The sequence below is a fragment of the Pseudomonas sp. rhizo66 genome (assembly GCF_031931925.1).
Taxonomy (GTDB): Bacteria; Pseudomonadota; Gammaproteobacteria; order Pseudomonadales; family Pseudomonadaceae; genus Aquipseudomonas.
In genome coordinates this window covers 173,015-288,357 of record NZ_JAUJWZ010000004.1, presented here as the reverse complement: position 1 = coordinate 288,357, position 115,343 = coordinate 173,015, and the positions used below count along the sequence as shown (strand labels likewise).

Below are 115,343 nucleotides of genomic sequence, written 5' to 3'. Positions count from 1 at the left end.
TTTGCACTTGAACCATGCGGCAATGAATTGCCTGTTTTCTTACCCGCGCACAAACGCACGAGGCCGCCAATCCAGAAGATTGGCGGCCTCGTGTTCGAGCGCGATGATTCAATCCGAATCGTTAACCTGATATCACGCCTAACCAAGTTGCTTACAACTTCGCTAAACGCTCAACATGACTTTCTCAAGCCCCAGGCTTTTCACCGTACCAACGCGGTGTGTAAACCCAGACACCGCCGTCGCCGCGCGGGAACGTGCAAGTAGTCGACGATCCAATCAACACCATGGTGCGCATATCCACTTGTTCGGGGGTTAATGCGCCGAGTGTCGTGGTGCGCAGGGTCTGTCCCGGACGGCCGATGTCACGGCCCAATACCACCGGTGTTTCAGGCGTGCGATGCTGCGCGACGATCTCCAGCGCCCGACCCAGTTGCCACGGACGTGCACGGGAGATCGGGTTGTAGAAGGCCAGGGCCAGATCCGCTTCAGCGGCCAGATCCAGACGTTTTTCGATGATCGACCAGGGTTTCAGGTTGTCCGACAGCGACATCACGCAGAAGTCATGGCCCAGTGGCGCCCCGGCCTGTGCGGCGGTGGCCAGCGAAGCGGAAACACCCGGCAGAATCTCCAGATCAACGCTGTGCCACGCCGGGTCCGTCGACTCGTGCAAGGCTTCGAGCACTGCCGCCGCCATGGCGAACACACCGGGATCACCCGAGGACACGACAATCACCGAGCGCCCCTCAGCGGCCAGCCGGAAGGCGTGACGGGCGCGCTGCATCTCTTCGCGGTTGTCGGTGCAGTGCTGCACTTGATCGTCGCGAAACGGCCCGGCCATGCGTACGTAGGTTTCGTAACCGAGCACATCGGTGGCGCGAGCCAGTTCGGCCTTCACCGCGGGCACCATCAGTTCGGCAGCGCCGGGGCCGAGGCCGATCACCGCGAGACGACCACGTGGCCGGCCAAGGCTGGAAACATCCAACGGCTGTTCGGCGACCGCGATTGCCACGCCGTGGCCAGCCACGACCGTCGCCGCAGGCACTGCGACACGCGCCAGGGTTTCGAGGTCGCGTTGCGCCGCGACAAAACGCAGCGGCACACCCAGTTCAAGCGCCGCTTCACGCAAAAGTGGCGAAGCCATTTGCGTCTCGCTGGCCAGCAGACAGGCCAGCGATTGTCCGGCGATTTGCGCCTGCTGCAACGCGCTGCGAACGGCACTCGCCAGGTCCGCTGTGTCGGCACTCACCGCCACCGCCACGCTGCGTGGATAGATCAGCAACTCACTGGCACTCGCCTCACGCGCGGCACTGCCGACATGAATCGAGCGCTGCGCCTGCGGGTCTTCAGGCAATTGCGCCTGATCCAGCCACGGCGCCGCGCCTTCGATGCGCACGCTGTGACCGGCCAACAGGTCGGAGACGAAGCGCTTGCCCAGTTCCAGATCGCCCAGCGCGTAACCGCTCGGTGGGTTGAGCAGGCAGGTGCCAAAACGCAACTCGCCGCTGGTGGTGATCGCGGCTGCTACTTGCAGCCCGGCAGCGATTTCCCGCGCCATGACATTCACCCCGCCAAGGCCACCCAACAGCGGCACCACAGCGCTGCCGTCTTCGGCCACGGCGAGCACTGCCGGTTCGGCGCCCTTTTCCAGCAACAGCGGCGCCAGCGTGCGAATGACGATGCCGGCGGCGCACAGGGCAATGATCGGCGTGTCCTGCTGATACAAGGCGCGCAGGGTCGCGCCGAATTCCTGATAGGTGCAATCGGCGCCTTCGACCCGCCCGGCGAGGCCGTGAATTTGCGCTGCCGGATAGACCTGCTGAACGCGCCGTGCGGTGGCCAGGCTGCCCTGACCGAGAATGACAATGGCTGGCGTGGATTGAGTCATCAGCCTTGCCACCGTTCGCCCGGCACGATGATCAGCGAGAAGTAAGGTGACGACATCGGCTCGACCTGATCCATCGGCACGATCTTCTGATTGGCCATGGTTGCGCGCTCGACATACAGCGCCCGCTCCGCCAGACCGAGTTCTTCCAGCACCTGACGCACTTTGGGGAAGTTGCGCCCCAGCTTCATGATCACCGCCGCGTCGGCATCGGCCAGACGCCGCTTCAACTCTTCATGGGGCAACACGCCCGAGAGCACCGACAGACTCTGATTGCGATACACCAGCGGCGCGCCGAGCACCGAAGCGCCGCCCAGCATCGAGCACACGCCCGGCACCACTTGCGCTTCATAACGGCTGGCGAGGCGATCGTGCAGGTACATGTAGGAACCGTAGAAGAACGGATCGCCCTCACAGATCACCGCGACATCGCGACCGGCATCCAGATGAGCGGCGAGCGTCTCGGCGGCTTCGTCGTAGAAATCGCTGATCACCTGCTCATAGGAAAGCGGCGCCGGCAGCGCTTCGGTGGTCACCGGATAGACCAGCGGCAGCAGGTTCTGCGCCTGTTGCAGATGCGCCTCGATGATGCCGAACGCGTTGCCCTTTTTGCCTTTGGCGACGAAGTACGCCACCACCGGCGATTCGCGCAGCAAGCGCAGGGCTTTGACAGTAATCAGTTCCGGATCACCCGGGCCGACGCCCAGGCCAAGCAAACGTCCTTTGGCCTGCATCATTCGATCTCCGTGGCGAGGGCATTGACGGCGGCGGCGGCCATGGCGCTGCCACCGAGGCGGCCCTGCATGATCACGAACGGCACGCCACGGCTGTCGGCGGCCAGTGCGGCTTTCGATTCGGCGGCGCCGACGAAGCCGACCGGGAAGCCGAGGATCAGCGCCGGTTTCGGTGCGCCGGCGTCGAGCATTTCCAACAGATAGAACAGCGCGGTCGGCGCGTTGCCGATCACCACCACGCTGCCTTCCAGGTGCGGACGCCACAACTCAAGTGCAGCGGCGGAACGGGTATTGCCCAGCTCACGGGCCAATTCCGGCACGCTCTCGTCGCGCAAAGTGCAGATCACTTCGTTGTTGGCCGGCAGGCGCGCACGGGTCACGCCTTCGGAGACCATTCGCGCATCGCAAAGAATCGGTGCACCGGCGGCCAGCGCATCGCGCCCGGCCTTGCCCGCGCCTTCGGAGAATTGCAGACCATCGACGGCCTCGACCATGCCGCAGGCGTGAATCACCCGCACCGCGAGTTTTTCCAGATCGGCCGGGATGCGCGCCAGATTGGCCTCGCTGCGAATGATCGCGAAGGAGTTGCGATAAATCTCCTGACCGTCGCGGATGTAATCAAGCATCAATGGGGCTCCGAGCGCGGGCGGCGAGCAGGGTCGCGGCCGCTTCAATAGTAAGGTTGCGGGCGTGCAGCGCGCCGAAACCCGGCAGCGTCGCATCGCGAAAATAGAGGTCGTAATGACCCGGATTGACGGCCAGCAACGTCACCGGGGCACAGTGGGCGGCGGCGCACGAGCGCGGGCAGCCACTGAGGTGAACGTTGAGGGCCGAGGGCAGCAACGTCGCCAGATGGCGGGCGTCCTGCTTGGTGTCGGCCAGGCCTTTACCGCAGCCACTGGCACCGCTGCAAGCGATCAGGCGTGAGAGGGGTTCGGCAGCGCGGGTCAACAGGTTCAGTTGCTCAAGACCTTCCAGTACTTGCGCCGCATCGCTTGCTTTGACGTCCGGCACCAGCAGGCTTTGCCAAGGTGTGAAGCGCAGGCTGCCATTGCCGAACTGGCGGGCCAGTTGCGCAGCCCCGCGCAACATCGCCGGATCGAGACGCCCCAGCGCCGGCACCGCACCGATATACACCTGACCCGCATTGTTTTGCGGATGAACGCCGATGTGCAGATCGTCCGCCCCGGCGGTGCGCTGCCAATCGCTGAGCGGCTTGATCGGCAAACGCGTGTTCAGTTGTTCAAGAAACGCCGGCATCGGCAACTCGTCGAGCAAATGGCGCATGCGCGTCTGCTCGGGACGCGCCAATGCCAGAAACAGCTCCAGCACCGCCACCACCAACGCATGGCCGTGTTCCAGCGCCACGGCGCCGAGCGCGCGATCCGTCGGGCATCCAGCCAGACCGAATGCCAACCAGGTTTCACCGTCACGTTCGAACGCCGACAACCACAGATCGTGGGGATGTTCGAGCATCGCCAGCGCTTCACCGCCATCCAGTTGCACGGCGAACTTGGCACTCAGCTCGTGGAACCGTGGATGACTTTGCAAGGTGTCGAGGATCTGCTCGGCGAGGCCGCGCGTGTCGACCTGCATTTGCCGATCGATCCCGGCGGCAGGGCTGAGCATCAGGTTGCGCACATCGTCACCGGCCGCCGTGCGCGGGCCAAGGCCGGCGGCAAGCAAGCGCTCGATCAGTGCCGCAGATTGCTCGCCGATCCCGCGAATCTGCAGATTGGCGCGGTTGGTCGCCTCGATAGCCCCGCCGAACTGTTCGGCAGCTTCGGCCACCGCGTCGGCCTGATCGGCGCTGATCGACCCGCCGTTGAGCTTGATCCGGCATATGCCACCGTCCAGTGCCTGGACGATACGCAGCAACCCCGGGCAGGCCGAGGGGCGTAAAGCGGTGGACATCGGGCGTTCGTTCAAGGGGCTGACCGGCTGCGTGGGAAAGGCGCTTCGCGGGCGAAGGCGCGGTATTATGCCTGCTTTGTCCGCTGGCATGAAAAGACTGCCCGTCGGAACGGCGTGTTTAGAGGAATATAGATGTCACCCTGGCTGACGGTAGTGGGAATCGGTGAAGACGGCTTCAAGGGCCTGGGCAAAAACGCCCGGCGCGCCCTGCTGGGCGCCTCGCGGATCGTCGGTGGCCAGCGCCAACTGGATTTGCTGCCAGCGTGCATTCGCGGCGAACGGCAGTTGTGGCCGAGTCCGTTTTCCCTCGCACCCGTGCTGGAACAGCGTGGCGAAGCGGTCTGCGTGCTGGCCAGCGGTGACCCGATGTTCTACGGCGTCGGTGCCAGCCTCGCCCGCCAGGTGCCAAGTGAGGAAATGCTGATCCTGCCCGCCCCGTCGTCCTGCTCGCTGGCCGCTGCCCGCCTCGGCTGGCCGTTGCAGGAGGTGGTGGTGCTTTCGCTGGTGGCCCGACCGCTGGCGGCGCTCAATGCGCAACTGTTCAGCGGCGTGCGTCTGTTATTGCTGAGCAACGATGGCCAGAGCCCGGCGGCGGTCGCGCAATTGCTCGGCGAACGCGGCTTCGGTTCGAGTCGCATAAGCGTGCTTGAACATCTTGGCGGTGATGCCGAACGGCGCATCGACAGTACCGCCAATGCCTGGAATGCCGCGTCAGTGGCCGACCTCAATGTCATTGCCATCGAATGTCTGGCCGATGCCGAAGCGCCACGCCTTTCGCGTCTCGCCGGATTGCCGGATTCGGCCTTCCAGCATGACGGCCAGTTGACCAAACGCGATGTGCGCGCCATCACCCTCGCCCGCCTCGCCCCGACACCCGGCGAACTGCTCTGGGATGTCGGCGCCGGCAGCGGTTCGATCGGCATCGAGTGGATGCGCGCGCACCCGAGCTGCCGCGCCTTGGCCATCGAAGCCGACGAAGGTCGCCAGCAATTGATCGAGCACAACCGCGATGCGCTGGGTGTGCCCGGTCTGCAACTGATTCGCGGCAAGGCACCGCAGGCGCTGGCCGGACTGGAGCGCCCGGACGCGATTTTCATCGGCGGCGGCGTGACCCGTGAAGGCGTGTTCGAAACCTGCTGGGCGCAACTCAAACCCGGTGGCCGTCTGGTCGCCAACGCGGTGACGCTGCAAAGCGAAGTGGCCCTGATGAATTGGCGCGAACGCTTCGGCGGCGAGCTGACGCGCATCCATGTCGCCCAGGCGCAGCCGCTCGGCGAGTTCGACACCTGGCGGCAGGCGCTGCCGATCACCCTGCTCGATCTGGTCAAACCCCTCGATGCGTGACGAAACCGCTGAACAACCCGCGCCCCTGCGCAGCGGCCTGACCACCGGCAGCTGCGCCACCGCGACCAGCCTCGCCGCCGCGCGCCTGTTGCTCAGCGGGCTGTCAGCCGATGCGGTGCAGATCGTCTTGCCCAAAGGCAAACAGGTGCAGATGCGTCTGGAGTTCTGCCGCTTGACCGATGACGGCGCCGAGGCCGGCACAATCAAGGATGCGGGCGATGATCCCGACGTGACTCACGGCGCCCTGCTTTATTCGCACGTGCGGCTGCTGAGTAAACCGGGGATTCGTTTCAATGCTGGTGCCGGCGTTGGCACCGTAACGCGGCCGGGCCTGGTGCTCGGCGTCGGTGAGCCGGCAATCAACCCGGTGCCACGCAAAATGATCAGCGATCACCTGACACTGCTCGCCGCGGAAACCGGATATGCCGGCGGTTTCGACGTCACGGTCAATGTCGAGGGCGGCGAAGCGCTGGCGCTGAAAACCATGAATCCACGCTTGGGCATTCTTGGCGGGCTGTCGATCCTCGGCACCAGCGGCATCGTCCGGCCGTTTTCCTGCGCGGCGTACATTGCCTCGATCCATCAAGGCATTGATGTGGCGAAAACCAACGGTTATCTGCACATCGCAGCCTGCACCGGCAACGCCAGCGAAGACACCATGCGCCGGGTTTACGATCTGCCGGAAATCGCCCTGATCGAAATGGGCGATTTCGTCGGCGCGGTGCTCAAGCATCTGCGCAAAGTGCCTGTGGATAAACTCAGCCTGTGCGGCGGCTTCGGCAAAATCAGCAAACTGGCGGCCGGGCACATGGATCTGCACTCGCGGCATTCAAGTATCGATTTGCCGCAACTGGCTGAGTGGGCCGCGGCGATTGGCGCCGAAGAGGCGCTGCAGCAAAGCATTCGTGAGGCCAATACCAGTCAGCAGGCCTTGGCCATGGCCAGTGCGGTGGGGATCGCCCTCGGTGATGAGGTCTGCCGCCATGCGCTGAATTTTGCCCGCAGCGTGGTGCCGCCGCAGGTGCAGGTCGAGGTATTTGCGATTGATCGTCAGGGCGGGATAGTCGGGCATGCCGGAGGTTTTGCATGAAGCGCATATTGTTGCTCGGTGGCGTGACCGAAGCGCTGGCGATTGCCCGCACGCTCGGGGCAGAACATATCTACAGCCTCGCCGGTGTTGGCCGGGTGCCGACGGATCTGACCTGTCAGGTGCGCGTCGGTGGTTATGGTGGCGCTGAAGGACTGGCGCAATTCATTCATGACGAAGGCATCGAGCTGCTGCTCGACGCCACGCATCCCTATGCCGCACAGATCAGCCAGAACGCCGCGACCGCCGCACGCCTGACTGGCATCCCCTGCTGGGCCTTGCGCCGCCCGGCGTGGCAACCGCAGCCCGGTGATGACTGGCGCGAAGTCAGCGACTGGGCCGAGCTGATCACAGCCCTCAAACCGTTTCGCCGACCGCTGTTCACCCTCGGCCGCGAACCGCTGCAACACCTCGAAGAAATCCCTGCTGAGCAGTTCTGGACCCTGCGCGCCCTCGACGTCTACCCCGGCAACGAACGCTGCGAAGTGATCGGCGCCCGTGGGCCGTTTCTATTGGAGGATGAGCGAGCACTGTTCGAGCGGCGGCAGATCGATGTGTTGATCAGCAAGAACAGCGGCAGCACCGCCACCGAGCCAAAGCTGGAAGTAGCGCGCGAACGTGGGGTGCCGGTGATTGTGTTGAAGCGGCCGGGGTTGCCGGGGGTTGATCGGGAGTTTCTGTTGCTTCAAGAAACACTTGCTGCGTTGGCGGAGTTCATCTCATAGGGCAAGATCCACAGCCTGCATGAAAAGTAACCTATTTGTTACCTTCAGAGCTAGCCGTGATCACACTCGAAGAATATCTACAAGAAGACGAATCAAGCCCATTTGGTCGGTGGATCTCCACTTTAAGTGTGCAGGCGGCACTGAAGGTCTCAAATGCCATGGTCAGGTTGGAATTGGGCAATACTTCCAATATCAAATGGTTCGATGGCTTGGGTGAATACAAAATCAATTGGGGGCCTGGGTACCGGATCTACCTCATACAAGAGGGAAAACGTCTGATCATTTTGTTTGGTGGCGGCGACAAATCGACTCAAAAGAAAGACATCAAACAGGCGAAAGCCTTGATAGCCGAATTCCGAATTCGAAAAAAAGCTGAACAGAACCGGAGGTAATTGATGGTTCTCACTCGAAGCTACAAACATTCAATCGCAGAACGCGCCCAGCGTGATCCGGAGTTTGCTCAAGCATTACTGGATGAGGCCGCGACTCTGTTCCTGAATGGCGAGCCAGAAATGGCCAGAATAATTCTGCGCGATCTCGTCAATGCGACGGTCGGCTTCGAAGAGCTCGCAAGGGAGACCGAAAAGCCGAGTAAAAGCTTGCATCGAATGCTTTCAGCCAAAGGCAATCCGAGCATGGATAACCTGGCCAAAATATTTTCGGTAATCCGCGCTACGCTTGGTGTAGATATGCAAGTTCATGCCGTACCCGTGAATTGAGTGAGTAATTGACGTGTTCGCTGCGACACCAAACCGCACGACGCTTTTTTACTTATCGGCCCTGATCAGGCTAAATAGCCGCGCCTGATCGCCCACCCAATGGATCTGTCCCATGAACCGACACCGGCTGGCAATTGCCTGGATCGCCTGCTTCGCAGTGCTGTTCAACATGCTCGCCATGCCGATGACGGGAGCAATGGCGCAGGCGGCCAGCTCACCGGCCGAACAGTTGCTCTGGAGCAGTTTCTGCACCGGCAGCGGGACCAAGATGGTAGCGATCAACATCGGCACCACCGATCAAAAGGCCCCGAGCAACGACAACCATTCGAACATGCAGCATTGCTGGTGTTGCTCAGGCTCGGCGCCGTTGGTGGCATTGCCGGGGCACTCGCCGCAGCTGTATTTCGCTCGTTATGAAAGCAATCGCAGCGTCGCGCCCGCCTCACTGCAAACACCTACTCCGCGCCAGCAATGGCCGAGTCTCAATCCCCGCGCCTCCCCTCTGGTTTGATTTGTTCGCGCAATTGACCTGCGTTTCAAATCGTTCTGGAGAACTGCCATGTTGAACAAACTCATCGTAATCGCTGCGCTGCTGTTGCCGGCGTGCTTTGCCCATGCCCACGAATACAAGGCGGGCGAGCTGGAAATTGCCCATCCCTGGTCGCAAGAGCTGCCGCCGAATGCACCGACGGTCGCCGCCTATTTCATCATTCACAACGCCGGCAAGACTGACGACCGCCTGCTCAGCGTCGACTCGCCCATCGCCCCTGAAGCGCAGCTGCATGAACATGTGATGCAGGGCGATCTGATGAAAATGCAGCAAGTGAAGAGCGTGGCCATTCCGGCCGGCGGCAACGTGACGTTTGCGCCGATGGCCTATCACGTGATGCTGCTCAATCCGACCGATCGCAGCCTGCTCAGCGACGGCAAACGCTTCCCGCTGACCCTGCATTTCGAGAAGGCCGGTGACGTCACCGTCGACGTCTCGGTGCAGAAGAAACCACCGGAAACCACGCAGGCCCACGCGCACGCCCAGTAAGCCTTCCGGCAGACTCCGCCCATGCGCCCGCTGAGCGCCAGGCCCTTCCGCCAACGCCGTCAGACTCAACACCTGACTCGCGGCAGCTGGATCGCCCTGTTCGCCATGTTGATGATCTTCATCGGCCCACTGATTTCCCAGTCGATGCCGATGGATCAGCACGCCTCGACATCGATGCCGATGAGCATGGACATGTCGATGGACATGCCGGGCATGGATCACGCGGGCCATGATGCAAAACCGAGCGCCGAACACTGCCCGCCGCAATCTTCGCACCACGTACTGTGGGAAAAGTGCGGCTACTGCAGCCTGCTGTTCAACTGCCCGGCGCTGACTGGGGGCGGTGATTTCGTCGCCTTCAACATCACGCCGCTGAACACCTTCACTTCGCCCTATCCCCGCCTGGGCCACGCCCGGCAAACCTTCTTCCCCGGCGCCCGCACCCGCGCCCCGCCCGTCACAGCGTAAACACCGCACCTCTGATTGCACACGGTTGAGAAGACAGCTTCAGGCTGCCGGCCGTGTCGTTTACGACTGTTTGATGGAAATTGTCATGTCCAGGTTTGCTGCTGTTCCACGCTCGGGCGTTGCCCCGGCGTCCTTCGCTTTGAACGAATCGCGGATTCGTCTCAGGCACGCTACCGCCGTCCTTTGCGGCGTCCTGCTGTCACCGTTGGTACTCGCCGATGATCACGCCGGCCACCAGGAAGAACTGAGCCCGACGGTGATTACCGCGATTGCCCCGAGCTCACCGCTGACCATCGTCACCAACCCCAAGGATCCGCGCCAACCGGTGCCGGCCAGTGATGGCGGCGATTATCTGAAGACCATTCCGGGCTTTGCGCTGGTGCGCAATGGCGGCACCAACGGCGACCCGGTGCTGCGCGGCATGTTCGGTTCGCGGCTGAATATCCTCACCAACGGCAGCATGATGCTCGGCGCCTGCCCGGGCCGGATGGATGCACCGACCTCGTACATCTCGCCGGAAACCTACGACAAACTCACCGTGATCAAAGGCCCGCAAACCGTGCTTTACGGACCGGGCGCGTCGGCCGGTACGGTGTTGTTCGATCGTGAACCGGAGCGCTTCGGCGAACTCGGCACACGGGTGAACGCGAGCATTCTGGCCGGCTCCCACGGCCGCTTCGACAAGGTCGTCGATGCCGCTGCCGGCGGCCCGTTGGGCTACGTGCGCGTGATCGGCAACACCGCGCATTCCGATGACTATCGCGACGGCAACAACGACATCGTCGCCTCGCGCTACGACAAGTGGAACGGCGACATCGCAGTGGGCTGGACCCCGGACGCCGACACCCTGATCGAACTCACCGCCGGCAAGGGCGATGGTGAAGCACGCTACGCCGGACGCGGCATGGACGGTTCGCAGTTCCTGCGTGAAAGCCTCGGCCTGCGTTTCGAGAAATCCAACATCACTGACGTGCTGGAGAAACTCGAAGCGCAGGTCTACTACAACTACGCCGACCACGTGATGGACAACTACACCCTGCGCACGCCGTCCGGCACCGGCATGATGGCAGGTCCCATGGCGTCCAACGTCGACCGCCGCACCCTCGGCGCACGGATCAAGGCCACTTGGCGCTGGGCCGATATTCAGCTGATCACCGGCCTCGACGCGCAGACCAACGAGCACCGCCAGCGCAGTGCGATGGGCATCGATACCTACAAGGATCTGCCGTACAACAAGGACGCCGATTTTCATAACTACGGCGTGTTCAGCGAAATGACCTGGTACGCCGCCGACCGTGATCGCTTGATCACCGGCGCTCGCGTCGACCGCGCTTCGGCCAAGGATTATCGGCAGACCACCGGTTCGGGAATGATGAGCCGCCCCAACCCGACCGCCGACGACACCCGCGCTGACACCCTGCCCAGCGGTTTCATCCGTTACGAGCATGACCTCGCCGACAGCCCGACCACGCTGTATGCCGGCCTCGGTCACGCCCAGCGCTTCCCGGATTACTGGGAACTGTTTTCGCCCAAGTCCGGCCCGGCGGGATCGGTCAATGCGTTCGATTCGATCAAACCGGAAAAGACCACCCAGTTCGACTTCGGCGTGAACTACAAGAGCGCCGAACTCGAAGCCTGGGCCTCGGGTTACATCGGTGTGGTGCGCGATTACATCCTCTTCGATTACACCCCGGCAATGATGGGCATGAGCACCTCGCGTGCAGAGAACATCGACGCGCGAATCATGGGCGGTGAACTCGGTGCCGCGTACAACCTCACCGATAACTGGAAAGCCGACGCGACCCTGGCCTACGCCTGGGGCAAGAACAGCAGTGACGGCAAGGCTCTGCCGCAGATGCCGCCGCTGGATGCACGGTTCGGTCTGACTTACAGCGAAGACAACTGGAGTGCCGGCGCACTGTGGAGGGTAGTTGCCGCGCAAAACCGTATCGATCAGAACAAGGGCAACGTGGTCGGCAAGGATTACGACAAGAGTTCGGGCTTCGGCGTGTTCTCACTCAACGGTGCCTATCGGATCAACAAAAACTGGAAGGTCAGCAGCGGCGTCGACAACCTGTTCGGCAAGGCTTACGCCGAACACCTGAACCTGGCGGGCAACGCCGGTTTCGGCTACCCGGCCAACGACCCACAAGCGATCAATGAACCGGGGCGCACGCTCTGGACCAAGGTCGACATGAGTTTCTAACAAGAAAAGTCAGAAGATCGCAGGCTGCATGTACCCCTGTAGGAGTTGCCGAAGGCTGCGATCTTTTGATCTAAAAAAATTCGCCCAGCGGAGCACACGTGATGAAACAGCCCAAACCGAATTTCTACAACCTGGCCTGGCGTTGGCATTTTTACGCCGGTCTCTTCGTCGCCCCGTTCATGGTGATGCTGGCCTTGACCGGCATCATCTACCTGTTCAAACCGCAACTCGATTCGCTGATGTACAGCAGCCTGCTCAACGTCCCCGCCGGTCATCACAGCGTACCGGCCGATGACCTGCTGCAACGGGTGAAAAGCGCTTATCCACAAGGCCAGGTCACCCAGTATCTGCCGCCAGTGAATGCCGAGCGCAGCGCGCAATTCGTGGTGAAAAATGCCGGCCACGAACTCAACGTATTCATCGATCCATACCACGGCGACATCCTCGGCGAGCAGGATGCGAAGCAAAATCTGCAGGCCATCGCCCGCGCCATCCACGGCGAATTGATGATCGGCACTGTCGGTGACCGGCTCATTGAAATGGCCGCCGGCTGGGGCGTGGTGCTGGTGGTGTCCGGCCTGTTCCTGTGGTGGCCGCGCGGTCAGGCGGCGGGCATTCTGTGGCCGCGCCTGAATAGCCGCGGCCGCGTGCTGTGGCGTGATCTGCACGCGGTCACCGGGTTCTGGGGCGCAACATTGCTGTTGGTGATGTTGCTCAGTGGCATGACCTGGACCGGCTTCTGGGGCAAGCAATACGCCCAGGTGTGGAACGTGTTCCCGGCGGCGATGTGGGACAACGTGCCGACCTCCGACATCGAGGCGCGAACCCTTAACACCGCCACCCGCCAGACCGTGCCATGGGCGATGGAAAACACGCCGATGCCAATGTCCGGCGACCACGCCGAACATATGAACCACGGCGCCAGCAACGCTGGCCCCGCAGCACCCGCCATCAGCCTGCAGGACGTGCAGAACATTGCTACCCGGCGCGAGGTCGAGCCGGGTTACAGCATCACCCTGCCGACCACTGCTACCGGTGTGTTCACCATCGCCGTGTTCGCCGATGACCCGCGCAACGATGCGACCCTGCATATCGATCAGTACACCGGCAAGGTCCTCGCCGATGTGCGCTTCGAGCAATACGGCACGGTGGCGCGGGCTACGGAAATCGGCGTGATGCTCCACGAAGGCAAGATGTTCGGCACCTTCAACCAGATCGTCGTGCTGCTGATTTGCCTGATGATTCTGCTCAGCGCCGCCAGCGGCGTGGTGATCTGGTGGAAGCGTCGGCCGCAAGGCAAGTTCGGCGTACCACCGCTGCGCCATGACCTGCCGAGATGGAAAACCGGCGTGGTGATCATGTTGGCGCTGGCGGTGGTGTTTCCGCTGGTGGGCGCTTCGCTGGTGGTGGTGTGGTTGCTTGATCGCCTGCTGCTGTCGCGCGTCGGGCGGACCGAGTCGGTCTCGACTTGAGTCGGACTCAACGAAGAGTGGCCGCCGCCGGCGGCACACTCCTTTGTCGAGACCCGGTATCGTCAGTTACAACTCATCCCGGACACGAACAGCGCCTTGGGGCGACGGCTGTTGGCGCTGCAAATTCCAGCCGCGTCTTATCAACCCGGTCTGCCGCCAGTAATGTCCTGCGACCAGTACCCGGAACTCGCCGAGTGCCATGAGACGTGAAATGAATTCTCCGGGACTTAGCCGGTTGGTCCAGCGCCCGTTGAGGAAAAACACCGATCGGGTCAGCAACAGATCCCTTTCGGCATCTGAATAATCTGGCGTGTATTTAAGCAATACCTGATGAGGCGTCGAGTAAAAATAATGCTGGATATCAAAACCCCTGCTCTTCAGATCATGGGTGTGGGCATACACGAGCTCAGGCGCCGCGAAGTTGGCTCTCACCTCCTCCGCGTCCGGCACCAGAGTGGTGTTGCCTGACAGGTGCAACTGATGAGCCGCGACCGGTGTGTAACCTTCGGGATAATGCGGTGCCGGGTGTTGCCAACTGGCCGATGCGTCATTCGCCGACAGGAATATCCGCGCAAGCGGGTTTCGGTCATGTGCGGACCGGACCATGGGTTCGAGCGGCACAAATTGACCAGCGGTTGCCGGAGCCAGGATGGCGCTTTCATAGCCGACATCGAAAGTGGCCTCGGTCGCGCGCTTTTGTGTATGGCGCGCAGCATCGTCAGGGTGATGGAAAACCGGGCCCAGCGCCGGGACCGGATTTTCCCGCCAGCGTTGCTCACTGCCGACATCGACCTGTCGTGGTTGCCAGCTGTCTCCCACCTCGCCGTGTCGCGACCAGTGATCGCTGCTCTCGATAACCTCTAACTTGCCCGCTCGTGCCATTCGGTGAACATAGGCAGAAATCCTGAACGTGCCCTTGGCAATCTCCCTTTCATCGGCCGCGGCCTGTTGTACTGATACAAATGCATTGGGACGAAACTCGATCTGTCCGAACCGATCGTAAAACTCGCCTGGCTCGAACGCATGCAACTGCAGTTTCAACAACGCCCCGTCCGCGCAGGAAAAGTAGATCGGCAGATATCCCTGTGGTGTGTCGGCCCGTACGCACGCCGCCTGAATATCGCTGGGCAGAAAAAAGCACTGGCGCACATCGTCAGACCGCACGCCCAACGGCGGCAGCGCGGCTCGAAGATACAGGGCGTGCAGCGTAAAACCTGAAAACAGCTCGCCCTGTTCGAACACCCGATCCAGAGCCAACGCCGAGCGCTGTACCGCCACGGGCAGGGTTGCGAGAAACATCCCCTGCTGATTACCCAGAAGGTAACCGAAGGTCGCCGCTTCCCGGCTCACTGACGCTTCGTGAACATATCTGGCGGCAGCATCTGCCTGAACAAACTGTGGGCTGCAGGCGGGTCTGCTCAGGGCCTTGTCGTAGTCTCTCGTCGGCAAAAAATCCGCCGAATAAGGTGCCCAGACGGATACCCGGCGCGGCAGCCCCCAGATGTCGCTGCCCTTGATCACCTGCAGACGCCCACCCTTGGCCAGGGCGTTGATCCATTCCACGGGCTGCAAATGCCTGCTGCGCAAGCCCTGCATTACCGCTTTTGCATCAACGGCGGCAAACCGATCGCCCTGGCCAAGCAGCTGCGAAAAAAGTTCGGCCTGCGGCTGGTAACTGAGCACCGAGCCGTCCGGAGCAAACAGGTATTCGTGCAATGGCTCCGGTTTGTAGCGCACCAGCGAGCCGTCCGCCAGCACGCGGTAGCGGTCTGTCACCCCGCGTCTGTTGAATGCCGATTCCAGTACGTCGACCGAAAACATGTTCAGATAGATCTGCTTCTGAACCGGCGATACGACCAGCGACGCCTCGCGAGCGATGCGCGATCGGTAGCGCGCCACGATGTGACAATCGGGGGGAAATAATCCATAGGTGCGGCTTTCCTCAGGGCAAACCTGAGTGACATCGAAGTCTTCATGGCTGACTTCAATCGGCGCGGTGGCCACGTAACGCTTCTCGGCCGTCTCCAGAATCAGGCCGCCATATACGCTGTCGGTCACAACGGGAAGCAACGTTCTGGCGTGGATAGCGGCATCGTCAGCCGTCTGAAAAACCGGGCCGAGCCAGCGCCGCTGCAGATTGGCGTACGGCTGCCAGGGCACCTTGACCGGCCCCGTCCGGTCCCAGCATATGCCGGCGCGCATCACCGCGAGTTCGCCACTGTTGGCGACCTCATGAACAAAATCGGTCGGCTGCCATTTCCCGGACGCCAGATCGTTCTTGATTGTCTCGAGCGTGCCTTGCGACTTAGCGTCATGAAACAGCTTGCTGGACTTGTTTCTTGCGTATTTCAACAAGGCGCCATCGCGAGCCGCTATATAGAGCGCTACCGGAACGTCAGAGGCAACTACCGGACGACGGCGTCCGTAATACATCGCGGTTGTCAGGTTATCCGGCGAAATGAAGTAATGGGCTAGCCAGTCATCCGGACTTTTTGCCGGGTCCTCTACGTGATGATGCGAATGCCAACTGGCGTGTAAATCGAAGCCTTCAGGGAATCGATACCAAGGAGAAGTTCGCTGCAAGGCAAACAGGCTATCCAACTCAAACAGATTGCTCTGTGCAGCGCTGACGGGAACCCGTTCCGTGGCGATGTACTCATCACGCTCACGATGTTTGAGGATGAAACCGAAACAGGCGCTTCTCTCTTCTTGCCAGTGTCTGTCGTGCGCATGTTGACTCTGTGCCACCTCGTCCGCTGAAGCGAACACCGCACCGTACGCCACCATTGCCGGGCGGCGCCACGGCAACGGCAACGGTAAAGCCAACGCAGGCAAATCCTTTGCAGGCCGGGTGTGCCCGGGTAACGGCGAGACCGCAAGCTCCGCCGTGTGCTTGGGAAACTCATGAATAACCTGCCAGACGGGCGCATCGGGATCAGGTGGCGCTTCGCGCACAGACCAGGTCGGGGCTATCCGGCCGCGATAGCCCCATAACTGATTATCCAGAAGACTGGTCAACCGAGCGCTGGCGGCTTGCTCACGAATGAAGTCGTGTGGGCGCTTGCTGCCAGTAGCCAGCTCCGTCGCCAAGGCACCGGGATTTTGTCGAGTGCCAAGGCGTCTGCCCAGACTCTGCGCCGACTCCGAGCCGTTGGACTCAAACCGCAACAGAGAGTCCGGTACGGCTGATGCGTACAGCGCGATCTGATCAAGCAGCACCTGTCTGACTTCATCGACACTGAACATCTGCAGACTCAGCAACGCTTCATGAAAGGTCCACTTGGGGTAATCGACGTCTGCGGGATCGAGCTCCGACAATGCAACGTGGCTCACATAGCGCGCGTGCAAAAGATGGTCATCGGGAAAAATCGGGTGCCCGTTATTGTCCCGCGGATAGAGCCGGTTCTGCCCGAGCGTAGCGATATCGCCAGGCAGCGGCTCGGTAACCACGAAGCGATTGTCGCGCTGGAAAATGTAGCCGGCGTACTGTCGGTCACGGCGATTGCCGATTTTCTCGTGGGCATGACGGGCCGCGTCATCGGCGGACAGGAAATCCCGACTCAAGGCCGGCCAGGGAAAATGACCGAAGGGCTGCCACTCCAGGTCTACCGCACCCAGGTTCGCCCACAATGCGCTGCCCCGCAAAACCTCGAGTTTTCCGGCCAGCACCAGCATCGAGACAAACGCGCGCGGGCGCAGGGTTGCAGCCGATAACCTCGCCTGCACACCATTGTCACTGATCGTGCCGTCAGCGTACTCGACGCTGAGTGCCGCTTCGACCGGAGTGCCGCTGAAGCTGTATTTCAACATGGCCTGATCCTGCGCCAGCATGTACAGCGATAACCCGCCTCCGACCTTTGCCAGATGCCGGTTGCGGCCAAACGCGGCGATGGCCACCGCCATGTCATGAGGGCTGAAGAAGTTTTCGTAGAGCCACGGCTGCACAGGCGGAAACTGTTTGGGATCGGGTCGCGAGGCGAAGTAAAAGCCTTCCAGCCGATAGCCCCGCGGCAGTTGCAAATCGCCTTGGGTGTCCAGCGGAAAGAGGTGTTCGGCGTCCCAGGCAGACAGCCCGCTCGGGCGTGCATGGGTCGCCACATATTGTTCGCCAGTGAGCTTTTTCAGGATCAGCCCGGCGGTCTGCGCACCTCTGGATTTCAGTGCCGCCAGCACGGCGCGTTCGGCATTGACGCAAACGCGCGTCATCAGCGGCATTTCGCTGACCGCGCCAGTGGAAAACGCCGCGCCGGCCGTCCAGTCCGCAGGTACCCGGCCCACGGAGTGGCCCCAGTCGGCGTTCGAGACAATAACGTTGAGTTCACCCACGGTCGCCAGCTTATTGATCAGCGCCATCACGTCATATGCACCCGACGCATCGCCAGACGGCGCGCCGGATTGATGCCAGAGGAAATAGTCGCGCTCCTCCGACGAGCCGCTCGACACGTATTTGAGCAAGCTGCCATCGGGCCCGGAAAGGTAGGCGCTGCGGAAAAAATCCCGCGACGACACATCACCAATGAAATCGCCCCCGGAATAGAAGCTCATGAACAGCCTGAGCAGATGTTCATCCTGACGCCGATTGCCATTGCGAAACTGGTCATGTATCGGCGGATGGCTGTGTACGCTGGCGATACATCGGTAACCCAGTGGATGGAGCATGTCGCCACGGGCATCGGTCGGCACAATGGTGCCAAAGTCAAAGCTGGTCGCTTCACCCGGGATGGGTGAGGTGGCCAGGAATTTTCCGTCCGGGTGCAGCAAAATCACGCTGCCATATTCTTTGTCCGGGTTGAGTGGAATCCGTGTATGTACCCAATAGGCGGCGTCTTCTTCGCTCAGAAACGCCGGACTCACGGGGGGCAGCTTGAACGTTGCCGTAGAACTTGCGGCGCCACCGGACCGGCCAGACACATCACTCATATAAAACCTGCTTAGAAAATCGGGATGAGCGAATGAGTGTGTGCCGACGAGGCAAGTCACCAGCGATACATGTTTATCGTTTTTGTATCCATACCTTTGCCAATCGCGACGCCCCAATCTGGCGCAGCCGTTTGCACCGATGCGCCATGCGCGTCCCCTGATGGTGCGCCGGCTCTGCGTGCAACCGCTCTGACACGACATTTCCCTGCCCGATACCGACCGGGCACAGCCCTTGCAAAACACACCTTCAGCCGTCCGCATCTGCCAACCAGAAAAATTAAATGTTCATGGAGATCGCACAATGAAGCGTCGCAGTTTGATCAAGGCTTTCACACTCACGGCATCCATTGCCGCGATGGGCATGACCTGGACTGTCCAGGCTGCCGAGACCATCAAGGTCGGGATTCTGCATTCGTTGTCCGGCACCATGGCGATCTCCGAAACGTCGCTCAAAGACATGGCGCTGATGACCATCGACGAGATCAACGCCAAGGGCGGTGTGAACGGCAAGATGCTCGAGCCGGTGGTGGTTGACCCGGCATCCAACTGGCCGCTGTTCGCCGAAAAGGGCCGGCAGTTGCTGACCCAGGACAAGGTCGCTGTGGTGTTCGGCTGCTGGACCTCGGTGTCGCGCAAATCGGTGTTGCCGGTATTCGAAGAACTCAACGGTCTGCTGTTCTACCCGGTGCAATACGAAGGCGAAGAGATGTCGCCAAACGTCTTCTACACCGGCGCCGCGCCGAACCAGCAAGCGATCCCGGCGGTTGAATATTTGATGAGTGAAGAAGGCGGCAGCGCCAAGCGCTACTTCCTGCTCGGCACCGACTACGTCTACCCGCGCACCACGAACAAGATCCTGCGTTCGTTCCTGCACTCCAAAGGCGTGGCCGACAAGGACATCGAAGAGGTCTACACGCCGTTCGGTCACAGCGACTATCAAACCATCGTCGCCAACATCAAAAAATTCTCCGCCGGTGGCAAGACTGCCGTTATCTCGACCGTCAATGGCGACTCCAATGTGCCGTTCTATAAAGAGCTGGCCAACCAGGGTCTGAAAGCGACTGACGTGCCGGTGGTGGCGTTCTCGGTCGGCGAAGAAGAACTGCGCGGCATCGACACCAAACCGCTGGTGGGCAACCTTGCGGCGTGGAACTACTTCGAGTCCGTCGAGAATCCGGTGAACAAGAAGTTCGTCGATGACTGGAAGGCCTACGCGAAGAAACACAACCTGCCGGGCGCCGACAAAGCCGTGACCAACGACCCGATGGAAGCCACTTACGTCGGCATCCACATGTGGGCGCAAGCGGTTGAGAAAGCCAAGTCCACCGACGTCGACAAAGTCCGCGAAGCCCTCGCCGGCCAGACCTTTGCCGCGCCGTCGGGTTACACCCTGACCATGGACAAGACCAACCACCACCTGCACAAGCCAGTGATGATCGGCGAGATCCAGAGCGACGGTCAGTTCAACGTCGTGTGGCAGACCGAAGGGCCGATCCGTGCGCAACCGTGGAGTCCGTTCATTCAGGGCAATGACAAGAAGCCGGATTATGCGGTGAAGAGCAACTGAGGCGGATTCAGTCATTGAGGCGGGTTTGAGATTTCCCCCCTCACCCCAGCCCTCTCCCTCAGGGAGAGGGGGAAAGGGAGCTGATCCTCATGCTTTTCAAAGCTTGAGTTCGGCTCGAATTCGCAGGTCGCAGCACATCGTCCAGACACCTCGGTCAGTCCCCTCTCCCTCCGGGAGTGGGGGAAGGGAGCAGATCTCTATGGCTTTCAGATCCTGAGTTCGACGCATGAATGTCAGGTCGGTGTTGGATTACCTGACAACTCGGTCAGTCCCCTCTCCCTCTGGGAGAGGGTTAGGGTGAGGGGCGGATTCACAGCCGGACACCGCTCCATCGGCCACCGCAAGAAAGGAAACACCACTAATGCCCACTGCCATACACCGCTTTCTCATAGCCATCGCACTATTGCTGCCGATGCTGGCGCACGCCGGCGATGCCGAAGATTTCGTCGCGGCCAATCCCATGCAACAGGCCAAACTCCTGGAAACCTGGGCCGCGCAGCCCGATCCGGCCCGTATCGAATTGCTCAACGCCCTGCAACAAGGCGAGCTGACCATCGACGGCCAAGCGAAAACCCTGCGCCTGAACAATCGCCTGCGGGGTCTGATCGACACCGCCATGGCCAGCCACCAATTGCTCGCCGCCGACGCCAAAATCCGTCTGGCCGCCGCGCAGCAATTGCAGAAAAGCGCGAAACCCGCGCAGCTGAAATTCCTCGACCAGCAACTCGCTGGCGAAAAAGATGAAAGTGTCCACGCCGCCCTGAGCCTGGCGCTGGCCAATCTGCAACTGGTCGATACCGATCCAGCGGTGCGCCTCGCCGCCGTACGCCTGCTCGGCGAAACTGGCGACCCACTGGCACGTACACGCCTTGAAGGCTTGCTCCAACCCGGCGTCGAGAGCGATGCCGGCGTACGCACCGCCGCCGAAACCAGCCTCGCCCAGGTCAAGCGCAAGCTGCTGATCGGCGAAGTGCTTGGCCAGGCCTTCAGCGGCATGTCGCTCGGCTCGATTCTGCTGTTGGCAGCGCTTGGTCTGGCAATCACGTTCGGCCTGCTCGGCGTGATCAACATGGCCCACGGCGAGATGCTGATGCTCGGCGCCTACTCGACGTACGTGGTGCAGTTGATGTTCCAGCGCTACGCACCGCAGGCCATCGAGTTCTATCCGCTGATCGCCCTGCCGGTGGCGTTTTTTGTCACGGCGGCAATCGGCATGGCCCTGGAGCGCACGGTGATTCGTCACCTCTACGGCCGCCCGCTGGAAACCCTGCTCGCCACCTGGGGCATCAGCCTGATGCTGATTCAGCTTGTCCGTTTGTTGTTCGGCGCGCAGAACGTTGAAGTGGCCAACCCGGCGTGGCTGTCCGGCGGCATTCAAGTGCTGCCGAATCTGGTGCTGCCGTACAACCGCATCGTCATCATTGCCTTCGCCCTGTTCGTGGTGGTGCTGACCTGGCTGCTGCTGAACAAAACCCGTTTGGGCCTCAACGTTCGCGCCGTCACCCAGAACCGCAACATGGCCGCCTGCTGCGGCGTGCCAACCGGGCGCGTCGATATGCTCGCCTTCGGCCTCGGCTCGGGCATTGCCGGCCTCGGCGGTGTGGCGCTGAGCCAGATCGGCAACGTCGGCCCCGACCTCGGCCAGAGCTACATCATCGACTCCTTCCTGGTGGTGGTGCTCGGCGGCGTCGGCCAGTTGGCCGGTAGCGTGCTTGCGGCGTTCGGCCTGGGCATCGCCAACAAGATTCTCGAACCGCAGATCGGTGCGGTGCTCGGCAAAATCCTGATCCTCGCGCTGATCATTCTGTTTATCCAGAAACGTCCGCAAGGCCTCTTCGCACTGAAAGGACGGGTGATCGACTGATGAACCAGCCTCTGTTAGTCACGGCCACACAAAAGGCCGGGCCGAAAGTCACCATCGCGGTTGGCGCGGTGATTCTTGCGCTGCTGATTGCTCTGCCGCTGCTGTCACTGTTGCCAGCGGACAATGCGCTGTCGGTCTCGGCCTACACGCTGACGCTGGTCGGCAAAATCCTCTGCTACGCCATCGTCGCCTTGGCGCTCGATCTGGTCTGGGGTTACGCCGGTCTGCTGTCGCTGGGCCACGGTCTGTTCTTCGCCCTCGGCGGTTACGCGATGGGCATGTACCTGATGCGTCAGGCTGCCGGTGATGGCTTGCCGGCGTTCATGACTTTCCTGTCGTGGAGCGAATTGCCGTGGTACTGGACTGGCACCAGCAGCTTTATCTGGGCCATGTGTCTGGTGGTGTTGGCCCCGGGGTTGCTGGCGCTGGTGTTCGGTTTCTTCGCCTTCCGTTCGCGGATCAAAGGCGTGTATTTCTCGATCATGACCCAGGCCCTGACCTTCGCCGGCATGCTCCTGTTTTTCCGCAACGAGACCGGGTTTGGCGGTAATAACGGCTTTACCAATTTCCGCACGATTCTCGGTTTCGGCATCACTGAACCGGGCACCCGTGCGGTGCTGTTTCTGGCCACGGTGTTGTTGCTGGTGGCGAGTCTGTTCATCGGCTGGCGCCTGGCACAGAGCAAGTTCGGTCGCGTGCTGACGGCATTGCGCGATGCGGAAAACCGCTTGATGTTCTGCGGCTACGACCCGCGTGGTTTCAAGTTGTTCGTGTGGGTCTTGAGCGCTGTGTTGTGTGGCCTGGCCGGTGCGTTGTACGTGCCGCAAGTGGGCATCATCAACCCCAGCGAAATGTCACCGACCAACTCAATCGAAGCGGCGGTGTGGGTAGCCCTAGGCGGTCGCGGCACGCTGATCGGCCCGCTGCTCGGCGCCGGTGTGGTCAACGGCATGAAGAGCTGGTTCACCGTGGCGTTCCCGGAATACTGGCTGTTCTTCCTCGGCGCGCTGTTCATTGTCGTGACGCTGTACTTGCCTAAAGGCGTGATCGGTCTGCTGAAGAAACGAGGTGAACAATGAGAGTCACGGCGAGCGCTGAATTCATGTTGGAACCGGCCTTTTTTCCCGTGGAACCAAACAAGGACGAAGGCACCAGCCGCGATTCCATCGGCCTCGGCCAGCGGGTCGGCCCGGGGCTGGATACCCGCCACGGCACGATCCTCACACTGGAAGACATCAGCGTCAGCTTCGATGGCTTTCGCGCACTGAACAATCTCAACCTGTACATCGGCGTCGGTGAGTTGCGCTGCATCATCGGCCCCAACGGCGCGGGCAAAACCACGCTGATGGACGTGATCACCGGCAAAACCCGGCCCAGTCACGGCAAGGCCTGGTTCGGTGAAACCCTCGACCTGACGCAGATGAGCGAAGTGCAAATAGCCCAGGCCGGCATCGGTCGCAAGTTTCAGAAGCCGACGGTGTTCGAAGCGCTGAGCGTGTTTGAAAACCTGGAGCTGGCACAGAAAACCGACAAGTCGGTGTGGGCCAGTTTGCGTGCGCGTTTGAGTGGCGAGCAGAAGGACCGGATCAGCGAAGTGCTGGAGACGATTCGCCTGACCACCTCGGTCAATCGTCAGGCCGGGTTGCTCTCTCATGGTCAGAAGCAGTTCCTCGAGATCGGCATGTTGCTGATGCAGGACCCGCAACTGCTGCTGCTCGATGAGCCGGTGGCCGGCATGACCGATGCGGAAACCGAGTTCACTGCCGAGTTGTTCAAGTCACTGGCGGGCAAGCACTCGTTGATGGTGGTGGAGCATGACATGGGCTTTGTCGGCTCGATTGCCGACCACGTCACCGTATTGCACCAAGGCAGCGTATTGGCTGAAGGCTCGCTTGAGCAGGTGCAGGAAAACGAGCGCGTGATCGAGGTCTACCTCGGCCGCTGAAGATTTTGTCCTGTGTAGGAGCTGCCGAAGGCTGCGATCTTTTGATCTTGCTCTTCAAAAAGAAGATCAAAAGATCGCAGCCTTCGGCAGCTCCTACAGAGGATTTCGGGAGATTTTGAACATGCTGCAAGTCGACAAGCTGCACCAGTACTACGGCGGTAGCCACATCCTCCGTGGCCTCAGTTTTGACGTGAAGGTCGGCGAAGTCACCTGCCTGCTCGGCCGTAACGGCGTGGGCAAGACCACCCTGCTCAAATGCCTGATGGGCTTGCTGCCGGCCAAGGAAGGTGTGGTGAATTGGGAAGGTAAACCGATCACCACGTTCAAGCCGCACCAGCGCGTTCACGCCGGAATCGCTTACGTGCCGCAAGGCCGGGAAATCTTCGGACGGCTGACTGTAGAAGAAAACCTGTTGATGGGTCTGTCGCGGTTTCCCGGCAGTGAAGCCAAAGAAGTCCCAGGTTTCATCTACGAATTGTTCCCGGTGCTGCTACAAATGAAGCAGCGTCGCGGCGGCGACCTCTCCGGTGGTCAGCAACAACAGTTGGCAATTGGCCGTGCCTTGGCCAGCCGTCCGCGCTTGCTGATCCTCGACGAGCCCACCGAAGGCATTCAACCCTCGGTGATCAAGGAGATCGGCGCCGTGATCAAGAAACTCGCGGAGCGCGGTGATATGGCGATTTTGCTGGTCGAGCAATTCTACGATTTCGCTGCGGAGCTGGCCGATCAGTACCTGGTGATGTCCCGGGGCGAGATCGTCCAGCAAGGTCGCGGTGAAAATATGGAGGCCGAGGGTGTGCGCGGGCTGGTAACGATCTAGTACAACGAACTAATCTGTAGCTTCCTAACGATAATGACACACCATGAATTCGACTGTTTCACCTGCCCTGTTTACCCCGAGCTGGCACGCCGAGCTGGAGCTCGCTTACGCCCGTTTCGGCGACTGCACGCGCCCGGTCATGCGCCGGCACCTCGGCCCATTACGCGTACAAAAGCACCTGTACGCCGAAGGCCCCGAGGTCTGCCAGCACATCATCGTTCATCCGCCGGGCGGGATCGCCGGCGGTGATCGACTGGACATCAGCGCCCGCGTCGAACCAGACGCCTGGGCACAGATCACCAGCCCCGGCGCGGCAAAGTGGTATCGCGCGGGTGGGCCGGCTTATCAGAAGCTCGACTTGAAAGTGGCGACCGGGGCGACGCTGGAATGGCTGCCGCAGGAAACCATCGTCTACAGCGCCGCGCAGGCTGAGCTGACAACTTCGATTGAACTTGAGGGTGATGCACGGCTGTTCTACTGGGACGTGGTGGCGCTGGGTCGCCCGGCCAGTGGCGAGCGTTTCGACCGTGGGCATTTTCAGGCGCATCTGGACATTCGCCGCGATGGCCGATTGCTCTGGCATGAGCGCCAGCGCATTGTCGGCGGTGACGGTTTGCTTGATTCGCCGATCGGGCTGGATGGCAATCCGGTGTTTGCGACGTTGTTGGTCACCGGTGAAATCGATGCTGAATTGCTCGAGCGTTGCCGCTCGCTGGGCCACGAAGTGCGTGGGGATCTGACGCAGTTGCCGGGGCTATTGGTCGCTCGGTGTCTGGCCAGTGAAGCATTGCTCGCCCGTGCGTGGCTCATCGATTTATGGCGCTTGCTGCGGCCGGTGCTGCTAGATCGCGAAGCCCAGCCCCCACGAATCTGGAACACCTGAAATGCATTCCCCTGTAGGAGCTGCCGAAGGCTGCGATCTTTTGATCTTGCTTCAAAAAATCAATATCAAAAGATCGCAGCCTTCGGCAGCTCCTACAGGTGGCGACCGACTTAATAACTTTTAACTGCCGATACTGGAACCCCACAATGGACCTGACCCCACGCGAAAAAGACAAGCTGCTGATCTTCACCGCCGGCCTCGTCGCCGAGCGGCGTCTGGCCCGCGGCGTGAAGCTCAATTACCCGGAAGCGATGGCCTACATCTCCGCCGCGCTGCTGGAGGGTGCCCGTGACGGCCAGACCGTGGCCGAGCTGATGCACTTCGGCACCACCCTGCTCAGCCGCGAGCAAGTGATGGAAGGCATCGCGGAAATGATCCCGGAAATCCAGGTCGAAGCGACGTTCCCCGACGGCACCAAACTGGTCACCGTTCACCAACCGATCGTCTGAGGCAGCGCCATGACTTACACCATTCGCGATGCCATTCACGCCGATCTGCCGGCGATCCGCGACATCTACAACGACGCGGTGCTCAACACCACAGCGATCTGGAATGAACAGGCCGTCGACCTCGGCAACCGCCAGGCGTGGTTCAGTGCGCGCCAGGCCCAGGCCTATCCGATTCTGGTGATCGTCGACGGCGCCAACAGCGTCCTCGGCTACGCTTCATTCGGTGACTGGCGACCCTTCGACGGCTTTCGCCACACCGTCGAGCACTCGGTTTATGTGCGCAGCGACCAGCGCGGCAATGGCCTCGGCCCGCAACTGATGAGCGCACTGATCGAACGCGCCAGGACCTGCGGCAAACACATCATGGTCGCCGCCATCGAAAGCGGCAACGCCGCCTCGGTTCGTCTGCACGAACGCAGCGGTTTCAGCATCACCGGGCAGATGCCGCAAGTCGGCACCAAATTCGGCCGCTGGCTCGACCTGACCTTTATGCAACTGACCCTCAACCCTGGCGCGGAGCCGCCTGACGCCAACAAGGAGTGACACCAATGAACGCCGCCCAGCTGCGCCGCGTCAATGCTGAAAGTTTTGCGCATTACCGTCAGGGTCTGATCGATCTGCTGCTCGATGCCGTGGGTTACGGCGCCAGCGTCGGCTTCATGGCCGACCTCGATGCAACACAGGCTCGCGCGTATTTCGATGAAGTTCAGGACAACGTCAACAAAGGCAGCGTGCTGCTTTGGGTGGTGGTCAAGGACGAGCAGGTACTCGCCAGTGTGCAACTGGGCCTGTGCCAAAAGTCCAACGGACTCAATCGTGCCGAAGTGCAAAAACTGCTGGTGCGCGAAGACGCGCGACGTCGCGGTCTCGGCCAGCAATTGATGCATGCGCTGGAACTCGAAGCGCCCAAGCACAAGCGCGGCATGCTTTACCTCGACACCGAGGCCGGCTCGCCCGCCGAAGATTTCTACAAGGCGTTGGGCTACAGCCGCGCAGGCGAGATACCTGATTACGCCTGCGACCCGAACGGCACCTATCGACCGACCGCCCTCTATTACAAGATTCTGCAAGGAGCCCAGTGATGATTCCTGGCGAGTACCAGATCCAGCCCGGTGACATCGAACTCAACGTCGGCCGCCGCACCATCAGTCTGAAAGTCGCCAACAGCGGCGACCGGCCGATTCAGGTCGGTTCGCACTATCACTTTTTTGAAACCAACGACGCGCTGACCTTTGATCGCGCCGCCAGCCGTGGCATGCGCCTGAACATTCCGGCTGGCACCGCTGTGCGCTTCGAACCGGGGCAGAGTCGTGAGGTGGAGCTGGTCGATTACGCCGGAAAGCGGCGGGTGTTCGGGTTTGCCGGAAGAGTAATGGGTGATCTCTGACATCTGCGTGCACCGCTGCCCCTCACCCCAGCCCTCTCCCGAGGGAGAGGGAGCCGATCGCCGATAACCGCCCCACCGTGAACAGTCCCCTCTGCGGAGCTGATCACCGATAGCCGGCCCACCGCGTACAGTCCCCTCTCCCTCTGGGAGAGGGCTAGGGTGAGGGTCAATGGCTCACCACTATTTTCTTGAAGGACGCAGCATGAAGATTTCCCGCCAAGCCTACGCCGACATGTTCGGCCCCACCGTCGGCGACAAGGTGCGCCTGGCCGACACCGAGCTGTGGATCGAGGTCGAAAAAGACTTCACCACCTACGGCGAAGAAGTGAAGTTCGGTGGCGGCAAAGTCATCCGCGATGGTCAGGGCCAAAGTCAGTTACTGGCTGCCGAAGTGGTCGACACCCTGATCACCAACGCGCTGATCATTGACCACTGGGGCATCGTCAAAGCCGACGTCGGCCTCAAGGACGGGCGCATTGCCGCGATCGGCAAGGCCGGCAACCCGGATGTGCAGCCGAACGTGACCATCGCCATCGGTGCCGGCACCGAAGTGATCGCCGGTGAAGGCATGATCCTCACCGCTGGCGGCATCGACACGCACATCCACTTCATCTGCCCGCAGCAGATCGAAGAAGCGCTGATGAGCGGCGTCACCACCATGATCGGCGGCGGCACGGGACCTGCCACCGGCACCAACGCCACCACTTGCACCTCCGGCCCATGGCACCTGGCACGGATGCTCCAGGCCGCCGATGCCTTCCCGATGAACATCGGCCTCACCGGCAAGGGCAACGCCAGCCTGCCAGAACCGTTGATCGAGCAGGTCAAGGCCGGCGCCATCGGCCTCAAGCTGCACGAAGACTGGGGCACCACGCCAGCGAGCATCGATAACTGCCTGAGCGTTGCCGATCAGTTCGACGTGCAGGTGGCGATCCACACCGACACCCTCAACGAGTCGGGTTTCGTCGAAACCACCCTCGGCGCGTTCAAGGGCCGCACCATCCACACCTATCACACCGAAGGTGCCGGTGGCGGTCACGCGCCGGACATCATCAAAGCCTGCGGCTTCCCCAACGTGCTGCCGAGTTCGACCAACCCGACCCGGCCGTTCACGCGCAACACCATCGACGAACACCTCGACATGCTGATGGTCTGCCATCACCTCGACCCAAGCATTGCCGAAGACGTCGCGTTTGCCGAAAGCCGCATCCGCCGCGAAACGATTGCCGCCGAAGACATTCTTCATGACCTCGGCGCGTTCTCGATGATCAGCTCCGACAGCCAGGCCATGGGCCGCGTCGGCGAGGTCATCACGCGCACCTGGCAGACCGCCGACAAGATGAAAAAACAGCGCGGCCCGCTGCCGCAGGACGGCGAAGGCAACGACAACTTCCGCGCCAAACGCTACATCGCCAAGTACACGATCAACCCGGCGATCACCCATGGCATCAGCCACGAAGTCGGTTCGATCGAAGTCGGCAAGTGGGCCGATCTGGTGCTGTGGCGCCCGGCATTCTTTGGCGTGAAACCGACGCTGATTCTCAAGGGCGGCGCGATTGCCGCGAGCCTGATGGGCGATGCCAACGCCTCGATTCCGACCCCACAACCGGTGCACTACCGTCCGATGTTCGCCAGCTACGGCGGCTCGCTGCACGCCACCAGCCTGACCTTTATCAGTCAGGCGGCGCAGGAAGCGGGGTTGCCTGAAGCACTGGGGCTGAAGAAGAAAATCGGCGTGGTCAAAGGTTGCCGTGATGTGCAGAAAACCGACCTGATCCACAACGACTATCTGCCGACCATCGATGTCGATCCGCAGAGCTATCAGGTCAAGGCTGACGGGGTGTTGCTCTGGTGTGAACCGGCAGAAACGTTGCCGATGGCGCAGCGGTATTTCCTGTTCTGACGCAGCCGACACGCAGTAGAAAGGCCCCGGAACCGTGCCTTGCGCGCAGTCTCGGGGCCTTTTTCGTGCCGGTATCAAACTATCGCGCAAACGGTCGTGTACTTCTCGCCAAAGGAACTACTATTCGATTCGCTCCACCTCTTTTCAGGAACTGCCCATGCGTCTATCCGAGTTCATCCTGGCCAATATCGAGCCTATCGTCGATGAGTGGGAACAGTTCGCCGCGACTATCACACCGGCCGCCGACTATCTGGATTCCACCGCCCTGCGCGATCACGCCAGCGCCATTCTGCGGGCCGCGGCCCGCGACATGAGCAAGCCGCAGAGCCCTGCCGAACAGGCCGCCAAAGCCAAGGGCGAAGGCCCGGAAAAAACCCCGAGCCTGGACGAGGCTGGCGCCAGTCATGGCGAGTTGCGCCACACCGTGGGTTTTGACCTGGTGCAGATGACCTCCGAGTTCCGTCATCTGCGCGCTTGCGTGATCCGCCTGTGGGTCGACAGCCTCAAAGCCCCGGACATGGCCTGTTTTCAGGACATGATCCGCTTCAACGAAGCCATCGACGAAGCACTGGCCGAATCGACTGCGGCCTACGCCGAACAGGTCAATCGCTCGCGGGACATCTTCCTCGCCATTCTCGGCCATGACCTGCGTGCGCCGCTGCAAGCGGTGAGCATGTCCATCGAGTTGCTGCTGCGCAAATCCAGCCTCGAGGGCGATGCGCTAGCCTGCGCCCTGCACATCAAGCGTGGCGCGCGGCACATGGCGGCGATGGTCAGCGACTTGCTGGAACTGGTGCGCAGTCGACTAGGCAGAAGCCTGCCGATCGAACCGACGCCAATGGACCTGGCCGATGCCGCACGGGCGGCGATTGCCGAGGCGTGCGCCGGCAATCCGGAGTGCGATCCGACGCTCAATGTGAACGGCGACACGCGCGGTACCTGGGATGCCGGCCGAATCGATCAGTTACTGCAGAACCTGATCGGCAATGCCTTACAGCACGGAGCCAACAAGCGCGATGTCACCCTCAATATCAGTGCTGAGGGCGAAAACGTCTGCCTGTCAGTGCACAACTACGGCACACCGATTCCCGAAGAGGCGCTTGGAACGATCTTCGACCCGTTGGTGCGCAGCGCCGACGAGGAGCTCGGACAGCCGTCGACCAGCCTCGGGTTAGGGTTGTTTATCGTCAAGGAAGTGGTGAATGCCCATGGCGGCACCATCGAAGTCAGCTCGAACGAAGCTGACGGGACGCTGTTCAGCGTGGTGCTGCCCAGAAAACTTTGACGTCGCAAGACCGCGTTATCGTTCTTCGCGAGCAGGCTCGCGCCCACAGAAGACCGCGATCAATTGTGGGAGCGAGGCTGCTCGCGAAGAGGCCAGATCAGCAAACCGGAAAACATCAGACTACTACTCCACCACCAACCGCCCCAGACGCTGGCGCAACATGCGATTCTCGGCACGCAATGCCTGCACTTCCTCCAGCAGATCCAACGCCAGCGCAACACCTTCCCACTCCAGCTCCAGCTCGCGTCGCAGCTTCGCGGCGCGTTTGGCCAGACTCAGTTCGTAATCGGTGAAACGCCACTCCCGGGGCTGCGCGCCCTGAGGTTCGAGGATGCCGTGTTCGACGATTTCGATCACGCAGACGTCCGACAAATCGGCCGCCTCACAGAATTCTGCCAGGTCCAGTTGAACGATCAGGGGGCTGCTCATGATGGGCTACTCCGTCGTCGAATTCAGAAGTTCTCTCGCGGATTGAAGGCGGCTTTCTTCGCCAGTTCCTGCCACAGCGCCTTGACCTCGTCGTCAGCGGCTTTCGGCATTACAGCCTTGAGCTGGACGAACAGGTAACCGCGCTCACCGGCCTTGTTTTTCAGGCCATGGCCCTTGGCGCGCATGCGCTGACCGTTCTGGCTGCCGGCAGGGACCTTGAGGTTGATCTTGCCGGTCAGGGTCGGCACGGCCACTTCGGCGCCCAGCGCCAGCTCCCACGGCGCCAGCGGCAAGGTGATGATGAGGTTTTCGCCTTCGACATCGAATTTCGGGTGCGGCGCAAAACGAATGGTCAGATACAGGTCGCCATTCGCCCCGCCACCAACGCCCGGTGCGCCCTGGCCCTTGAGGCGGATGCGCTCGCCGTCGGTCACGCCGGCCGGGATCTTCACGTTCAGGCTCTTGCTGGTGTTGCTGACGTGCTGGCCGTTGGCGTTGTATTGCGGCACCTGGAAGGTGACTTTCTTCGACTCGTTCGCCAGCGTCTCCTCAAGGAAGATCGGCAGTTCCATTTCCACGTCTTGCCCTCGGCGCCCGGTACTGCGTTGTTGCCGACCGTCGCCGCCACCGAAACCGGGGCCGCGATTGCCGAAGATCGAACTGAAGAAGTCCGAGAAGTCGCCGGTGTCGCCACCGCCGCCGCCAAAACCGCCACGGCTCTGCCAGCCCGGTGGGCCCTGAAACGGCTGACCGTGCTGACCATAACGACGCAGCTCGTCGTATTCGGCGCGTTTGTCGGCGCTTTTCAGCGCTTCATAGGCTTCCGAGGCGTCTTTGAATTTGGCCTCGGCGTCCTTTTCCTTGCTGACATCGGGGTGGTATTTGCGCGCCAGCTTGCGATAGGCAGCCTTGATTGCCTTGTCGTCTGCTGTCGGCTCCACGCCGAGTATCTTGTAATAGTCTTTGAAGTCCATCGAAGGAATCACCGTCCGTTATCGATTTCGCGCCGAGACCAGCATGCGCTCATTCGCGCGTGCCGGGTTGACCGATCTCAAGTTTGTGACCGGGTGGCGCAGCAGAAGTTTATCGGCAGTGGACGGCGGTTCTGGTGACCGCCGGTGGTTCTGCCGGCCCATGCCAGCAAGTTTGGGGCAAAGTCGGAGCTTTCAAGGCAGTTTAGTCGTGAAATAGCAGATGACCGGCCTTCGAATCTGGCGCGCACTGACATACACTGCGCGGCCGTTTTTTTGACCGGAACCGAAAGACATGAAAGACGCCTCTCCAGCCCGTGCCTGCGGCATCGACTTCGGCACGTCCAACTCCACCGTCGGCTGGCTGCGCCCCGGCATGGAAACGATGATCGCGCTGGAAGACGACAAGATCACCCTGCCGTCGGTGGTCTTCTTCAACATTGAGGAACGCCGTCCGGTGTACGGTCGTCTGGCGTTGCACGAGTACCTGGAAGGCTACGAAGGCCGGCTGATGCGCTCGCTGAAAAGCCTGCTCGGTTCCAAGCTGATCAAGCACGACACCAGCGTCCTCGGCACCGCTATGCCGTTCAAGGACTTGCTCGGCCTGTTCATCGGCCAACTGAAGAGCCGCGCCGAAACCGCCGCCGGTCGGGAATTCGAGCAGGTGGTGCTCGGGCGTCCGGTGTTCTTCGTCGATGATGATCCACTGGCTGATCAGGAAGCCGAAGACACCCTGGTCGAAGTGGCGCGCAAGATCGGCTTCAAGGACGTGTCGTTCCAGTACGAGCCGATCGCCGCGGCCTTCGACTACGAGTCGACCATCGAGAAAGAAGAACTGGTGCTGATCGTCGACATCGGCGGTGGTACCTCCGACTTCTCGCTGGTGCGCCTGTCGCCAGAGCGTCGTGGCCTCGATAACCGTCACGATGACATCCTCGCCACCGGCGGTGTGCACATCGGCGGGACCGATTTCGACAAACAGCTGAGCCTGCAAGGTCTGATGCCGCTGTTCGGCTACGGCAGCCGCATGAAGAGCGGCGCCTACATGCCGACCAGCCACCACATGAACCTGGCGACCTGGCACACCATCAACTCGGTGTACTCGCAGAAATCCAGCCTGGCGCTGGGCAGCATGCGCTACGACATCGAAGACACCGGCGGCATCGATCGCTTGTTCAAGCTGATCGAACAACGTGCCGGGCACTGGCTGGCAATGGAAGTCGAAGAAACCAAGATCCAGTTGACCCACACCGACAGCCGCCACGTGCCGCTGGACCGCATCGAAGCCGGTTTGAGTGTTGAGCTGACCCGAGCGCTGTTTGAATCGGCGATTGATGCGTTGCTGGAGCGGGTACGCGGCAGTGTTACCCAGTTGCTGAACGATGCCGGCGTCGCAGTGGAACAGGTCGACACGGTGTTCTTCACCGGTGGTTCGAGCGGCATTCCGGCGCTGCGCAACAGTGTTTCGGCGATGTTGCCGAATGCACGGCATGTCGAAGGGAATATCTTCGGCAGCATTGGTAGCGGTCTGGCGATTGAAGCGATGAAACGCTACGGCGCGATGGCCTGACCTGAAATCGGCGTCGCGCCTTTCGCGAGCAAGCTCGCTCCCACATTTGACCGCATTCCTTCAGTTGAAATGCAATCCCATGTGGGAGCGAGCTTGCTCGCGAAGGCGTCAGATCAGGCACCACAGATCCATCGGTTACACCATCCCGCCCAGCTTCAATTCACTCTTCAGGTACGCATAATAAATCGGCCCCGCCACCACCCCCGGCAGGCCGAATGCCGCCTCGAACACCAGCATCGCCAGCAGCAACTCCCACGACTTGGCACTGATTTGCCCGCCGACAATGCGCGCGTTGAGGAAGTACTCGAGCTTGTGGATAAAAATCAGATAACCCAGCGCAGCAATCGCCACCCAGATCGACAGTGACAGGCCGACGATGGTGATCAGCGTGTTCGACATCAGGTTGCCGATCACCGGCAGCAGGCCGAGCAGGAAGGTCAACACGATCAGGGTTTTGGTCAGCGGCAACTTGATTCCAAGCATCGGCAGGATGACCGCCAGGAAGATCCCGGTGAACACGGTGTTCAGTAAGGAAATCTTGATTTGCGCAAACACGATGTTGCGGAAGGCCTGCACCAACAGGTGCAAGCGGTCGAACAGCGCCGCCGCCAGCGGTTTGCGCTTGGTGACGTCGGGGATGCGCTGCAAAGCAATGATCGCACCGAGCACCATGCCGATCAGCAGCGTCACGAACATGTGCGCCGCGTCTTTGCCGACCAGCTGCAGGTCGGACAGGTGCTTGCCCATCCACTCACCTATCGCTACGCGAAATTCTGCAGCACTGGCCGGCAGATAGGCGTCGATAAACGGCGGCAATTGCCCACGCGCGCGGTCGACCACACCCATGAACTTGTCGAGGGAAGCGCCGGGGTTTTCCGCTTCATGCAGCAGAAAGCTGATGGCGCCGGCGAAGATCAACGCCAGCACGCTGACGACCAGCGTGCCCAGCAACGCCACCGCCAGCCAACGCGCGCGGCGGCCTTCGATCAGCCGTTGCAGTTGCGGGGTGAGCATGTTGACCAGTTCGAATACCAGCAGCCCGGCCAGCAGGCTCGGCAACAAGCGCAGCGGCAGCACCAGGAGCAAACCGCCAAAAATGATGATGCAACTGACCCAGAACACTACATGACGCTCAGAAAACGTTGGCATACAGCCTCAAAACGAACGGCGTAAAAGGATTGGCAGTCTGCCAGCGTTCCCGGGGGAGCACTAGGTATATGCGGTGTTTCGGTTTTTGCTGCACGGCTTGAGATCCAGCCCTCACCCTAGCCCTCTCCCGGAGGGAGAGGGAACCGATCGAGGAATGGCGAAGAAAACCGGCGACCTTCCAGTCCTGTATTGAATCCAGAATCGGCCAGATAGTTCAGGTCGATGGATATCTGAAAACAACACGGTCAGTACCCTCTCCCTCTGGGAGAGGGTCAGGGTGGGCGGCCCCCCACAGAACCAGGTTATTTTTTCTTCAGGCAATCACTCATGAAGGTCTTGCGCGCATCGCCGGTCAGGGCTTTGGTGGCGGCATCGGCGTTGCAGGTTTTCATTTTCTGCTGCTGCGGGGTCAGGGCTTTGGCATCGTTGGCCGCAGGCGTTGCCTTGAGGCAGGTGCTCATGAAGGCTTTGCGCTCATCGCCTTTCAGACTCTTGGCGGTCGCATCGGCATTGCAGGTGGTCATTTTGTTCTGTTGCGCCGTGGCGGCGAAACCTTGGGAACACAGGAGCAAACCAATCATCAACAACGGCACACGCAACATCTTCATGGAGTTTTCTCCTTGTCGCCGCTCCGATGGGGGCGGCCTCTGCTGGAGTGTAGCCAAATCTTGTTACACCTTCCTGCCTTCCAGATGGCTACGCCGATACTGCTCCGGCGTACACCCAGCCTGCCGCGCGAACATGGCAATAAATGCCGAGCCGCTGCTGTAACCGAGATCAAAAGCAATCTCTTGCACGCTGCGCGAAGTCTCCAGCGCCTCGATTGCGGCGAGATAGCGCAGACGCTGGCGCCACTCGCCAAAACTCATCCCCAGTTCACGGACGAATTGCCGGGCCAGCGTGCGTTCGCTGACATGCACTTGCAGCGCCCAATGCGCCAGCGGCTGATTGTTACCCGGCTCGGCCTGCAAGGTTTCGAGGATCGCCAGCAACCCCGGACTGCTCGCGTACGGCAGATAGCATTCGTGCACCGGCGCCTGTTGCAGTTGATCGACCAATACCTGCGCCAGGCGCTGATCGGCATCGCGTTCGGGAATCTTCACGTCGCGGGCGGCGAAGTCTTTGAGAATCGCCTTGAGAATGTCGCTGATCGCCAGGGTACAGGCGCGCTTGGGCAGTTCGGCGCAGACCTTGGGGTCGAGGCACACCGCGCGATAGTTGACCGGTTGATGGCTGTAGAAACTGTGCTCGACCTGCGGCGGCACCCACACCGCGTACTGCGGCGGCGACATGAAGCGGCTGCCATCGACGTCCATGTGCAGCACGCCGTGCGCGGCGTACTCCAGCGTGCCCCACGGATGACGATGGGGCGCGGCGAATTCATGGGCATTGAAGTCGGCGTAGCGGAAGTACACCGCCGACGGCAGTTCGCAGAAATCCAGCAGATCGATGTGTTTGCTGTTCATGCTGTCCGGTTTCAGAGGCAGGTTGTCCGGTTCGCAGTATAGGCTTGCATCCAGACAAGGGATAATCGCCCTTCATCAACGTAATGGTTTCAACTCATGCAATACGCGTTTCCGCTGCTGGCGATTTTTATCTGGGCCGGCAATACCGTGATCAACAAACTCGCAGTCGGGGCAATTTTCCCCGCCGAAATCGGTTTCTATCGCTGGCTGCTCGCCGGTTTGCTGTTCACCCCGTTCATGCTCAAAGCGGTGATTGCGCACTGGCCGCAGATCCGTCCGAACCTGGGCAGGATTTTCATCCTCGGCGTACTCGGCATGGCGGTGTATCAAAGCCTCGCCTACTTCGCCGCAACCCTGACCACCGCGACCAACATGGGCATTATCCTGTCGCTGATGCCGTTGATGTCGCTGGCCATGGCGATCATCAGCCTTGGCCAGCGCCTGACCGCCGGCGCGCTGGTCGGCGCAGTCTTGTCGTTTGCCGGTGTGTTGGTGGTGGTGTCGTCCGGCAGCCTCGGTGCTCTACTGCAACACGGGGTGAACATGGGTGATGCGATGATGCTGATCGCCACCCTGGCCTACGCGATCTACAGCACCCTGCTGAAAAAATGGCAGCTGCGCCTGCCGCCTCTGGTGTTGCTGTATTTGCAGGTGTTGGTGGCGATCGTTGTGTTGTTTCCGCTGTATGTCGTTTCGCCGAAGACTGGTTTGACCCTGCAGAACATTCCACTGGTGCTGTATGCGTGTCTGTTGGCGTCGATGCTCGCGCCGCTGGCGTGGATGCAGGCGGTGCAGCGGTTGGGGCCGAGCCGGACAACATTGTTCTTTAACTTGCTGCCGTTGATTACTGCGCTGATTGCGGCGGTGGTGTTGAAGGAACAGTTGGCGATGTATCACCTGGTGGGCGGGTTGTTGACGTTGGGCGGGGTGATTCTTTCCGAGCGTTGGACCACCGTGTTGGGCCGCCGGATCAGCGTTGCCTGATGGAAAAGATCGCAGCCTGCGGCAGCTCCTACATGAGTTCGGGGCGTTCACAAAATTTGCGTTCGACACCGAACCTGTAGGAGTTGCCGAAGGCTGCGATCTTTTGATCCTAAAGACCGGCAGCCTCAAGCCGCGCCGCATGCTCGACAAACAGCCGCACCGGATCCGCCCCCTTGCCGACCAGCCCCAGCGACTGGTTAACAATGTCGAAATGATCCAGCGGATAGTCATCGCCAATCACCGTGCCCAGATGCGAGCTGTAACGCCCGACCATGCCGTCGCACTGCCCCGGCTCGCGCACGAAGGTTTTCGCAAACAGGCGACAGCTGCGATTGGTGCCGTCGAACAGATTACCGCCACGATCAGTCTTGCCCGGTTGCAACGTCCCTGACCATGAGTAATAACGCACACCATTGACCTCCTCCGGCCCGTGCCCACCCCAAGTTTCAGGCAAGCCCTGTGGATAACGCTGATTGAACAGCGCAACACCCTCAGTCGTCAGCGATTGGTGCGAGGCATGAATATCCACTGGCAGTTTCGGCCCGTGGTAACTGGTCTCCAGCAGCGCCATCAGCCAGCCGACAAAACGCAGCAATGCTTCAAGCAGACGGCCCTTGGCGCTGTCCGCCGGGTAGTGTTTTTGCAGATAGTCAGCCAGTTCCGAACCATGATTCGGTCCTGCGACCGATGTAACCGACGCCACCAGATCCGGCCGCTTCGCCGCCGCATAGCGCGCCGTCAGCGAACCCTGACTGTGGCCGAACAGGTTGACCTTGTGCGCCCCGGTCTCGCGCAAGATCTCATCGATCCGCGCCAGCAACTGCTCGCCGCGCACTTCCGTCGAATGCAGCGGCGACACCTGTACCGCAATCACCGTCGCACCGCCACGGCGCAATGCCTTGATGATGCCGTACCAGTACGGATAGAGAACCAGCCGGATAAACCCGAGCATACCGGGCACCAGCACCAGTGGATAACGCGTCGACATGGGCAAACATCCTTGTGGTCGGTGAGTGGATGCTAAGGCGTGCAAAACGCCCGCCAAGCATCCTCCCTGATGATGACAGCTCAACGACCAGCCTACTTCAGGCCCACCACCCCCGCCACAATCAGCCCTACCGAAACCAGTTTGACCAGCGTCAGACTTTCCCCCAGCAAGGCAAAGCCGAGGAACACCGTGCCGAGCGAGCCAATCGCCGTCCAGATCGGGTAGGCGATGCTCACCGGCAACTCGCGCATTGCCAGCGTCAGGAAATATATCCCGCCGACCGCCGCAATCACCGTGATCAACGACGGCCAGAGCCGGGTGAAACCTTCGGCGTACTTCATGCCCATGGCGAAGGTCACTTCAAACCCGGCGGCGATCAGCAGGCACAGCCAGGCCACCTAGAACTCCCGGGCAAGGCTGAGCAAACGCTGCTCCGCCTCGGCCACCGACACCGCGAAGGTGCGTTCGGCGGACTCTTCGCCCTCGGCCGCGACCACGGTGACGTCGTTAATGCCGATGAACCCCAGTGCCGTACGCAGCCATGGATCAGCGTGGTTCAAGGCTTCCAGCTCACCACCCGGGCCGAAACCGAAACCACCGCGACTGGTGACGATCAACGCCTTCTTGCCCTGCAACAGCGGGGTGTACTGGGCGACGCCATTGTCCAGCGTGTGATCGAAGGTCAGGCCAAGACGCACGATCTGATCGACCCAGGCCTTGAGGCCACTGGGCACGCTGAAGTTGTACATCGGCGTGGAAATCAGCAGCAGGTCGTGGTCGAACAACTCGCCGACCAGTTGATCGCTCAGTGCCAGATCGGCCTGCATCGACAATGGACGCGCTTCAGGCTGTGGATAAAACGCGGCGGCGACAAAGGCTTCATTGACGGCGGGAATCAGCGCTCGACCGACTTCACGCCGAGTCACCTGCGCCTGTGAATGACGCACCTGCCAGGCGCTGAGAAAAACTTCCGCCAGCCGCCGCGAGTGCGAACGGTCGCCACGCGGGCTGGCATGAATCGCAAGAATCCTGCTCATCTGTAAATCCTCCGGACTAGAATCAAACTGCTTGTGGCTTGCAGCTTGCAGCTCGCCGTCGCTTCTTCTCAAATGAGCAAAAATCATTCGGGATGAATTCATTTCATCCATGGAGTTTCCGATGTTCGCCTCGCTACCCCTGACCGCCCTGCGCGCCTTTGAATCGGCATCACGATTGCTGAGTTTCAAGGCTGCCGCCGAAGAGCTGTCGGTCACGCCCACCGCGATTTCTCATCAGATCCGTTCGCTGGAAGACTGGCTCGGTGTCGCGTTGTTTGAACGCCTGCCGCGCCAGGTGCGCCTGACCGAGGGCGGCGAACGCCTGTTTCGCAGCCTGCACGGCGCATTGCTGGAGGTGGCACAAAGCGTCGACACCCTGCGCCCGCAACGCAGCGGCAGCACGTTGACGCTGTCGACCACCGCAGCATTCGCTGCGCTTTGGCTGGTGCCGCGTCTCGGGCGCTTTTACGCGCAACATCCGAACATCAACGTGCGCCTCGATACCCACTGCGAAGTCATCGATCTGCATCAGGACGCCAGTGTCGATCTGGTTTTGCGCTATAGCCTCGACGATTACCCGAACCTGTATGGCCTGTGCCTGTTCGATGAATCGTTCGGCGTGTACGGCTCGCCCGAGCAAGTGGCGCTGGCGGCGCGGCGCACGCCAACGTTAATCAGCGTGCGCTGGCACAACTCGAAACTGTATGCCCATGGCTGGGAAGCCTGGTGCGCCAAGGCCGGCGCAAACTGGTTGAATCAGCCACCGGCCATGCGCGAATACGATGAGGAGCATTACGCCCTGCAAGCAGCGATCGCCGGGCAAGGGCTGGTGCTGGCGAGCAATATTCTGGTGTCGGAGAGTGTCGCCAGTGGTTTGCTGGTGCCGTTCATGGGCCAGGTTCAGGTCGATGGTGCCGGGTACAGCGCGTTGTGTGTGCCGGGGCGCGAGCGGCATCCGCCGGTGCGGGCATTTTTTGCCTGGTTGCGCGAGGAGGCAGTTTTGTCCGGGCTGGCGCCAAGATCGCAGCCTTCGGCGGCTCCGACAGGGGTTGCGTAAACCGATAAAACTTTTTGCAACGCTCATGACTCACAGCTTAGGTAGCGACCGCGTCCACAGAACGTGGCGACAATCGGATTAGCCTCCAGGAGATCGAAATGAGCGACGACCTGCATCTGTCAGATGTTCAAACCTTGCGCGAACGTGCGCGCCAACACGTCGAAAACGGCGCCGTCACCGAGGGCTACAGCGCCGACCGTGAAGAGGTGCTGCGCTTGCTTAATGAATCGCTGGCCACTGAACTGGTCTGCGTGCTGCGCTACAAGCGCCACTATTTCATGGCCAATGGTGTGAAAGCCCATGTGGCGGCTGAAGAGTTTCTCGAGCACGCCACCCAGGAAGCCCAGCACGCTGACCGTCTGGCCGAGCGCATTGTGCAGTTGGGTGGCGAGCCCGAGTTCAACCCCGACATGCTGTCGAAGATGTCCCACGCGCAATACGTGGCCGGCAACACCCTCAAAGAGATGGTCTACGAAGACCTCGTTGCCGAGCGGATCGCCATCGACAGCTATCGCGAAATCATCCAGTACATCGGCGAGAAAGACCCGACTACGCGGCGTATCTTCGAAGATATTCTGGCGCAGGAAGAAGAGCATGCCGATGACATGGCTGACATCCTGAACGACCTGTAAAACATTAAAACCGCCTGCTCGCGAAGGGGCCGCAACAGAAGCAAAAAGATCGCAGCCTTCGGCCGCTCCTACATGGAAATGCATTCCAAGGTAGGAGCGGCCGAAGGCTACGATCTTTTGATCTGGCTCTTATTTAGTGGGTTTTACGGTAACGGGCGCCTTGCCCGCCTTCATCTGCTCCAGCAACGGCGCACACTGATTCGGCTCGCCACCACTCGGCGCCACCAGCGCCAACAGCCCCGCCGCCGGCGCAGCGATCACACCCAGCGCAACCATCCCCGCCCCGCGCAACATCAGCGGCACAGCCTTCACGCCGGCATCCGGCTTGATGAACTTGCCGCGTACATACAGCGGCGAACGCAGGGAAATCAACCGCCAGCCTTTGGATTCCGGGGTCACGGTCAGATCGAGCTGCTCGGTGGCCATGTTCGCCGTGCCGTCGATATAGATGATCGCGTTCTCGGTATCGAAGACAAACAACTGCGTGGTCGCCAGACCGGTCTTGATGTCGAAGTCCGCCGCCGCGCAGTTGATCTTCACTTCCTTGTCGCCAAAGATCTTGCCGACCACATAGTTGCCGACGTTGAGCCCGGCCAGTTCCATCAGCTCACGGCTGATCGCGCCGTCGTTGATCAACATCTTCAATTTGCCGTTGGCGCCGCCCAGCAGCTTGGCCACCGAGTTGCCGCGACCAGTGATATCGGCGTCGCCATTCAGCTCACCAAAACTGGTCTTCATCGGTTCGAAAGTCGGGAACAGCTCTTTGAGTTTGAACCTGCGCGCAGTCAGTTTCGCCCGGCCTTCCAGTGGCTCGGTGCGACCGTTGAGGCGAATCTGTGCATCAAGATTGCCGCCAGCGACGCCGAAGCGCAGTGGCTCAAGGCTCAGTTCGCCGTCGTCGAGTTTCAGGTGGGTATAGAGGTCATTGAACGGCAGTTTCTCGCTGTGGACGATGCGCTTGCCGGTGAACTCGACGTCGGCATCCATCGCGCGCCAGCGGTCAGTCTTGAACTCTTCCACCGGCAGCACTTTATCGGCCGGCTGTTTGCTCTCGCCACCGCGCGCCTTTTGCTTGTCATTGGAGTCGGCGCCGATCAGCGGTGCGAGGTCAGCGAACAACAGTTGATTGGAGAGCAACGCGCCGCTGAGCTTCGGCCGTGGCTGGCTGGCGACGTAGGTCAGGTCGCCATGGATGTCGCTGCTGCCGATCTTGCCGTTGAACTGCTCATAGGTAAATTTCGCCCCGGCCTCGTCGTGCAGCTTGGCGATCAAATGGCCGTCGGTGGCGTACGGTGGGGTGTCCGGCAGGGTCACGCCAGTCAGCGGGTAAAGATTGCCGAGGCTGGCACCGGCGAGTTTCAGGCGCAGATCGAGGGCGCCGAGGTTGAGGGGATCGGTCAGCGTGCCGGCCAGTTCGATGCTGGTATCGCCGATCTTCGCCTGGGCCTGCAGCGGGAATGGCTTGCGCGCATCCTGCAAGGCGAGCAGCCCACCGATCTTGCCTTGGCCGGTCAGTTTCTGGCCGTGGTATTGGCCTTTGACCTTCAAGGCAAACGCGTAATCCTGCGGTGCACCGCCCTTGTCCTGGGCAGTCTTCGCCGCTTTGGCACCCACGATGTCGCTATACGGAATCGGTTTACCCAACGGATCAATCAGCACATCGAGATTGGTTTTGAGCGTTTGATCGTCGAGGGTGACGTGGCCCTTGTCGAAACCGATGGCGCCGATGTCGACGACCCAATTCGACGGCTCGGCGTTGGGATCCTTCGGATCGAACTTGAATACCCAGTTCGCTCGACCATCGGCCAAACGTTGCAACTCGGCATTGGGTTCGGTCAGATCGATGCGCGGGATCACCACCCGTTGCGCCAGCAGCGCCAACGGCGAAATGCGCAGCTCAACGCGTTTGAGCGTGACCATCTGCGGCTTCTTTGACCAGTCCGGGTTGCCCAGGCTCAAATCCTCAGCGACCACGTGCGGCCACGGCACCCAGGAACGCCAGCCGCCCTCGTCCGGCTCGCGCTGCCAGATCACCGCAAGGTTGCCGTTGATGGCAAACGGTCGGTGCAGTTCTTCCGAGACTTTGGCGTTGAGCGGCGGTTTGATCCGGTTCCAGTCGAAGAACACGATGATCAACACCAGCACGGCCAGTAGCAGCACGAGAATGGCGAAGGTCCAGCTGAAGATTTTTCCAGTGCGCGTCATGCACAAAGCTCCTGATCACGACCGCACGCAAAGACTGCGGCGTACGGCTGAAACGGCGGGCCAAAGCGGCCCCTATGAAATCTACGACTGGCAAACGAGTCGCAGGTTTAATCGAAAGGCCGATTAACGCGCAAAAAGTCGCGCGAAATCTGACCAATCAGTCGAACAGTGTTACCGCGACCCGCACTTTTGCGAGGCGCGAGTGAGTCGGAAATACCCACCTCGGTGCAAAACCGTCGCCCGCAAAGGCCCGATCTAGAGCCTTCGGGCAGAACAATCAATTCTGTTGATTATTACCATTGCGTTTATGAACTTTTATATCGACTTATCGAGAGTAGCATTGCCCTCGTACCCACTTTATCGCCCTCCCAAGGAGCAACCCATCATGAAACGCCAATTACTGCTCAGCCTTACCCTGTCGATGCTAGCCAGCACTGCTTTCGCCCTGCCCGCTGCCGATCAGGCTACTCCGCAAGTAAAAGACAGCCACTCGGTGTTCAGCCAGACCGTAGCAGCTGATGGTTCGGACCGTACCCCACAAGGCCAGACCCTGGCTGAAGGCGGCCGTGATCGTCTGGAAGAGAAAGGTCTGGTTCAGGACGGCTACGACAAGACCCCACAAGGTCAGACTCTGGCATCCGACGGCAGCGAGCGCACCCCACAAGGCCAGACCCTGGCTTCCGACGGTAGCGAGCGCACCCCACAAGGCCAGACCCTGGCTTCCGACGGTAGCGAGCGCACTCCACAAGGCCAGACCCTGGCTGACGACGGCTTCGACAAAACCCCACTGGGTCAAGCACTCGCCGAAGGTGGTGGTGACCGTGTGATCGAACGCAACAGCGCCCTGAGCTAAGCCCATGGCGGCCGCGAAAAAAAGCCCAATCACCGGATTGGGCTTTTGACTTTCCTGGCTGGTGAAATCCTTCGCTACATGTCCTCCCGTTCGACGCCGACAAAGCCGATTTGCTAGAGTGCGGCGCTTGTCCTGCCAAAGAACACACCCTGCGATGCTGCCCCGCGCCGAACAGAAACAACAGACCCGCAACGCCTTGATGGACGCTGCCCGCCACCTCATGGAAAGCGGCCGAGGATTCGGCAGCCTGAGCCTGCGCGAAGTGACCAAAACCGCCGGGATCGTGCCCACCGGTTTCTACCGGCATTTTGCCGATATGGATGAGCTGGGCCTGGTGCTGGTCAGTGAAGTCGGCCAGACCTTTCGTGAAACCATCCGTTTGGTGCGGCACAACGAATTCGTCATGGGCGGCATCATCGATGCTTCGGTGCGGATCTTCCTTGACGTGGTCAGCGCCAATCGCTCGCAATTCCTGTTTCTCGCCCGTGAACAGTACGGCGGTTCGCTGCCAGTGCGTCAGGCAATTGGCCGGTTGCGCGAGAACATCAGTTCCGACCTGGCGGCCGACCTGACGATGATGCCCAAGCTTCAGCATCTGAACGCCGCCGGCCTGAGTGTAATTGCCGACCTGATCGTCAAATCGGTGTTCGCTACCCTCCCCGACATCATCGACCCGCCGGCCGAAGCCCTGCCGGAGCATCTGACGCCACAGGCAAAGATCACCCAGCAACTGCGCTTCATCTTTATCGGCCTCAAGCACTGGCAAGGGCTGGGCAGTACCGAGTAACTCCCCCTTATTACTGACACAACAAATTCCCCCTGTGGGAACGAGCCTGCTCGCGAAGGCGTCGTGTCAGCCAACATCTACATCACTGCCCCAGCGCATTCGCGAGCAGGCTCGCTCCCACATTTGGTTCGGCGCATCAGCCTCCATTTGGTGCATGTAAAAACCTTCATGCACCAAAACATTCCAAAATCCCGCAACATCTTGAAACATCCGCTACGCTCCGACAGGGATTTCCTACATCCCGTCCGATTGGCAAGGCCCTTGCTCTAGCCAGAGTATTGTCCATAGCTGGAAGCTTTCCGATGCTGGTGATTCACCGCAGAATCGACCCTCAACCCGTCTGGGCCGCCGAGTTGCACCTGACCTTCGAAGCACGGAGCAAAAGCCGTTTGCGCTGTTTCAGTGCCGAGGGCGAAGACGTCGGGTTGTTTTTGGAGCGCGGTCAGTCGCCGCTGTATGACGGCGAATGCCTACAGGCTGAAGACGGCCGCATCGTCCGTGTCTGCGCCCGCCCCGAGCAACTACTGCACGTCACCTGCGCCAATGCCTTCGAACTGACCCGCGCCGCTTATCACTTGGGTAACCGCCACGTTGCCCTGCAAGTCGGCGATGGCTGGCTGCGCCTGCTCGACGATTACGTGCTCAAGGCGATGCTGGAACAACTCGGCGCTCAAGTCGAAGCCGTAGAAGCGCCGTTCCAGCCGGAACACGGCGCCTATGGCGGCGGCCATCACCATTCACGCCACGGCGACGAAGACTTCAACTACGCGCCGAAACTCCATCAGTTCGGCGTACGCCTGTGAATCCGGCCTGGGCGCTGCTGCGCCTGGCCAGTCCGCAATTGCCGATTGGCGGCTACAGCTATTCGCAAGGCCTGGAAATGGCTGTGGATAACGGCCGCGTGAACAACCCGGACAGTGCCCGGCGCTGGATCAGCGATCAGTTGTTGCTCAACCTCGCCCGCTTCGAAGCGCCATTGCTGCTCGCACATTGTCAGGCGGCGGCGGATGAGCAATGGGCCGAGCTACAGATCCTGTGCGAAAGCCATCGCGCCAGCCGCGAGACGCGGGAGTTACATCTGGAGAGCCGGCAGATGGGCTATTCGTTGCAGCAACTGCTCAATGGTTTGCCGGAACTCGACGCGCCGGCCCGCGCCTTTCTCGATCAATGCCCGGAACCGCATCTGGCCCTGTGCTGGGCGCTGGCCGCGCGCGCCTGGGGTATCTGCCCGCAAGACGCCCTCGCCGCGTGGTTGTGGAGCTGGCTGGAAAACCAGCTTGCCGTACTGATGAAAACCCTGCCACTGGGCCAGCAAGCCGCCCAGCGCCTGACCAGCGAACTGCTGCCGCTGCTGCAACAAGCGCAGCAAGACGCCAGCCGAATCAACCCCGAACACATGGGCAGCGCCGCGTTCGGTCTGTCCCTGGCGTGCATGGCCCACGAGCGCCAGTACAGCCGACTCTTCCGTTCTTAGGAGAAACACTCGATGAACACACAACCTCTGCGCGTCGGCATCGGCGGCCCGGTCGGTTCCGGCAAAACCGCGTTGACCCTGGCCCTGTGCCTGGCCCTGCGCGAGCGCTACAACCTCGCCGTGGTCACCAACGATATCTACACCCGTGAAGACGCCGATTTCCTCGTGCGCAACGAAGCCCTCGCACCGGAGCGGATCATCGGCGTGGAAACCGGCGGCTGCCCGCACACGGCGATCCGCGAAGATGCCTCGATCAACCTTGAAGCGGTGGATCAACTGAACCGGCGCTTTCCGGGGCTGGATCTGATTCTGGTGGAATCCGGCGGCGACAACCTGTCGGCGACTTTCAGCCCGGAATTGTCCGACCTGACCATCTACGTGATCGACGTCTCGGCCGGCGACAAGCTGCCGCGCAAGGGCGGGCCGGGGATCTGCAAATCCGATCTGCTGGTGATCAACAAGATCGACCTGGCGCCGCTGGTGGGCGCCTCGCTGGAAATGATGGACAGCGACACAAAACGCATGCGCAACGGCAAGCCGTTCGTCTTCAGCAACCAGAAAACCGGTCAGGGCCTTGAGCAAATCATCGCCTTCATCGAACGCCAGGGCCTGCTGACCGCAGCCTGATTCACTGCTCAACAAGGAAGCTTATCCATGACACTCAAACGTATTCTCGGCGCTGTGGCGCTGCTACTGACGCCAGCATTGGCCTTCGCTCACCCTGGGCATGGCGACAGCGGTCTGGTCGCCGGCATCAGTCACCCGATTGGCGGTCTCGACCATTTGCTGGCGATGGTGGCTGTCGGTTTGTGGGCCGCGCAGCAGCAAGGCGCCGCGCGCTGGGCGCTGCCGTGCACGTTTGTCGGCACCATGCTGATCGGCGGCTTGCTCGGTTTTGAAGGGCTAGAGTTGCCAGCGCTGGAAAGCGGGATCGCCGCGTCGGTACTGGCGCTGGGTCTGGCGGTGGCCCTGGCGGTGCGTCCGCCATTGGTCATGGCAGTAGCGGCGACGGCGCTGTTTGCGTTGTTCCATGGCGTGGCGCATGGCTTGGAACTGCCGGACATGAGCAGTCCTTGGGCGTATGCGGCAGGTTTCGTCGTCGCGACGGCTGCACTGCATGCGGCGGGTTATGGCGTGGTGCGGTTCCTGCCTCAAGCTGCTGCACCATTGGTGCGGTTGGCAGGAGCGGCTTCGGCGGTGACTGGCGCCTGGTTGTTGGCAGGCTGATCTCTATCGCCTGGGCCGGCCTCATCGCTGGCAAGCCAGCTCCCACAGGTTTTTGGGTAAGTCCACAATTGTGTGAACACCAAATATCCTTGTGGGAGCTGGCTCGCCAGCTATGACGGCCGATCAGACACCAAACCTCTAAAGCCTGCCGCTCTGCTACCATGTCGCGCAATCGCCTCAGCCGTGACGACGTCCGCCCATGCCCCACGCTTCTCGCTCCACCTCCCTGCCCGAATTGACTGCCCTGTTCGGCGCTGTGCAGCAGCACTTCGTCAACGTGATCGTGCCGCTCTGGCAAGGCCCGGGCTGGAATGCCGACATGGCGCTTCCTTATGAGGCGCTGGACGCCACACACCAACCACTGCCACCGCAACGCTATCGAGCGATGGCCTGCGCACGGCAGTTGTATCTGTTTTCCAGTCTGATCGGGATTGTGGATAACGCTGACGTACGCGCAGCAGCGCTGTTTCGCTCGCTGCAACGGCACTTCCACGATGCCGAGCATGGCGGCTGGTTCTACAGCATCGACGCCCTGGGCAAACCGCTGGATCAGCGCAAGGATCTCTACACCCACGCCTTTATCCTGTTTGCTTGCGCGCATTACTGGGAGAAGTCAGGCGATCCGCTGGTCGAATCGACGCTGAATGCAGCGCTGGAAATCATTGGCCGGCGCTTTGCGACAGGCGACGGTTTGTACGAAGCCTGTCTGGAACGCGACTGGATCACCCTGCAAACCGGTCCACTGCAGAACCCGTTGATGCACCTGGCCGAAGCATTTCTTGCCACCCTCGCCGTGCGCGAAGATGCCCAGACGCAGAAAGCGTTGCTGGAGTTATGCACTGCCATGCACAAGCACTTCGTCGACCCGCAGCATGGCGTGTTGATGGAGAAACCGCTCGGCGCTGTGGATAACTGGTATGAGCCGGGGCATCAATTCGAGTGGTATTTCCTGCTCGAATCATCGGCATTGTTACGTGGTTCGAAACTGCACGGGGCGCTTGATCGCGCATTTGCGTTCACCGAGCAATACGGTGTGGTGCAGCCATCCGGTGCGGTACGGGCGATGCTCGATCTGGAAACGAATGGACGCCCGCGAGACTCGACCCAGCGGATCTGGGCGCAGGCGGAATATCTGCGCGCGCTGACCTTGCGTCAGGGCAGTGAAGTGGTGGCGCTGCGCCAGTTACAGGCATTGCGGCAGCGGTTTCTGCATGCCGGCGGCTGGCATGAGTGCCGGGATGAACAGGGTGAGGTCAGCCGCAAGGACATGCCATCGACGACCCCTTACCACTTGGCGACTTGCTATAGCGGCCTGGCTGAATATCTTCGCTGACTTATAGATCGCTTTCGCGAGCAGGCTCGCTCCCACAGTTGATTGTGCGGTTCACAAATAGTGTGTTCAGCGCAATTCAATGTGGGAGCGAGCCTGCTCCGGGCGGCGATCCGACGAATGGCCGTTATGCGGTCTCTAAGCGATCCACTTCTTGTCACCGGTAAAGCTGATGGTCAGCCAGCGCGCCGCATCCGGCTTGCCCAGCTTCGCGGAAATCTCCTCACGCAGCGCATCCAGCTGTCCGACATTGCTCAGCGCATAATCCGCCGGCAACACCACATGAATCTCGATGAACCGCGCCCGGCCGTGCTTCTGCACGTACGACACGTAATCGTCGAAACCATGCTCGGTTTTCGCTGCATCCATTACCTGGCGCACCTGATCATCCAGCGTGTCCGGGGCAATCCCCAGGACATCGCGCAGCGCCGGGCCAAGGATCTTGAACGCCGGCGGCAGCATGGTCAGCGCCAGCACGATCAGGATCAGCGGGTCGACATACACCGCCCACTGGCCATAGCCCTGAGACTTGAGCAGCAGCGCCGCGAGGAAACTGATCAACAGGCCCACAGACAGCATCGCGTCCACCAGCCAACTGATGTTGTCGAACTGGATCAGGCTGGATTTGAGCTTGCGATTGCGGTGCCGCACGTAGAAGAAGTAGGCGAACTCGACAACGGTAAACACCGCTGCATAAATGATCACCAGCCCCAGCTCGATCTCACGGCCACCGTTGATGATGCCGAACACGCCGTTGAGAAACGCGTAGATCGCGATCAGCATCAGAAAGCTGCCTTCGATCAGCAGCACCATCGGCTCCAGATGCCAGAAACCGAACTGGAAACGGTGGTTGCTCTCCTTGGCGATCAGCTTGGCGGTGATCAGCATCAGGACTTTGATGAACGTTGCGATCAGCGAGAAAAAACCATCGAACAGGATGGATTGCGAACCAGAAACAAAACCGGTGACGATCCCGGCAATCGCCACAGCCAACATCAGAATGGTCGATTGTTTGAGCAGTGCCTGCTCACCTCGGTTACTCACTTTGACTCCTCGAAAAACCTTGAAAACCGCGGGGTGCGGTTGGGTTGTTGCGAGGGGAGTTTACCTTATCGCCATTTTTTGCCTGTTCTGGCCTCATCGCTGGCAAGCCAGCTGCCACAAGTATCGAGCCGTTCACAAGATTTGTGTACGCCAATAAACCTGTGGGATCTGGCTTGCCAGCGATTGGCCGTAACGCGGTGTCAGGCCTTATTGCGCTCAATGGCAAACCCGGCCCAAGTCTGGCTCACCGGCATCAATTCCAGGCTGTTGATGTTGATGTGCGCCGGCGCATTCATCACCCAGAAAATCGTCTCGGCAATGTCCTGCGGCTGGATCGGTTCGGCACCCGCGTAGGTCGCGTTGTAGCGTTCCTGATCACCGGCAAAACGCACCAGCGAGAACTCACTCTCGCACAGCCCTGGCTCGATGTTGCTGACCCGCACCCCCGTGCCCTGCAAGTCGCAGCGCAGGTTCAGCGAGAACTGTTTAACGAACGCTTTGGTCGCGCCATACACATGGCTGCCCGGGTACGGATAGTTGCCCGCGATGGAGCCAAGGTTGACGATGCCGGCGCCACGGCCATGGGCAATCAGGCGCGGCAATAGCAAGCGGGTGGCGTACATCAAGCCTTTGACGTTGGTGTCGACCATGGTGTCCCAATCGTCCAGATCGCATTTCGGCGCTGGGTCCACGCCCAGGGCCAGACCTGCGTTGTTGATCAGGCCACGCAGTTTGGCGAACGATGGCGGCAAGTTGGCAATCGCCTCCTCCATCGCCTTGCGATCACGCACATCGAGCACCAGGCCATGCACTTCGGTTTGCTTCGACAATTCAGCACACAGGGCGGTGAGGCGTTCTTCACGACGGCCGGTCAGCACCAGTTTCCAGCCAGCCTCGGCAAAACGGCGGGCACAGGCTTCACCAAATCCGGACGTCGCGCCGGTGATAAACAGGGTGTTGGACATCGTGTTCTCCTTGCTTCGGCCGCCGGGGCAGGCCTTGGATTTGAAAATCAGCAGGCAGCATGCCCGCCCGCGCATTCACGGGCAACTCCCACAACCTGTACAAAAAACAAACAACCCTGCCAACGCCATAGCCACCGTGGCCTGTAGCCATGTGCACGCATGTTATCCACAGTCCCTTCCACAGTTTCCGGGGGCAACTGGAATCGCGCAAAGCCGCGCCATACAAGGCTTTGCGGGGGAAATAGAAAGTTTTTTGCTTGACCCTGAAGCGGCAGATGTGCGGCCTATGGCGTTTTGCACGACCGACCGGTCAACGCAGTGATTGCGCGAGGCCAGTAATTACGGCCCTCAGCGCCGTCTTTCCAGAGTTTAATCACAGACTTATCCACAGGCTCGTCGACGGGTAATGATCAATGGAGTGACGTCTATAAAAAGGTTGACAACGACGTCTTCGACTCCTGTAAAAACGTCTGATCAAAAAACAGCCACATCCTTGCAGGCCACGTATTACAAGGCGTGCAGCTATATACACCCACGTTATTCACAGCCAGCTCCACAGTAACCGGGGACAAGTCAAAACTGTGGAAAAACAGCCATTTGCAGCGTCTATATGTCGCGCTTTGGCAGCTTGGGGAATTTGTTTTCCACAATTCCACGCAAGACTTGAAATCACTGATCAATTCCCTGTAGGAGCAGCCAAAGGCTGCGATCTTTTGGTCTTTAAAGACAACATCAAAAGATCGCAGCCTTCGGCAGCTCCTACACAGGCGTGCGGTATGTTTGAGGAATGAAAAAGCCCCGGGACTTGCGTCGCCGGGGCTGTGCATAACGCGAAAAGAATCAGTGCCCGCCCAGATAGGCGTTACGAACCTCCTCGTTCACCAGCAACTCTTTGCCCGTGCCCGTCAGGCGAATCTCGCCGTTGACCATCACATATGCGCGGTCCGACAGCTTCAGCGCATGGTTGGCGTTCTGCTCGACCAGGAAGATGGTCATGCCGGTTTTCGCCAATTCGCGCAGGGTTGCGAAGATCTGCTTCACCACGATCGGTGCCAGGCCGAGGCTAGGTTCATCAAGCAGCAACAACTTCGGCCGACTCATCAACGCCCGGGCAATGGCGAGCATTTGCTGCTCCCCCCCGGACATGGTCATCGCCCGCTGATTGCGCCGCTCTTCAAGCCGTGGGAACAGCTCGAACATGCGCTGCATGTCCTCTTTGGCGTACTTGTCGCCAATCGGGATGGTGCCCATCAGCAGGTTTTCCTCGACGGTCATGTCGGGGAACACTCGCCGCCCTTCCGGCGATTGCGCGATGCCGTTGGAGGCGATGTAGTGCGAGGACTTGTGGGTGATGTCGACGCCTTGATACAGGATCTGCCCGCCCGCCGCCCGTGGCTGGCCGAAGATCGACATCAGCAACGTCGATTTGCCCGCGCCGTTGGAGCCGATCAGGCTGACGGTTTCCCCTTCGTTGATTTGCAGCGAGACACCTTTGAGGGCCTGAATCGGGCCGTAAAAGACGTCGAGGTCTTTGAGTTCGAGGATCGGTTGGGTCATGCCACTTCCTCTTCATCGGCGCCCAGATAGGCCGCGATCACTTTTGGATCATTGCGGATCGCTTCAGGCCCGCCTTCAGCGATGACGACGCCGTGGTCCAGCACCACGATGTGATCGGAAATACTCATCACCATGCCCATGTCGTGTTCAATCAGCACCACGGTCAAATCATGCTCGTCGCGCAGCAACCGGATCATCGCGCTGAGCGCTTCGGTTTCCTGAGGGTTGAGGCCGGCGGCGGGTTCGTCGAGACAGATGATCTGCGGCCGCGTGCACATGGCCCGGGCGATCTCCAGACGACGCTGTTGACCGTACGAGAGTTCACCGGCGAGCCGGTTGGCGCAATCCACCAGATCGACCACTTCCAGCCAGTAGAACGCGCAATCCAGCGCGTCGCTTTCGGCCTTGCGGTAGCCCTTGGTGTTGAGGATGCCGGCGAGCATGTTGCGGTTGACCCACATGTGCTGGGCCACCAGCAGGTTTTCCAGCACCGACATTTCCTTGAACAGGCGAATGTTCTGGAAGGTTCGCGCCAGGCCTGCACGGTTCACCAGATGGGTGCCGCCGAACATCTTGTAGTACAGGCGGCTGAGGAAAGATTTCGGCGAAACGAAGTCGGTCGGTTTGAACGATTCGCCCAGCAACTGAATGACGTTGGTCTGCTGGCCGCGCACGTTGAGTTCGATCTTGCCGCCCGAGGCTTTATAGAAACCGGTCAGGCAGTTGAACACGGTGGTCTTGCCGGCGCCGTTGGGGCCGATCAAGGCGAAGATCGAGTTGCGTTTGACCTTCAGGCTGACATCGCTCAACGCCTTGATGCCACCGAAATGCATCATCAGTTTTTCAACAGAGAGTACGACTTCACTCATGGCGCAGTCCTCTCATAGTGAATGGCACCTTTGCGTGGAGTGACCCCGGTACGGCTGATGCGAATCAGCCCGCGTGGTCGCCAGATCATCATCAACACCATCAGGATGCCGAACAGCAGCACGCGATACTCGGCGAAGCCGCGAAGCAATTCCGGGGCGACAGTCAGTACGAACGCGGCGATCACCACACCGATGGTCGAGCCCATGCCGCCGAGCACGACGATGGCGAGGATCAACGCCGATTCGAAGAAGGTGAACGAGGTCGGGTTGACGAAGCCTTGGTAAGTCGCGAAGAACACACCGGCCAGACCTGCGGTCGACGCACCGATGGTGAACGCCGAGAGCTTGACCAGCACGTGGTTGAGGCCCATCGAGCGGCAGGCGATTTCGTCTTCACGCAAGGCTTCCCAGGCGCGACCGACCGGCATTTTCACCAGCCGATGCTTGATGTACAGCACAGCCAACACCACGAGGAACAACACCGCGTAGATGAAGTAGTACTTCACGTCCGGGTTGTAGGCGATGCCGAAGAACTCGTGAAACGGCACCCCGCCATCCTTCGCCCGCTTGCCGAACTCCAGACCGAAGAACGTCGGCAGCGGTGCTGGCATGCCGTTCGGGCCGCCGGTCAGCGACAACCAGTTGTTGAGGACCAGGCGAATGATTTCACCGAAGCCCAGCGTCACGATCGCCAGGTAGTCGCCATGCAGACGCAGCACCGGGAAGCCGAGGATGCAACCGGCCAGCCCGGCAGTGATCGCCGCCAGCGGCAACACCGTCCAGAAGCCTAGGCCGAGATACTGATAACCGAGCGCCAGACCATAGGCACCGATGGCGTAGAACGCCACGTAACCGAGGTCGAGCAGACCGGCCAGACCGACCACGATGTTCAACCCCAACCCCAGCAGAACGTAGATCAGCCCGAGGATGACCACGCCCAGCAGATAGGAATTGGAGACAAACGGCACGATGACGGCCAGCACAATCAGCAGCGGGATGATCCAGCGCAGCGAGGATTTGTGATCGGCAGGCAGCACATGCACACCGGAACCGGTACTCTCGAATCCGTCGAGAATCTTCAGGCCCTTGGGTGTTTGCAGGAACAGGCTGAGGGCAAAGCGACCGACCATGACAATGCCGATGATCCAGGCCACGCGAGTCGGTTCGAGGTTGAAGCTGTAACCTTCGAGCACGACACCGACAATCGGGCCAAAAACGATCAGGGCAATCAGGCCGGCAAGAATCGCCTCAACCAGGCTTTTTTTGATATCAATGCTTTTTTGAGTGGTTGAAGACATCGCTTACACCTTCGACACAAGAGGACGGCCCAACAGGCCCTGCGGCCGGAAGACCAGAACAAGTACGAGCAGCGAGAAGCTGAACACGTCTTTGTAGTCGGAGTTGACCAGGCCGGAGAACAGCGACTCGGAGATGCCGAGGATGATCCCGCCGAGCATTGCCCCAGGCAGTGAACCGATCCCGCCGAGTACCGCTGCGGTAAACGCCTTGATGCCGATAATGAAGCCGGCATAGAAGTCGAAGGTGCCGTAGTTCATGGTGATCAGCACGCCGGCCAGCGCCGCCATGGCTGCACCGATGATGAACACATAGGAAATGACCCGATCGGTATTGATGCCGAGGATCGAAGCCATCTTGCGGTCTTGCTGGGTCGCACGGCACATGCGTCCGAGCTTGGTGTATTTGATCACATAGGTCAGCAGCCCCATGCCGACGAAGGCGGCCACCAGGATGAAGACTTTGGTGTAGGTCAGTTGCACGAAGCCGGTACCGACTTCAACACGCCAGGCACCGCTCAGCAGGGTAGGCACACCCTGTTGCTTGGCACCCTGGGCGATCTGTGCGTAGTTTTGCAGGATCAGGGAGATGCCGATGGCGCTGATCAACGGTGCCAGTCGGGTGGAGTTGCGCAGGGGTTTGTAAGCGACACGCTCGATGACCCAGCCATATACCGCCGTGACGACGATGGTGAAGATCAGAGTGCCGAGCATCAGCAGTGGGAAAGATTCGATACCGAAGTAAGCCAGCAGAGCCAGACTGATTGCCGCCAGGTAAGCGGAAATCATGTAAACCTCGCCGTGGGCGAAGTTGATCATGCCGATGATGCCGTAGACCATTGTGTAGCCGATGGCGATCAGGCCATAGACCGACCCGAGGGTCAGGCCGTTGACCAGTTGCTGCAGGAAAATACCATCCATAACGCAATCTCACGCAGTGAGAACCTGCACACCCGGGGTGTGCGGTTCTTCTAGGAAAAATACAGATTTACGTCGGAGCAATGTCAGAGCGCGAACAGTTCGAACACCACAGGACCTTGTGGGAGCTGGCTTGCCAGCGATAGCGGTAGAACATTCAACACAGTTGTCGACTGTCAGGCCGTCATCAGGGGCAAGCCCGCTCCCACAGGGATTGGCGGAGTTCAAAGGGTCGCGTCAGCCCTTACTTCTGTTTTTCCAGCTGGTGATATTTGCCGTCCTTGTCCCACTGGTAAACCACGTAGTCGGACACTTTCAGGTCGCCCTTGGAGTCCCAGGTTTTTTCGCCCATTACGGTTTTCACCGGGTTGGCCTTCAGCCACTTGGCAGCGGCTTCGCCGTCGTTTTTCTTCGCGCCGTTGAACGCGGCCGCCAGGGTCTGCACCGAAGCGTAGGCGTACAGGGTGTAGCCCTCAGGTTCGGTACCGGCCTTGCGGAAGGCGTCTACCACGGTCTTGCTGTCTGGCAGCAGGCGTGGGTCGGCGCCGAAGGTCATCAGCACGCCGTCAACGAATTGCGGACCGCCGGCGGTGGTCACCAGTTCGTCGGTCACAATGCCGTCATCGGACATGAACTTGACGTCTTTCAGGCCTTGTTCACGCAGTTGGCGAACCAGCGGGCCGGCCTCCGGGTGCAGGCCGCCGAAGTAGACGACGTCGGCGCCAGCGCCACGGATCTTGGTGACGATGGTGCTGAAGTCTTTTTCGCCACGGGTCAGGCCTTCGTACAACACGGGCGTCACGCCGCGTTTGACCAGTTGTGCCTTGGTGGCATCCGCCAGGCCTTGGCCGTAGGTGTCTTTGTCGTGCAGCACGACGACTTTCTTGCCCTTGAGTACGTCGACGATGTAATCGCCGGCCACAATGCCTTGCTGGTCATCACGCCCGCACATACGGAACATCGCGCTGAGGCCACGCTCGGTAACTTGTGGGTTGGTCGAACCCGGGGTGATCGCGATGATCCCGGCTTCGTCGTAGATTTCCGACGCTGGAATGGTCGAAGAGGAGCAGAAGTGGCCGACTACACCGGCGACTTTCTGGTTGGTGAGGTCCTTGGCGACCGTCACGGCCTGCTTCGGTTCGCAGGCGTCATCGCCCTTGACCAGTACGATTTTCTCCCCGTTGACGCCGCCTGCTGCGTTGACTGCGTCAGCCGCCGCCTGTGCACCCTTCATGTACTGCTCGCCAAATGCCGCGTTGGCGCCCGTCATTGGACCCGCTACACCGATTTTCACATCAGCTTGAGCAAACGCAGAAACACCCAACGCAGTAGCCACTGCGAGGGCCAGAAAGCCTTTCTTGTAAAACGTCTGGGACATGAGGTGGTGCTCCAAGGTTTTTTTTAGTTGGCACTGCGACTTCACTTCACTGAATGCTCTGAGCAAGGGCCGTGCCATCGGTTTTTTATTCTTCAAAAAGTCGCTGCTTTCTTGTTATTTCGACTGTTTCGTTCCCATTTTCATTGGGCGTGCAACCGTCTAAACCGCGGAAGGTGAAACCATTTATTTTTTCAGGCGCAACCCGCACGCGCCATCATTGCAACCGCGGCGCCAAACGACGTGCAACCAGCCTGTAACAGCCCGCGTCACCGAACTGCACACTGCTGGTGCGGGACTGCTACAACCCGCACCATTACAGGCTAGTTGCTACGTGAAAAAGCGCCGCGTCCGGCAACATATTTCAACACTCAAATCACAATGCGCAGGCACTGGCCCGCGTGATACAGCGAGAACCCGGCCTCGTACAGGCAACTGCGCAGGCCTGCACCCGCCAAGGGCTGCATCGGTGCAAAAGGAATCGGCAGGGCTTGAGGATTACCGTTACACAGGTAATCAGCGAAAGCCTTGCCGACCACGGTGCCGGTAGTGACGCCACGGCCGTTGTAACCGGTGACGGCCACCAGCCCCGGCGCCGGTTCGAACAGGCGCATGAGGTGATCGGGGGTAAACGCGATACGCCCGGTCCAGGTGCATTCCCACTCGACGGGTTTCAGATGGGGGAAGTAATGCTGTTGCACGCGATCGGCCCAGGCTTTGAGAAACCAGGTCGGTTTCTGATTGCCGTTGCCCAGGCTGCCGAGCAACAGCCGCCCTTCTTTGTCACGGCGGATGCTGCTCAGCACCTGCCGCGTATCCCACGAGCCCTGCCCGCCCGGGAGGATTTCCTGCGCGGCGTCTTCGCTCAGCGGCACCGAAGCGACCTGATAGTAATAACCGGGGAAGAAGTTGCGCTTGAGTTCGGTCCAGTCGCCTTCGGTGTAAGCGTTGGAGGCGATGACCACTTGCTCGGCCAGAACCGAACCGTGTTCGGTCTGCACCGACCATTTCGCGCCCTGACGCTCAAGGCGAGTGACCGGAGAATGATCGAACAGTTGCCCACCGAGACCGCTTACCGCATTGACCAGCCCGGTGACATAGGCCATCGGGTTGAGCGTGCCGGCGCGACGATCGAGCAACGCAGCGGCAATTTTTTGCGTGCCGGTGGCTTGCTCGCAGGCCTTGCCGGTCAGCAGTTCAACCGGTGCGCCGCGACGTTTCCATTGTTGCTCGCGGCTGCGCAAATCCGCCTCGCCCTTGGCGTTGTGCGCCATGTGCAACGTGCCTTCGCGGCGCAACTGGCAATCGATGCTGTATTTATCCACAAGGCTGAACACCAGCGCTGGCGCCGCCCCGAGCATACGGTTGAGCTGACTGCCGACCGCTTCGCCGAAACCGGCTTCGATCTCGTCCGGCGGGATCCACAGGCCGGCGTTGACCAGCCCGACGTTGCGTCCGGAACCGCCGTGCCCGGCGCGATGAGCCTCCAGCACGCAGACGCTTTTGCCTTTTTCCAACAGATGCAGCGCCGCCGACAACCCGGTGAATCCGGCGCCGATCACGCAGACATCGACTTTGACTTCGCCCCTGAGCGCGGTGTTATCCGGCCTTTGTGGCGTGAGCTTTTCCCACAGACATTCTTCGCGTAACGGCATTGCCAGACTCCAACAGAAACCTAACCAATTGCGTTGTGGGCACTAAAAAGATCGCAGCCTTCGGCAGCTCCTACCAAAACCGCAGCCAACCGCAGCCCTGTAGGAGCTGCCGAAGGCTGCGATCTTTTCAGCTTTTTCTCAACCTCAGTCGAAGGTGATGCCCTGCGCCAGCGGCAACTCCAGCGAGTAGTTCACGGTGTTGGTCTGCCGGCGCATGTACGCGCGCCACGCATCGGAGCCGGACTCACGACCGCCACCGGTTTCCTTCTCGCCACCAAAAGCGCCGCCGATTTCGGCACCGCTCGGGCCGATGTTGACGTTGGCGATACCGCAATCACTGCCCACCGCCGACATGAACTGCTCGGCTTCACGCACGTCAGTGGTGAAAATGCACGACGACAAGCCTTGTGGCACTGCGTTATTCAGGCGCAGCGCTTCCTGGAAATCGCTGTAACCGACCACGTAGAGGATCGGCGCAAAAGTTTCGCTGCAGACCACATCGCTCTGCTCGGGCATTTCCACAATCGCCGGCGACACGTAGTAGGCGTTGGGGAACTGATCTTCAAGCTGACGCTTGCCGCCGAACACCCGGCCGCCCTCGCTCAATGCCTGTTCCAGCGCGTCCTGCATGTTTTCGAAGCTGTGCTTGTCGATCAGCGGGCCGACCAGATTGCCTTCCAGCGGGTTGCCGATGCGCACTTTCGAGTACGCGGCTTTGAGGCGGGTGACGATTTCTTCCTTCACCGACTCATGGGCAATCAGCCGACGCAGGGTGGTGCAACGCTGCCCAGCCGTACCCACGGCGCTGAACAGAATCGCCCGTACCGCCATGTCGAGATCCGCGCTCGGGCCGAGGATCATCGCGTTGTTACCGCCCAGTTCCAGAATGCTGCGGGCGAAACGTGCGGCGACTTTCGGCGCGACTTCACGGCCCATGCGCGTGCTGCCGGTGGCGCTGATCAGTGCGACACGCGGGTCATCGACCAGCGCTTCGCCGGCATCGCGACCACCGATGATCACTTGGCAAAGGTTCGCTGGCGCATCGGTAAAATTCTTCACCACGCGGTCGAACAATGCCTGGCAGGCCAGTGCGGTCAGCGGGGTTTTCTCCGACGGTTTCCACACCACCGGGTTGCCGCAAACCAGTGCCAGCGTGGTGTTCCATGCCCACACCGCAACCGGGAAGTTGAACGCGCTGATCACCCCGACCACGCCCAGCGGATGCCAGGTTTCGCGCATGTGATGGCCCGGGCGCTCGGAGGCGATGGTCAAACCGTACAACTGGCGGGACAGGCCGACGGCAAAATCGCAGATGTCGATCATCTCCTGCACTTCACCCAGGCCTTCCTGAGTGATCTTGCCGGCCTCCCACGACACCAGCTCGCCAAGATCGGCCTTGTACTCGCGCAGCACTTCACCGAATTGACGCACCAACTCGCCGCGACGCGGGGCCGGCACCTTGCGCCATTGCTCGAACGCATGATCTGCGCGACTGATGTGCTGCTCGACTTCGGCCGGGCCTTCCCAGTTCACGGCGGCAATGCGGCTGCCGTCGATCGGCGAATGCACCGGCACTTTGCCGTCCTGATAAAGGGCCGGGTTCACACCAAGACGATCAAGCAATGCGGCAACCATGGGTCACTCCTCAAGCAAAAAACTGAATGTGTGCGGACGCTTTTTCGCGACCGGGCAGGCCTTTAGTTGTAGCGTCACAATGGCGAGGCAACAAACGACCTTTACGCGAGATATCATTCCGTTTATTCATGCTGGGCATAGAAAGACAAGAAAAGGATCAGCCATGCTGAACAAACGCCACTTGCCGTCGATCACCGCATTGCAGTGTTTCGAGGCCGTGACCCGCCACCTGAGTTTCACCCGCGCCGCCGAGGAGCTGAACCTGACCCAGAGCGCAGTGAGCAAACAGGTAGCGCAGCTTGAAGAGCTGTTGCAGCATTTGTTGTTCCGCCGGGTGCGTCGGCGTTTGCAGATGACCCCGGCCGGGGATTTGTACTTGGTAGAAGTACGAAAAATTCTCTCGCAAGTGGAGATGTCGACGCATTACCTGCGTTCCTACGGTGGCGAAACCGAAGTCCTGCGCGTCTCCACGCCATCGACCTTCGGCGCGCGCTGGCTGGTGCCGCGCCTGAAAGGCTGGCGTCTGCGCCATCCATCGATTCACCTGGATTTGTGCAACGAGCAGGAAGCGGATGACCTGCTGCAAGGGCGCAGCGACCTGGCGTTCTATTTTGGTCAGGGCTCACGGCCCGGCACTGAATGCCTGAAGTTGTTCGGCGAAGAACTGGTACCGGTGTGCGCGCCGGGCAGCCTGCCGAACACGCCGTTCACTGATCCGACGCAACTTACCGATCTGGTCCTCCTGCAAAATGCCTCGCGCCCGCAAGCCTGGCACGACTGGTTCGACAGCCAGGGCTACCAGACCGAACACAGCTACCACGGGCCGCGTTTCGAAACCTTTTATATGTGCATTCGTGCCGCGCAGGTTGGCTGCGGTGTGGCGTTGTTGCCGCGGTTTCTGGTGGAGGAGGAATTGGCCGACGGCAAACTGGTCATTCCCTGGCAGCATGCAATGCCCAGTTCCGACGCCTATTACCTGGCGTACCCGGAACACGCGGCGGAAGTGCCCAAAGTGCGGGATTTTGTGAAGTGGATGCTGGAGCAGATCGACAGCCCCACGGCCGACTGAACCCTGCGGTAGCTCCTGCAAGGACGGGGTCAGGCGATAACAAACAGACCGTCCACAACCTGAGCTTGAGCAAGGCGTGCGCGCAGATCGGCGTCGATAGCGCAATCATTCGGCTTGTACAACCTTACGCGCCGATAGGCATCGGCCCGATTGATTTCCTGCCCGAGATACTCCCAGACAACCCTTGAACATGAGGGAGCACGATGATCTGCTGCAGAAACCCCAAGCTTCAAACCATTGAGCCGAGTGATACAGCTTTTGAAACTTGGGATCAGAATGGTTTGGCTGATCTCATTTGACGTCAGCGATTCATAATCGACGAAAAACAAGCGATCTCGCAGGTAGTAGGCAACACCCAAATATCGATACGTTTCAAAATCTTCGCCAACCCTGGCGATCTGTAAGCGCTCGTTTCGCTCATAGACAACGTCATCACCCTCCTGCCGTACATGCACGAGCGAACACAGAATAGAGCCGGGTTCAGTCATTGCGATGTAGTACTCATAGTAATAACCGATGTGGGCTTTCAGCTCAGGTGAGGACTGTTTGCGCAGGTGTTCATGCATGATGCGTGATGCCGCCACTTCTCCCGAGGCCTGACTCTTATTGGACTTAACGCCAATCAATGCGACAAATTGCTCAGGTGGCAGCGCTATTTCAAACGCTTCCACGCCAAAAAAGTCGCAAATTCGCTTCAGATTGAAAGGTGTGGGGATGCTTTTTCCACACAGATACTTATTGAATTGCCCACGATTAATTCGAAGTTTCCTACAAACTTCCGCGACAGATCTGTAGTGACTACACAGCAGCCTCAAGTTAGCCGGAAGAAACTCACACATACAACGCCCCAATAAAAATCAAGAGGCGGCAACCATAGCAGCAACTCGCATCACATTTAAGCAACTTGCGAAATTGCATCGAATGAAATATGGCTGGATATTACGAATCCTGAAAGTCCTCAGGACTGACAACACTATTAATTCGCCAGCACTCTAAATAGCAAGGAGCTTTGAATGCTAGACGTCATCAACGACTTTCTGTCGAGCAAGGTATTGATACCTTTGGTTCTTGGACTGGGAGTCTATTTCACTGTCCGCTCAGGATTTGTCCAGCTCAGATACTTCCCCCATATGTTCGGTGTTTTACGGAGAAGCTGGCATGCCGACAGCCATCAATTGAGTTCATTTCAGGCCCTGACACTTAGCCTTGCCGGACGTGTCGGTACCGGCAATATCGTCGGGGTGGGGATTGCTGTGAGCATGGGTGGACCCGGTGCAGTGTTCTGGATGTGGATGACCGCTCTTCTGGGCATGTCGAGCAGCTTCTTCGAATGCACGTTGGGACAACTCTATAAACGTAGCGATGGCAAAGGCCTGTATCGAGGGGGCCCCTCCTGGTATATCCAGCACGGTCTGGACAAGCGCTGGCTCGGGATGGTCGTGGCCGTGTTATTGCTGGTGACCTTTGGTTTTGCAATCAATGGTCTCGAGTCCCATGCCGTATCCCACTCGCTAAAAGATGCGTTTGGTCTGCCACCGATGTGGTCGGGGCTAGCAATTTCTTTGATGCTGGGAGCTGTCTTCGTTGGCGGGATAAAACGTATCGCTGCAGTAGCCGACCTACTGGTTCCTCTGAAGGTTCTCGCCTACGTCGGCGTAACGGCCTATGTGATCGTTCTGCAGTACGATCAGGTACCGGCGATGCTGATGACCATTATCAAAAGCGCATTCGGTCTGGATCAGGCGTTTGGTGGACTGATGGGCAGCGCAATCATCATGGGGGTCAGACGCGGGGTATTTTCCAACGAGGCAGGACTGGGCAGTGCTCCCAATGTCGCCTCAGTCGCGAAGATCGACCACCCGGTTGCACAAGGCGCGGTACAAGCACTGAGTGTGTTCATCGATACATTCGTCATCTGCACCTGTACTGCGCTACTGATTTTGCTATCAGGTTTCTACACGCCGGGATTTGAAGGTGACGGGATCGCTCTGGCACAGAACTCGCTGGCAGCCGTCGTTGGGGAATGGGGGCGAATGTTTATCAGCGTGGTGCTAGCCTTATTCGTCTTCACGGCAATGCTTTACAACTATTATCTGGGGGAAAACAGCCTCCGGTTCATGTTGGGTGAACCTCGAAAAATGCTGATTTTCTATCGTGTAATGGTGTTGATATTAGTGTTCTGGGGCTCCGTCGAAGACCTGTCCACTGTTCTGGCTTTTGCAGACATCACCATGACGCTGCTGGCGCTTGTCAACCTGGTAGCCATGCTCCTGCTCTTCAACATCAGCATGCGTGTTCTGCGCGACTACGACGAACAACGCCGTGCTGGCATCAAGACGCCCGTGTTCGACTCAAGAAAATTCCTTGATCTGGATCTTGATCCTTTAGCGTGGCCCCCGCAGCACGACGGCTCAGGAACAATGATTCGTATCGAACCCGCTCTTTCCTCAAGCGTAAGCAAACAGCCCATTCAGGCTTAGACCGGGCAGGTGCAAAGCCATTAAAACGATTAATGGCTTTGCAGCAACTACACCAACACACTGCAAACTTAAAATCTAAAGAACAATAAACTCTTCGATCTGTCACGCCTAAAACAAACTGAAGGACTTTACCCCATGAATCGTTTTTACCCCCTAAAAGCAAATGCAACCAATAACCCTACATACTTCATAGACTCACACGCCACACCTAACCAATTATTTGAAGATGCCTGTTTCAGAATTCGCGCCGCCATCGGCCTCTTGGAGTCTTTCACTTTAGTTACTATTAAAGGCACCAATGATTCTGACTTTTATAGACTGATACTTCCGGCTTACGTATTACTTCAGGACGGCGTCGACACACTGGAACAGATCACCTTCAAAGGAGGTGCCATTCATGTATAAAATCGTCACCCACGAAATGCTCAGAGCCGCTTTTATTAAAGCAGTTGAAATTAATCTGATACCTAAACACTCTTTATTAGCCGATTTTTTAAAAAGCGGCCAACGGCTTGAGCAGGTCATTCAAGCCGCACTTGAGGTACAACCGAAAATGAACAATTTTTGCGGGCTAAGGTGTATGGCTTCAGCGGATCTTTCACCTGAAAGCAAAAAAGCACTGGCAATCCCCACCGCTGATATGCGCCACTAGCGCCATCGAATGAGACCGCGCGCAGGCGCGGCGCACCTGGAGACCCCGTTATGAGCGAGAGCGTGTTTGCCGATCGCATCGTGCAGAACCTGCTCGACACCGACTTCTATAAACTGACGATGATGCAGGCGGTGCTGCACAACTACCCCAACGTCGAAGTCGAATGGGAGTTCCGTTGCCGTAATAGCGAGGATCTGCGCCCGTATCTGGCCGAGATCCGCTTTCAGATCGAGCGTCTGGCCGAACTGAGCCTGAGCGCCGATCAACTGAGCTTTCTCGAGCGCATCAGCTTCCTCAAGCCGGACTTCCTGCGTTTTCTCGGACTGTTCCGCTTCAACCTGCGCTATCTGCACACCGGTATCGAGAACGGCGAGCTGTTCATCCGCCTGCGCGGGCCGTGGCTGCATGTGATTCTCTACGAAGTGCCGTTGCTGGCGATCGTCAGCGAAGTGCGCAACCGTTATCGCTACCGTGAAACCGTGCTTGAGCAGGCGCGCGAACAGCTCTATCGCAAGTTCGACTGGCTGACCGCCAACGCCTCGCCTGATGAATTGTCGCAACTGCAAGTCGCCGATTTCGGCACCCGCCGGCGTTTTTCATTTGGCGTGCAGGCCGAAGTGGTGAATGTGCTCAAACACGATTTCCCCGGACGTTTCGTCGGCACCAGCAACGTGCACCTGTCCCGCGAGCTGGACATGAAACCGCTGGGCACCATGGCCCACGAATGGATCATGGCCCACCAGCAACTCGGCCCGCGCCTGATCGACAGCCAGATCGCCGCGCTCGATTGCTGGGTCCGCGAATACCGTGGCCTGCTCGGGATCGCGCTCACCGATTGCATCACCACCGATGCCTTCCTCGGCGACTTCGACCTGTTCTTCGCCAAGCTGTTTGACGGTCTGCGCCATGACTCCGGCGATCCGGTGGCGTGGGGCGAAAAATGCATCGCGCATTACCACAAGCTCGGCATCGATCCGATGAGCAAGACGCTGGTGTTCTCCGACAGCCTGACCCTGCCCAAGTCGTTGGAGATCTTCCGGGCGCTGCACGGGCGGATCAACGTCAGCTTCGGCATCGGTACCAACCTCACCTGTGACATTCCGGGTGTCGAACCGATGAGCATCGTGCTTAAAATGACCGCCTGCAACGGCCAACCGGTGGCGAAGATCTCCGACGAGCCAGGCAAGACCCACTGTAAAGACCCGAATTTTGTCGCCTATTTGCGACACGTTTTCCAGGTTCCTGCCGATTCCAGTCTATCTAGCAAGGAGTGAATTCATGCAAGCCATACAGCGTGAGATTGCTGAACAGCTCAAGGTGCAACCGCCGTTCGCCGACCACAAGGCGCTGCAGGCCGAAGTCGCCCGGCGTATTACCTTTATTCAGGATTGCCTGGTCAATTCCGGACTCAAGACGCTGGTACTGGGCATCAGCGGCGGCGTCGACTCGCTGACCGCCGGCCTGCTGGCCCAGCGGGCAATGCGCGAGCTGCGCGACCAGACCGGCGACAACAGCTACAAATTCATTGCCGTACGGCTGCCGTACGAAACCCAGTTCGACGAGCACGACGCTCAGGCTTCGGTGGACTTCATCGCTCCGGACGAGCGCCACACGGTCAACATCGGCCCGGCGGTGAAATCGCTGGCCAGTGAAGTCGCGGCATTCGAAGGCAAACACGCGGTGTCGGTGGACTTCGTGCTGGGCAATACCAAGGCGCGGATGCGCATGGTTGCGCAGTACACCATCGCCGGCGCGGCGCACGGTCTGGTGATCGGCACCGATCATGCGGCGGAAGCGGTGATGGGCTTCTTCACCAAGTTCGGTGACGGCGCTTGTGATCTGGCACCGCTCAGCGGTCTGGTGAAGAATCAGGTTCGCGCGATTGCCCGCAGCTTTGGCGCGCCGGAATCGCTGGTCGAGAAAGTGCCAACGGCGGATCTGGAAGACCTGTCGCCAGGCAAACCGGATGAAGCATCGCACGGCGTGACCTATGCCGAGATCGATGCGTTCCTGCACGGTGAGCCGGTGCGTCAGGAAGCGTTCGACATCATCGTCGCGACCTACAACAAGACCCATCACAAGCGTGTGATGCCGTTTGCGCCGTAAGCGCTGATGGAATGAAAAAGCCCGCTGAGGTGTGATCCTCAGCGGGCTTTTCTTTGGCCATTGCTTTCATTGATGCGGATGGCCCCTTCGCGAGCAGGCTCGCTCCCACATTGATGGCGCAAACCTGTGGGAGCGAGCCTGCTCGCGAAGAACGATGATGCGGTTGACCGGCTTACTTGACAGTAATGGTGCCTTTCATCATCGAGATGTGGCCTGGGAACGAGCAGAAGAAGCCGTATTTATCAGTGCCGGCCAGCTTCGACACGTCGAAGGTTACCGAGTCAGTTTCCTTGGCACCGATGATTTTGGTGTGCGCGATCACGCGAGCATCGCCATCTTTCAGGTAGTTTTTGTCGATGCCAGCAGCCAGGCCATCAGTGGCGATCGGCTGCATGTCAGCTTCTTTGCTGATCACCAGGTTATGGCCCATGACATTCTTCGGCAGGCTGCCGGAGTGGGTCAGTTCGACGGTGAAGGTCTTGCAGCTCTTGTCGATTACGATTTCCTTGGTGTTGAAGGACATCTGATCGGTGGAGTCAACGGTGGTTTTGCACTCGGCAGCCATCAATTGGCTGCTGGCCAGCGCCAGCAGGGATACCGCAACAACTTTGGAAAACATGGTGAATCTCCAAGGCAGGGTTAACAAAAACACGAATGATGGAAAGACTGCCTGAAATCTTCGCAAGTTCCTATGACTTGAGTCAAAAATTGTATACAACTTTCAGGCTATGACACTCATCGAAACAATCTAACGGCCAGATTCCCCGGCCGGACCTATGATCGGCCCATCTACTGAGACGGAGTGCCTGTCATGTTCTTTAACGGCCTGTTGTGCAGTTTGCTCGCCGCTTACGCCTGTGGCGCCAGCGGTACCTTTGAATCGCCGGAATGCGAAGTCTAGTCCTTGGATCAAGGCGTGCCAGCCATTACCCTGTGACGGATTGACCCAGGAGGAAGGCATGTCTCTGAAATCCGTTTGTGTATTTTGCGGTGCCAACGCCGGCACCGTCCCGGCTTACACCGAAGCCGCCATCGCCCTTGGCCGAGCATTGGCCGAACGAAAACTGACCTTGGTCTACGGCGGTGGCGCCGTGGGTTTGATGGGAATTGTCGCCGACGCTGCGCTGGCCGCTGGCGGTGAAGTGATCGGCATCATCCCGCAGAGCCTGATGGACAAGGAAATCGGCCACAAAAGTCTGACGCGCCTGGAAGTGGTCGACGGCATGCACGCGCGTAAGGCGCGCATGGCCGAGCTGAGCGACGCCTTCATCGCCCTGCCCGGCGGCCTCGGCACGCTGGAAGAGCTGTTCGAAGTCTGGACCTGGGGCCAGCTCGGTTACCACGGCAAGCCGCTGGGTCTGCTGGAAGTGAACGGTTTCTACAGCAAACTCACGGCATTTCTCGACCATATCGTCGGCGAAGGCTTCGTTCGCGCGCCACACCGTGACATGCTGCAAGTGAGCGAATCAGCGCAAACGCTGCTTGATGCGCTGGATAACTGGAAGCCGACCGTCGCGCCAAAATGGGTTGACCAAAAACCCGGCTAACCACGAGGCTCCGATACAGGGCAGAATATGCGCCGCTCAACCTCACCTTCGACCCAAGAGGATCGCCCATGGCCAAACCCAATTACTCCTTCGCCAAACGTCAACGAGACCTGGCAAAGGAACAGAAGAAAGAGGAAAAGCTTCAGCGCAAGAAACAAACTGCTGAAGAAGCGGCACTGAACCCTGACGGTGAAGTGGCGACGCAAGATGATGTTGATGCAACCGAAGTGACTGAAACACCGAAAGATCAGGCGCCCGACGCCTGAACCCCACCGGGTTTGATGATCAAATCAGACCCTGCGGATTTGTGACGGGGCTGGCGGTTTCACTGCCGGCCCTCACAGCCCCCTTTTTGAGTTCCCCCCAACTCCCCTGTGGGAGCGAGCCTGCTCGCGAAAGCGTCGTGTCAGTCGATAATCACTTACTGAAAGAAAGCATTCGCGAGCAGGCTCGCTCCCACAGTTTTGATCAGGTTAATCCAGGGGCATCACCGTGACGCGCACTTCCGGGTCGTGATTGCCGCCGCCCAGAATCACCCCGCGCAACGGCGACACATCGGAAAAATCCCGCCCCCACGCCAGTGTGATGTGCTCCAGCGCCGGTTGCACATTGTTGGTCGGATCAAAATCCACCCAGCCCAGCACCGGACAAAACACCGAGACCCAGGCATGCGACGCATCAGCGCCGATCAGGCGTGGTTGCCCCGGCGGTGGCTGGGTCAGCAGATAGCCGCTGATATAACGCGCTGCCAGCCCTCGCGAGCGCACACACGCCAGCATCAAGTGCGCGAAGTCCTGACAGACCCCACGCCGGCGCTCCAGCACTTCCACCAGCGGGGTCGCCACTTGGGTCGCCTCGGCATCAAAAGTGAATTCGCTGAAGATCTTTTGCATCAGGTCCCGCACGCCCAACAGCAACGGCCTGCCCGGCGGAAAACAACTTTGCGAAAACTCGACGAAACTGCTTTTCAAATGCACGTAAGGTGACTGGAACCGGTAGCGACAAGCTTCAAGCAACTCAGCGGACAGCGGCTGACTGCTGTAGGTCAGCGCATCGCGGGTCAGCTCCCAGGCGGGCGACTGATTGAAGTCCAGCGGCGGTCGCGCCAGCACCTCAACGGTGAGCCGAGCATTGACCTGCAATTCATCGTGAGGACGCTCGAACGCCAGTCGGGTCAGCGGATTGCCAAACACGTCGAGCTCATCGCGGCGTGCTGTCGGGTTCGGGCTGATCAGCAACTGCTGTTCGGTGCAGCGCTGCCAGGCGCATTCACGCGGCCACAGGTGCGCCAGTTGCTGCGCCAGGGACACCGGGCTGTCGTAGTGGTAACAGGTGTCGTGGAGGATCTGGTAGCGAGCATTCATCAGACGGATACCGTGCGCTGGCTGACATCATCGACATGGGCGAAATGGCGCAGAGCCAGACGATCCGACACTTGCCCACTGGCCTCGGCAATCTCTTGCAGCAGATCCGCCAGCCCATTCAGAGCTGCCCGGACGCTGGATTCCCCGAACAGCGGATTCTCCAGACACCCCAGATCGAACCGCGCCAGACGCTCGACCAGTTGCGGCAGCCCGGTCTCTCGCGGCGCCGCGAAATCATCGTTCAACCGTTTCAAGGTGCGGGTCACCAGTTTCAACTGGAACAGCACCGCATGCGGGTTCTGCTCATCGAGCAGCAGCAGGTCGAGCACCGGAATCAATTGCGCCACGGCCAGATAACGCGAACGGTAGGTGATGCTGCTGTTGCCCAGTTCCAGTAGCCATTCGAGGCCCGCTTGATCGAGCGCCCCGGCGCCGCGCAGAAACGCCGCCAGACTGCTGCTGAGAAACTGCAGCCGCTCGATGCGCCGGCCGATCATCAGAAAGCGCCAGCCTTCGTCGCGGGTCATGTCGTCGAGGGCGAACCCGGACAGCGCCGCCAGTGACATCACCAGACGGTTAAGGAAATCCAGCAATTCGCCAAAGTCGGGCTCGTCGGTGTCCAGCTCCATGGCTTCACGCTGCAACTCCACCAACGCTTGCCAGTTTTCCCGCGAAAGCTTGCCGCGCACTTGCGAGGCCGCCCACTGCAAACGCTGCAGGTTGGAGCGCAGGCTGAACGACCAGTCCTCGCCCAGCAGCGCCGCAAGCAGACGCTCCGGCAACTCACCTTCGTCTGGCAACAACGTCAGCCGCTCGCCGAGGTCGACGGCGGCCTGCAACGCTTGCGGGTCGTCGCCGTCGACATAGCGCGCGAGCATGATGCGCAGCAACCGCGCACTGTCATCACAGCGCTCGCAGTAACGACCGAACCAGAACAGGTTTTCCACTACCCGTGACGGCAGATACGGGTCGCGGCGCACCAGATCATGAACCCCGACGCTGCGCTGACTCTTCCATTGCTCGCCACTGGGCGGGCGCTCACCGAGTACCCAAGTGTCTTTGCTCGCCCCACCGCGCTGCATCGACACCACTTCGGCGTCAGCCTCGGCCGCCACCCGGGTCAAACCACCGGGCAGCACGCGATAACCATCAGCACCGGCCACGGCGTACATGCGCATGCCGATAGCCCGTGGTTGCAGTTGGCCGTTTTCCGCCTGCCAGATCGGCGCTTGGGAGAGTTGAGCCAATTCTTGCGCCACATACGCATAAGGACGCGCCTGCATGCGCTCGGCAAGCGCCTGACGCTGCTTTTCACTCAGGTCACGGCCAAAGACCGGCGCGAAGCTCTGCGAAGGAAACGCCGGTTTGATCAGCAGTTCAGGAAGTTTTTCCAGGGCCTGGGCCAACACCGGCGCCTCACCGCACCACCACGTCGCGATCGACGGCAAAATCAGCTCTTCGCCAAACAGGTATTGGTTGATTTTCGGCAGAAAGCCCAGCAACCCCGGCGACTCCAGCACCCCGCTACCCAGCGCATTGGCGACCAGCACCCGGCCCTGACGCACCGCCTCAAGCAACCCGGGAACGCCGAGTGCCGAGTCCGTGCGCAACTCCAGCGGATCGCAGAAATCATCATCGAGCCGGCGCATGATCGCGTGCACACGACGCAAACCACTGAGGGTTTTCAGATAGACCGTGGCATCGCGCACCGTCAGGTCACCGCCCTCGACCAGCGGATAACCGAGCTGGCGAGCCAGATACAAATGTTCGAAATAGCTTTCGTTGAAGCGCCCCGGCGTGAGCAGCACCACCAGCGGCGCGTCATCGTCACTGGGCGCTTGTCGCGCCAGGGTTTCCTGCAATGTGCGGAAGAAGCCGGCCAGATGCTGCACCTTCAGATCCCGGTACAACTCGGGAAAGGCGCGCGACACGATGGTGCGGTTTTCCAGGGCATAGCCGGCGCCCGATGGCGCTTGCGTACGATCGGCGGTAACCCACCAGCGCCCGTCCGGCGTGCGCGCCAGATCCACGGCGTACAGGTGCAGAAACGTCGCTTCCGGCGGCGCGACATGCTGACACGGCCAGAGAAAATTGTTGTGGCCAAATACCAGTTCCGCAGGCAACAAGCCTTCGCTGATCAGCCGTTGCGGCCCGTACAAATCGGCCAGCACCGCATTGAGCAGTCGCGCACGTTGGGCGATGCCTGCCGACAGTTGCTGCCATTCATCCGCAGCAATCACGTGGGGCAGCAGATCCAGCTCCCACGGCCGATCGGCGCCCTTGGGATCGGCATAGACGTTATAGGTGACACCGTTTTCCTGAATCTGTCGCGCCAGCAGTGCCTGACGCTGCACCAGTTGCGTAGGTGTGCTGCGCTGCAACTGATCGAACAGTCGCCGCCAATGCGGGCGCACCGCGCCACTGCCGTCGAGCAGTTCGTGATAAGTGCCCGCCGTGAGCGGGTAGCGGTCTAGCAGGTCAGGCATGGAAAGCTCGGCAGACAGCGAAGAACGGTCAGACTAACGCAGGCACATGACATGCGGATAGACGAAAAATCCGCATGTCGCGTGCGATCTAGAAACGTCGCAAATCGATTGTCATCGGCAGCTCGTCACTGATTTCTACGTTCGGTATAGGAAGTTTCCCCGGTGTGTGTCCGACACGGAAGAACCGCGCCATCCGCCGACTCTCCGCTTCGTTGGCATTGACCGGCAACGTCTCGTAATTGCGCCCGCCCGGATGCGCGACGTGGTACTGACAACCGCCCAGCGAGCGCCCCATCCAGGTGTCGAGCAGGTCGAACACCAGCGGTGCGTGTACGGGGATGGTCGGCTGCAAGCAGTTGGCCGGTTGCCACGCGCGGTAACGCACACCCGCGACAAACTCACCAACGCGCCCGGTCGGGTGCAAGGGCACCGCGACGCCATTACAGGTCAGCAGATAGCGCTGCGGCGGCAGCCCCTTGAGCTTGACCTGTAAACGCTCCAGCGATGAATCGACGTAACGCACTGTGCCGCCAGCCGCGCCCTCCTCGCCCAGGACATGCCACGGTTCCAGAGCCTGACGCAGCTCCAGTTCAATACCGTTGACGGCGTAATCGCCGACCTTGGGAAAGCGAAACTCCAGATGCGCGGCAAACCATTCCGCCCGCAGCGGATAACCGGCGCTGTTGAGTTCGACGATGACGTCAGCGAAATCCTGTTCGATAAAGTGCGGCAGCAGGAAGCGGTCGTGCAGTTCAGTGCCCCAGCGCGCCAGTTTCGGCGGCGCATAAGGTTCACGCCAAAACCGCGCGACCAGCGCGCGCAACAACAACTGTTGGGCCAGGCTCATGCGCGCATGGGGCGGCATTTCAAAGGCGCGCAGTTCAAGCAAGCCGAGACGCCCGGTGGCGCCGTCCGGTGAATACAGTTTGTCGATACAGAACTCGGCACGGTGCGTGTTGCCGGTGACGTCGATCAGCAGATTGCGCAGCAGTCGGTCAACCAGCCACGGCGCGCATTCCTCACCCGGTTCGGGCATCTGCGCAAAAGCGATTTCCAGTTCATACAGGGCGTCATTGCGCGCCTCATCGACACGCGGCGCTTGGGACGTAGGGCCAATGAACAATCCGGAAAACAGGTAAGACAAAGACGGGTGGTTGTGCCAGTAACTGATCAGGCTGCGCAGCAGATCGGGGCGGCGCAGAAACGGTGAGTCCGCCGGCGTCGCGCCACCGAGTACGAAATGGTTGCCGCCGCCGGTGCCGGTGTGGCGACCGTCGATCATGAATTTCTCGGTGGTCAGGCGAGTTTGCCGCGCCTCTTCATAGAGAAATTCAGTGCGTTCGACCAACTCGTCCCAGGTCGCCGACGGCTGCACATTGACCTCGATCACACCGGGATCCGGAGTGATGCGGAAATTGCTCAGGCGCGGATCGCTCGGCGGCTCATAGCCTTCCAGCAGCACCGGGCAATGCAGTTCTTCAGCCGTGGCTTCGATGGCTGCGACCAGTTCCAGATAATCCTCGACCCGCTCCAGCGGCGGCATGAACAGGTACAAACGTCCCTCACGCGCCTCGGCGCAAAACGCTGTGCGGGTCAGCCAGTCAGCGGATTCGTCGATTTTCGGCGCGCGTTCGTCAGGCGTCGCCGGTTCACCATGACTGTTGAGCTGCGCAGTTTGCGGCAGTTCGGAGAAATCCTGATTCGGGTCCTGTGGATGGATAAACGGATACTCGGCCGCCTTCACCCACGGCTGCGAACCCAGTGGCAAGCGATAACCCAGCGGCGAATCCCCCGGCACCAGCCGGCAGTGCTCATCTCGCAGGTACCAGCGCCCGCTCTGCCATTGATCGCCCTTGGCGGTGCGCGCCAGCGGCAATACCTGGCCGATCACCTTGTTCAAGCCCTGACTGAAGACCTTGCGCAGACGTGCGCGCTCCAGCGGCTCCTCCAGTCGCGAGTCTTCGGCGCTGACATTGCTCGGCAACGTGCCCTCGCGCCAGAGGTAATAGAAATTATCCTCGTAGGCCGGGAAGACAAAACGTGTAGGCAACTTCAACCGTTCGGCAACACTCGCCAGAAAGCGCCCGGCCAACTCACCATTGGCGCCGTAATCCTGCTGCTCGTCTGCGATCAAGGCGTTGTTGTCCCAGATCGGCACACCGTCGCGACGCCAGTAGCAATTGAGCGACCAGCGCGGCAATTGCTCACCGGGATACCACTTGCCCTGACCGAAATGCACCAGGCCCTGCGGCGCGTAATGCTTGCGCATGCGCTGGAACAGTTCGGCGGAAAGTTGCCGTTTGGCCGGCCCCAGCGCGGCGGTGTTCCACTCGGCGCCATCCGGGTCATCGATGGAAACGAAAGTCGGCTCGCCGCCCATGGTCAGGCGCACGTCATCCGCCAGCAGGTCAGCATCGATCTGCCGCCCCAGCGCCTGAATCGCCAGCCACTGCTCGTCGGTGTAGGGCTTGGTGACGCGCGGCGCCTCCCAGATCCGCTCCACCGACATTTCGTGGCTGAACTCGCATTCGCATGGCTCGACCAAGCCACTGATTGGTGCCGCCGAGGACGGATCGGGGCTGCAGGCCAACGGAATATGCCCTTCACCGGCAAACAGCCCGGACGTCGCATCCAGGCCGATCCAGCCAGCGCCCGGCAAATACACCTCACACCAGGCGTGCAGGTCGGTGAAGTCGACCTCAGTCCCGGACGGGCCGTCGAGGCTTTTCACGTCGGCAGTCAATTGAATCAGATACCCGGAAACAAATCGCGCGGCCAACCCGAGGTTGCGCAGCAACTGCACCAGCAGCCACGCCGAATCCCGACAGGAGCCGGAGGCATGTTCGAGGGTGTGTTCCGGGGTCTGCACGCCCGGCTCCATGCGAATCAGGTAGCCGATGTCTTCGCTCAAGCGCTGGTTGAGCGCCACAAGAAAGTCCACCGCTGGCAGCGGAGTGCGATCGATGGCGTCCAGATAGGCTTTGAATTTTGGCGTCAGCGGCAGGGTTTCAAGGTACGGCGCCAGTTCCTTGCGCTCATCGGCAGCGTAGGCGAAGGGGATTTTCTCCGCGTAGGGCTCGAGGAAGAAGTCGAACGGGTTGAACACGGCCATTTCGGCGAGCAGATCGACTTCAATGCGCAACTCATTGGTCTTCTCGGGGAATACCAGCCGCGCCAGATAGTTGCCCTGCGGATCCTGCTGCCAGTTGATGAAATGCTGCTCGGGCGAGACTTTCAGCGCATACGACAGTATCCGCGTGCGGCTGTGGGCAGCCGGGCGCAGACGAACGATCTGCGGGCCGAGTTCGACAGCGCGGTCGTAACGGTAATGCGTGACGTGATGCAATGCGACATGAATCGACACGGCGTGCCTCCTGCGAGCCTAAGCGTATTCGAAAGCGCGCAAGACTTATGCCATGCACAGGCTAAGGCGCTTTCCCGGAATGCATAGGGCAGTACAGCACCAAAATCGGGCGATGCGGGGAAATGGTTTGGCGAAGTTGCTCCTAAATGTGGCGAAGATCAAAAGATCGCAGCCTTCGGCAGCTCCTACAGAAAATGCATATCCCCATGTAGGAGCTGCTGAAGGCTGCGATCCTTTGATCTTCTACCACAATGCAAAACGCCAACCCGAAGGTTGGCGTTCTGTTGAGCTCAAGCGATGTTTAGCGCGGGACGACCGGCTTGCGCGCCGGCTTCGGCCCTTTGCCTTTCGCGGCGTCCTTGCGCTCCTTGGCTGCCTGCTGGTTACGGGCAAACGCCGCTGCCTTGGCCTGTTCACGCTTGTCCCACGGATTACCACCATCACTGGCACGCGGAGGCAGGCCGGTGTGCTGGGTGAGGATCTTGGTGGTCTTCTCTTTGCCTTCCTTCGCCACTTTATGGCTGCCGGCCGGCGTCGAGTTCTTGCGACGGGCGCTCTGGTAGCTGTCGGTAGCCGGCTGGTGCGTCGGGATCAATTGATCCTTGCCCGAACCGATCAGATCAGCGCGGCCCATGCGGATCAGCGCTTCACGCAGCATCGGCCAGCCTTTCGGGTCGTGATAACGCAAGAACGCCTTGTGCAGACGACGCTGCTCTTCGCTCTTGACGATGGTCACGCCGTCGCTCTTGTAGGTGACTTTGCGCAGCGGGTTCTTGCCCGAGTGGTACATCGCGGTGGCGGTGGCCATCGGCGACGGGTAGAACGCCTGCACCTGGTCGGCACGGAAACCGTTGCCCTTGAGCCACAGCGCCAGGTTCATCATGTCTTCGTCGGTGGTGCCCGGGTGGGCGGCGATGAAGTACGGAATCAGGTACTGCTCTTTGCCCGCTTCCTTGGTGTACTTCTCGAACATGCGCTTGAACTTGTCATAGCTGCCGATGCCCGGTTTCATCATCTGGTTGAGCGGACCTTCCTCGGTGTGTTCCGGGGCGATCTTCAGGTAGCCGCCGACGTGGTGGGTCACCAGTTCCTTGACGTACTCCGGCGACTCGACCGCGAGGTCGTAACGCAGGCCGGAGGCGATCAGGATTTTCTTCACACCCGGCAACGCACGGGCGCTGCGGTACAGCTGAATCAGCGACGAGTGGTCGGTGTTCAGGTTCGGGCAGATACCGGGGAACACGCAGGACGGCTTGCGGCACGCGGATTCGATTTCCGGGCTCTTGCAGGCGATGCGGTACATGTTCGCGGTCGGGCCGCCGAGGTCGGAGATGACCCCGGTGAAGCCAGGGACCTTGTCGCGGATCTCTTCGATCTCGCGAATGATCGACTCTTCGGAACGGTTCTGGATGATCCGGCCTTCGTGCTCGGTGATCGAGCAGAAGGTGCAGCCACCGAAGCAGCCGCGCATGATGTTCACCGAGAAACGGATCATGTCGTAGGCCGGGATCTTCTCCTTGCCGTACGCCGGGTGTGGAACTCGTGCGTAAGGCATGCCGAACACGTAGTCCATTTCTTCAGTGGTCATCGGAATCGGCGGCGGGTTGAACCAGACATCGACCTCGCCATGCTTCTGCACCAGCGCGCGGGCGTTGCCCGGGTTGGTTTCCAGGTGCAGCACGCGGTTGGCGTGGGCGTAGAGAACCGGGTCGTTACGCACCTTTTCCATCGACGGCAGGCGGATCACGGTCTTGTCGCGGGTCATGCGCGGGCTGGCAAGGATCTGCACGACCTTGGCTTCCTGCGGATCCTCGACCGGGCCCTTTTCCTGTTCGATGGCACAGGCCTGGGTGTCTTGCGTGTTGACGTACGGGTTGATGATCTTGTCGACCTTGCCCGGACGGTCGATGCGCGTGGAATCGACTTCGTACCAGCCTTGCGGCGTGTCACGACGAATGAACGCGGTACCACGCACATCAGTGATGTCTTCGATCTTGTGGCCCCACGACAGACGCTGGGCGACTTCGACAATCGCGCGCTCGGCGTTGCCGTACAGCAGAATGTCGGCGCTGGCGTCGATCAGGATCGAGTTACGCACGCGATCCTGCCAGTAGTCGTAGTGGGCGATGCGGCGCAGGGACGCCTCGATGCCGCCGAGCACGATCGGCACGTGCTTGTACGCCTCCTTGCAGCGCTGGCTGTAGACCAGACTCGCGCGATCCGGACGCTTGCCGGCCATGCCGCCGGGGGTATAGGCGTCGTCGGAACGGATTTTCTTGTCCGCGGTGTAGCGGTTGATCATCGAGTCCATGTTGCCCGCCGCAACCCCGAAGAACAGGTTCGGCTCGCCGAGCTTCATGAAATCGTCTTTGGACTGCCAGTTCGGCTGGGCAATGATCCCGACGCGGAAGCCCTGGGACTCCAGCAGCCGGCCAATGATCGCCATGCCGAACGACGGGTGATCGACGTAGGCATCACCGGTAACAATGATGATGTCGCACGAATCCCAGCCGAGCTGATCCATCTCCTCCCTGCTCATCGGCAGGAATGGCGCTGGCCCGAAACATTCGGCCCAATATTTTGGATAGTCAAATAACGGCTTGGCTGCTTGCATGTCGACGACCGGTGTTGAAGTGAAAATTCGCGGGCGCGGAATATAGCACAAAAAATAACCAATTCCGACGGCAATGGTCGGTTTCTCTTACAGCCTGCTTTTTGCGCATCCGACAACCCGTAACCGGCATCAAATCACCGTTCAAACCTAATATTCATCAGTCCAGCGCCAGCGCCGGCTGATGTGACAACCCTTCAAGGATGAAGAAATGTCACCGAAATCGCCCATCAGAGGCATCGCCACTGTCCATATCCATCCCCGCCCCGACACACCGCTTATCGGGCGTGTGCCGTATCAGACGGATCCATCAGGTGTCCTGCTGGCACGCGCAGTGCAGACGCCCGGCAAAATCACGACGAGCACTGACCTTGACGCGATCACTGCGGCGCCCCCGATTACGATCCGCCAGTCGACATCCACCGCGCCCACGCACCCCGTGGCTCAGGAGCAATCACTTGAGCAGTACCGGATCAGTGCTCCTGTCTCGCTGCCGGATCCCGATGCAGAGGGTTTCAGGACATTCAAGGGACGCCGCTACGTCGATGTGCAGGACGGCGGGATCGTTCAGATTGTGCTGGATGCGCAAACCGGGCTGTACCAAGCGAGATTGCCCAGCGAGCGGCACGCCTCCGGGCCGATGCTTGTACGCGATCCCGACAGCCGTTTCTGGCATGCCCTGAAGGCCCCCGCCCCCACCACTTTCCCCTTGTCCACTCAACGCCTGCTCGCCTTCGCAAGCGATCTGGATTTGCACGGCGCAGAACCTGGACATGACGGCCTGCATCACTACAACGGCAAACTGTATGTCGTGTTGGGACAGCGCACCTATCAAGCACTGCATGATCTTGACGCGTCTTCGCCGTCGAGGGCCGTGATGCGCATCGTTCGCTCCGAAGATCCTGTGGCCGCTGATTCCGCCAACGTTTACATCGGCACACGTCCGGGGCGCTCGGAGCCGATTGTCTTTGATGAGCATCAGGGTTGGGTGGGCACGCTGGTAGGCGGTGCGGGAGGCATGCGTCGAAGCGCAAAGCCGACGGAAGCCGCGCGGGTGGCCGACCTGGTCTTCGAGCTGCAGGCTCTGGATCTGGAGTTCGACCAGGCGATGGCCAAGGGCGAGCAGATACAAAACCGCTGGCGGGCCCTGAAAGGCACCGACGGCGAGCGAAACGTATTGGAACAACTCGAAGGACACCATCAACGGGAGCTGTCGATACTCGAAAAAGCTCTCAGCGTGCACACCGGACAAAAGGAGCGGATCATCGCGGCCAGAGGCAGCACCTCTTACCGGAACAAAGTCATCATGCTGCAAAAAGGGCGAATGCTGACGCTCAACCAAATGATGATCGCCAATGACTCGCTCAAGCTCCTCGACGGACCGCTTTTCGGCGGTCCGGTTTCAGACCACCCAAAAATCGCAGCCCATCTGTCAGCCAAACTGGTGATTCTGAAACAACGTCAGGCCATTGCTGATGAGCTGCGGAACACATGGCGCTTGTCGCAAACCGAATTGAAAGACGTAGCGTTCGAGCCGATGGATCTGCACGACACCGTGGCATTCTGGGTTTACGCCCAAAGCCGAATGTTCGTCGATACGACGGCTGAAGTGGACATCAACAACGCCCACGCCCGATACCTCGGCTTCTGCTTTGGCGAGATCACGTTTGCCTTCCGCGCGTACGACAGTATCCCTACCCAAGCGCGCATCGCGTTGCTCAGCGATCTGCTGGATCAGACGTCGGCCATCAGAGTCTCTTACGAGAATCTGCAGCTCCCGACCGGTGCGCACCATAGCCGTTCACGCGAAGACATCGTCGAGGCCATCCGCACCTTCGAGGGCACGCTGGAAGAGCACCTGAACCGTTTCCACCATGAGCAGGAGAAGACATCAGCGCTGCCACCCCATGAGCAACCGATTGATTTCGACTTTATCCCTGCACAGGACAGGAACCAGCCGAGCGTCACACCGCGCAAGATGTTTCGCAGCAAACACCACGGCGTCTACAAGATTCGCGTCGGTCGGCCGCGCCGTACCGCCGCTGGCGAAGAGCTGATTGATGTCATCAACCCACACGATCCGGCAGAGGTTCTACAGACCTACGAGCACCGGGAAGGCGAATGGCGTCGCCAGATTGCCCGGCAAGAAAGAAATCTGGCGACATTGACCACCCAGGCCGAGCAACTTCTGGAAAAAACCGATTCGCACTTGAACACGGCCTGGCGCGATGAGAGCGCGAAACGCAACGCCACCAGCATCGTCGAGTTCCTCACCGACCGGGCCGACAACCTCACTGAAGTCACCCGACAAATCGAACAGGCCCCGAATCCCGGTGCCGTGGATACGGCCACATTGCTCCAGCGTCTGGAACACGACAGCCAGCGCCTGCTCAACGAGGGCGAAGAGATTCGCGTGCGGCTGTACAAAGACCCTGCCTATCTGAGCATTGATCGAGTGGCGTACCTGATTAGCCATGGCCATCTCAGCGCCACCCGAACCCATGCCCGGGTGCAACTGGGCAAAGGCAACAAAAAAGACTTCCTCGACGTTTACACCCTGAACGACAGGCAAACCGGTACGCCGTTATGGCACGCCCATTTTCACTATGCGGAAAAACACAGCCCGGCGCTGAACTTCACTGCCAAGGGCGGCCATCTCAAGACCCTGCAGCAGAGCAGGCTCGGCACGTCATCCCAACGCCGGGATGAACAGGCAGGTCGAGCACACGTGCGGATCTGGCGCGAAGACATCGATCTGTCGACAGCACAGCAAATATTCCAGCTGGCTTCATAAAACGGCCTCTCCCTGAACCAGGGTTGAGGGACTTATTTTCAAGGATGAAAAACATGGCTCCAAAAAAAAGCGCCAAGGGCACCACCAATGCCGACAGCCCTTTTCGCGCGGATTCACCAGGGCACGGCAATACGGGGCAAGCACCTCGTATGACACTGGAATCGTCGTTTTCTCTCGCCCCCCAGACGCGGCCGCTCGGTACTCACGGCATGCCCAGTCCTGAGCTGAGAAGACCATCCCCCGTCGTCATAGCGCACACGACAACGGCCTCGGTGGAAATGGGCGTAACAGGGCCACAATCACTGGAGCGCTACCAAACCCCGGCAACTGGCCGTTTGCCCCAGGCCAATACCGAGGGCTTGAGAATGTACAAGGGCCGCGAATACGTCGATGTCGGGCACGGCGGCATCGTGATGGTCGGGATCGATCCGCAGACCGGCCTCTACCGCGCCCAGCTCGCGGCCGAGCGGGTTGCCTCTGGCCCGCTACTGCTGCGCGACAGCGACAGCGGTCTGTGGCATTCGCTCAAGGACGGTGACGCCGTTACCTTGATCGACACTCACCTGCAGACGTTGCGCACAAATCCGGATATCACCGACGCCAAGGCCGACAGCGACGGGATGTTGCGCCATGAAGGGCGGCTGTACCTGCCCCTACACGACCACGTTTATCAGGTCATGCACGATGTGAGTGCCTCCACCGGGGCCCAAAAAGGGTGGCGTATCGTCAACCCGAAAGACCCCGTGGCAGTCGACAGCGCGAATATCTACCGGGCCAGCCGCAGCGGCGCAACACGGCCGGTCAGGCGCGATGAAGGTAATCGCTGGGTCTATCATTTGCCAGACCTGAAGGGAGGCATTCAGGACGCGGAGATTGCCCGCCTGAGTAAAGACACGTTGATGCAGATGTACGAGCCTTTTCACAAGGCCCACACGGAGTTGACGAACTCGTCGGACCGGCATAACACCCTCTGGGCAGAAATCCAGAAACTGCCCGAGGGCAGTGCAGAGCGAAACGCAAAACTGCTGAGTCTCGAAGTGCATTTGCTCAAGCATGTGCAAAAACAGGCAGATTTCGTGGAGTCGCTGGTGCTCAACAGAAAATGGCTGGTCCTTGCGAAAGCCAACGGGCTGTTCAAGCAGGAACTGCACACCTTCCGCATAGAGCGCGCCGAATTCCTCAACCGTCTCATGGCGGCCATGGACCTGCGGGTCAGGCCGGCGGTCTCCAGTCTGGATGCCGACAGTTGCAAGCGAATGATCCCTCACCTGAACAAGAAGCTGAGATTTATCGAAGAACGTGAAGTGGTGTTGGCAGAAATCAGAAAAGCCGACCCTGGAGCGGCGCCGATACTCGAAGAAATCAGGCAACAAGTACCGTCGGCCGAACGCATCAACTTCAACAAGCTGACCCTCTACGTACACCTGTATGCGGGCACGCCCGACCATTCGCCCAATACCACCATGCCATCGCTTTCCTCTGTCGACCTGGTCACCGGAGACCTGATAAACATTCCGCAACATGAGCATCCGATGGCGCTGCTCTTGAGCCTTGATCAGATCAGGACGGACAAATCCCGATTTGAACTGCAACTGGCGGTCAATGCTGACACGGATGCTTTGAGGGCCGGGTATCTCCGGGAAATTCTCAGACTGATTGATCCACTCGAGAGGCGAATCGAAAACCGGCTGAACGACATTCTGGAATCGATTGGCCGCGATCGCGAGCTGCCCAACATCGACCACGATATCGATTTCGACTTCCTTCCAGCGCTGCCCGACCCTTCGGAAAGCCCCCGCCCTTTTTCCCCCAGGAAAGTTTTCCGGGTCCGCCAGCACGGCACTTACCGGGTTCTGGTCGGTGAAACGGAAACGGCTCAGGACGGCAATGTCATCGTCAGGGTCCCGGACCCGTTGCGCCCCGGCTCTCCATCCGCCCGCTACGAAAAAAGACAGGGCGAATGGTTGCCAGTGCGACCTCCCATCGCCAGTACACCCCGACCACAACTGGTCGCCGAGGCAAAGCGGTTACTGGTCGACGTTGAACAGCACGTCGCCAAGGCCAGGGTGGAAGAAGCGAGAAAAACCAATCCGACCGAGATTCTTGAAGGCTTGGGCAAAGAGACGGAAAGCCTGAACGAGCAGGCAAGGCGCCTGGAAAGCCATGAAGACGCGGCCAATGACACCGAACTCCTCGACCTGGCTGCGCGCTTGCGAAGCGTTGCCGAGTCACTGGATGCCCATGGCCAAAGTGTTCTGGTGCGCATGTACAAGAACCGGGACGTGCTCGACATCATGCGTTTGAACTATCTGATGGATGCCGACGAAGTCAGCGTGAGTAAAACCGTTGACCGCAAGCCATTGGGCAAGGGCAAAAGCAAGTCGTTTCTCGATGTTTATTCGATCACTGATCGCGCTGACGACACACCGTTGTGGGAGGCACATTTCCACTATGACCAGCACAACGCCCCGCCCCTGAGTTTCACCACCAGAGGTGGTCACCTCAAAACCCTCGAACAGAGCAGGCGCGGCATCGACGCTCAGCGCCGCGATGAACTGGCCGGTTTGCCGCACGTGGCCATCTGGCGCCAGACCTTCGATGGCAAGACCGCGAGCAAAATATTTGCACTGGCCAGCGCGGCTGGCGTGCACCTCAAGCCTGAGTAAAGGACTCAGGACCATACGATCAATCAGGCAATGACGCCGCCCCTGCCATCAGCGCTCGTTCAAACGAGCTGATGCGCAAACCCTGCAAGGATAGAAAGACATGCCCGTTAAATCGCCTCCCAAAAGCAACAGGCCCGGTAATCGCCCGGCTCACCAAAACGCTGTGCCAGACGTGGACTCCCCGCGCCTCGACCTGCCACTGCGCACAGATTTAGACATCTCGATACCCGGTGGGCATACACCACGACCGGGCCGCTTACCAACGCCAGCCGATATCGATGCGATCGAGCCGGCACCAGGCATCACGGTTCATCAACCCGCGATGTCCATTGAAAATCCGCGCGCGGCAAGCCAGTCACTGGAACATTACTGGGTGCCTGCTGCCAGTGGTTTGTCGGATCGCAACGCTGAAGGTTTGAGAACACACAAAGGCCGCCAGTACGCCGATGTGCCCGGCGGCATCGTGCTGGTCGGCAAAGATGCGCAAACGGGTCTGTATCGGGCCAGGCTGCCCAGCGAATCCAACCCCTCGGGGCCAGTATTATTGCGAGACTCCAGCTCGGGGCTGTGGCATGAACTGGAACACTTCGAGCCGATTGGTGTGCCATTGTCGAGCAGCCGTCTGGAAGTTTTCCGCACGCCGCTGGATTTCACTGGCGTTCAAATGGGTAGCGATGGCCTCCACCGGCTCAACGGTAAACTCTATGCTGTGATCGACAATCACAGTTACCAGGTCCTGCACGACACCGACGCCTCGACCCCATCGACAGCGGTAATGCGCATCGTCCGTGGGCAAGATCCGGTGGCCGGCGACAGCACCAATACTTACATCGCTACCCGTCCCGGGCGCTCGGAGCCGATCATTTTCGATGCTCGCGAAGGCTGGCTGGGGACGGCGGTCGGCGGTGCCGGCGGCATGTTCCGCAGCGAGCCGGGCAGCCCCGCGCATCCCAACCTGCTGCAACGATTTGCCAGCGCGATCAATCAATTACGAACGCCAGAGTCACGTGCGCGAAAACTCTTCCCGGCCCTCAACAGCGAGGAAATCTCTCAGCTTCTGCGTTCCCACGGCGATGACGTCCGCGACTATCTGTCCCAACGCGAGGCCAGTTACAGGGCACTCAAGGCAGATCTCGCTTCCTGGATCAGCAAGACATTCTCGCAGGCCCCTACCGAAACTGCACATCCCGCGGTGGAGCGTGCCGCCGAAGAAATAAAACGTTGCTGGAAACGGCAGACGGGGACGACGCTGAAACTTGATTTGGGCGAAGCGATTCTTGCCCCGCTGACGGCTGACTTCAGCCACGTACGAACACTGGAGCTGAAGGCGGTCGCCTGGTCGGACACCGCCGACACCTTCCTTGGCCGTTTCCCCAACCTTGAGAAACTGTCGGTAACTCACTCCACCCTGGACAAGCTGCCGCCCGATGTCGCGTCGATGAGTGTTCTCAAGGCCCTGGAACTGAACTCGAACCGAATCGAGTTCAATGAGCAGACAGCAGCAAAACTGGGCGCACTCAAACAGCTTGAACACCTCGACCTGTCGGGCAATCCGCTTGGCAGAATCCCGGACTTTCGCGGCATGTCACACCTGCAGTCATTGAACCTGAGCAACACCGGGCTGGACCATTGGCCCAGCGGTCTACGCGATCAGGTGGCACTGGGCTTGGTCGACTTGCGCAATAACCAACTGCGCGAAATTCCACAGGCGATCCTTGACCCGTCAAGCGATGAACGACTGGCGATCACCCGTATCAACTCGGTCACGCTGATTGAAGGCAACCCCTTCCCGGCCGGCTACTGGCGAACGCTCGAGGTTTACTGGCGCCGCGTAGTGGCCGACTATCCGGCGATGCGCACTGGCTTGCGCGCAGATGCGTTCAGACTGGATGGCGACATTCCCGAAGTGGCGATGGTGCAGCGGATGTATCCGGACAAGAATCCGCAAGCCGCCAGGGAATATCTGCTCGGCCTCGGTGACGGCGCCGAAGAGCAGATAGCGCAACGCATTGCCGGTTTCGATCTACTGGAAACGCAACTGCAGGCCTACATCGCCGACAGTCAACCCGGGGCGGCCAACGCCCTGGGCCCGGAAAGAGTCAACGCCACCCGCCTGGCAAGAATCATCAGAGGCTGCTGGCTGGGTGAGTCGGAAGGCGTATTGAAACTGCCACAGCTGTACGGTCCATTACCCCTGCTGACCGTGGATTTCAGTCACATCAAATCCCTCAGTCTCGACTCGGTAATCTGGTCGGACACCGCCAATACGCTTCTGTCCAATTGCCCCAATCTGGAAAGACTGACCATCGTTAACTCCGGCATCGATAAACTGCCGCAAAAAATCGCCGAGATGGACAAACTCAACTATCTGGATCTGAGTTCAAACCAGATAAAACTGGATGAGCAAAGCGCTTTGGCACTCAGTGCACTGCATCAGTTGAAACAGATTGATCTGTCCAACAATCAACTGCGGGTGGTGCCTGACTTCAGCGCCATGTCCGGGTTGCAGGTCTTGAACCTGAAAAACACAGGCCTCACTCAGTGGCCTGCCGGGCTGCTCGACAAAACCGCTCTGACCAGCCTGGACCTGCGCGACAACCGCTTGAGCGAGGTTCCTCAGGCGAACCTCAACCCGACACCCGAGACGCTGTCCCTGGTCGCGCGGATCAACAATGTCACGCGACTTGAAGGCAACGACTTCCCCGCCGCGTACTGGCGAAAGTTCGACGGCTACTGGCGACACCTTAAAGCGTCTCACCCCGAGCTGATGGAGCCGGCGCATCCCGCCGTATTCGATAGCGAGAACTCCAGGGCGCAGCGTTATCGAAACCTGTACCCGACCAAGAGCATCAAGGAGTGCAGAGAGTTCATCTGGAGTCATGACAAAGGCACCTTTGCCCCACGCTTGCTCGCGCTGGAACAAGAGTTCGATCTTCTGAAAACCCAGCTCGACGACTGGGTTTTTTCCGGAGGCGGTAACCGCCTGCGTTACGTGCGTGCCAATCAGCTGCAAATCAACGCTACCACCCGTAATGACCGCACCGCAGCGCGGGATTTGATCATCAGTTGCTGGCGCCGCGAAACGGCGCAAAAGCACGCTTTCGACGGCTCGCCGATCGGCCTGGAACTGGACTTGAGCGGTCTGACCTTGCCGACCCTGCCGGATCTGAGCATCGACTTCAGCCATGTTGGCTCACTCAGATTGAGCGGCATGAGTCTGACGGAGTCACCGGAAGGTTTCCTCACCCGTTTTCGTCATGTGCGCTGGCTGGACATGTCGAACAATCGCCTCAGGGACTTGCCCCCGGCGGTGGGAGAAATGCACGCGATGACGCGCCTGTTTCTGCAGCACAACCAACTTGAACTCAATGCAGAAACGGCGCGGATACTGGCTGGACGCACAACGCTCAGAGCACTCTGGATCGACAACAATCCCCAGCTCGGTGTGATCCCGGATTTCAGCCTGATCACCGATATGCGCGAGGTCACCCTGGCGAACACCGGCATCACGCAGTGGCCAACCGGGCTGTTTGATCAACCCCTGCTGACCCGGATCGATCTGAGCAACAATCAGATCACCACGATTCCTGACTTTGTCACTGCTCCGCCCCCGGAGCGCCTGGCACATTCGGTCCAGGTCAACAGCGGCACGCTGGTGAGCAATAACCCGCTGTCGGACGCAACGCCGCAGCAATTGCTCGCCTACCGTGAACGACTGATGTTAGCCGGTACGCCTCTGACCCGAACAGCCAACCTGATCACGACGTCCGTCAACGTCGCACGACGTCCCGTCACAAGAGACGCCCTGGAACCGGACCCGCGATGGATTGCGGGATTAAGCGTTGATCAGGCTACCGCGCGAAAAGCTCAATGGCGCGCGTTACGCGAGCAGGATGGCTCGGACGGTTTCTTCAACATCTTGGCGAGCCGCGGTGACCATGCTGATTTTCGGCGTCAGGCCTGGGACGTGATCGATGTCATCACAGAAAATAATCCGCAGTCGAGAAACCTGCGCAGGGAGCTGTTCGATCGCGCGTGCGAAGCCGGCTGCACTGACCTCGCCGCGGCCACCTTCACCGACCTGCAAGTCCTGGCCATGACGTACAAGGCTCGGGTTCAGGCCAGACTCGATCTGGATGGCGCACCCTTGGTGGCATTGTCCAAAGGATTGTTTCGCCTGAAGCACGTCGACGACTTCGCGGCAGCAGAGATCGCCTCAAGCAGGGCCATCATCAACGATCCGGCAACCTCCCGCGAGCTGCGAAACAGCCATAGCTTGCGCATACGCGATCCACATGAAATGACCATGGCCTACCGCTTTGGCCTGAAAGATCGCCTGCAATTGCCGTTTCAGCCGCAGGCACTGACGTTTATCGGTATGGCCGGCGTTACCCCGGCAATGCTGGATGCGGCGTATCGCAAAGTGTCGATGCTGAATGGTTCGCCTGAAGAATTTCAGGCGTTGGTGTCGATGGATTTCTGGCAGGACTTCATCATTCACAAATACCGGGCGCAATTCGATGCGAGTCGTCAGCCGTTTCAGGATCGTCAGGGAATTCTCGACAGCCAGTCATCACAAGGCCTGCTGAGCGAGGCTCAATACAACTCGCAAACCGATGATGTGACGGCGCAGTTGGCGATTGTCGAAGCGACATTGATTCAGACGCTGACGCGGCAGGAATTGCAGCCTCGAACAACAATCGAGGCGACTTCTGCCAACGTCACGTTTGCGCAGGAAACCCCGGGAGCGAGTAACGCAACGCTGTAACCAATAGAGCGGCGCAGCAGGCCGATTGATTTCGGCCTGCTGTCACTCGTCGTCGTCGAAGTTGTAACTGCCCGGCGCGAGGTTTTCGAAGCGCGTGTATTTGCCGATAAACGCCAGGCGGATAAAACCGATCGGGCCGTTACGCTGTTTGCCGATGATGATTTCGGCGATGCCCTTGTGCTCGGTTTCCGGGTGATACACCTCGTCGCGGTACACGAACATGATCACGTCGGCGTCCTGCTCGATCGCTCCCGATTCACGCAAGTCGGAGTTCACCGGACGCTTGTTCGGACGCTGTTCGAGGGAACGGTTGAGCTGCGACAGCGCCACCACCGGGCAGTTGAATTCCTTGGCCAGCGCTTTCAGGGATCGCGAGATCTCGGAAATTTCGTTGGTACGGTTGTCACCGCTGGAACCCGGGATCTGCATCAGTTGCAGGTAGTCGATCATGATCAGGCCGACGTCGCCGTGTTCACGCACCAGGCGCCGGGTCCGCGCACGCATTTCCGACGGGCTGATACCGGCGGTGTCATCGATGAACAGTTTGCGATCATTGAGCAGGTTGACCGCCGAGGTCAGGCGCGGCCAGTCATCATCTTCCAGTTGGCCGGAACGCACCTTGGTCTGGTCGATGCGGCCCAGCGAGGAGAGCATACGCATGATCAGCGATTCACCTGGCATCTCGAGGGAGTACACCAGGACCGCCTTCTCGCTGCGCAACACAGCGTTTTCCACGAGGTTCATCGCAAAGGTGGTTTTACCCATCGACGGACGGCCAGCGACGATGATCAAGTCGGCAGGCTGCAGGCCGCTGGTCTTCTCGTCGAGGTCGGTGTAACCGGTGGACAGGCCGGTAATCGCGTTGTCGGTGTTGAACAGGGTGTCGATGCGGTCGATGGCTTTGGTCAACAGTTCGTTGACACCGACCGGGCCACCGGTCTTTGGCCGTGCTTCGGCGATCTGGAAGATCTGCCGTTCGGCCTCATCGAGGATCTCTTCCGCGGTCCGGCCTTCCGGGTTGAAGGCGCTGTCGGCGATTTCAGTGCTGATGCCGATCAGTTGGCGCAACGTTGCACGCTGACGAACGATCTGCGCATAGGCCTTGATGTTGGCGACGGACGGCGTGTTTTTGGCCAGTTCGCCAAGGTAACCAAGGCCGCCGACCTGCGAGGTCTGCCCTTCCTTGTCCAGTTGCTCGGACAGGGTCACGACGTCGATCGGCATGTTCTGATCGGCCAGTTTGGCGATCGCACGGAAGATCAGACGGTGGTCATGTCGATAGAAATCGCCGTCGGAGACTTGATCGAGCACGCGTTCCCAGGCGTTGTTGTCCAGCATCAGACCACCGAGTACAGCCTGTTCGGCCTCGATGGAATGCGGCGGCACCTTCAGGGCAGCGGTTTGCAGATCGTATTGCTCGGGAGCGGAGATATCGTTCATGGCCACTTGTGTTTGTTGGGAAAAACAGGGAATTCAGAAAGACAAAGGGCACGACCTGTAAACAGGATCGTGCCCGATGTTAACCGTCTGACGGACAAGCCGCCAGCCGATCAGGTATTACTTAAGCTGCTACCACGACAACGCGTACGGTGGCTTCAACTTCGGCGTGCAGGTGCACAGCCACGTCGAATTCACCCACGTTGCGGATGGTGCCGTTCGGCAGACGAACTTCGCTTTTCGCAACTTCAACGCCGGAGGCGGTCAGTGCGTCAGCAATGTCGTGAGTACCGATCGAACCGAACAGCTTGCCTTCGTCGCCAGCGGTGGCAGTGATGGTCACTTCCAGCTCGGCCAGTTGGGCAGCACGGCTTTCAGCCGATGCTTTACGGTCTGCGGCAGCTTTTTCCAGCTCGGCACGACGCTCTTCAAACGCAGCCAGGTTGGCAGCGGTTGCAGCGGTAGCTTTGCCGAAAGGCAGCAGGTAGTTACGGCCGTAACCGGCCTTAACGTTTACTTTGTCGCCCAGGTTGCCCAGGTTGGCGATTTTTTCCAGAAGGATCAGTTGCATGTGGAAATCCTCTTAACTTTTAACCTTCACCGTTCGCGTTATCGGCGTCTTTCGACACGTGACGACCGCGAAAATCAATCAGGCTGTCGACAATGGCCAGAACCACGAGCAACGGATAGATCAGCTGCATGAACAGCAGCAGCGTGACGTACAACCCCACCAGCCAGAAACCGGCCAGTCGCTTCTGCCCGACCAGCCCGTGAATCAGGGCAAGTCCGGCGAACACCAGCGGTACACTGCACAACGGCGTCAACATGGCCATCTGTGCACCGAGATTCGGGCCCAGAAGCATCAACGCCAGCAGTAACATCGCCGGCCCCAGCGGGATCCGGATGGCGCGAAACTCGCGACCAAAACCACCCGGGTTGTACAACAACGCCTGCCAATGCCGCCCGACAATCAGGCTCAGCACGCTGACGATCTGCAACAGCGCCGCAATCAGTCCGGTCAGGACCGGTGCAATCAGGGACGCGAAACGCGCTTGCTCATCGACCGACAATTGCTTGTAGGTCTCACCGAGAAGCGCCGGCATGACCTTTATCAAGGCCTGCGCGAGCATCTCGATCTGGGCCGCAAACGCAGCCCCAAGCACCACCGAAAACACCACGCCAATCACTACGCTGACCAGCAGCGTACGGACCCAGGACTCACTTGCGCGCAAAACCAACGCAAGCCCCGAAGACCCCAGCAGCACCAGAAGTGCCCGTGGGTCGTCGGCATACAACCACCAGATCAACGCCGGCAGCAGCCCCAGAGACAGAACACCCAGGGCGTCCGTCAGTCCGCGCCGCAGCAGCACAAGGCTCCCCGCGGCAGCACCCAACCAATACAACAACGGCAATGTTGCACATCCGGCCACCACGAGAGTGGCCTGCATACGGCCTCGCATGATGAACTCAGCTAAGGCACGCATGCATTCAATCCTTTGCTACTTGTCGACTGCCCGGTCTCAGCGGCCGTGGCTGTCGGTGTAGGCCAGCAGGGCCAGGAAGCGGGCGCGCTTGATAGCGGTGGCCAGCTGACGCTGATAACGAGCTTTGGTACCGGTGATGCGGCTTGGAACGATTTTGCCGGTCTCGGATACGTAGGCTTTCAGAGTGTTGAGATCTTTGTAATCGATCTCTTTCACGTCTTCAGCGGTGAAGCGGCAGAATTTACGACGACGGAAGAAACGTGCCATTTGATAGGCTCCTTAAAAGGTCCGTGGATTACTCGTCAGCGTTATCGCTGTTGTCGCTGTCATCACTATCAGCGCTATCAGCGCCTTCGTGCTCAGGACGGTCGCGACGCTCACGGCGCTCACTGCGGTTTTCTTCAGCCTTGAGCATCTCGGACTGGCCGGTAACGGCTTCGTCGCGACGGATGACCAGGTTACGGATCACTGCATCGTTGTAGCGGAAGTTGTCTTCCAGCTCGGCCAGGGCCTTGCCAGTGCACTCAACGTTCAGCATCACGTAGTGAGCCTTGTGAACATTGTTGATTGCGTAGGCCAGTTGACGACGGCCCCAATCTTCCAGACGGTGGATTTTGCCGCCGTCTTCTTCGATCAGCTTGGTGTAACGCTCAACCATGCCGCCGACTTGCTCGCTTTGATCCGGGTGGACCAAAAAGATGATTTCGTAATGACGCATGAATGCTCCTTACGGGTTGTAGCCTGCCGCTCAAAAACGGTCAGACAAGGAGTGAATGACACTTATGGACTTGCTGGCGCGGGGCACATGCGTGCCTGCCGTCACAGCAAGGGGCGCAATTGTAGAGAAGGGACAGAGGAGGTGCAAGGCAATTGGTGAATATTTGAACAACCACCCATTTATGCAACACCACAAAACACTGTGGGAGCGAGCTTGCTCGCGAATGCAGTTTGTCAGGCAACATTTATGTCGACTGACACTCCGCTTTCGCGAGCAAGCTCGCTCCCACATTTGAATCGCGTACGACTCAGGATTTCTTGGTGGCAGCCTTGGCTTTTGCACCGCGCTGACGCTGGGCTTCGAACAGGCAGACGCCGGTCGCCACGGAAACGTTGAGGCTGCTGACGCTACCGGCCATCGGCAGGTTCACCAGATAGTCGCAGTGTTCGCGGGTCAGGCGACGCATGCCTTTGCCTTCAGCACCCATGATCAGAATGGTCGGGCCAGTCAGGTCCTGGTCATAGATGCTGACCTCAGCCTCGCCCGCCGTGCCGACAACCCACAGACCGCGCTGCTGAAGCTTTTCCAGCGTACGGGCGAGGTTGGTTACCGCGACCAGCGGAATCACTTCCGCCGCGCCGCAAGCGACTTTACGCACGACCGGCGTCAGGGTCGCCGACTTGTCTTTCGGCACGATCACCGCCAGCGCACCGGCCGCATCGGCCGAACGCAGGCAGGCACCGAGGTTGTGCGGGTCGGTCACGCCGTCGAGCACCAGCAACAGCGGCGCGCCTTCCGTGCGATCGAGCAGTTCGTCGAGCATGGCTTCGCCCCAGACCTGGCTCGGGCTTACTTCCGCGACTACGCCCTGGTGCACACCCTCAACCCAGGCATCCATTTCGCGACGTTCGGCCTGGCCGACCTGAACGCGATTTTCGTTGGCCAGCTCAACCAGAGTCTGCACACGCGGATCGTTGCGGCTTTCCGCCAGCCAGATCTGCTTGACGCGTTTCGGGTGGTGACGCAGCAACGCTTCTACCGCGTGAACGCCGTAGATTTTTTCCAACTGACTCATGACTTCGCCTTCGGTTTACGTGCCCCGCCACTTTTGGCTGGAGCGGAACCCGCTTTTGGCGGGCCCTTACGGTGTTTGCTCGGTTTGGCTGGCTTGCCGCCGGAAGCCTTTTCAGGCGCCGACCGTCCGGTCTTTCCCCCGGACGCCGCTTTACCACCGTTTTTGGCATCGGCCAACAAGGCCTTCTTCAATTCACGGCTTTTGCGCAGCTCGGCGTTCTTCGCCACGGCATCGCTAGGGCGATAAGCTTCTGCAGCCTTTTCCTTGGCCGGGCGACGGCTGGCGGTTTTAGCCGGAGCCTTTTCTTCCGCAACCTTGGCCGCCGGAGCCGCGGTTTCAGTGCCACGTTTTTTGCGACCGATCGGCGCGCTGATGGTTTTTTCGGCCATCTCGAAGTCGATCTTGCGTTCGTCGAGGTCGACGCGCATGACCCGCACTTCAACGGTATCGCCGAGGCGGAAGCTGCGCCCGGTGCGCTCGCCCGCCAAGCGGTGATGCACAGGATCGAAGTGGTAGTAATCGCCCGGCAGCGCCGTGACGTGGACCAGACCTTCGACGTAGATGTCGGTCAGCTCGACGAACAGGCCAAAACCGGTGACCGCGGTGATCACACCCGGGAACGACTCGCCCACGCGATCCTTCATGAACTCGCACTTGAGCCAGTTCACCACGTCACGGGTCGCTTCATCCGCGCGACGTTCGCTCATGGAGCACTGCTCGCCGAGTTGTTCCAGCGCAGCCTCGTCGTACGGATAGATGCGTGCCTTCGGAATGGTCATCGCACCGGCACGGCGAACGTGCGGGGTGTCCTGTTTCGAATGGATCACGCTGCGGATCGCACGGTGCGTGAGCAAGTCCGGGTAACGACGAATCGGCGAAGTGAAGTGGGTATAGGCTTCGTAATTCAGGCCGAAGTGGCCCTGATTGTCAGCGCTGTACACCGCTTGACTGAGCGAACGCAGCATCACGGTCTGGATCAGATGGAAATCCGGACGGTCCTTGATGCTCGCCAGCAGCGCCTGATAGTCCTTCGGCGACGGGCCATCCTTGCCTTTGTGCAGGGACAGGCCAAGCTCACCGAGGAACGCACGGAGTTTTTCCAGACGCTCCGGTGGCGGACCATCGTGGACGCGGTACAGCGCAGGGATTTCGTGCTTCTTGAGGAATTCGGCGGTGGCCACGTTGGCCGCCAGCATGCATTCCTCGATCAGTTTGTGCGCATCGTTACGGGTGGTCGGACGGATTTCGGCAATCTTGCGCTCGGAACCGAAGATGATCCGGGTTTCCTGAGTCTCGAAATCGATCGCGCCGCGCACATGACGGGCGGCGAGCAGCACTTTGTAAAGCGAATAAAGCTGCTTGAGGTGCGGCACAACGTCGGTGTATTCGCCGCGCAGTTTGCGCGCTTCGGCAACTTTCGGCGTTTCCAGCATCGCGCTGACTTTGTTGTAGGTCAGACGAGCGTGGGAATGGATCACCGCTTCATAGAAGCAGTAGTCGGTCATTTCGCCGGACTTGGAGATGGTCATCTCGCAAACCATGGCCAGACGATCGACATGCGGGTTCAGCGAGCACAGGCCGTTGGACAGTTGCTCAGGCAGCATCGGCACGACGCGCTCAGGGAAGTACACCGAGTTGCCGCGCACTTGCGCTTCGTTGTCCAGCGCCGAACCGATTTTCACGTAGCTGGAAACGTCGGCAATCGCCACGTACAACTTCCAGCCACCGGAGAACAAGCGCAGCTTGCCCGGTTTTGCTTCGCAATAAACCGCATCGTCGAAGTCGCGGGCATCTTCGCCGTCGATGGTGACGAACGGCAGATGGCGCAGGTCGACGCGCTTCTCTTTGTCCTTTTCTTCGACTTCCGGCTTGAGCTTGGCCGCTTCTTTCAGAACGGCTTCAGGCCAGACGTGCGGAATGTCGTAAGTGCGCAGCGCGACATCGATTTCCATGCCCGGCGCCATATAGTTGCCGACCACTTCGACCACGTCGCCCTGCGGCTGGAAGCGCGGCGTTGGCCAATGGGTGATTTTCACCTCGACGAACTGACCGATCTGCGCGTTGGCGTTGCGGCCCGGAGTAACCAGCACTTCCTGCTGGATCTTCGGGTTGTCCGCAACGACGAAGCCGATGCCGCCTTCTTCAAAGTAGCGACCGACGATGGTTTCGTGCGCACGGGACACCACTTCGACGATCACGCCTTCGCGGCGACCGCGACGATCGAGACCGGAGACGCGCGCCAAGGCACGGTCGCCATCGAACACCAGGCGCATTTGCGCAGGGCTCATGAACAGGTCGTCGCTGCCATCGTCCGGCACCAGGAAGCCGAAACCGTCACGGTGACCGCTGATGCGACCGAGGATCAGGTCGAGCTTGTCGACCGGCGCGTAAGTGCCACGGCGGGTGTAGATCAGTTGAGCGTCGCGCTCCATGGCGCGCAGACGGCGGCGCAGGGCTTCGATCTGGTCTTCTGTGGTCAGACCAAACTCTTCGACCAGTTGCTCGCGGGCAGCCGGCGAACCCCGATCGGCGAGGTGCGCCAGGATCAGTTCGCGGCTAGGAATAGGGTTTTCATATTTTTCCGCTTCACGAGCGGCCTCGGGATCGAGGGACTGCCAATCGGCCATTAGAGAGTTTTCACCTTGTCTATATACGGGTTAGTTTGGCATAGGCGCCATGAAACGGGAAATTTCCGACTATATAAGGCCCTTATGAGGGTCTGTATCGTCGCTTGAAAGCCGTTTTGAACACCGCTGGTAAAAAAAATCATATTTTTTGCTGACAGGGGTTTACAGTTAAAAAGACGCTCCGTATAGTGCGCGCCATCGACGACGCACAGCGCTGCCGATACTGCCCAGATGGTGAAATTGGTAGACACGCCAGCTTCAGGTGCTGGTGACCTTACGGTCGTGGAAGTTCGAGTCTTCTTCTGGGCACCAATTTCGAGCTTGAGACTAGATCAGTTTCAAGGCTCACACAAAACCCGCGAAAGCGGGTTTTTTGCATTCTAAGCCCGGGTTTTCTTAAAACTGATTTATTAAAATTAAATCAGGGGTTTACAGATCAAAACGCGCTCCGTATAGTGCGCCACATCAACAGCGGCAACGCTTGCGATGATTGCCCAGATGGTGAAATTGGTAGACACGCCAGCTTCAGGTGCTGGTGACCTTACGGTCGTGGAAGTTCGAGTCTTCTTCTGGGCACCAATTCAAATTCAAGGTTACGACCTTGGATTTCACAAAAACCCGCGAAAGCGGGTTTTTGCGTTTCCGGCTTCCAGAAATTTATCGCCACCTCACCTATCAAAACGCCAGCCCCACCGCAAGGCGCACTTGAGAAACAATATCGTTTATCATTGTTGCAAGTTTTTGCAATGCGACAGTGAGGAACCCTGCGAATGACGTTTCGAAATACCCTGCGCCGAGGCTTGACCTTCACCCTCCTCGGCCTGGCGCTCGCCACTCCCCTCACCCAGGCTGCCGATGCGGTTTCCCTGACTCTCTACAACGGCCAGCACAAGGAAGTCGGCGACGCGATCGCCAAAGCCTTCGAAGCCAAGACCGGCATTCACGTCAACGTGCGCAAAGGCAGCAGCAATCAGCTCGCCAGCCAGATCATCGAAGAAGGCGACCGCTCCCCTGCCGATGTCATCTACACCGAAGAATCGCCGCCGCTGAACAATCTCGGCGAACAAGGCCTGCTGACCAAGGCCGATGCCGCCACCCTGGCCGTGCTGCCGGAAAAATACGTCGCGGCTAACGGTACCTGGATCGGCGTGACTGCCCGGGTTCGTGTCGTCGCGTTCAACCCGAAGCTGATCGATGAAAAAGACCTGCCGAAGTCGGTGATGGAATTTTCCGATCCGAAGTGGCAAGGCAAAGTCGGCTTCGTCCCGACCAGCGGCGCGTTCCAGGAACAAGCCGTGGCGATCATCAAGATGCACGGTCGCGACGCAGCCGAAGAATGGCTGACCGGCCTGCGCGCTTTCGGCAAGACCTACAGCAACAACATGGTTGCGCTCAAAGCCGTGGAAAACGGTGAAGTCGCCACCGTGCTGGTGAACAACTACTACTGGTTCGCCCTGCAGCGCGAGAAAGGCAAACTCGACTCGAAACTGCATTACTTCACCGGCGGTGACGTCGGCGGCTTGATTACCGTGTCCAGCGCTGCCGTGCTGAAGTCCAGCAAACATCCAAAAGAAGCCCAGCAATTCCTTGCCTACATGGCCAGCGAAGAAGGTCAGCGCGTGATCACCCAGACCACCGCCGAATACCCGCTGCATAAAGGCATGGAATCGGATCGCGGACTCAAGCCGTTCAGCGAACTGGAAGCACCGAACGTGACGCCCGCCGACTTGGGCAATGCTGAAGAAGCGCTGGACCTGGAACGCGAAGTTGGCTTGAACTGATGACCGCATCGTTATCCGCCCCCGCCGCGCGCGGGGGTTACGCACCAAAGCGTAAGCGGCCTTCAATCTGGCTGGTGCTGCCAGTGTTGTTGCTGGTGGTGCTGAGTCTGTTGCCGCTGGCTTACGTCGGGCTCAAGGCCTGGCAGGCCGGTTGGGCCCAAGCGCTGCATTTGTTGTGGCGCCCGTATGTATTCGGCCTGCTGCGCAACACCTTGGCACTGATGGTTGGCGTGACGATTACCTGCGGCGTGATCGGCCTGTCACTGGCTTGGTTGCTGGAGCGCAGCAATTTGCCGGGGCGGCGCCTGTGGGGGGTGGTTCTGTGCCTGCCGTTCGCGGTGCCGGCGTTTGTCAGCAGCTTCACTTGGGTCTCTTTGAGCGCGCAGTTCGAAGGGCTTGGCGGGGCGATTCTGGTGATGAGCCTGTCCAAGTATCCGCTAATCTTCCTGCCGGTGGCGGCGACGCTGCGCAATCTCGACCCCTCCCTCGAAGAATCGGCCCGCACCCTTGGGCAGAATCGCTGGGGCGTATTTTTCCGCGTCACCTTGCCGCTGCTCTGGCCGTCGCTATTGGCCGGTTCGCTGCTGATTGCCTTGCACATGCTGGTGGAATTCGGCGCACTGTCGATCATTGGTCTGCAAACCTTCACCACGGCGATCTATCAGCAATTCGAACTGGAATTCAGCAACGCCAACGCAGCAATGCTGTCGGCGGTCTTGCTGGCGCTGTGTCTGGTGCTGTTGTGGCTGGAACTGCGCGTACGCGGCAAAGGCCGACATGTGCGCACCGGACAAGGCGCGGCGCGGCAGGCTGAACAGGTTCGTCTGGGCCCTTGGGCGGCGGTCGGTCAGTTCTATTGCCTGCTGCTGGCGATCGTCGGTAGCGGGATTCCACTGGGGATGCTGGCGTACTGGCTCGCAGTCGGCTCGTCGGCAGCATTCCCAGTAGCGGCTATCACTGAAGCGTTGCTGTCGTCGCTGGCGTTGTCGCTGGGTGGCGCGGCGCTGTGCCTGGTACTGGCGGTGCCGGTGGGATTGCTGGTGGTGCGTTACAAAGGTCACCTGGCGATCTGGGCCGAACGCTTGCCGTATCTGCTGCACGCGCTGCCGGGCCTGGTGATTGCGCTGACGCTGGTGTATTTCGCCCTGCATTACGTGCCGGCGCTGTACCAGACCTCGGGACTGCTATTGATCGCCTATGCGCTGCTGTTTCTGCCACTGGCACAGGCGCCGATTCGCACGGCGCTGAACAAGGCTGCGCCGCAGTTGGAAGAGGCTGCACGCACCCTGGGCGCGTCTTCGTTGACGGCGTTCTGCCGGGTGACGCTACCGATTATCTTCCCGGCCTTGGGCGCAGCGTTTGCGCTGGTGTTTCTGGATGCGATGAAGGAATTGACGGCGACGTTGCTGCTGAGTCCGACCGGGCTCAATACGCTGGCGACCGAAGTGTGGGCGCATACCGCGAATGTCGAATTTGCGGCAGCGGCGCCTTATGCGGCGTTGTTGATTTTGGTGTCTGGATTGCCGGTTTATCTGCTGACAACGCGGATGTATCTGAGCCGCTGACACCGCTTTCGCGAGCAGGCTCGCTCCCACATTTTGACCGAGTCCCATCAGAGGAATGCGATCTAATGTGGGAGCGAGCCTGCTCGCGAAGAGGCCCGCCCAAACAGCCTCAAGCCCTGAACTGCCCCAGACTCGCCTTCAGCTGCGCCGCCAAACCATCCAGCACCTTGCCACTCGCCGTGGTCTCCACTACCGCCTGCGCCGCTTTCTCGGCCTGCGCATGAATCGTCTCGACCCGACCACGAACAGCCTGAGCACCCTGCGCCTGATGCGCAGCTGCTTGTGTCGCCAGGCCAATCGCGGCATGCACCTGCTCGACCGAGATCTGAACCGACTGCTGCAACCGCGCACTGTCACGCAACACCAGCAAACCTTCACTGGCCTGACGCCCGGCCTGACCGATCGCCTCGACCGCTTCGCGCGCACCCTGCTGCAACGCGACAATGTGCGCCTGAATATCACCGGTAGAGCTTTGTGTCTTGCTGGCCAATGCGCGAACCTCGTCAGCCACCACTGCAAAACCACGCCCGGTCTCGCCGGCCCGCGCCGCCTCGATAGCGGCGTTGAGCGCCAGCAGGTTGGTCTGTTCGGCAATCCCGTGAATCACCGTCAGCACCACTTCGATCTGCTCACTCTGCTGCGCCAGCCGCTCGATGACTTTCGCCCCGGTATCGACCTGCCCCGCCAGCGCCTCGATCAGGCTGCCGACCCTGGCGGAAGTCCGAGTGTTTTCGTCGGTGGCCTGACGAATATCCACAACCTGTTTCAGCGCCGCTTGCATCGCATGGCTTTCCGACTGCGCCTCGTCGGCCATTTGCGACAGCGCGCGCAGGCTCTCCGCCACTTCATCACGCTGCATGCCCGCCGCCGCATCGGCACCGGCATTGCGCAACGTCATCGCGCCGATTTCCACACCGGTACGCTGCGCCACATCACCCGCCTCGCGCACGATCGGCTGCAACTTATCCACAAAGCGATTGACCGCCGAAGCCATGTCGCCGATTTCGTCTTTGCTGTTGATCTGCACGCGTTTGGTCAGGTCGCCCTCGCCCGCCGCCAGGTCATCCATCGCGGCGTTGAGCATCTTCAGACGATTGACCACGCGATGGCCGAGCACGACTGCCAGCAACAGCAATACGCCGCAACCGACCAGCGCCAGGCCCATGCCGATCCGCCAACGCAAAGTCGCCGCCGCTTCTTGAACAGTATTGGCGGTGTTGGCTTTCATCTCGACGGCGGTTGACTGCGCCGATTGCAGGCGCGCCTGCATGGCTTTGGCACTGTCCGCTGCAGCGCCTTTCAGGCTGTCGCCGACCAATTGATCACTGCTGGCGATCAGCGCGGAGAAGCGCTTGTCGAGTGCCGCGAGATCGGTTTCCACCGACGCCGTCGAGACACCCATCAGTACCTTGCCGATCTCCACGCCATTGGGATTGATCGAGGCCTCCAGGTAGTAAACCGACGGATCGTTTTTCGCCGCATCCAGCACTTTATCCAGGGCGCGCTCGCCCTGGCCTTTTTCCAGCAAGGCCTTGTTGATCGGGTTTTCGCGATTGAGATAGCGGGTCAGGTGCTGACCGGTGGCGTCGTCATAGACCACGAACAGCACATTGGGATTGCGCTGGGCGCGGCGGGCGAACTCGGACAGGGTCGGCACATCACTGTCCCACATGGCGCGCGGGGCCACGGAGGCGAGCAATTGCGCCATGTCATTGGCCGAGTCCTTGAGATCCTTTTCCAGCGTCGCACGCAGTTGTGCCTGCTCTTCTTTCAAGCGCGAAGACAGGCCGGCGGTAAGCCGCTGGCGGGTACTGGCAGACAAGGCATCGAGACTCGAGGTGACTTCACGCCCGGCTTGCTCCAGTTCACCGGAAAGTTTTTGGCTGTCGGCGCCCAAGCGCACCGCCAAATCAGCTTCCAGCGCGGTGACGGTGCTCCGCGTGAGGGCAACGGCCACCAGCACCTGCACCAAAAGGGCGATACCAAGGGTAACAAACACGGGCCGCAACAAACGGCTTTGTAACAGTGAGAGAACGGCCGACACTGTGAATACCTCTACTTCTGACGCCATTAATTTGATGGCACTCTTGTAGACAGATTCACAGCAAAGGTCATGCCGTCCAACAGGCATAAACGACAAAGGCCCCGATTAAGGGGCCTTTGTGTTTTTACATCAACGACTTATCAAGCAAACGGATGACGCAGAACGATGGTTTCGTTGCGGTCCGGGCCCGTCGAAATAATGTCGATCGGCGCGCCGATCAACTCTTCAACGCGTTTGATGTAGGCACGCGCGTTAGCTGGCAGCTCTTCCAGGGTTTTGGCACCCACGGTCGATTCGGTCCAGCCCGGTACTTCTTCGTACACAGGCTGCAGGCCTACGTAGCTGTCAGCGTCAGTTGGAGCAACTGCGTTGCCTTGCGCATCTTTGTAGCCGACGCAAATGTTGATGGTTTCCAGACCGTCGAGTACATCCAGCTTGGTCAGGCAGATGCCCGAGATGCTGTTCACATCGATCGCGCGACGCAGGATAACGGCGTCGAACCAGCCGCAACGACGGGCACGGCCGGTGGTCGCACCGAACTCGTGACCTTGCTTGGCCAGGTGCGCACCGACGTCGTCAAACAGCTCAGTCGGGAATGGACCCGAACCGACGCGGGTGGTGTAAGCCTTGGTGATGCCCAGGATGTAATCCAGGAACATCGGGCCAACACCGGAACCGGTCGCCACGCCACCGGCGGTGGTGTTGGAGCTGGTCACGTACGGGTAGGTACCGTGGTCGATGTCGAGCAACGAACCCTGGGCGCCTTCGAACATGATGTCTTTGCCGGCGCGACGCAGGTCGTGCAGCTCGGCAGTGACGTCGAGCATCAGCGGCTTGAGCAGCTCAGCGTATTCCTTGCACTCAGCCAGGGTCTTTTCAAACTCGATGGCCGGCTCTTTGTAGTAACCGACCAACATGAAGTTGTGGTAATCCACCAGTTCACGCAGCTTGTCTTCGAAGCGTGGCATGTTGAGCAGGTCGCCAACACGCAGGCCACGACGGGCAACCTTGTCTTCGTACGCCGGGCCGATGCCGCGACCGGTGGTACCGATCTTCAGTTCGCCACGAGCCTTTTCACGGGCCTGGTCCAGCGCCACGTGGAAGGACAGGATCAGCGGGCAGGACGGGCTGATACGCAGACGCTCGCGGACCGGTACGCCTTTCTCTTCCAGCTTGGTGATCTCGCGCAGCAGGGCGTCAGGTGCAACCACCACGCCGTTGCCGATCAGGCACTGCACGCCTTCGCGCAGCACGCCCGACGGGATCAGGTGCAGGACGGTTTTTTCGCCGTCGATCACCAGTGTGTGGCCAGCGTTGTGGCCACCTTGGTAGCGCACTACGGCTGCAGCATGTTCGGTCAGCAGATCAACGATCTTGCCTTTGCCCTCATCACCCCATTGGGTGCCCAGGACTACGACATTCTTACCCATAACACTTGTCCTCATTCGCGCAAACTTGGTGCCGGCGATGGCCGGCAGGAAAACTCAAGAAGCCAGTGGCGATACTTGCCAAAGCCCGTTCTGCTGAATCAATTGCCGGTCGCAGTCCGCATCACGGGCGGCGGCCAAAGGTTGCCCAGGCAAGGCCTGAACGACACGCTGACCCTCACTGCGCAACTGGCAAACCTGCTGCCAGAGTGCCGCATCCGTACTGTCAGGCATCCAGATACCGCCAGACGGTAGCTCGATCTCAGCACGCCCCAGGGTCACCAGGGTTTTCAAATCGGTGGAGAAGCCTGTCGCCGGACGGGCGCGACCGAAGTCGGCACCGATGTCATCATAGCGACCACCCTGAGCGATGGACTGACCAACACCCGGCACGAACACCGCGAACACCACACCGGTGTGGTAGTGGTAACCACGCAGTTCGCCCAGATCGAAGTACAGCGGCAGATCAGGGAAACGTGCCGCCAGACGCTCGGCGATCGCCAGCAAATCTTCCAGTGCCGCCAGCACCGGCGCCGGCGCATTGGCCAGGCGCTCGCGGGCAGCGCTCAGCACTTCACGGCCGCCACACAGGTCGACCAGCGCCCGCAGCATGCCCGACAAGTCGGCCGGCAAGCCCTCGGTCAAGGCAATGACTTCGTCGATGGCCTTGCGTTGCAACGCATCGAACAACTGCTGCTCGACTTCGCCGGAAAGACCGGCGGCGCGCGCCAGACCACGATAGATGCCGACATGACCGAGGTCCATGTGCACGTCCGGCACATCGGCCAGTTGCAGCATGGCCAGCATCAGGCTGATGACTTCGACGTCGCTGCTCGGGCTGGCGTCGCCGTACAGCTCGGCGCCCAGCTGGATCGGGCTGCGCGAGGACGACAATGCACGCGGCTGGGCGTGCAGGACGCTGCCGGCATAGCACAGACGGCTCGGGCCTTCGCGACGCAGGGTGTGCGCATCGATGCGCGCCACCTGCGGCGTGATGTCGGCGCGGAAACCCATCTGCCGGCCCGATTGCGGGTCGATGACCTTGAAGGTACGCAGATCCAGGTCCTGGCCCGCGCCGGTCAGCAGGGATTCCAGGTACTCGATATGGGGAGTCACGACAAACTCGTAACCCCAGCTCTGGAACAGATCCAACACCTGACGACGCGCGACTTCAATGCGCGCCGCTTCCGGTGGCAGTACTTCTTCGATGCCATCTGGCAGCAGCCAGCGGTCTACCGTTGCCATTACGCCATTCCCCTTTGATCCGGGCGGCCAGCCTGCGGGCGAGCCTTGAGTGAAGCAGAAAATGACCGATCCGTTCAAAACGCACGCGCATGAACGACGCGGCGAAAGGCCTGTTACCGGCTTCGCCCATCACTTTCCTCGAAATACTCTCGGGCCATTCAACCCGATGCCTGCAACAAAAAACAGCAATCAAACGTGCAGACGCAAAAAAGCCGGGAATTTCCCGGCTGCCGCATCATACACACGTTTTCCCAAAGGATCACCCCGCCCGAGGTTTTAGCCGCCGGGCGGAATGATTCAGGTCAACGGCGTATCAAGGCTTGGCCTTTTCCAGGTAGTGGAAAAAGTCGCTGCTTGGGTCGAGGACCAATACGTCGGATTTGTTCGCGAAGCTTTCACGGTAGGCGCGCAGGCTACGGTAGAAACTGTAGAACTCCTGATCCTGACCGTAGGCCTTGGAGTAGATCGCAGCGGCCTGGGCATCACCGTCACCGCGAACCTCTTCGGATTCACGATAGGCTTCAGCCAGCAGCACGCGGCGTTGACGATCAGCATCGGCACGGATGCCTTCTGCCAGCTCGTTACCCTTGGCGCGGTGCTCGCGAGCCTCACGCTCACGCTCGGTGCTCATACGTTCGAACACACTGCGGTTTACTTCTTTCGGCAGGTCGATGGCCTTGACCCGAACATCGACGACTTCGATACCCAGCTCTTTTTCCGCCATCTTGTTCAGCGAGGCAGTGATGTCAGCCATCAGTGCGTCACGCTCACCCGACACCACTTCGTGCAGGGTGCGCTTACCGAACTGGTCACGCAGACCGGATTCCAGACGACGGGACAGACGCTCGTCGGCGATTTGCTTGAGGCCGGAAGTCGCGGTGTAGAAGCGCTCGGCATCTTTCACGCGCCACTTGGCGTAAGCATCGACCATCACGGCTTTCTTTTCCAGGGTCAGGAAACGCTGTGTCGGTGCATCCAGCGTCATCAGACGTGCGTCGAATTTACGCACCTGGTTAACGTAAGGCACCTTCACATGCAGACCTGGCTGAACATCGGCCTGAACCACGCGACCGAATTGCAGCAGCACCGCACGCTCGGTCTGAGCGACGATGTAGAAGCAGTTCCAGCCCACCAGTACCACAACGACGCCAACGATCAGGGCGATCAGCGATTTATTGCTCATCAGCGGGTCTCCCTTGTGCGCGACTGCGGCAGGTCAGTGACATGCGGCGTGACGTCCGTGTTGTTGCTGGCGGCAGCCGAACCGGTAACCGGCGCATTGCTGCCCGAACTGTTTTGAATCATTTTGTCCAACGGCAGGTAAAGCAGGTTGCTCTGGCCGTTCTTGTTGCCGGTCACGAGTACCTTGCTGGTGTTGCTGAAGACTTCCTGCATGGTGTCCAGGTACAGACGCTGGCGGGTCACTTCAGGTGCCTTGCGATACTCGGCGACCAGTTTGGTAAAGCGATCGGCCTCACCCTTGGCGCGCGAGACCGTTTCGTCACGATAACCGTTGGCATCTTCGAGGATGCGCTGAGCCTGACCACGGGCTTCCGGCACGACGCCGTTGGCGTAGGTTTCAGCCTGGTTGCGCGAACGCTGCTCGTCTTCACGGGCGCGGATCACATCATCGAAGGCTTCCTGCACTTCACGCGGTGCCGCTGCGCTCTGTACGTTGACCTGAGTGACGGTGATACCGGTGCGATAGGTATCGAGGAAGCGTTGCAGACGCTCCTTGATTTCGCTGGCCATCAATTCACGACCTTCAGTCAGCACCTGATCCATGGCGGTGGAACCCACCACGTGGCGCAGGGCGCTGTCGGTCGCATGCTGCAGGCTGATTTCCGGCTGATCGACGTTCAGCACGAAGTCCTGCAGGTTGCTGATCTTGTACTGCACGGTCAGCGGCACTTCGACGATGTTCTCGTCTTCGGTCAGCATCTGGCCTTGCTTGGTGTAGGCACGCTCACGCGTGACGTTTTCCATGTACTTTTTATCGATCGGCGGGAAGTAGATGTTCAGGCCCGGGCCGACAGTCTCGTAGTACTTGCCGAAGCGCAGCACCACTGCCTGCTCCTGCTCGTCGACCACGTAGACCGCGCTGTACAGCCAGACAGCCGCCAGCACGACGAGGCCGATGCCGAGCAGACCGCCGAAGCCGCCACTGCTCTTGCCCGACCCACCGCCATCGTCACCACGTTTCTTACCACCACCGAACAACCCGTTCAGGCTTTCCTGCAGCTTTCGGAAGGCCTCGTCGAGATCCGGTGGCCCCTTGCGGTCGCCGTTATTGCGGCGTTTGCCACCCCAAGGATCCTGGTTATTCGAGTTGCCACCCGGCTCATTCCAAGCCATAGCGCTCTCCATCTGATAAAGCAAAGACGCACCCACGGCGCGCCGACCAATGCTACAGAATGCCTGCCGTTGCGGCACAACCGCTTTTTCAGGCTTTTATTGCAAAGTGTGTTGCTCGATGAATTCCATCGGCTGCAATCCTTCGCGGCTTACCAGTCGATTCAGCTCGACACGGGGCAAACGAACGGCCAGCAGACTGATGCCTTCTTCGTCGTGCTCTTCTTTCTGCACCGCACCGAGTTCGAAAAACTGCGCACGCAGTCGGGCGAATCGTTGCGGCAAGCGCAAGGTGCCGATGAACAAATCACTGCCGAGTAATTCGGCGATGGCTTGTTCAAGCAATTCCAGACCACTGCCATCACGTGCCGAAAGCCAGACCCGCTGAGGCTTGCCGTTTTCGTCGCGCTGGATTTGTGGCTCAACGCCTTCAAGCAAATCGAGTTTGTTATAGACCTCGAGTATCGGCAAGTCCTGGGCACCAATCTCGCCCAGCACCACCATCACCTGCTCGATCTGCAACATGCGATCCGGTTCAGCCGCATCGATCACGTGCAACAACAAGTCAGAGTTGGCCGACTCTTCGAGGGTAGACCGAAATGCCTCGACCAGCTTGTGCGGCAAGTGACGAATGAAGCCCACCGTATCCGCCAGGACAATCGGCCCCAGGTCGTCCAGATCCAGACGACGCAGGGTCGGGTCCAGCGTGGCGAACAACTGGTCAGCCGCATACACGTCGGACTTCGTCACGTTGTTGAAGAGTGTGGATTTACCGGCGTTGGTGTATCCCACCAGAGAAACGGTGGGGATATCCGCACGGGAGCGGCCACGTCGCGATTGCTCGCGCTGGCTGCGCACCTTCTCCAGACGGCCCTTGATCTGACGCAGGCGAACCCGCAGCAAACGGCGGTCGGTTTCGAGCTGGGTCTCACCCGGGCCACGCATGCCGATGCCGCCACCTTGACGCTCAAGGTGAGTCCAGCCGCGAACCAGGCGGGTGCTCATGTGGTCAAGCTGGGCCAGTTCGACCTGGAGCTTGCCTTCATGGGTGCGGGCGCGTTGGGCGAAAATATCGAGAATCAAACCGGTACGGTCGATCACGCGACACTCGAAAACACGTTCGAGGTTACGTTCCTGACTGGGCGTGAGGATGTGATTGAAAATCACCAGATCGGCTTCTTCAGATTTGACCAGGTCGCGTAATTCCTCGACCTTGCCGCTGCCAATCAGGTATTTGGCGGTTGGCCGATGACGCGGCACGTTAAAAAACGCAACGGTCTCGGCGCCGGCCGAATTAGCCAATTCCTGAAACTCCTGCGGATCTTCGCGCGCCTCAGGGTCCTGTCCATCCAAGTGAACGAGGATCACTCGTTCACCACCACCGTGGCGCTCAAAGAACAAAGGAGACTCCTATCAGGCGTTACCTGGCTCAGCGTCACCTGCTTCGGATTCGGTTGCGCTAGGCAGACGAATTGGACGAACCGGCACTACTGTCGAGATAGCGTGTTTGTAAACCATTTGGCTCACGGTGTTTTTCAGCAGGATGACGAACTGGTCGAACGACTCGATCGTGCCTTGCAGTTTGATACCGTTGACCAGATAGATGGAAACCCCAACTTTCTCTTTACGTAAAGTATTCAGGTAAGGGTCTTGTAGCGAATGCCCTTTTGACATGTGCCGCACTCCTTTAAGGATTCAATAATAAAAATAGGTAATTCAGATGGCTTTGGCCGCCACACCCCCAAGGATAGACGGCAATTGCAAGGACTCAGCTCAATATGGAGATGGTCCCAAGGTATTTCAAGGCGCGTGGCAGATTGTCGCAATCAAGACTGTCCAGCCAGTGTAGATCTTCCCAGCTGCGCAACCAGGTGAACTGGCGTTTGGCCAATTGGCGCGTGGCAATGATGCCGCGCTCCTGCATTTCGGCCAACGTCAGCTTGCCATCCAGGTAGTCCCAGACTTGGCGGTAGCCTACCGCACGTATAGACGGCAACCCTGAATGCAGGTCACTTCTTTTACGCAGGGCTACGACCTCGTCGATGAACCCCTGTTCCAACATATTTGTGAATCTTTGTTTAATGCGCTCGTGCAATACCTGACGATTTGCCGGGGCAATGGCCAAGTTCGCGACAGTATAGGGCAATTGTTGCCGTCCCGAAGCGGCTGCTTCAGTACTTTGCGCAGATTGTTGCTGACGCAGCTCGGTCATGCTCTGACCGCTGACCCGATAAACTTCCAGCGCGCGACTCAGGCGCTGCGGGTCGTTGGGGTGAATCCGCGCCGCAGACACCGGGTCAATGATCGACAATTGGTCGTGCAGCGCTTGCCAGCCAAGGCGTGCAGCCTCTTCTTCGATCTGCGCGCGGACCTCGGGATCGGCGGCCGGCATGTCTGCCAGGCCTTCGACCAAAGCCTTGTAATAGAGCATCGTACCGCCCACCAGCAGCGGAATTTTTCCGCGCGCGGTGATCTCGGCCATGGCTTGCAGGGCATCGCGACGGAAATCCGCAGCGGAATAGGCTTCAGCCGGATCGAGGATATCGATCAATTGGTGCGGATATTCGGCCAGCAACTCCTTCGAAGGCTTGGCGGTGCCGATGTCCATGCCGCGATAGACCAGCGCCGAATCGACACTGATCAACTCGCACGGCAGCACCTTGGTCAGCTCGATGGCCAGATCGGTCTTGCCCGCAGCGGTCGGGCCCATCAGGAAAATCGCTGGAGGAAGCTGGCTCATCAACGACCGCGCAGGAACAGTTTGTCCAGATCGTCCAGGCCCAGTTGGGTCCAGGTCGGTCGGCCATGGTTGCATTGACCGCTGCGCTCGGTGTTTTCCATGTCGCGCAGCAGGCCGTTCATTTCCGGCAGGGCCAAACGCCGGTTGGCGCGGATCGCGCCGTGACAGGCCATGGTGCCAAGCAATTCGTTGAGGTGCGCCTGAATCCGGTCGCTGGTGCCGTACTCCATCAGGTCCGACAGGACATCGCCGACCAGACGGTTGGCTTCGGCCTGCTTCAACAAGGCCGGGATCTGGCGGATCGCCAGGGTTTCCGGGCCCAGACGCTGCAGTTCGAAGCCCAGACGCTGGAACCATGCGGCGTGCTCTTCAGCACAGTCGGCCTCACGCTGGCTGACCGCCAGCGATTCCGGCACCAGCAACGGCTGACCACTGAGGCCTTCGCTGGCCATGGCGATTTTCAGGCGTTCATACATGATCCGCTCGTGGGCGGCATGCATGTCCACCAGCACCAGACCTTGCGCGTTCTCGGACAGAATGTAGATACCCTTGAGCTGCGCCAGCGCGTAACCGAGCGGCGGAATGTCTTCCTGTCCGGCCGGCAATGCGTTGGCATTGGCTTCCGGCAGTGGTGCGAAAAACTCTCGGTACGCGGCTTGCGCCTCGGCAGCCGGCGGCACCGCCGACTGCAGGCGCGGCGTGTATTGATACTGGTAAGCCCCGCCGGCACTGGCACCGGACGACGTATTAAATGCCGGTTGCGCCTGCGGTTGCTCCAGCAGCGCATTGGCTGCCAGACGCATTTCACCCTGCGGGCCGAACTCACCGGCGTCGAGGCCGGTTGGCCGGACGACGGCAGTGGTCACGGAACCCGCTAGCTGGTCTTCAGGACGCACATCGCCCAACGCGCGGTGCAACGTGCCATAAAGGAAGTCATGCACCATGCGCCCGTCACGGAAGCGCACTTCGTGTTTGGTCGGGTGCACGTTGACGTCGACCGCCGCCGGATCGACTTCGAAAAACAGCGCAAAGGTCGGGTGACGGCCGTTGAACAGCACGTCGCGATAGGCCTGACGTACCGCGTGGGCCACCAGTTTGTCGCGCACCGCCCGGCCATTCACAAAGAAATATTGCAGATCCGCCTGACTGCGGTTGAAGGTCGGCAAACCGACCCAGCCCCACAGGTGCAAACCGTTGCGTTCGATCTCGATCGGCAACGCTTGCTCGAGGAAGCCGGAACCACAGATCGCCGCCACACGCCGGGCGCGAGCCGCATCATCGTGGGCTTCGTGCAGGCTGAGAATGGTCTTGCCGTTATGCCGCAGATGGAAAGCCACGTCGAAACGCGCCAACGCCAGACGCTTGATCACCTCTTGCAGGTGATCGAATTCGGTTTTTTCGGTCTTGAGGAATTTGCGTCGCGCCGGCGTGTTAAAGAACAGGTCGCGAACTTCCACCGAAGTGCCGACCGGATGCGCCGCCGGCTGCACCCGAGGCGCCATGTCGCGGCCTTCGGTTTCCACCTGCCAGGCCTGGTCGGCGTCACGGGTGCGCGAGGTCAGCGTCAGGCGCGCCACGGAGCTGATCGACGCCAGCGCCTCACCCCGGAAACCGAGACTCATCACCTGCTCAAGGTCTTCGAGGTTGCGAATTTTGCTGGTGGCGTGACGGGCCAGGGCCAGCGGCAGGTCATCGGCGGAAATCCCGCTGCCATCGTCGCGCACACGCAGCAGCTTGACGCCGCCTTGCTCGACGTCGACATCAATCCGCTTGGCTCCGGAATCCAGGCTGTTTTCCAACAGTTCCTTGATCACCGAGGCCGGGCGTTCGACCACCTCACCGGCGGCGATCTGGTTCGCCAGCCGTGGGCTGAGCAGTTCGATGCGGGCCGCGTTCAGAACCTGATTCATTCTTTGGACGCCAGTTCGGTGCCAGGAATGGTCAAGTGCTGGCCGACTTTCAGCTCATCGCTTTTCAGGTTGTTGGCGGCGCGCAGCGTGGCCGGCGACACCTGATAGCGCACGCCGATCATCGCCAGCGTTTCACCCGGGCCGACGCGATGATCGCGCGGGCCTTGGGCGATCTTGCCGGAATCACGCAGCCAGGCGATGTAGGTGCCCGGTGGCGGGTTCTGCTGGAAGAACTGGCGCACGCCGCTGCTGATCGAACGCGCCAGCGCTTGCTGGTGGCTCGATGCCGAGAGCTTGTTCGCTTCGTTGGCGTTGGAGATAAACCCGGTTTCGACCAGGATCGACGGGATGTCCGGCGATTTCAACACCATGAACCCGGCTTGTTCCACGCGCTGTTTGTGCAGCGGCGTGACGCGGCCGATGTTGGTCAGGACTTTCTGCCCGACGTTGAGGCTGGAGGTCAGCGAGGCGGTCATCGACAGGTCGAGCAATACGCCGGCGAGCATGCGGTCCTTGTCGTCGAGGCTGACGTTGCCGGCACCACCGATCAAGTCGGATCGGTTTTCGCTGTCGGCCAGCCAACGGGCGGTCTCCGACGTCGCGCCGCGATCAGACAGGGCAAACACCGATGCGCCGAAGGCTGCGGCAGACGGCGCAGCGTCGGCGTGAATCGACACAAACAGGTCTGCACCCTTCTTGCGGGCGATTTCGGTACGGCCGCGCAGCGGGATGAAGTAGTCGCCGGTACGGGTCAGCTCGGCGCGGAAGCCTTTCATGCCGTTGACCTGACGCTGCAGTTCGCGGGCAATCTGCAGGACCACATCTTTCTCACGCTGGCCACGCGAGCCGGACGCACCCGGGTCTTCGCCGCCGTGGCCGGCGTCGATCACTACAATAATGTCGCGCTTGCCGGCCGGGGCTGGCGGCAACTTGATCGCAGGTTCGGTCGGGGTGACCGGCACCGCTGGCACAGTCGCCACCTGCGGCGTCGGCGCGGGCGGCGGTGCAGCGTCGGCCGGGTTATCGAACAGGTCGACCACCAGACGGTTGCCGTACTGCGCATTCGGCGCCAGCGAGAAGCTTTTCGGGGTGACGGCTTTCTTCAGGTCGATGACCACCCGCAGATCAGTCGGCGTACGCTGGGCCGAGCGCATCGCGGTGATTGGTGTGTTTGCGGTCTGCACGTTCAGTGGCGCACCGAGGGTGGCGCCGTTGATGTCGATCACGAGGCGATCCGGCGCGGTCAGGGTAAACACACTGTGCTGCACCGGGCCGCTCAGGTCGAAAACCAGTCGCGTGTTGTCCGGCGCCCGCCACAGGCGCACGCTGTTGACCTTTGAATCGGCCACAGCGTTGACGGTTACTGCCATCAACATCAGTCCAGCGGCAGCCACCAACGCGCGAAAGCGCATACCTAACCCCATCATTTAATTGGATTCCAACGCCAAAGCGGCACACCAGGCCTCGCCACGCGAGCCCTGGGATAAAATTTTCAGCGAACGCCCGCTGTCTTGCGGGCTAATGGTAATGGTCAGGTCAGGCTTTGGCAAAAAGCCTGCACCTTTATCGGGCCATTCGATCAGACACATCGCGTCGTCTTCGAAGTAGTCGCGGATACCGAGAAACTCCAGCTCTTCCGGATCGACCAGGCGATACAGGTCGAAGTGGAAGGCGCGGATATCACCCATCTCGTACGGCTCGACCAAAGTGAAGGTCGGACTTTTCACCGCCCCGACATGGCCCAGCCCGCGAATGATGCCCCGCGACAGGGTGGTTTTGCCCATGCCCAGGTTGCCTTCGAGAAAAATCAGGCCATGGCCCTGGGTCACGCGGGCGATCCGTGCGCCAAAGTCGCTCATGGCCTGTTCATCGGCCAGGTACAGGGTTACTTCAGACACGGTACTTGCTCCTCCAACAACTGACGAATGGCTGGAATCAGATCACTGGCCGCCAGCCCACGGCCGAATTTTCCTTGTTGCTGACCGGCATTGGCATGCAGCCAGACCGCCAGACACGCCGCATCAAAACCGGCCATGCCTTGCGCCAGCAGCGCACCGGTCAAACCGGCCAGTACGTCGCCGAGTCCTGCAGTGGCCATGGCCGGATGACCTTGGTGACAGAGCGCCAAACGTCCATCAGGATGCGCAATCAGGCTGCCCGCACCTTTCAACACAACCACTGCTGTATATTTTTTGCTCAGCGCCAGCGCCGCCGCCGGACGATCCGCCTGCACTTCGGCGGTGCTGATGCCCAGCAAACGCGCCGCTTCGCCCGGATGCGGGGTGATCACGCAATCCTTGGGCAACTCAACGAAACCGCTGGCCAGCAGGTTCAGTGCGTCAGCGTCCCACACTTGCGGCAAAGCCGCGTTGGCGGCCGCCGACAGCAACGCTCGGCCCCAACTGGCCTGGCCAAGGCCAGGACCGACGACCAGCGTCGAAACCTTTTCCAGCAAACCCATCAGTTGATTGGCCGATGAGGTGCCGAGCACCATGGCTTCCGGCACACGGCTCAGCGCCGCTGGCACATGTTCTGGCCGGGTCGCCAGCGACACCATGCCCGCGCCGCTGCGCAGGGCCGTTTCGGTGCTGAGCAGAATCGCCCCGCCAAAACCGTGATCGCCACCGATCAGCAGCACGTGACCGAAACGGCCCTTGTGCGACGACGGCGCACGTGGTGCCAATCGAGGAAGATTAGCGGCATTGAGTCGCTGGGCGCGGACAGGTATGTCACGGTAAGTTTCCGCTGCAGCCTGCAAATCGTTGAACACCAGCGCGCCGACATGATCCGCCGCGTCACCGGTGAAAAGCCCAAGCTTCAGGCCAATAAAAGTCACCGTGAGATCGGCACAGACCGCGACACCCAGCGCGCGCCCGGTGTCAGCGCACAACCCGGAAGGGATATCGACCGCCGCAACCGGCAGGCCACTGGCGTTGATCGCATTGATCGCGCTGGTATAAGGCTCACGCACTTCGCCGTTCAGGCCAGTGCCGAGCAAGGCATCGAGGATCACACCACGCAACTCGCAGTGAGTGCTCCACCCCTGAATCGCCACACCGTGCGCCACGGCCTCGGCATGGGCCGACGCCGCATCGCCCTGCAATTGCCGGGGATCACCGACCGCCAACACCCGCACTTGCCACCCGGCCCGGTGCGCCATGGCCGCGACCAGATAACCGTCACCGGCATTGTTACCACGCCCGGCCAGCACCGTCAGTGCAGTCGCCGACGGCCATTGCCGCACCAACGCGCGCCACGTCGCATGGGCGGCGCGGTGCATCAATTCGAAGCCCGGCGTGCCGGCGGCGATCAGCCGTGCATCGAGTTCACGCACCTGCGCGGCGCCATACAGCGCGTCGGGTAATTCATCTTTCGTGTGCGGCATGCGTCTTCAGGCTCCGATGTCTGGCAGAATTATACGCACCTCAGCTCCGGTTTCTCTCGCCTCATGTCCGCCATCACCACAGACCTGCCCGCCCTCGCCCAATCGATCAAGGATTGGGGCCGCGAGCTGGGCTTCCAGCAAGTCGGCATCAGCGGTCTCGATCTGGCCGAGCATGAGCAGCATCTGGCGCGCTGGCTCGAGGCCGGTTACCACGGCGAAATGGACTACATGGGCGCCCATGGCAGCAAACGCTCACACCCCGAAGAACTGGTGCCGGGCACATTGCGCGTGGTGTCGCTGCGCATGGACTACCTGCCCGGCGACACGCAAATGGCGCAAATGCTGGCGCAACCGGAAAAAGCCTACGTGTCGCGTTATGCCTTGGGCCGCGATTACCACAAATTGATCCGTAAACGTGTGCAGCAATTGGCCGACAAGATTCAATCCGAGATCGGCCCGTTCGGTTTTCGTGCATTTGTCGACAGTGCCCCGGTCCTGGAAAAAGCCATCGCCGAACAGGCCGGGCTGGGCTGGATCGGCAAAAACACTCTGGTACTGAATCGCAAGGCCGGCAGCTATTTCTTCTTGAGCGAACTGTTCGTCGATCTGCCATTGCCGGTGGATGAGCCACACAGCACCGAGCATTGCGGCCGTTGCACTGCGTGTCTCGATATCTGCCCGACCAATGCCTTCGTCGGTCCCTACGTGCTGGACGCTCGACGCTGTATTTCCTACCTGACCATCGAATTGAAAAGTGCCATACCCGAAGACCTGCGACCGTTGATCGGCAATCGCGTATTCGGCTGCGACGACTGCCAGATCGTCTGCCCGTGGAACCGTTTCGCCAAGCCCTCCGGCGAAAGCGATTTCAAGCCACGGCACAACCTCGACAATGCCGAACTGGCCGAGCTGTTTTTGTGGGATGAAGAGAAATTTTTGAGCAGCACCGAAGGTTCGCCGTTGCGGCGTGCGGGGTATGAGCGCTGGTTGAGGAATCTGGCGGTAGGGCTGGGCAATGCGCCTTCAACGATTCCGGTGCTGGAAGCGTTGAAGGCGCGACGGGATTATCCGTCAGACCTGGTCAGAGAGCATGTGGAGTGGGCACTGGAACAGCACTCCAGACTTTCAAACCCATAAAGGGCAACAAAGTACTCAGGCCGATGGCAGGCGCGTTGTGTCAATGCTTTTAGCCGTTTTCATCATGGTGTTGGTCTGCCCGTCGGACAAATGGCCGCCCGCCTGCAAGACTTTGCAAACTCGCTGTTTACTGTCCTCCAGGAGGTAAATTCGCTCGCCACGTCCTTTGGTCTTCGCAAAAAACACATGCGTTACTTTTCTTCCAGCGCCGACGGGGCCGAACTCCTCGTACAGCATCTCGGACTCCGCAGCAGCCTGGCTGGCGGACTTATTGCTTTCCACGAGTTCGTAGAAACCTTTAGCCCTCTGCTCATTAATCTCAGACACGAAGTTGTCTTTTTTGGCCCTGTGCAATTGCCAAGGTTCGTCCGCCACTTTCTCCACCGGCGCGTTGGCTTTTTTGGCCGCAGCCTTGGCGCCTTTG

Annotated in this window: 96 protein-coding genes and 2 tRNA genes (1 of these 98 cut by a window edge); 49 read left to right on the top strand and 49 right to left on the bottom strand. The window is 60.0% G+C overall.

The genetic code is table 11. From position 1 onward, the window contains the following. Positions 1-184: 184 nt before the first annotated feature. Genes cobJ through cobG form a run of 4 tightly spaced genes read right to left on the bottom strand, consistent with a single transcriptional unit; the run spans position 185 to position 4,530 of the window. On the bottom strand, positions 185-1,885 hold the full coding sequence (gene cobJ, locus QZR14_RS07115; protein ID WP_311996222.1) for a precorrin-3B C(17)-methyltransferase: 1,701 nt from the start codon (positions 1,883-1,885) through the stop codon (positions 185-187). Next, complete coding sequence (locus tag QZR14_RS07110; RefSeq protein ID WP_407082799.1) at positions 1,885-2,619, bottom strand: precorrin-2 C(20)-methyltransferase; 735 nt, start codon at positions 2,617-2,619, stop codon at positions 1,885-1,887. Before QZR14_RS07110 ends, cobJ begins: the two co-directional genes overlap by 1 nt. Beyond that, on the bottom strand, positions 2,616-3,242 hold the full coding sequence (locus QZR14_RS07105) for a precorrin-8X methylmutase (protein WP_007914573.1): 627 nt from the start codon (positions 3,240-3,242) through the stop codon (positions 2,616-2,618). Before QZR14_RS07105 ends, QZR14_RS07110 begins: the two co-directional genes overlap by 4 nt. Further along, positions 3,235-4,530, bottom strand: a complete 1,296-nt coding sequence (gene cobG / locus QZR14_RS07100; protein WP_311996221.1) for a precorrin-3B synthase — start codon at positions 4,528-4,530, stop codon at positions 3,235-3,237. Before cobG ends, QZR14_RS07105 begins: the two co-directional genes overlap by 8 nt. A gap of 132 nt (positions 4,531-4,662) precedes the next feature. Between cobG and cbiE the strand changes: the two genes are divergently transcribed. The 10 genes from cbiE to QZR14_RS07050 all read left to right on the top strand — a co-directional run bounded on the left by cbiE (position 4,663) and on the right by QZR14_RS07050 (position 13,590). Further along, positions 4,663-5,874, top strand: a complete 1,212-nt coding sequence (gene cbiE / locus QZR14_RS07095) for a precorrin-6y C5,15-methyltransferase (decarboxylating) subunit CbiE (RefSeq protein WP_311996220.1) — start codon at positions 4,663-4,665, stop codon at positions 5,872-5,874. Then, positions 5,867-6,964 (top strand): cobalt-precorrin-5B (C(1))-methyltransferase, encoded by a 1,098-nt coding sequence (locus tag QZR14_RS07090; RefSeq protein WP_311996219.1) that lies wholly within the window; start codon positions 5,867-5,869, stop codon positions 6,962-6,964. The genes cbiE and QZR14_RS07090 overlap by 8 nt, the downstream gene beginning before the upstream one ends. Continuing rightward, a complete protein-coding gene (locus QZR14_RS07085; RefSeq protein ID WP_311996218.1) occupies positions 6,961-7,686 on the top strand; it encodes a cobalt-precorrin-6A reductase in 726 nt (241 codons plus the stop codon). The genes QZR14_RS07090 and QZR14_RS07085 overlap by 4 nt, the downstream gene beginning before the upstream one ends. A 56-nt stretch (positions 7,687-7,742) precedes the next feature. Further along, positions 7,743-8,078 (top strand): type II toxin-antitoxin system RelE/ParE family toxin, encoded by a 336-nt coding sequence (locus QZR14_RS07080; protein WP_008078140.1) that lies wholly within the window; start codon positions 7,743-7,745, stop codon positions 8,076-8,078. Positions 8,079-8,081: 3 nt separating this feature from the next. Next, positions 8,082-8,405 (top strand): helix-turn-helix domain-containing transcriptional regulator, encoded by a 324-nt coding sequence (locus tag QZR14_RS07075; RefSeq protein ID WP_025111781.1) that lies wholly within the window; start codon positions 8,082-8,084, stop codon positions 8,403-8,405. Positions 8,406-8,517: 112 nt separating this feature from the next. Next, positions 8,518-8,916, top strand: a complete 399-nt coding sequence (locus QZR14_RS07070; RefSeq protein ID WP_250602990.1) for a DUF2946 domain-containing protein — start codon at positions 8,518-8,520, stop codon at positions 8,914-8,916. A gap of 48 nt (positions 8,917-8,964) precedes the next feature. Further along, positions 8,965-9,444, top strand: a complete 480-nt coding sequence (locus QZR14_RS07065) for a copper chaperone PCu(A)C (protein ID WP_311996217.1) — start codon at positions 8,965-8,967, stop codon at positions 9,442-9,444. A gap of 21 nt (positions 9,445-9,465) precedes the next feature. After that, positions 9,466-9,912, top strand: a complete 447-nt coding sequence (locus tag QZR14_RS07060) for a DUF2946 domain-containing protein (protein ID WP_311996216.1) — start codon at positions 9,466-9,468, stop codon at positions 9,910-9,912. An 85-nt stretch (positions 9,913-9,997) separates the two neighbouring features. After that, positions 9,998-12,118 (top strand): TonB-dependent copper receptor, encoded by a 2,121-nt coding sequence (locus tag QZR14_RS07055; RefSeq protein WP_311996215.1) that lies wholly within the window; start codon positions 9,998-10,000, stop codon positions 12,116-12,118. A 101-nt stretch (positions 12,119-12,219) separates the two neighbouring features. Continuing rightward, positions 12,220-13,590 (top strand): PepSY-associated TM helix domain-containing protein, encoded by a 1,371-nt coding sequence (locus QZR14_RS07050; protein ID WP_311996214.1) that lies wholly within the window; start codon positions 12,220-12,222, stop codon positions 13,588-13,590. A 66-nt stretch (positions 13,591-13,656) separates the two neighbouring features. Here the strand turns inward: QZR14_RS07050 and QZR14_RS07045 are convergent, their stop codons facing one another. Next, complete coding sequence (locus QZR14_RS07045; RefSeq protein ID WP_311996213.1) at positions 13,657-18,510, bottom strand: DUF4329 domain-containing protein; 4,854 nt, start codon at positions 18,508-18,510, stop codon at positions 13,657-13,659. Positions 18,511-18,811: 301 nt separating this feature from the next. Here QZR14_RS07045 and urtA point away from each other — a divergent pair, with 301 nt between their 5' ends. The 12 genes from urtA to QZR14_RS06985 all read left to right on the top strand — a co-directional run bounded on the left by urtA (position 18,812) and on the right by QZR14_RS06985 (position 30,613). Then, complete coding sequence (gene urtA, locus QZR14_RS07040; RefSeq protein WP_095047339.1) at positions 18,812-20,077, top strand: urea ABC transporter substrate-binding protein; 1,266 nt, start codon at positions 18,812-18,814, stop codon at positions 20,075-20,077. Positions 20,078-20,438: 361 nt separating this feature from the next. Continuing rightward, a complete protein-coding gene (gene urtB / locus QZR14_RS07035) occupies positions 20,439-21,941 on the top strand; it encodes an urea ABC transporter permease subunit UrtB (RefSeq protein WP_311996212.1) in 1,503 nt (500 codons plus the stop codon). Beyond that, a complete protein-coding gene (gene urtC, locus QZR14_RS07030) occupies positions 21,941-23,020 on the top strand; it encodes an urea ABC transporter permease subunit UrtC (RefSeq protein ID WP_123448442.1) in 1,080 nt (359 codons plus the stop codon). The genes urtB and urtC overlap by 1 nt, the downstream gene beginning before the upstream one ends. After that, positions 23,017-23,886 carry an urea ABC transporter ATP-binding protein UrtD gene (gene urtD / locus QZR14_RS07025; RefSeq protein WP_095047336.1) on the top strand — a complete coding sequence of 290 codons (870 nt, stop codon included), beginning with the start codon at positions 23,017-23,019 and terminating at the stop codon, positions 23,884-23,886. Before urtC ends, urtD begins: the two co-directional genes overlap by 4 nt. A 121-nt stretch (positions 23,887-24,007) precedes the next feature. Then, on the top strand, positions 24,008-24,706 hold the full coding sequence (urtE, locus tag QZR14_RS07020; protein ID WP_150750055.1) for an urea ABC transporter ATP-binding subunit UrtE: 699 nt from the start codon (positions 24,008-24,010) through the stop codon (positions 24,704-24,706). A 43-nt stretch (positions 24,707-24,749) separates the two neighbouring features. Continuing rightward, on the top strand, positions 24,750-25,589 hold the full coding sequence (locus QZR14_RS07015; RefSeq protein ID WP_311996211.1) for an urease accessory protein UreD: 840 nt from the start codon (positions 24,750-24,752) through the stop codon (positions 25,587-25,589). Between the two features lie 146 nt (positions 25,590-25,735). After that, positions 25,736-26,038, top strand: a complete 303-nt coding sequence (ureA, locus tag QZR14_RS07010; protein WP_016984788.1) for an urease subunit gamma — start codon at positions 25,736-25,738, stop codon at positions 26,036-26,038. A gap of 9 nt (positions 26,039-26,047) precedes the next feature. After that, the gene (locus QZR14_RS07005; protein WP_311996210.1) at positions 26,048-26,581 is read left to right on the top strand and encodes a GNAT family N-acetyltransferase; all 534 of its coding nucleotides are present in this window, start codon (positions 26,048-26,050) and stop codon (positions 26,579-26,581) included. Positions 26,582-26,586: 5 nt separating this feature from the next. Beyond that, positions 26,587-27,120, top strand: coding sequence for a GNAT family N-acetyltransferase (locus QZR14_RS07000; protein WP_311996209.1), 534 nt, complete (start codon positions 26,587-26,589; stop codon positions 27,118-27,120). Then, entirely contained in the window at positions 27,120-27,425 is a 306-nt protein-coding gene (locus QZR14_RS06995) for an urease subunit beta (RefSeq protein WP_194935506.1), read from the top strand. The genes QZR14_RS07000 and QZR14_RS06995 overlap by 1 nt, the downstream gene beginning before the upstream one ends. 202 nt (positions 27,426-27,627) lie before the next feature. Next, complete coding sequence (ureC, locus tag QZR14_RS06990; protein ID WP_311996208.1) at positions 27,628-29,328, top strand: urease subunit alpha; 1,701 nt, start codon at positions 27,628-27,630, stop codon at positions 29,326-29,328. A 157-nt stretch (positions 29,329-29,485) separates the two neighbouring features. Further along, entirely contained in the window at positions 29,486-30,613 is a 1,128-nt protein-coding gene (locus tag QZR14_RS06985) for a sensor histidine kinase (protein ID WP_311996207.1), read from the top strand. Between the two features lie 123 nt (positions 30,614-30,736). On the opposite strand, the gene QZR14_RS06980 is transcribed toward QZR14_RS06985, so the two are convergent. Continuing rightward, a complete protein-coding gene (locus tag QZR14_RS06980) occupies positions 30,737-31,042 on the bottom strand; it encodes a chaperone modulator CbpM (protein ID WP_311996206.1) in 306 nt (101 codons plus the stop codon). Positions 31,043-31,065: 23 nt separating this feature from the next. Then, positions 31,066-32,016, bottom strand: a complete 951-nt coding sequence (locus QZR14_RS06975) for a DnaJ C-terminal domain-containing protein (protein WP_311996205.1) — start codon at positions 32,014-32,016, stop codon at positions 31,066-31,068. 292 nt (positions 32,017-32,308) lie between these two features. On the opposite strand from QZR14_RS06975, the gene QZR14_RS06970 reads away from it, so the two are divergent. Then, the gene (locus QZR14_RS06970; protein ID WP_123448433.1) at positions 32,309-33,583 is read left to right on the top strand and encodes an Hsp70 family protein; all 1,275 of its coding nucleotides are present in this window, start codon (positions 32,309-32,311) and stop codon (positions 33,581-33,583) included. Between the two features lie 135 nt (positions 33,584-33,718). On the opposite strand, the gene QZR14_RS06965 is transcribed toward QZR14_RS06970, so the two are convergent. The 3 genes from QZR14_RS06965 to QZR14_RS06955 form a co-directional block, all read right to left on the bottom strand. Next, positions 33,719-34,732 (bottom strand): AI-2E family transporter, encoded by a 1,014-nt coding sequence (locus QZR14_RS06965; protein ID WP_311996204.1) that lies wholly within the window; start codon positions 34,730-34,732, stop codon positions 33,719-33,721. A gap of 302 nt (positions 34,733-35,034) precedes the next feature. After that, positions 35,035-35,340 (bottom strand): PsiF family protein, encoded by a 306-nt coding sequence (locus QZR14_RS06960; RefSeq protein WP_085746533.1) that lies wholly within the window; start codon positions 35,338-35,340, stop codon positions 35,035-35,037. 63 nt (positions 35,341-35,403) lie between these two features. After that, positions 35,404-36,198, bottom strand: coding sequence for an AraC family transcriptional regulator (locus tag QZR14_RS06955; RefSeq protein ID WP_311996203.1), 795 nt, complete (start codon positions 36,196-36,198; stop codon positions 35,404-35,406). 96 nt (positions 36,199-36,294) lie between these two features. On the opposite strand from QZR14_RS06955, the gene QZR14_RS06950 reads away from it, so the two are divergent. After that, positions 36,295-37,182, top strand: coding sequence for a DMT family transporter (locus QZR14_RS06950; RefSeq protein ID WP_311996202.1), 888 nt, complete (start codon positions 36,295-36,297; stop codon positions 37,180-37,182). Positions 37,183-37,291: 109 nt separating this feature from the next. On the opposite strand, the gene QZR14_RS06945 is transcribed toward QZR14_RS06950, so the two are convergent. The 3 genes from QZR14_RS06945 to QZR14_RS06935 form a co-directional block, all read right to left on the bottom strand. Then, the gene (locus QZR14_RS06945; protein WP_311996201.1) at positions 37,292-38,170 is read right to left on the bottom strand and encodes a triacylglycerol lipase; all 879 of its coding nucleotides are present in this window, start codon (positions 38,168-38,170) and stop codon (positions 37,292-37,294) included. 92 nt (positions 38,171-38,262) lie between these two features. After that, positions 38,263-38,568 carry a DMT family transporter gene (locus QZR14_RS06940; RefSeq protein WP_250602971.1) on the bottom strand — a complete coding sequence of 102 codons (306 nt, stop codon included), beginning with the start codon at positions 38,566-38,568 and terminating at the stop codon, positions 38,263-38,265. Continuing rightward, positions 38,569-39,207 carry an FMN-dependent NADH-azoreductase gene (locus QZR14_RS06935; RefSeq protein WP_250602970.1) on the bottom strand — a complete coding sequence of 213 codons (639 nt, stop codon included), beginning with the start codon at positions 39,205-39,207 and terminating at the stop codon, positions 38,569-38,571. Between the two features lie 109 nt (positions 39,208-39,316). Between QZR14_RS06935 and QZR14_RS06930 the strand changes: the two genes are divergently transcribed. Then, positions 39,317-40,264: a LysR substrate-binding domain-containing protein gene (locus QZR14_RS06930; protein ID WP_250602969.1), complete on the top strand. Its 948-nt coding sequence runs from the start codon at positions 39,317-39,319 to the stop codon at positions 40,262-40,264. Positions 40,265-40,362: 98 nt separating this feature from the next. Then, positions 40,363-40,896, top strand: coding sequence for a ferritin-like domain-containing protein (locus tag QZR14_RS06925; RefSeq protein ID WP_093430205.1), 534 nt, complete (start codon positions 40,363-40,365; stop codon positions 40,894-40,896). A gap of 129 nt (positions 40,897-41,025) precedes the next feature. Here QZR14_RS06925 and QZR14_RS06920 read toward each other — a convergent pair whose 3' ends face one another. Continuing rightward, positions 41,026-43,101, bottom strand: a complete 2,076-nt coding sequence (locus QZR14_RS06920) for an AsmA family protein (protein ID WP_311996200.1) — start codon at positions 43,099-43,101, stop codon at positions 41,026-41,028. A gap of 385 nt (positions 43,102-43,486) precedes the next feature. Here QZR14_RS06920 and QZR14_RS06915 point away from each other — a divergent pair, with 385 nt between their 5' ends. From QZR14_RS06915 to QZR14_RS06885, 7 genes are all read left to right on the top strand, one after another. Beyond that, positions 43,487-43,954, top strand: coding sequence for a hypothetical protein (locus QZR14_RS06915; protein WP_250602967.1), 468 nt, complete (start codon positions 43,487-43,489; stop codon positions 43,952-43,954). A 154-nt stretch (positions 43,955-44,108) separates the two neighbouring features. Then, entirely contained in the window at positions 44,109-44,741 is a 633-nt protein-coding gene (locus tag QZR14_RS06910) for a TetR family transcriptional regulator (protein WP_311996199.1), read from the top strand. A gap of 302 nt (positions 44,742-45,043) precedes the next feature. After that, complete coding sequence (gene ureE, locus QZR14_RS06905) at positions 45,044-45,544, top strand: urease accessory protein UreE (RefSeq protein ID WP_311996198.1); 501 nt, start codon at positions 45,044-45,046, stop codon at positions 45,542-45,544. Beyond that, positions 45,541-46,215, top strand: a complete 675-nt coding sequence (locus tag QZR14_RS06900; RefSeq protein WP_250602965.1) for an urease accessory protein UreF — start codon at positions 45,541-45,543, stop codon at positions 46,213-46,215. The genes ureE and QZR14_RS06900 overlap by 4 nt, the downstream gene beginning before the upstream one ends. A gap of 12 nt (positions 46,216-46,227) precedes the next feature. Continuing rightward, entirely contained in the window at positions 46,228-46,842 is a 615-nt protein-coding gene (gene ureG / locus QZR14_RS06895) for an urease accessory protein UreG (RefSeq protein ID WP_007915910.1), read from the top strand. Between the two features lie 27 nt (positions 46,843-46,869). Further along, complete coding sequence (locus QZR14_RS06890; RefSeq protein WP_250602964.1) at positions 46,870-47,442, top strand: HupE/UreJ family protein; 573 nt, start codon at positions 46,870-46,872, stop codon at positions 47,440-47,442. Positions 47,443-47,641: 199 nt separating this feature from the next. Beyond that, the gene (locus QZR14_RS06885; protein ID WP_311996197.1) at positions 47,642-48,775 is read left to right on the top strand and encodes an AGE family epimerase/isomerase; all 1,134 of its coding nucleotides are present in this window, start codon (positions 47,642-47,644) and stop codon (positions 48,773-48,775) included. 135 nt (positions 48,776-48,910) lie between these two features. Here QZR14_RS06885 and QZR14_RS06880 read toward each other — a convergent pair whose 3' ends face one another. From QZR14_RS06880 to amaB, 9 genes are all read right to left on the bottom strand, one after another. Further along, complete coding sequence (locus QZR14_RS06880; RefSeq protein WP_250602962.1) at positions 48,911-49,816, bottom strand: cation diffusion facilitator family transporter; 906 nt, start codon at positions 49,814-49,816, stop codon at positions 48,911-48,913. A gap of 200 nt (positions 49,817-50,016) precedes the next feature. Next, positions 50,017-50,781 carry an SDR family oxidoreductase gene (locus QZR14_RS06875; protein WP_102899433.1) on the bottom strand — a complete coding sequence of 255 codons (765 nt, stop codon included), beginning with the start codon at positions 50,779-50,781 and terminating at the stop codon, positions 50,017-50,019. Positions 50,782-51,621: 840 nt separating this feature from the next. Next, the gene (locus QZR14_RS06870) at positions 51,622-52,338 is read right to left on the bottom strand and encodes an ABC transporter ATP-binding protein (RefSeq protein ID WP_064388664.1); all 717 of its coding nucleotides are present in this window, start codon (positions 52,336-52,338) and stop codon (positions 51,622-51,624) included. Beyond that, positions 52,335-53,207, bottom strand: coding sequence for an ABC transporter ATP-binding protein (locus tag QZR14_RS06865; protein WP_250602961.1), 873 nt, complete (start codon positions 53,205-53,207; stop codon positions 52,335-52,337). Before QZR14_RS06865 ends, QZR14_RS06870 begins: the two co-directional genes overlap by 4 nt. Further along, positions 53,204-54,505 (bottom strand): high-affinity branched-chain amino acid ABC transporter permease LivM, encoded by a 1,302-nt coding sequence (livM, locus tag QZR14_RS06860; protein WP_038360429.1) that lies wholly within the window; start codon positions 54,503-54,505, stop codon positions 53,204-53,206. The genes QZR14_RS06865 and livM overlap by 4 nt, the downstream gene beginning before the upstream one ends. Positions 54,506-54,508: 3 nt before the next feature. After that, on the bottom strand, positions 54,509-55,423 hold the full coding sequence (locus tag QZR14_RS06855) for an ABC transporter permease subunit (RefSeq protein ID WP_311996196.1): 915 nt from the start codon (positions 55,421-55,423) through the stop codon (positions 54,509-54,511). A gap of 241 nt (positions 55,424-55,664) precedes the next feature. Continuing rightward, the gene (locus tag QZR14_RS06850; RefSeq protein WP_123470951.1) at positions 55,665-56,798 is read right to left on the bottom strand and encodes an ABC transporter substrate-binding protein; all 1,134 of its coding nucleotides are present in this window, start codon (positions 56,796-56,798) and stop codon (positions 55,665-55,667) included. Between the two features lie 368 nt (positions 56,799-57,166). Then, entirely contained in the window at positions 57,167-58,450 is a 1,284-nt protein-coding gene (gene amaA / locus QZR14_RS06845; protein WP_311996195.1) for an L-pipecolate oxidase, read from the bottom strand. Positions 58,451-58,594: 144 nt separating this feature from the next. After that, complete coding sequence (amaB, locus tag QZR14_RS06840; RefSeq protein WP_250602959.1) at positions 58,595-60,085, bottom strand: L-piperidine-6-carboxylate dehydrogenase; 1,491 nt, start codon at positions 60,083-60,085, stop codon at positions 58,595-58,597. 163 nt (positions 60,086-60,248) lie between these two features. Between amaB and QZR14_RS06835 the strand changes: the two genes are divergently transcribed. After that, on the top strand, positions 60,249-61,154 hold the full coding sequence (locus QZR14_RS06835) for a LysR family transcriptional regulator (RefSeq protein ID WP_250602958.1): 906 nt from the start codon (positions 60,249-60,251) through the stop codon (positions 61,152-61,154). Positions 61,155-61,183: 29 nt separating this feature from the next. Here the strand turns inward: QZR14_RS06835 and QZR14_RS06830 are convergent, their stop codons facing one another. Further along, a complete protein-coding gene (locus QZR14_RS06830; protein ID WP_311996193.1) occupies positions 61,184-61,993 on the bottom strand; it encodes a helix-turn-helix domain-containing protein in 810 nt (269 codons plus the stop codon). 174 nt (positions 61,994-62,167) lie between these two features. On the opposite strand from QZR14_RS06830, the gene QZR14_RS06825 reads away from it, so the two are divergent. From QZR14_RS06825 to nadE, 5 genes are all read left to right on the top strand, one after another. Continuing rightward, positions 62,168-63,634, top strand: coding sequence for an alanine/glycine:cation symporter family protein (locus QZR14_RS06825; protein ID WP_250602956.1), 1,467 nt, complete (start codon positions 62,168-62,170; stop codon positions 63,632-63,634). A gap of 135 nt (positions 63,635-63,769) precedes the next feature. Continuing rightward, complete coding sequence (locus QZR14_RS06820) at positions 63,770-64,039, top strand: hypothetical protein (protein WP_311996192.1); 270 nt, start codon at positions 63,770-63,772, stop codon at positions 64,037-64,039. Further along, positions 64,032-64,286 (top strand): hypothetical protein, encoded by a 255-nt coding sequence (locus QZR14_RS06815; protein ID WP_250602954.1) that lies wholly within the window; start codon positions 64,032-64,034, stop codon positions 64,284-64,286. Before QZR14_RS06820 ends, QZR14_RS06815 begins: the two co-directional genes overlap by 8 nt. A gap of 50 nt (positions 64,287-64,336) precedes the next feature. Then, the gene (gene pncB / locus QZR14_RS06810; RefSeq protein ID WP_250602953.1) at positions 64,337-65,560 is read left to right on the top strand and encodes a nicotinate phosphoribosyltransferase; all 1,224 of its coding nucleotides are present in this window, start codon (positions 64,337-64,339) and stop codon (positions 65,558-65,560) included. 4 nt (positions 65,561-65,564) lie between these two features. Next, complete coding sequence (gene nadE / locus QZR14_RS06805) at positions 65,565-66,392, top strand: ammonia-dependent NAD(+) synthetase (protein WP_311996191.1); 828 nt, start codon at positions 65,565-65,567, stop codon at positions 66,390-66,392. 172 nt (positions 66,393-66,564) lie between these two features. Here nadE and azu read toward each other — a convergent pair whose 3' ends face one another. Then, positions 66,565-67,011, bottom strand: coding sequence for an azurin (azu, locus tag QZR14_RS06800; RefSeq protein ID WP_007915878.1), 447 nt, complete (start codon positions 67,009-67,011; stop codon positions 66,565-66,567). A gap of 340 nt (positions 67,012-67,351) precedes the next feature. On the opposite strand from azu, the gene QZR14_RS06795 reads away from it, so the two are divergent. Both QZR14_RS06795 and QZR14_RS06790 read left to right on the top strand, forming a co-directional pair. Further along, on the top strand, positions 67,352-67,939 hold the full coding sequence (locus QZR14_RS06795) for a TIGR00730 family Rossman fold protein (RefSeq protein WP_311996190.1): 588 nt from the start codon (positions 67,352-67,354) through the stop codon (positions 67,937-67,939). Between the two features lie 68 nt (positions 67,940-68,007). Then, positions 68,008-68,205 carry a hypothetical protein gene (locus QZR14_RS06790; RefSeq protein WP_194935482.1) on the top strand — a complete coding sequence of 66 codons (198 nt, stop codon included), beginning with the start codon at positions 68,008-68,010 and terminating at the stop codon, positions 68,203-68,205. 207 nt (positions 68,206-68,412) lie between these two features. Here QZR14_RS06790 and QZR14_RS06785 read toward each other — a convergent pair whose 3' ends face one another. From QZR14_RS06785 to QZR14_RS06770, 4 genes are all read right to left on the bottom strand, one after another. After that, positions 68,413-69,303 carry a transglutaminase family protein gene (locus tag QZR14_RS06785; RefSeq protein ID WP_250602951.1) on the bottom strand — a complete coding sequence of 297 codons (891 nt, stop codon included), beginning with the start codon at positions 69,301-69,303 and terminating at the stop codon, positions 68,413-68,415. After that, positions 69,303-71,789: a circularly permuted type 2 ATP-grasp protein gene (locus tag QZR14_RS06780; protein ID WP_311996189.1), complete on the bottom strand. Its 2,487-nt coding sequence runs from the start codon at positions 71,787-71,789 to the stop codon at positions 69,303-69,305. The genes QZR14_RS06785 and QZR14_RS06780 overlap by 1 nt, the downstream gene beginning before the upstream one ends. A gap of 88 nt (positions 71,790-71,877) precedes the next feature. After that, on the bottom strand, positions 71,878-75,153 hold the full coding sequence (locus QZR14_RS06775; RefSeq protein ID WP_311996188.1) for a transglutaminase family protein: 3,276 nt from the start codon (positions 75,151-75,153) through the stop codon (positions 71,878-71,880). Positions 75,154-75,454: 301 nt separating this feature from the next. After that, the gene (locus tag QZR14_RS06770) at positions 75,455-77,767 is read right to left on the bottom strand and encodes a YgiQ family radical SAM protein (protein ID WP_250602948.1); all 2,313 of its coding nucleotides are present in this window, start codon (positions 77,765-77,767) and stop codon (positions 75,455-75,457) included. Between the two features lie 208 nt (positions 77,768-77,975). On the opposite strand from QZR14_RS06770, the gene QZR14_RS06765 reads away from it, so the two are divergent. The 3 genes from QZR14_RS06765 (at position 77,976) to QZR14_RS06755 (ending at position 87,992) form a co-directional block, all read left to right on the top strand. Continuing rightward, the gene (locus QZR14_RS06765; RefSeq protein ID WP_311996187.1) at positions 77,976-80,558 is read left to right on the top strand and encodes a hypothetical protein; all 2,583 of its coding nucleotides are present in this window, start codon (positions 77,976-77,978) and stop codon (positions 80,556-80,558) included. 53 nt (positions 80,559-80,611) lie between these two features. Then, entirely contained in the window at positions 80,612-83,224 is a 2,613-nt protein-coding gene (locus QZR14_RS06760) for a hypothetical protein (RefSeq protein WP_311996186.1), read from the top strand. A 322-nt stretch (positions 83,225-83,546) separates the two neighbouring features. After that, positions 83,547-87,992, top strand: a complete 4,446-nt coding sequence (locus tag QZR14_RS06755) for an NEL-type E3 ubiquitin ligase domain-containing protein (RefSeq protein WP_311996185.1) — start codon at positions 83,547-83,549, stop codon at positions 87,990-87,992. A 42-nt stretch (positions 87,993-88,034) separates the two neighbouring features. On the opposite strand, the gene dnaB is transcribed toward QZR14_RS06755, so the two are convergent. From dnaB to rnr, 7 genes are all read right to left on the bottom strand, one after another. Beyond that, positions 88,035-89,432: a replicative DNA helicase gene (gene dnaB / locus QZR14_RS06750; protein ID WP_008016882.1), complete on the bottom strand. Its 1,398-nt coding sequence runs from the start codon at positions 89,430-89,432 to the stop codon at positions 88,035-88,037. A 121-nt stretch (positions 89,433-89,553) separates the two neighbouring features. After that, positions 89,554-90,000, bottom strand: a complete 447-nt coding sequence (gene rplI, locus QZR14_RS06745; RefSeq protein ID WP_003186385.1) for a 50S ribosomal protein L9 — start codon at positions 89,998-90,000, stop codon at positions 89,554-89,556. A gap of 19 nt (positions 90,001-90,019) precedes the next feature. After that, the gene (locus tag QZR14_RS06740; protein WP_122599308.1) at positions 90,020-90,913 is read right to left on the bottom strand and encodes a hypothetical protein; all 894 of its coding nucleotides are present in this window, start codon (positions 90,911-90,913) and stop codon (positions 90,020-90,022) included. A 36-nt stretch (positions 90,914-90,949) separates the two neighbouring features. Next, entirely contained in the window at positions 90,950-91,180 is a 231-nt protein-coding gene (gene rpsR / locus QZR14_RS06735) for a 30S ribosomal protein S18 (protein ID WP_002551829.1), read from the bottom strand. Positions 91,181-91,208: 28 nt separating this feature from the next. Beyond that, positions 91,209-91,631 carry a 30S ribosomal protein S6 gene (rpsF, locus tag QZR14_RS06730; RefSeq protein ID WP_038360383.1) on the bottom strand — a complete coding sequence of 141 codons (423 nt, stop codon included), beginning with the start codon at positions 91,629-91,631 and terminating at the stop codon, positions 91,209-91,211. Positions 91,632-91,938: 307 nt separating this feature from the next. Then, complete coding sequence (gene rlmB, locus QZR14_RS06725) at positions 91,939-92,706, bottom strand: 23S rRNA (guanosine(2251)-2'-O)-methyltransferase RlmB (RefSeq protein ID WP_093105350.1); 768 nt, start codon at positions 92,704-92,706, stop codon at positions 91,939-91,941. Then, positions 92,703-95,333, bottom strand: a complete 2,631-nt coding sequence (rnr, locus tag QZR14_RS06720) for a ribonuclease R (RefSeq protein ID WP_311996184.1) — start codon at positions 95,331-95,333, stop codon at positions 92,703-92,705. Before rnr ends, rlmB begins: the two co-directional genes overlap by 4 nt. A 225-nt stretch (positions 95,334-95,558) precedes the next feature. Between rnr and QZR14_RS06715 the strand changes: the two genes are divergently transcribed. From QZR14_RS06715 to QZR14_RS06700, 4 genes are all read left to right on the top strand, one after another. Next, a tRNA-Leu gene (locus tag QZR14_RS06715) sits at positions 95,559-95,645 on the top strand. A gap of 180 nt (positions 95,646-95,825) precedes the next feature. Next, positions 95,826-95,912, top strand: a tRNA-Leu gene (locus QZR14_RS06710). A 191-nt stretch (positions 95,913-96,103) separates the two neighbouring features. Next, positions 96,104-97,114, top strand: a complete 1,011-nt coding sequence (locus QZR14_RS06705) for an iron ABC transporter substrate-binding protein (protein WP_311996183.1) — start codon at positions 96,104-96,106, stop codon at positions 97,112-97,114. Continuing rightward, on the top strand, positions 97,114-98,679 hold the full coding sequence (locus QZR14_RS06700) for an ABC transporter permease (RefSeq protein ID WP_311996182.1): 1,566 nt from the start codon (positions 97,114-97,116) through the stop codon (positions 98,677-98,679). Before QZR14_RS06705 ends, QZR14_RS06700 begins: the two co-directional genes overlap by 1 nt. Before the next feature lie 109 nt (positions 98,680-98,788). Here the strand turns inward: QZR14_RS06700 and QZR14_RS06695 are convergent, their stop codons facing one another. The 12 genes from QZR14_RS06695 to QZR14_RS06640 form a co-directional block, all read right to left on the bottom strand. Then, entirely contained in the window at positions 98,789-100,723 is a 1,935-nt protein-coding gene (locus tag QZR14_RS06695; RefSeq protein WP_311996181.1) for a methyl-accepting chemotaxis protein, read from the bottom strand. A gap of 140 nt (positions 100,724-100,863) precedes the next feature. After that, the gene (locus QZR14_RS06690; protein WP_008078328.1) at positions 100,864-102,153 is read right to left on the bottom strand and encodes an adenylosuccinate synthase; all 1,290 of its coding nucleotides are present in this window, start codon (positions 102,151-102,153) and stop codon (positions 100,864-100,866) included. Between the two features lie 54 nt (positions 102,154-102,207). Then, the gene (locus QZR14_RS06685; protein ID WP_311996180.1) at positions 102,208-103,395 is read right to left on the bottom strand and encodes an ATP phosphoribosyltransferase regulatory subunit; all 1,188 of its coding nucleotides are present in this window, start codon (positions 103,393-103,395) and stop codon (positions 102,208-102,210) included. 313 nt (positions 103,396-103,708) lie between these two features. Further along, positions 103,709-104,578: a protease modulator HflC gene (gene hflC / locus QZR14_RS06680; protein WP_016984784.1), complete on the bottom strand. Its 870-nt coding sequence runs from the start codon at positions 104,576-104,578 to the stop codon at positions 103,709-103,711. Beyond that, positions 104,578-105,750 (bottom strand): FtsH protease activity modulator HflK, encoded by a 1,173-nt coding sequence (gene hflK, locus QZR14_RS06675; protein ID WP_007915828.1) that lies wholly within the window; start codon positions 105,748-105,750, stop codon positions 104,578-104,580. Before hflK ends, hflC begins: the two co-directional genes overlap by 1 nt. Positions 105,751-105,846: 96 nt before the next feature. Next, complete coding sequence (hflX, locus tag QZR14_RS06670) at positions 105,847-107,148, bottom strand: ribosome rescue GTPase HflX (protein WP_311996179.1); 1,302 nt, start codon at positions 107,146-107,148, stop codon at positions 105,847-105,849. A 12-nt stretch (positions 107,149-107,160) separates the two neighbouring features. Next, positions 107,161-107,421, bottom strand: coding sequence for an RNA chaperone Hfq (gene hfq / locus QZR14_RS06665; protein ID WP_007902656.1), 261 nt, complete (start codon positions 107,419-107,421; stop codon positions 107,161-107,163). Positions 107,422-107,515: 94 nt separating this feature from the next. Next, entirely contained in the window at positions 107,516-108,487 is a 972-nt protein-coding gene (miaA, locus tag QZR14_RS06660; protein WP_311996178.1) for a tRNA (adenosine(37)-N6)-dimethylallyltransferase MiaA, read from the bottom strand. Then, positions 108,487-110,397, bottom strand: a complete 1,911-nt coding sequence (mutL, locus tag QZR14_RS06655; protein WP_311996177.1) for a DNA mismatch repair endonuclease MutL — start codon at positions 110,395-110,397, stop codon at positions 108,487-108,489. Before mutL ends, miaA begins: the two co-directional genes overlap by 1 nt. After that, positions 110,394-111,773 (bottom strand): N-acetylmuramoyl-L-alanine amidase, encoded by a 1,380-nt coding sequence (locus QZR14_RS06650; RefSeq protein WP_442967387.1) that lies wholly within the window; start codon positions 111,771-111,773, stop codon positions 110,394-110,396. Before QZR14_RS06650 ends, mutL begins: the two co-directional genes overlap by 4 nt. 51 nt (positions 111,774-111,824) lie before the next feature. Next, positions 111,825-112,295 (bottom strand): tRNA (adenosine(37)-N6)-threonylcarbamoyltransferase complex ATPase subunit type 1 TsaE, encoded by a 471-nt coding sequence (gene tsaE / locus QZR14_RS06645; protein WP_250602937.1) that lies wholly within the window; start codon positions 112,293-112,295, stop codon positions 111,825-111,827. Continuing rightward, the gene (locus QZR14_RS06640) at positions 112,283-113,782 is read right to left on the bottom strand and encodes an NAD(P)H-hydrate dehydratase (protein WP_311996175.1); all 1,500 of its coding nucleotides are present in this window, start codon (positions 113,780-113,782) and stop codon (positions 112,283-112,285) included. Before QZR14_RS06640 ends, tsaE begins: the two co-directional genes overlap by 13 nt. A gap of 63 nt (positions 113,783-113,845) precedes the next feature. Here QZR14_RS06640 and queG point away from each other — a divergent pair, with 63 nt between their 5' ends. After that, positions 113,846-114,919 (top strand): tRNA epoxyqueuosine(34) reductase QueG, encoded by a 1,074-nt coding sequence (gene queG, locus QZR14_RS06635; protein WP_250602935.1) that lies wholly within the window; start codon positions 113,846-113,848, stop codon positions 114,917-114,919. Between the two features lie 15 nt (positions 114,920-114,934). Here the strand turns inward: queG and QZR14_RS06630 are convergent, their stop codons facing one another. Beyond that, positions 114,935-115,343 carry the final stretch of an RHS repeat domain-containing protein gene (locus QZR14_RS06630; protein ID WP_311996174.1) on the bottom strand. It continues 4,367 nt past the right edge of the window, so the window shows 409 of its 4,776 coding nt (coding positions 4,368-4,776); its start codon lies off the right edge, out of view; it ends in the stop codon at positions 114,935-114,937.

What these genes read in the sequence shown, in the direction of transcription:
- cobJ (WP_311996222.1), bottom strand. Translation starts at nt 1,885, where the DNA reads ATGACTCAATCCACGCCAGCCATTGTCATTCTCGGTCAGGGCAGCCTG.
- QZR14_RS07110 (WP_407082799.1), bottom strand. Translation starts at nt 2,619, where the DNA reads ATGATGCAGGCCAAAGGACGTTTGCTTGGCCTGGGCGTCGGCCCGGGT.
- QZR14_RS07105 (WP_007914573.1), bottom strand. Translation starts at nt 3,242, where the DNA reads ATGCTTGATTACATCCGCGACGGTCAGGAGATTTATCGCAACTCCTTC.
- cobG (WP_311996221.1), bottom strand. Translation starts at nt 4,530, where the DNA reads ATGTCCACCGCTTTACGCCCCTCGGCCTGCCCGGGGTTGCTGCGTATC.
- cbiE (WP_311996220.1), top strand. Translation starts at nt 4,663, where the DNA reads ATGTCACCCTGGCTGACGGTAGTGGGAATCGGTGAAGACGGCTTCAAG.
- QZR14_RS07090 (WP_311996219.1), top strand. Translation starts at nt 5,867, where the DNA reads ATGCGTGACGAAACCGCTGAACAACCCGCGCCCCTGCGCAGCGGCCTG.
- QZR14_RS07085 (WP_311996218.1), top strand. Translation starts at nt 6,961, where the DNA reads ATGAAGCGCATATTGTTGCTCGGTGGCGTGACCGAAGCGCTGGCGATT.
- QZR14_RS07075 (WP_025111781.1), top strand. Translation starts at nt 8,082, where the DNA reads ATGGTTCTCACTCGAAGCTACAAACATTCAATCGCAGAACGCGCCCAG.
- QZR14_RS07070 (WP_250602990.1), top strand. Translation starts at nt 8,518, where the DNA reads ATGAACCGACACCGGCTGGCAATTGCCTGGATCGCCTGCTTCGCAGTG.
- QZR14_RS07065 (WP_311996217.1), top strand. Translation starts at nt 8,965, where the DNA reads ATGTTGAACAAACTCATCGTAATCGCTGCGCTGCTGTTGCCGGCGTGC.
- QZR14_RS07060 (WP_311996216.1), top strand. Translation starts at nt 9,466, where the DNA reads ATGCGCCCGCTGAGCGCCAGGCCCTTCCGCCAACGCCGTCAGACTCAA.
- QZR14_RS07055 (WP_311996215.1), top strand. Translation starts at nt 9,998, where the DNA reads ATGTCCAGGTTTGCTGCTGTTCCACGCTCGGGCGTTGCCCCGGCGTCC.
- QZR14_RS07050 (WP_311996214.1), top strand. Translation starts at nt 12,220, where the DNA reads ATGAAACAGCCCAAACCGAATTTCTACAACCTGGCCTGGCGTTGGCAT.
- QZR14_RS07045 (WP_311996213.1), bottom strand. Translation starts at nt 18,510, where the DNA reads ATGAGTGATGTGTCTGGCCGGTCCGGTGGCGCCGCAAGTTCTACGGCA.
- urtA (WP_095047339.1), top strand. Translation starts at nt 18,812, where the DNA reads ATGAAGCGTCGCAGTTTGATCAAGGCTTTCACACTCACGGCATCCATT.
- urtB (WP_311996212.1), top strand. Translation starts at nt 20,439, where the DNA reads ATGCCCACTGCCATACACCGCTTTCTCATAGCCATCGCACTATTGCTG.
- urtC (WP_123448442.1), top strand. Translation starts at nt 21,941, where the DNA reads ATGAACCAGCCTCTGTTAGTCACGGCCACACAAAAGGCCGGGCCGAAA.
- urtD (WP_095047336.1), top strand. Translation starts at nt 23,017, where the DNA reads ATGAGAGTCACGGCGAGCGCTGAATTCATGTTGGAACCGGCCTTTTTT.
- urtE (WP_150750055.1), top strand. Translation starts at nt 24,008, where the DNA reads ATGCTGCAAGTCGACAAGCTGCACCAGTACTACGGCGGTAGCCACATC.
- QZR14_RS07015 (WP_311996211.1), top strand. Translation starts at nt 24,750, where the DNA reads ATGAATTCGACTGTTTCACCTGCCCTGTTTACCCCGAGCTGGCACGCC.
- ureA (WP_016984788.1), top strand. Translation starts at nt 25,736, where the DNA reads ATGGACCTGACCCCACGCGAAAAAGACAAGCTGCTGATCTTCACCGCC.
- QZR14_RS07005 (WP_311996210.1), top strand. Translation starts at nt 26,048, where the DNA reads ATGACTTACACCATTCGCGATGCCATTCACGCCGATCTGCCGGCGATC.
- QZR14_RS07000 (WP_311996209.1), top strand. Translation starts at nt 26,587, where the DNA reads ATGAACGCCGCCCAGCTGCGCCGCGTCAATGCTGAAAGTTTTGCGCAT.
- QZR14_RS06995 (WP_194935506.1), top strand. Translation starts at nt 27,120, where the DNA reads ATGATTCCTGGCGAGTACCAGATCCAGCCCGGTGACATCGAACTCAAC.
- ureC (WP_311996208.1), top strand. Translation starts at nt 27,628, where the DNA reads ATGAAGATTTCCCGCCAAGCCTACGCCGACATGTTCGGCCCCACCGTC.
- QZR14_RS06985 (WP_311996207.1), top strand. Translation starts at nt 29,486, where the DNA reads ATGCGTCTATCCGAGTTCATCCTGGCCAATATCGAGCCTATCGTCGAT.
- QZR14_RS06980 (WP_311996206.1), bottom strand. Translation starts at nt 31,042, where the DNA reads ATGAGCAGCCCCCTGATCGTTCAACTGGACCTGGCAGAATTCTGTGAG.
- QZR14_RS06975 (WP_311996205.1), bottom strand. Translation starts at nt 32,016, where the DNA reads ATGGACTTCAAAGACTATTACAAGATACTCGGCGTGGAGCCGACAGCA.
- QZR14_RS06970 (WP_123448433.1), top strand. Translation starts at nt 32,309, where the DNA reads ATGAAAGACGCCTCTCCAGCCCGTGCCTGCGGCATCGACTTCGGCACG.
- QZR14_RS06965 (WP_311996204.1), bottom strand. Translation starts at nt 34,732, where the DNA reads ATGCCAACGTTTTCTGAGCGTCATGTAGTGTTCTGGGTCAGTTGCATC.
- QZR14_RS06960 (WP_085746533.1), bottom strand. Translation starts at nt 35,340, where the DNA reads ATGAAGATGTTGCGTGTGCCGTTGTTGATGATTGGTTTGCTCCTGTGT.
- QZR14_RS06955 (WP_311996203.1), bottom strand. Translation starts at nt 36,198, where the DNA reads ATGAACAGCAAACACATCGATCTGCTGGATTTCTGCGAACTGCCGTCG.
- QZR14_RS06950 (WP_311996202.1), top strand. Translation starts at nt 36,295, where the DNA reads ATGCAATACGCGTTTCCGCTGCTGGCGATTTTTATCTGGGCCGGCAAT.
- QZR14_RS06945 (WP_311996201.1), bottom strand. Translation starts at nt 38,170, where the DNA reads ATGTCGACGCGTTATCCACTGGTGCTGGTGCCCGGTATGCTCGGGTTT.
- QZR14_RS06935 (WP_250602970.1), bottom strand. Translation starts at nt 39,207, where the DNA reads ATGAGCAGGATTCTTGCGATTCATGCCAGCCCGCGTGGCGACCGTTCG.
- QZR14_RS06930 (WP_250602969.1), top strand. Translation starts at nt 39,317, where the DNA reads ATGGAGTTTCCGATGTTCGCCTCGCTACCCCTGACCGCCCTGCGCGCC.
- QZR14_RS06925 (WP_093430205.1), top strand. Translation starts at nt 40,363, where the DNA reads ATGAGCGACGACCTGCATCTGTCAGATGTTCAAACCTTGCGCGAACGT.
- QZR14_RS06920 (WP_311996200.1), bottom strand. Translation starts at nt 43,101, where the DNA reads ATGACGCGCACTGGAAAAATCTTCAGCTGGACCTTCGCCATTCTCGTG.
- QZR14_RS06915 (WP_250602967.1), top strand. Translation starts at nt 43,487, where the DNA reads ATGAAACGCCAATTACTGCTCAGCCTTACCCTGTCGATGCTAGCCAGC.
- QZR14_RS06910 (WP_311996199.1), top strand. Translation starts at nt 44,109, where the DNA reads ATGCTGCCCCGCGCCGAACAGAAACAACAGACCCGCAACGCCTTGATG.
- ureE (WP_311996198.1), top strand. Translation starts at nt 45,044, where the DNA reads ATGCTGGTGATTCACCGCAGAATCGACCCTCAACCCGTCTGGGCCGCC.
- ureG (WP_007915910.1), top strand. Translation starts at nt 46,228, where the DNA reads ATGAACACACAACCTCTGCGCGTCGGCATCGGCGGCCCGGTCGGTTCC.
- QZR14_RS06890 (WP_250602964.1), top strand. Translation starts at nt 46,870, where the DNA reads ATGACACTCAAACGTATTCTCGGCGCTGTGGCGCTGCTACTGACGCCA.
- QZR14_RS06885 (WP_311996197.1), top strand. Translation starts at nt 47,642, where the DNA reads ATGCCCCACGCTTCTCGCTCCACCTCCCTGCCCGAATTGACTGCCCTG.
- QZR14_RS06875 (WP_102899433.1), bottom strand. Translation starts at nt 50,781, where the DNA reads ATGTCCAACACCCTGTTTATCACCGGCGCGACGTCCGGATTTGGTGAA.
- QZR14_RS06870 (WP_064388664.1), bottom strand. Translation starts at nt 52,338, where the DNA reads ATGACCCAACCGATCCTCGAACTCAAAGACCTCGACGTCTTTTACGGC.
- QZR14_RS06865 (WP_250602961.1), bottom strand. Translation starts at nt 53,207, where the DNA reads ATGAGTGAAGTCGTACTCTCTGTTGAAAAACTGATGATGCATTTCGGT.
- livM (WP_038360429.1), bottom strand. Translation starts at nt 54,505, where the DNA reads ATGTCTTCAACCACTCAAAAAAGCATTGATATCAAAAAAAGCCTGGTT.
- QZR14_RS06855 (WP_311996196.1), bottom strand. Translation starts at nt 55,423, where the DNA reads ATGGATGGTATTTTCCTGCAGCAACTGGTCAACGGCCTGACCCTCGGG.
- QZR14_RS06850 (WP_123470951.1), bottom strand. Translation starts at nt 56,798, where the DNA reads ATGTCCCAGACGTTTTACAAGAAAGGCTTTCTGGCCCTCGCAGTGGCT.
- amaA (WP_311996195.1), bottom strand. Translation starts at nt 58,450, where the DNA reads ATGCCGTTACGCGAAGAATGTCTGTGGGAAAAGCTCACGCCACAAAGG.
- amaB (WP_250602959.1), bottom strand. Translation starts at nt 60,085, where the DNA reads ATGGTTGCCGCATTGCTTGATCGTCTTGGTGTGAACCCGGCCCTTTAT.
- QZR14_RS06835 (WP_250602958.1), top strand. Translation starts at nt 60,249, where the DNA reads ATGCTGAACAAACGCCACTTGCCGTCGATCACCGCATTGCAGTGTTTC.
- QZR14_RS06830 (WP_311996193.1), bottom strand. Translation starts at nt 61,993, where the DNA reads ATGTGTGAGTTTCTTCCGGCTAACTTGAGGCTGCTGTGTAGTCACTAC.
- QZR14_RS06825 (WP_250602956.1), top strand. Translation starts at nt 62,168, where the DNA reads ATGCTAGACGTCATCAACGACTTTCTGTCGAGCAAGGTATTGATACCT.
- QZR14_RS06820 (WP_311996192.1), top strand. Translation starts at nt 63,770, where the DNA reads ATGAATCGTTTTTACCCCCTAAAAGCAAATGCAACCAATAACCCTACA.
- QZR14_RS06815 (WP_250602954.1), top strand. Translation starts at nt 64,032, where the DNA reads ATGTATAAAATCGTCACCCACGAAATGCTCAGAGCCGCTTTTATTAAA.
- pncB (WP_250602953.1), top strand. Translation starts at nt 64,337, where the DNA reads ATGAGCGAGAGCGTGTTTGCCGATCGCATCGTGCAGAACCTGCTCGAC.
- nadE (WP_311996191.1), top strand. Translation starts at nt 65,565, where the DNA reads ATGCAAGCCATACAGCGTGAGATTGCTGAACAGCTCAAGGTGCAACCG.
- azu (WP_007915878.1), bottom strand. Translation starts at nt 67,011, where the DNA reads ATGTTTTCCAAAGTTGTTGCGGTATCCCTGCTGGCGCTGGCCAGCAGC.
- QZR14_RS06795 (WP_311996190.1), top strand. Translation starts at nt 67,352, where the DNA reads ATGTCTCTGAAATCCGTTTGTGTATTTTGCGGTGCCAACGCCGGCACC.
- QZR14_RS06790 (WP_194935482.1), top strand. Translation starts at nt 68,008, where the DNA reads ATGGCCAAACCCAATTACTCCTTCGCCAAACGTCAACGAGACCTGGCA.
- QZR14_RS06785 (WP_250602951.1), bottom strand. Translation starts at nt 69,303, where the DNA reads ATGAATGCTCGCTACCAGATCCTCCACGACACCTGTTACCACTACGAC.
- QZR14_RS06780 (WP_311996189.1), bottom strand. Translation starts at nt 71,789, where the DNA reads ATGCCTGACCTGCTAGACCGCTACCCGCTCACGGCGGGCACTTATCAC.
- QZR14_RS06770 (WP_250602948.1), bottom strand. Translation starts at nt 77,767, where the DNA reads ATGCAAGCAGCCAAGCCGTTATTTGACTATCCAAAATATTGGGCCGAA.
- QZR14_RS06765 (WP_311996187.1), top strand. Translation starts at nt 77,976, where the DNA reads ATGTCACCGAAATCGCCCATCAGAGGCATCGCCACTGTCCATATCCAT.
- QZR14_RS06760 (WP_311996186.1), top strand. Translation starts at nt 80,612, where the DNA reads ATGGCTCCAAAAAAAAGCGCCAAGGGCACCACCAATGCCGACAGCCCT.
- QZR14_RS06755 (WP_311996185.1), top strand. Translation starts at nt 83,547, where the DNA reads ATGTCCATTGAAAATCCGCGCGCGGCAAGCCAGTCACTGGAACATTAC.
- dnaB (WP_008016882.1), bottom strand. Translation starts at nt 89,432, where the DNA reads ATGAACGATATCTCCGCTCCCGAGCAATACGATCTGCAAACCGCTGCC.
- rplI (WP_003186385.1), bottom strand. Translation starts at nt 90,000, where the DNA reads ATGCAACTGATCCTTCTGGAAAAAATCGCCAACCTGGGCAACCTGGGC.
- QZR14_RS06740 (WP_122599308.1), bottom strand. Translation starts at nt 90,913, where the DNA reads ATGCGTGCCTTAGCTGAGTTCATCATGCGAGGCCGTATGCAGGCCACT.
- rpsR (WP_002551829.1), bottom strand. Translation starts at nt 91,180, where the DNA reads ATGGCACGTTTCTTCCGTCGTCGTAAATTCTGCCGCTTCACCGCTGAA.
- rpsF (WP_038360383.1), bottom strand. Translation starts at nt 91,631, where the DNA reads ATGCGTCATTACGAAATCATCTTTTTGGTCCACCCGGATCAAAGCGAG.
- rlmB (WP_093105350.1), bottom strand. Translation starts at nt 92,706, where the DNA reads ATGAGTCAGTTGGAAAAAATCTACGGCGTTCACGCGGTAGAAGCGTTG.
- rnr (WP_311996184.1), bottom strand. Translation starts at nt 95,333, where the DNA reads ATGGCCGATTGGCAGTCCCTCGATCCCGAGGCCGCTCGTGAAGCGGAA.
- QZR14_RS06705 (WP_311996183.1), top strand. Translation starts at nt 96,104, where the DNA reads ATGACGTTTCGAAATACCCTGCGCCGAGGCTTGACCTTCACCCTCCTC.
- QZR14_RS06700 (WP_311996182.1), top strand. Translation starts at nt 97,114, where the DNA reads ATGACCGCATCGTTATCCGCCCCCGCCGCGCGCGGGGGTTACGCACCA.
- QZR14_RS06690 (WP_008078328.1), bottom strand. Translation starts at nt 102,153, where the DNA reads ATGGGTAAGAATGTCGTAGTCCTGGGCACCCAATGGGGTGATGAGGGC.
- QZR14_RS06685 (WP_311996180.1), bottom strand. Translation starts at nt 103,395, where the DNA reads ATGGCAACGGTAGACCGCTGGCTGCTGCCAGATGGCATCGAAGAAGTA.
- hflC (WP_016984784.1), bottom strand. Translation starts at nt 104,578, where the DNA reads ATGAGCAATAAATCGCTGATCGCCCTGATCGTTGGCGTCGTTGTGGTA.
- hflK (WP_007915828.1), bottom strand. Translation starts at nt 105,750, where the DNA reads ATGGCTTGGAATGAGCCGGGTGGCAACTCGAATAACCAGGATCCTTGG.
- hfq (WP_007902656.1), bottom strand. Translation starts at nt 107,421, where the DNA reads ATGTCAAAAGGGCATTCGCTACAAGACCCTTACCTGAATACTTTACGT.
- miaA (WP_311996178.1), bottom strand. Translation starts at nt 108,487, where the DNA reads ATGAGCCAGCTTCCTCCAGCGATTTTCCTGATGGGCCCGACCGCTGCG.
- mutL (WP_311996177.1), bottom strand. Translation starts at nt 110,397, where the DNA reads ATGAATCAGGTTCTGAACGCGGCCCGCATCGAACTGCTCAGCCCACGG.
- QZR14_RS06650 (WP_442967387.1), bottom strand. Translation starts at nt 111,773, where the DNA reads ATGTTGATGGCAGTAACCGTCAACGCTGTGGCCGATTCAAAGGTCAAC.
- QZR14_RS06640 (WP_311996175.1), bottom strand. Translation starts at nt 113,782, where the DNA reads ATGCCGCACACGAAAGATGAATTACCCGACGCGCTGTATGGCGCCGCG.
- queG (WP_250602935.1), top strand. Translation starts at nt 113,846, where the DNA reads ATGTCCGCCATCACCACAGACCTGCCCGCCCTCGCCCAATCGATCAAG.